This is a genomic window from Peribacillus sp. TH27 (genome assembly GCF_016650915.1).
Classification (GTDB): Bacteria; Bacillota; Bacilli; order Bacillales; family DSM-1321; genus Peribacillus; species Peribacillus butanolivorans.
In genome coordinates this window covers 1,211,103-1,326,445 of record NZ_JAEKEV010000002.1, presented here as the reverse complement: position 1 = coordinate 1,326,445, position 115,343 = coordinate 1,211,103, and the positions used below count along the sequence as shown (strand labels likewise).

Annotated in this window: 111 protein-coding genes and 2 pseudogenes (2 of these 113 cut by a window edge); 111 read left to right on the top strand and 2 right to left on the bottom strand. The window is 39.4% G+C overall.

Annotated elements, in window-relative coordinates; translation table 11 throughout:
* From ffh to JFU24_RS07335, 88 genes and pseudogenes are all read left to right on the top strand, one after another.
* A protein-coding gene (ffh, locus tag JFU24_RS07770; protein WP_053345298.1) for a signal recognition particle protein crosses the window boundary here: on the top strand, positions 1 to 1,279 show its 3' portion. It extends 62 nt beyond the left edge of the window; the window shows 1,279 of its 1,341 coding nt (coding positions 63-1,341); its start codon lies beyond the left edge, outside the window; the stop codon is at positions 1,277 to 1,279.
* Between the two features lie 153 nt (positions 1,280 to 1,432).
* Positions 1,433 to 1,705 carry a 30S ribosomal protein S16 gene (rpsP, locus tag JFU24_RS07765; RefSeq protein ID WP_053345299.1) on the top strand — a complete coding sequence of 91 codons (273 nt, stop codon included), beginning with the start codon at positions 1,433 to 1,435 and terminating at the stop codon, positions 1,703 to 1,705.
* Positions 1,706 to 1,718: 13 nt separating this feature from the next.
* On the top strand, positions 1,719 to 1,949 hold the full coding sequence (locus JFU24_RS07760) for a KH domain-containing protein (protein ID WP_053345300.1): 231 nt from the start codon (positions 1,719 to 1,721) through the stop codon (positions 1,947 to 1,949).
* Positions 1,950 to 2,173: 224 nt separating this feature from the next.
* Positions 2,174 to 2,560: a YlqD family protein gene (locus JFU24_RS07755; RefSeq protein ID WP_053345301.1), complete on the top strand. Its 387-nt coding sequence runs from the start codon at positions 2,174 to 2,176 to the stop codon at positions 2,558 to 2,560.
* 10 nt (positions 2,561 to 2,570) lie between these two features.
* Positions 2,571 to 3,089, top strand: a complete 519-nt coding sequence (rimM, locus tag JFU24_RS07750) for a ribosome maturation factor RimM (protein WP_053345302.1) — start codon at positions 2,571 to 2,573, stop codon at positions 3,087 to 3,089.
* The gene (gene trmD / locus JFU24_RS07745; protein WP_201249820.1) at positions 3,089 to 3,823 is read left to right on the top strand and encodes a tRNA (guanosine(37)-N1)-methyltransferase TrmD; all 735 of its coding nucleotides are present in this window, start codon (positions 3,089 to 3,091) and stop codon (positions 3,821 to 3,823) included. The genes rimM and trmD overlap by 1 nt, the downstream gene beginning before the upstream one ends.
* 130 nt (positions 3,824 to 3,953) lie before the next feature.
* Complete coding sequence (gene rplS, locus JFU24_RS07740; RefSeq protein ID WP_053345304.1) at positions 3,954 to 4,301, top strand: 50S ribosomal protein L19; 348 nt, start codon at positions 3,954 to 3,956, stop codon at positions 4,299 to 4,301.
* A 219-nt stretch (positions 4,302 to 4,520) separates the two neighbouring features.
* Entirely contained in the window at positions 4,521 to 5,081 is a 561-nt protein-coding gene (gene lepB / locus JFU24_RS07735) for a signal peptidase I (RefSeq protein ID WP_053345305.1), read from the top strand.
* A gap of 17 nt (positions 5,082 to 5,098) precedes the next feature.
* Complete coding sequence (ylqF, locus tag JFU24_RS07730; RefSeq protein WP_053345306.1) at positions 5,099 to 5,971, top strand: ribosome biogenesis GTPase YlqF; 873 nt, start codon at positions 5,099 to 5,101, stop codon at positions 5,969 to 5,971.
* Positions 5,972 to 6,161: 190 nt separating this feature from the next.
* Positions 6,162 to 6,947 (top strand): ribonuclease HII, encoded by a 786-nt coding sequence (locus tag JFU24_RS07725; RefSeq protein WP_116821772.1) that lies wholly within the window; start codon positions 6,162 to 6,164, stop codon positions 6,945 to 6,947.
* Between the two features lie 17 nt (positions 6,948 to 6,964).
* The gene (locus JFU24_RS07720) at positions 6,965 to 8,881 is read left to right on the top strand and encodes a hypothetical protein (protein ID WP_201249819.1); all 1,917 of its coding nucleotides are present in this window, start codon (positions 6,965 to 6,967) and stop codon (positions 8,879 to 8,881) included.
* The gene (locus tag JFU24_RS07715) at positions 8,878 to 9,150 is read left to right on the top strand and encodes an EscU/YscU/HrcU family type III secretion system export apparatus switch protein (protein ID WP_201181453.1); all 273 of its coding nucleotides are present in this window, start codon (positions 8,878 to 8,880) and stop codon (positions 9,148 to 9,150) included. Before JFU24_RS07720 ends, JFU24_RS07715 begins: the two co-directional genes overlap by 4 nt.
* A 511-nt stretch (positions 9,151 to 9,661) precedes the next feature.
* Positions 9,662 to 10,822: an ADP-forming succinate--CoA ligase subunit beta gene (sucC, locus tag JFU24_RS07710; RefSeq protein ID WP_053345310.1), complete on the top strand. Its 1,161-nt coding sequence runs from the start codon at positions 9,662 to 9,664 to the stop codon at positions 10,820 to 10,822.
* Positions 10,823 to 10,840: 18 nt separating this feature from the next.
* Positions 10,841 to 11,743, top strand: coding sequence for a succinate--CoA ligase subunit alpha (gene sucD, locus JFU24_RS07705; protein ID WP_053345311.1), 903 nt, complete (start codon positions 10,841 to 10,843; stop codon positions 11,741 to 11,743).
* Positions 11,744 to 11,863: 120 nt separating this feature from the next.
* Positions 11,864 to 12,730 (top strand): DNA-processing protein DprA, encoded by an 867-nt coding sequence (gene dprA, locus JFU24_RS07700; protein ID WP_201181451.1) that lies wholly within the window; start codon positions 11,864 to 11,866, stop codon positions 12,728 to 12,730.
* A gap of 265 nt (positions 12,731 to 12,995) precedes the next feature.
* On the top strand, positions 12,996 to 15,071 hold the full coding sequence (topA, locus tag JFU24_RS07695; RefSeq protein ID WP_053345313.1) for a type I DNA topoisomerase: 2,076 nt from the start codon (positions 12,996 to 12,998) through the stop codon (positions 15,069 to 15,071).
* 417 nt (positions 15,072 to 15,488) lie between these two features.
* Positions 15,489 to 16,811 carry an FADH(2)-oxidizing methylenetetrahydrofolate--tRNA-(uracil(54)-C(5))-methyltransferase TrmFO gene (trmFO, locus tag JFU24_RS07690; RefSeq protein WP_328114025.1) on the top strand — a complete coding sequence of 441 codons (1,323 nt, stop codon included), beginning with the start codon at positions 15,489 to 15,491 and terminating at the stop codon, positions 16,809 to 16,811.
* 59 nt (positions 16,812 to 16,870) lie between these two features.
* Positions 16,871 to 17,773 carry a tyrosine recombinase XerC gene (gene xerC, locus JFU24_RS07685; RefSeq protein WP_201249818.1) on the top strand — a complete coding sequence of 301 codons (903 nt, stop codon included), beginning with the start codon at positions 16,871 to 16,873 and terminating at the stop codon, positions 17,771 to 17,773.
* Positions 17,774 to 17,793: 20 nt separating this feature from the next.
* The gene (gene hslV / locus JFU24_RS07680; RefSeq protein WP_056526739.1) at positions 17,794 to 18,321 is read left to right on the top strand and encodes an HslVU peptidase proteolytic subunit; all 528 of its coding nucleotides are present in this window, start codon (positions 17,794 to 17,796) and stop codon (positions 18,319 to 18,321) included.
* A gap of 13 nt (positions 18,322 to 18,334) precedes the next feature.
* Complete coding sequence (hslU, locus tag JFU24_RS07675) at positions 18,335 to 19,744, top strand: HslU--HslV peptidase ATPase subunit (protein ID WP_056526744.1); 1,410 nt, start codon at positions 18,335 to 18,337, stop codon at positions 19,742 to 19,744.
* A 108-nt stretch (positions 19,745 to 19,852) separates the two neighbouring features.
* Positions 19,853 to 20,632: a GTP-sensing pleiotropic transcriptional regulator CodY gene (gene codY, locus JFU24_RS07670; protein WP_053345318.1), complete on the top strand. Its 780-nt coding sequence runs from the start codon at positions 19,853 to 19,855 to the stop codon at positions 20,630 to 20,632.
* Between the two features lie 799 nt (positions 20,633 to 21,431).
* A complete protein-coding gene (gene flgB, locus JFU24_RS07665) occupies positions 21,432 to 21,827 on the top strand; it encodes a flagellar basal body rod protein FlgB (protein ID WP_201181449.1) in 396 nt (131 codons plus the stop codon).
* Positions 21,827 to 22,285 (top strand): flagellar basal body rod protein FlgC, encoded by a 459-nt coding sequence (gene flgC, locus JFU24_RS07660; RefSeq protein WP_056526749.1) that lies wholly within the window; start codon positions 21,827 to 21,829, stop codon positions 22,283 to 22,285. The genes flgB and flgC overlap by 1 nt, the downstream gene beginning before the upstream one ends.
* Before the next feature lie 21 nt (positions 22,286 to 22,306).
* A complete protein-coding gene (gene fliE, locus JFU24_RS07655; protein WP_201183374.1) occupies positions 22,307 to 22,615 on the top strand; it encodes a flagellar hook-basal body complex protein FliE in 309 nt (102 codons plus the stop codon).
* Positions 22,616 to 22,709: 94 nt separating this feature from the next.
* Entirely contained in the window at positions 22,710 to 24,311 is a 1,602-nt protein-coding gene (fliF, locus tag JFU24_RS07650) for a flagellar basal-body MS-ring/collar protein FliF (protein ID WP_201249817.1), read from the top strand.
* A 17-nt stretch (positions 24,312 to 24,328) separates the two neighbouring features.
* Positions 24,329 to 25,348, top strand: coding sequence for a flagellar motor switch protein FliG (gene fliG, locus JFU24_RS07645; protein WP_201249816.1), 1,020 nt, complete (start codon positions 24,329 to 24,331; stop codon positions 25,346 to 25,348).
* Entirely contained in the window at positions 25,341 to 26,105 is a 765-nt protein-coding gene (gene fliH, locus JFU24_RS07640; protein ID WP_201221415.1) for a flagellar assembly protein FliH, read from the top strand. The genes fliG and fliH overlap by 8 nt, the downstream gene beginning before the upstream one ends.
* Before the next feature lie 2 nt (positions 26,106 to 26,107).
* Positions 26,108 to 27,427, top strand: a complete 1,320-nt coding sequence (fliI, locus tag JFU24_RS07635; RefSeq protein WP_201181443.1) for a flagellar protein export ATPase FliI — start codon at positions 26,108 to 26,110, stop codon at positions 27,425 to 27,427.
* Between the two features lie 2 nt (positions 27,428 to 27,429).
* Positions 27,430 to 27,873, top strand: a complete 444-nt coding sequence (gene fliJ, locus JFU24_RS07630; RefSeq protein ID WP_201181441.1) for a flagellar export protein FliJ — start codon at positions 27,430 to 27,432, stop codon at positions 27,871 to 27,873.
* 8 nt (positions 27,874 to 27,881) lie between these two features.
* The gene (locus JFU24_RS07625) at positions 27,882 to 28,499 is read left to right on the top strand and encodes a MotE family protein (protein WP_201181438.1); all 618 of its coding nucleotides are present in this window, start codon (positions 27,882 to 27,884) and stop codon (positions 28,497 to 28,499) included.
* A gap of 29 nt (positions 28,500 to 28,528) precedes the next feature.
* Positions 28,529 to 29,851, top strand: coding sequence for a flagellar hook-length control protein FliK (locus JFU24_RS07620; protein WP_201249815.1), 1,323 nt, complete (start codon positions 28,529 to 28,531; stop codon positions 29,849 to 29,851).
* Between the two features lie 8 nt (positions 29,852 to 29,859).
* Positions 29,860 to 30,492, top strand: a complete 633-nt coding sequence (flgD, locus tag JFU24_RS07615; protein WP_201181434.1) for a flagellar hook assembly protein FlgD — start codon at positions 29,860 to 29,862, stop codon at positions 30,490 to 30,492.
* An 11-nt stretch (positions 30,493 to 30,503) separates the two neighbouring features.
* Positions 30,504 to 30,890 (top strand): TIGR02530 family flagellar biosynthesis protein, encoded by a 387-nt coding sequence (locus JFU24_RS07610; RefSeq protein ID WP_242485300.1) that lies wholly within the window; start codon positions 30,504 to 30,506, stop codon positions 30,888 to 30,890.
* Between the two features lie 74 nt (positions 30,891 to 30,964).
* On the top strand, positions 30,965 to 32,185 hold the full coding sequence (gene flgF, locus JFU24_RS07605; protein WP_201181432.1) for a flagellar basal-body rod protein FlgF: 1,221 nt from the start codon (positions 30,965 to 30,967) through the stop codon (positions 32,183 to 32,185).
* Positions 32,186 to 32,235: 50 nt separating this feature from the next.
* Positions 32,236 to 32,451 (top strand): flagellar FlbD family protein, encoded by a 216-nt coding sequence (locus JFU24_RS07600; RefSeq protein WP_053348013.1) that lies wholly within the window; start codon positions 32,236 to 32,238, stop codon positions 32,449 to 32,451.
* Complete coding sequence (gene fliL / locus JFU24_RS07595; RefSeq protein ID WP_201221406.1) at positions 32,448 to 32,876, top strand: flagellar basal body-associated protein FliL; 429 nt, start codon at positions 32,448 to 32,450, stop codon at positions 32,874 to 32,876. Before JFU24_RS07600 ends, fliL begins: the two co-directional genes overlap by 4 nt.
* 52 nt (positions 32,877 to 32,928) lie before the next feature.
* Positions 32,929 to 33,927 carry a flagellar motor switch protein FliM gene (gene fliM, locus JFU24_RS07590; RefSeq protein ID WP_053345333.1) on the top strand — a complete coding sequence of 333 codons (999 nt, stop codon included), beginning with the start codon at positions 32,929 to 32,931 and terminating at the stop codon, positions 33,925 to 33,927.
* Complete coding sequence (fliY, locus tag JFU24_RS07585; RefSeq protein WP_201249814.1) at positions 33,917 to 35,134, top strand: flagellar motor switch phosphatase FliY; 1,218 nt, start codon at positions 33,917 to 33,919, stop codon at positions 35,132 to 35,134. The genes fliM and fliY overlap by 11 nt, the downstream gene beginning before the upstream one ends.
* A 17-nt stretch (positions 35,135 to 35,151) precedes the next feature.
* Positions 35,152 to 35,514 carry a response regulator gene (locus JFU24_RS07580; protein ID WP_053345335.1) on the top strand — a complete coding sequence of 121 codons (363 nt, stop codon included), beginning with the start codon at positions 35,152 to 35,154 and terminating at the stop codon, positions 35,512 to 35,514.
* 23 nt (positions 35,515 to 35,537) lie between these two features.
* Positions 35,538 to 36,191 carry a flagellar biosynthetic protein FliO gene (locus JFU24_RS07575; protein WP_201221403.1) on the top strand — a complete coding sequence of 218 codons (654 nt, stop codon included), beginning with the start codon at positions 35,538 to 35,540 and terminating at the stop codon, positions 36,189 to 36,191.
* Positions 36,184 to 36,849, top strand: coding sequence for a flagellar type III secretion system pore protein FliP (fliP, locus tag JFU24_RS07570; RefSeq protein ID WP_053348014.1), 666 nt, complete (start codon positions 36,184 to 36,186; stop codon positions 36,847 to 36,849). Before JFU24_RS07575 ends, fliP begins: the two co-directional genes overlap by 8 nt.
* A 14-nt stretch (positions 36,850 to 36,863) precedes the next feature.
* Positions 36,864 to 37,133 (top strand): flagellar biosynthesis protein FliQ, encoded by a 270-nt coding sequence (gene fliQ, locus JFU24_RS07565; RefSeq protein ID WP_056526792.1) that lies wholly within the window; start codon positions 36,864 to 36,866, stop codon positions 37,131 to 37,133.
* Between the two features lie 3 nt (positions 37,134 to 37,136).
* Complete coding sequence (gene fliR / locus JFU24_RS07560; RefSeq protein ID WP_201249813.1) at positions 37,137 to 37,913, top strand: flagellar biosynthetic protein FliR; 777 nt, start codon at positions 37,137 to 37,139, stop codon at positions 37,911 to 37,913.
* Between the two features lies 1 nt (position 37,914).
* Positions 37,915 to 38,997 carry a flagellar biosynthesis protein FlhB gene (gene flhB, locus JFU24_RS07555; RefSeq protein ID WP_201249812.1) on the top strand — a complete coding sequence of 361 codons (1,083 nt, stop codon included), beginning with the start codon at positions 37,915 to 37,917 and terminating at the stop codon, positions 38,995 to 38,997.
* Positions 38,998 to 39,035: 38 nt separating this feature from the next.
* A complete protein-coding gene (gene flhA, locus JFU24_RS07550) occupies positions 39,036 to 41,072 on the top strand; it encodes a flagellar biosynthesis protein FlhA (protein WP_201249811.1) in 2,037 nt (678 codons plus the stop codon).
* Positions 41,069 to 42,223 (top strand): flagellar biosynthesis protein FlhF, encoded by a 1,155-nt coding sequence (gene flhF, locus JFU24_RS07545; RefSeq protein WP_201249810.1) that lies wholly within the window; start codon positions 41,069 to 41,071, stop codon positions 42,221 to 42,223. The genes flhA and flhF overlap by 4 nt, the downstream gene beginning before the upstream one ends.
* Positions 42,207 to 43,073 carry a MinD/ParA family protein gene (locus tag JFU24_RS07540; RefSeq protein ID WP_201249809.1) on the top strand — a complete coding sequence of 289 codons (867 nt, stop codon included), beginning with the start codon at positions 42,207 to 42,209 and terminating at the stop codon, positions 43,071 to 43,073. The genes flhF and JFU24_RS07540 overlap by 17 nt, the downstream gene beginning before the upstream one ends.
* Before the next feature lie 10 nt (positions 43,074 to 43,083).
* A pseudogene (gene cheB, locus JFU24_RS07535) lies at positions 43,084 to 44,080 on the top strand (chemotaxis-specific protein-glutamate methyltransferase CheB).
* 20 nt (positions 44,081 to 44,100) lie between these two features.
* Entirely contained in the window at positions 44,101 to 46,146 is a 2,046-nt protein-coding gene (locus JFU24_RS07530) for a chemotaxis protein CheA (protein ID WP_201181417.1), read from the top strand.
* A 152-nt stretch (positions 46,147 to 46,298) separates the two neighbouring features.
* Positions 46,299 to 46,769, top strand: coding sequence for a chemotaxis protein CheW (locus JFU24_RS07525; RefSeq protein ID WP_201181416.1), 471 nt, complete (start codon positions 46,299 to 46,301; stop codon positions 46,767 to 46,769).
* Between the two features lie 4 nt (positions 46,770 to 46,773).
* Positions 46,774 to 47,412 carry a chemotaxis protein CheC gene (locus JFU24_RS07520; protein ID WP_201249808.1) on the top strand — a complete coding sequence of 213 codons (639 nt, stop codon included), beginning with the start codon at positions 46,774 to 46,776 and terminating at the stop codon, positions 47,410 to 47,412.
* The gene (locus JFU24_RS07515) at positions 47,405 to 47,908 is read left to right on the top strand and encodes a chemotaxis protein CheD (RefSeq protein WP_056526815.1); all 504 of its coding nucleotides are present in this window, start codon (positions 47,405 to 47,407) and stop codon (positions 47,906 to 47,908) included. Before JFU24_RS07520 ends, JFU24_RS07515 begins: the two co-directional genes overlap by 8 nt.
* A 134-nt stretch (positions 47,909 to 48,042) precedes the next feature.
* Positions 48,043 to 48,810 (top strand): FliA/WhiG family RNA polymerase sigma factor, encoded by a 768-nt coding sequence (locus tag JFU24_RS07510; RefSeq protein WP_201249807.1) that lies wholly within the window; start codon positions 48,043 to 48,045, stop codon positions 48,808 to 48,810.
* A 442-nt stretch (positions 48,811 to 49,252) separates the two neighbouring features.
* A complete protein-coding gene (locus tag JFU24_RS07505; RefSeq protein WP_201181413.1) occupies positions 49,253 to 49,573 on the top strand; it encodes a hypothetical protein in 321 nt (106 codons plus the stop codon).
* Positions 49,574 to 49,584: 11 nt separating this feature from the next.
* Positions 49,585 to 50,217: a hypothetical protein gene (locus JFU24_RS07500; protein ID WP_201249806.1), complete on the top strand. Its 633-nt coding sequence runs from the start codon at positions 49,585 to 49,587 to the stop codon at positions 50,215 to 50,217.
* A gap of 152 nt (positions 50,218 to 50,369) precedes the next feature.
* Positions 50,370 to 51,083: a 30S ribosomal protein S2 gene (rpsB, locus tag JFU24_RS07495; protein ID WP_056526825.1), complete on the top strand. Its 714-nt coding sequence runs from the start codon at positions 50,370 to 50,372 to the stop codon at positions 51,081 to 51,083.
* Positions 51,084 to 51,386: 303 nt separating this feature from the next.
* Positions 51,387 to 52,271 (top strand): translation elongation factor Ts, encoded by an 885-nt coding sequence (tsf, locus tag JFU24_RS07490; protein ID WP_056526827.1) that lies wholly within the window; start codon positions 51,387 to 51,389, stop codon positions 52,269 to 52,271.
* A 122-nt stretch (positions 52,272 to 52,393) separates the two neighbouring features.
* Entirely contained in the window at positions 52,394 to 53,116 is a 723-nt protein-coding gene (gene pyrH / locus JFU24_RS07485) for a UMP kinase (RefSeq protein WP_053345351.1), read from the top strand.
* Between the two features lie 3 nt (positions 53,117 to 53,119).
* A complete protein-coding gene (gene frr / locus JFU24_RS07480) occupies positions 53,120 to 53,677 on the top strand; it encodes a ribosome recycling factor (RefSeq protein ID WP_201181410.1) in 558 nt (185 codons plus the stop codon).
* Between the two features lie 393 nt (positions 53,678 to 54,070).
* Positions 54,071 to 54,844, top strand: coding sequence for an isoprenyl transferase (locus tag JFU24_RS07475; protein ID WP_056526832.1), 774 nt, complete (start codon positions 54,071 to 54,073; stop codon positions 54,842 to 54,844).
* A 25-nt stretch (positions 54,845 to 54,869) separates the two neighbouring features.
* The gene (locus JFU24_RS07470) at positions 54,870 to 55,667 is read left to right on the top strand and encodes a phosphatidate cytidylyltransferase (protein ID WP_056527103.1); all 798 of its coding nucleotides are present in this window, start codon (positions 54,870 to 54,872) and stop codon (positions 55,665 to 55,667) included.
* A 49-nt stretch (positions 55,668 to 55,716) separates the two neighbouring features.
* The gene (dxr, locus tag JFU24_RS07465; protein WP_201181407.1) at positions 55,717 to 56,877 is read left to right on the top strand and encodes a 1-deoxy-D-xylulose-5-phosphate reductoisomerase; all 1,161 of its coding nucleotides are present in this window, start codon (positions 55,717 to 55,719) and stop codon (positions 56,875 to 56,877) included.
* Between the two features lie 7 nt (positions 56,878 to 56,884).
* Complete coding sequence (rseP, locus tag JFU24_RS07460; protein ID WP_201181405.1) at positions 56,885 to 58,153, top strand: RIP metalloprotease RseP; 1,269 nt, start codon at positions 56,885 to 56,887, stop codon at positions 58,151 to 58,153.
* A 281-nt stretch (positions 58,154 to 58,434) separates the two neighbouring features.
* On the top strand, positions 58,435 to 60,135 hold the full coding sequence (locus JFU24_RS07455; protein WP_201249805.1) for a proline--tRNA ligase: 1,701 nt from the start codon (positions 58,435 to 58,437) through the stop codon (positions 60,133 to 60,135).
* Between the two features lie 171 nt (positions 60,136 to 60,306).
* Positions 60,307 to 64,629 (top strand): PolC-type DNA polymerase III, encoded by a 4,323-nt coding sequence (locus JFU24_RS07450; RefSeq protein WP_201181402.1) that lies wholly within the window; start codon positions 60,307 to 60,309, stop codon positions 64,627 to 64,629.
* A gap of 192 nt (positions 64,630 to 64,821) precedes the next feature.
* Entirely contained in the window at positions 64,822 to 65,295 is a 474-nt protein-coding gene (gene rimP / locus JFU24_RS07445; protein ID WP_053345358.1) for a ribosome maturation factor RimP, read from the top strand.
* A gap of 42 nt (positions 65,296 to 65,337) precedes the next feature.
* Positions 65,338 to 66,468 (top strand): transcription termination factor NusA, encoded by a 1,131-nt coding sequence (gene nusA / locus JFU24_RS07440; protein WP_053345359.1) that lies wholly within the window; start codon positions 65,338 to 65,340, stop codon positions 66,466 to 66,468.
* 18 nt (positions 66,469 to 66,486) lie between these two features.
* Positions 66,487 to 66,762 carry an RNase P modulator RnpM gene (rnpM, locus tag JFU24_RS07435; protein ID WP_053345360.1) on the top strand — a complete coding sequence of 92 codons (276 nt, stop codon included), beginning with the start codon at positions 66,487 to 66,489 and terminating at the stop codon, positions 66,760 to 66,762.
* Between the two features lie 4 nt (positions 66,763 to 66,766).
* Complete coding sequence (locus JFU24_RS07430) at positions 66,767 to 67,072, top strand: YlxQ family RNA-binding protein (RefSeq protein WP_056526846.1); 306 nt, start codon at positions 66,767 to 66,769, stop codon at positions 67,070 to 67,072.
* A 19-nt stretch (positions 67,073 to 67,091) separates the two neighbouring features.
* Entirely contained in the window at positions 67,092 to 69,248 is a 2,157-nt protein-coding gene (gene infB, locus JFU24_RS07425) for a translation initiation factor IF-2 (protein ID WP_201181401.1), read from the top strand.
* The gene (locus tag JFU24_RS07420) at positions 69,245 to 69,526 is read left to right on the top strand and encodes a DUF503 domain-containing protein (RefSeq protein ID WP_053345363.1); all 282 of its coding nucleotides are present in this window, start codon (positions 69,245 to 69,247) and stop codon (positions 69,524 to 69,526) included. The genes infB and JFU24_RS07420 overlap by 4 nt, the downstream gene beginning before the upstream one ends.
* 17 nt (positions 69,527 to 69,543) lie before the next feature.
* Entirely contained in the window at positions 69,544 to 69,909 is a 366-nt protein-coding gene (gene rbfA, locus JFU24_RS07415) for a 30S ribosome-binding factor RbfA (RefSeq protein ID WP_053345364.1), read from the top strand.
* Positions 69,910 to 70,088: 179 nt separating this feature from the next.
* Positions 70,089 to 71,009 (top strand): tRNA pseudouridine(55) synthase TruB, encoded by a 921-nt coding sequence (gene truB, locus JFU24_RS07410; protein WP_053345365.1) that lies wholly within the window; start codon positions 70,089 to 70,091, stop codon positions 71,007 to 71,009.
* 33 nt (positions 71,010 to 71,042) lie between these two features.
* Positions 71,043 to 71,993, top strand: a complete 951-nt coding sequence (gene ribF / locus JFU24_RS07405) for a bifunctional riboflavin kinase/FAD synthetase (protein WP_201249804.1) — start codon at positions 71,043 to 71,045, stop codon at positions 71,991 to 71,993.
* Between the two features lie 146 nt (positions 71,994 to 72,139).
* On the top strand, positions 72,140 to 72,409 hold the full coding sequence (rpsO, locus tag JFU24_RS07400; RefSeq protein WP_053345367.1) for a 30S ribosomal protein S15: 270 nt from the start codon (positions 72,140 to 72,142) through the stop codon (positions 72,407 to 72,409).
* 319 nt (positions 72,410 to 72,728) lie between these two features.
* Entirely contained in the window at positions 72,729 to 74,846 is a 2,118-nt protein-coding gene (gene pnp, locus JFU24_RS07395; protein WP_201249803.1) for a polyribonucleotide nucleotidyltransferase, read from the top strand.
* Between the two features lie 155 nt (positions 74,847 to 75,001).
* Positions 75,002 to 75,961, top strand: coding sequence for a polysaccharide deacetylase family protein (locus JFU24_RS07390; protein WP_201249802.1), 960 nt, complete (start codon positions 75,002 to 75,004; stop codon positions 75,959 to 75,961).
* 46 nt (positions 75,962 to 76,007) lie between these two features.
* A complete protein-coding gene (locus JFU24_RS07385; protein ID WP_053345370.1) occupies positions 76,008 to 77,234 on the top strand; it encodes a M16 family metallopeptidase in 1,227 nt (408 codons plus the stop codon).
* Between the two features lie 171 nt (positions 77,235 to 77,405).
* Entirely contained in the window at positions 77,406 to 77,675 is a 270-nt protein-coding gene (locus tag JFU24_RS07380; RefSeq protein WP_053345371.1) for a YlmC/YmxH family sporulation protein, read from the top strand.
* 230 nt (positions 77,676 to 77,905) lie between these two features.
* Positions 77,906 to 78,808 (top strand): dipicolinic acid synthetase subunit A, encoded by a 903-nt coding sequence (gene dpaA, locus JFU24_RS07375; RefSeq protein WP_201221376.1) that lies wholly within the window; start codon positions 77,906 to 77,908, stop codon positions 78,806 to 78,808.
* Entirely contained in the window at positions 78,805 to 79,407 is a 603-nt protein-coding gene (locus tag JFU24_RS07370; RefSeq protein WP_053345373.1) for a dipicolinate synthase subunit B, read from the top strand. Before dpaA ends, JFU24_RS07370 begins: the two co-directional genes overlap by 4 nt.
* Positions 79,408 to 79,601: 194 nt before the next feature.
* Positions 79,602 to 80,657 carry an aspartate-semialdehyde dehydrogenase gene (asd, locus tag JFU24_RS07365; protein WP_201221374.1) on the top strand — a complete coding sequence of 352 codons (1,056 nt, stop codon included), beginning with the start codon at positions 79,602 to 79,604 and terminating at the stop codon, positions 80,655 to 80,657.
* 98 nt (positions 80,658 to 80,755) lie between these two features.
* The gene (gene dapG / locus JFU24_RS07360; protein WP_053345375.1) at positions 80,756 to 81,979 is read left to right on the top strand and encodes an aspartate kinase; all 1,224 of its coding nucleotides are present in this window, start codon (positions 80,756 to 80,758) and stop codon (positions 81,977 to 81,979) included.
* Positions 81,980 to 82,018: 39 nt separating this feature from the next.
* A pseudogene (gene dapA, locus JFU24_RS07355) lies at positions 82,019 to 82,886 on the top strand (4-hydroxy-tetrahydrodipicolinate synthase).
* Between the two features lie 331 nt (positions 82,887 to 83,217).
* On the top strand, positions 83,218 to 84,888 hold the full coding sequence (locus tag JFU24_RS07350; protein WP_201181394.1) for a ribonuclease J: 1,671 nt from the start codon (positions 83,218 to 83,220) through the stop codon (positions 84,886 to 84,888).
* A gap of 124 nt (positions 84,889 to 85,012) precedes the next feature.
* Entirely contained in the window at positions 85,013 to 85,759 is a 747-nt protein-coding gene (locus JFU24_RS07345) for a ClpP family protease (protein ID WP_180319959.1), read from the top strand.
* Positions 85,756 to 85,983 carry a YlzJ-like family protein gene (locus JFU24_RS07340; RefSeq protein ID WP_201181392.1) on the top strand — a complete coding sequence of 76 codons (228 nt, stop codon included), beginning with the start codon at positions 85,756 to 85,758 and terminating at the stop codon, positions 85,981 to 85,983. Before JFU24_RS07345 ends, JFU24_RS07340 begins: the two co-directional genes overlap by 4 nt.
* 237 nt (positions 85,984 to 86,220) lie before the next feature.
* On the top strand, positions 86,221 to 88,551 hold the full coding sequence (locus JFU24_RS07335; protein ID WP_201249801.1) for a DNA translocase FtsK: 2,331 nt from the start codon (positions 86,221 to 86,223) through the stop codon (positions 88,549 to 88,551).
* 32 nt (positions 88,552 to 88,583) lie between these two features.
* Here the strand turns inward: JFU24_RS07335 and JFU24_RS07330 are convergent, their stop codons facing one another.
* Positions 88,584 to 88,883 (bottom strand): DUF6509 family protein, encoded by a 300-nt coding sequence (locus JFU24_RS07330; protein WP_098175318.1) that lies wholly within the window; start codon positions 88,881 to 88,883, stop codon positions 88,584 to 88,586.
* 313 nt (positions 88,884 to 89,196) lie between these two features.
* Between JFU24_RS07330 and JFU24_RS07325 the strand changes: the two genes are divergently transcribed.
* The 20 genes from JFU24_RS07325 (at position 89,197) to JFU24_RS07230 (ending at position 111,354) form a co-directional block, all read left to right on the top strand.
* Positions 89,197 to 89,922 carry a GntR family transcriptional regulator gene (locus tag JFU24_RS07325; RefSeq protein ID WP_201181386.1) on the top strand — a complete coding sequence of 242 codons (726 nt, stop codon included), beginning with the start codon at positions 89,197 to 89,199 and terminating at the stop codon, positions 89,920 to 89,922.
* A gap of 160 nt (positions 89,923 to 90,082) precedes the next feature.
* Complete coding sequence (locus JFU24_RS07320) at positions 90,083 to 91,174, top strand: BMP family lipoprotein (RefSeq protein WP_053345382.1); 1,092 nt, start codon at positions 90,083 to 90,085, stop codon at positions 91,172 to 91,174.
* A gap of 206 nt (positions 91,175 to 91,380) precedes the next feature.
* The gene (locus JFU24_RS07315; RefSeq protein WP_201181384.1) at positions 91,381 to 92,916 is read left to right on the top strand and encodes an ABC transporter ATP-binding protein; all 1,536 of its coding nucleotides are present in this window, start codon (positions 91,381 to 91,383) and stop codon (positions 92,914 to 92,916) included.
* Positions 92,909 to 93,952 carry an ABC transporter permease gene (locus JFU24_RS07310; RefSeq protein ID WP_056526880.1) on the top strand — a complete coding sequence of 348 codons (1,044 nt, stop codon included), beginning with the start codon at positions 92,909 to 92,911 and terminating at the stop codon, positions 93,950 to 93,952. The genes JFU24_RS07315 and JFU24_RS07310 overlap by 8 nt, the downstream gene beginning before the upstream one ends.
* Positions 93,953 to 94,912, top strand: a complete 960-nt coding sequence (locus JFU24_RS07305) for an ABC transporter permease (protein WP_201181383.1) — start codon at positions 93,953 to 93,955, stop codon at positions 94,910 to 94,912.
* 218 nt (positions 94,913 to 95,130) lie between these two features.
* Complete coding sequence (gene yfmF / locus JFU24_RS07300; protein ID WP_201181382.1) at positions 95,131 to 96,414, top strand: EF-P 5-aminopentanol modification-associated protein YfmF; 1,284 nt, start codon at positions 95,131 to 95,133, stop codon at positions 96,412 to 96,414.
* Positions 96,414 to 97,700, top strand: a complete 1,287-nt coding sequence (gene yfmH, locus JFU24_RS07295; RefSeq protein WP_201181381.1) for an EF-P 5-aminopentanol modification-associated protein YfmH — start codon at positions 96,414 to 96,416, stop codon at positions 97,698 to 97,700. The genes yfmF and yfmH overlap by 1 nt, the downstream gene beginning before the upstream one ends.
* 20 nt (positions 97,701 to 97,720) lie before the next feature.
* Positions 97,721 to 98,446 (top strand): elongation factor P 5-aminopentanone reductase, encoded by a 726-nt coding sequence (gene ymfI, locus JFU24_RS07290; RefSeq protein WP_201181380.1) that lies wholly within the window; start codon positions 97,721 to 97,723, stop codon positions 98,444 to 98,446.
* 80 nt (positions 98,447 to 98,526) lie between these two features.
* Positions 98,527 to 98,784, top strand: coding sequence for a DUF3243 domain-containing protein (locus JFU24_RS07285; protein WP_201181379.1), 258 nt, complete (start codon positions 98,527 to 98,529; stop codon positions 98,782 to 98,784).
* 241 nt (positions 98,785 to 99,025) lie between these two features.
* Positions 99,026 to 99,817 (top strand): DUF3388 domain-containing protein, encoded by a 792-nt coding sequence (locus JFU24_RS07280; protein WP_201181378.1) that lies wholly within the window; start codon positions 99,026 to 99,028, stop codon positions 99,815 to 99,817.
* A gap of 8 nt (positions 99,818 to 99,825) precedes the next feature.
* Entirely contained in the window at positions 99,826 to 100,731 is a 906-nt protein-coding gene (locus JFU24_RS07275) for a helix-turn-helix domain-containing protein (protein ID WP_309558836.1), read from the top strand.
* Positions 100,732 to 100,911: 180 nt separating this feature from the next.
* Complete coding sequence (gene pgsA / locus JFU24_RS07270; protein ID WP_053345391.1) at positions 100,912 to 101,496, top strand: CDP-diacylglycerol--glycerol-3-phosphate 3-phosphatidyltransferase; 585 nt, start codon at positions 100,912 to 100,914, stop codon at positions 101,494 to 101,496.
* Positions 101,497 to 101,517: 21 nt separating this feature from the next.
* Positions 101,518 to 102,750, top strand: coding sequence for a competence/damage-inducible protein A (locus tag JFU24_RS07265; RefSeq protein ID WP_201181375.1), 1,233 nt, complete (start codon positions 101,518 to 101,520; stop codon positions 102,748 to 102,750).
* 347 nt (positions 102,751 to 103,097) lie between these two features.
* Positions 103,098 to 104,138, top strand: a complete 1,041-nt coding sequence (gene recA / locus JFU24_RS07260) for a recombinase RecA (RefSeq protein WP_053345392.1) — start codon at positions 103,098 to 103,100, stop codon at positions 104,136 to 104,138.
* Positions 104,139 to 104,503: 365 nt separating this feature from the next.
* Positions 104,504 to 106,063, top strand: a complete 1,560-nt coding sequence (gene rny, locus JFU24_RS07255; RefSeq protein ID WP_053345393.1) for a ribonuclease Y — start codon at positions 104,504 to 104,506, stop codon at positions 106,061 to 106,063.
* A gap of 163 nt (positions 106,064 to 106,226) precedes the next feature.
* Positions 106,227 to 107,024 (top strand): TIGR00282 family metallophosphoesterase, encoded by a 798-nt coding sequence (locus tag JFU24_RS07250; RefSeq protein ID WP_201181374.1) that lies wholly within the window; start codon positions 106,227 to 106,229, stop codon positions 107,022 to 107,024.
* Positions 107,025 to 107,206: 182 nt separating this feature from the next.
* Positions 107,207 to 107,467, top strand: a complete 261-nt coding sequence (spoVS, locus tag JFU24_RS07245; RefSeq protein ID WP_029281188.1) for a stage V sporulation protein SpoVS — start codon at positions 107,207 to 107,209, stop codon at positions 107,465 to 107,467.
* Between the two features lie 105 nt (positions 107,468 to 107,572).
* Positions 107,573 to 108,523 (top strand): dipeptidase, encoded by a 951-nt coding sequence (locus tag JFU24_RS07240; protein WP_201181373.1) that lies wholly within the window; start codon positions 107,573 to 107,575, stop codon positions 108,521 to 108,523.
* A gap of 220 nt (positions 108,524 to 108,743) precedes the next feature.
* Positions 108,744 to 110,501 carry a 2-oxoacid:acceptor oxidoreductase subunit alpha gene (locus JFU24_RS07235; protein WP_056526902.1) on the top strand — a complete coding sequence of 586 codons (1,758 nt, stop codon included), beginning with the start codon at positions 108,744 to 108,746 and terminating at the stop codon, positions 110,499 to 110,501.
* The gene (locus JFU24_RS07230) at positions 110,488 to 111,354 is read left to right on the top strand and encodes a 2-oxoacid:ferredoxin oxidoreductase subunit beta (protein ID WP_056526905.1); all 867 of its coding nucleotides are present in this window, start codon (positions 110,488 to 110,490) and stop codon (positions 111,352 to 111,354) included. Before JFU24_RS07235 ends, JFU24_RS07230 begins: the two co-directional genes overlap by 14 nt.
* 98 nt (positions 111,355 to 111,452) lie before the next feature.
* Here JFU24_RS07230 and JFU24_RS07225 read toward each other — a convergent pair whose 3' ends face one another.
* Positions 111,453 to 111,662 (bottom strand): hypothetical protein, encoded by a 210-nt coding sequence (locus JFU24_RS07225; protein WP_201181372.1) that lies wholly within the window; start codon positions 111,660 to 111,662, stop codon positions 111,453 to 111,455.
* A 315-nt stretch (positions 111,663 to 111,977) separates the two neighbouring features.
* Between JFU24_RS07225 and tdh the strand changes: the two genes are divergently transcribed.
* From tdh to JFU24_RS07210, 3 genes are all read left to right on the top strand, one after another.
* A complete protein-coding gene (tdh, locus tag JFU24_RS07220; RefSeq protein WP_201183370.1) occupies positions 111,978 to 113,018 on the top strand; it encodes an L-threonine 3-dehydrogenase in 1,041 nt (346 codons plus the stop codon).
* A gap of 389 nt (positions 113,019 to 113,407) precedes the next feature.
* Positions 113,408 to 114,952 (top strand): tRNA (N6-isopentenyl adenosine(37)-C2)-methylthiotransferase MiaB, encoded by a 1,545-nt coding sequence (gene miaB, locus JFU24_RS07215; protein WP_053345400.1) that lies wholly within the window; start codon positions 113,408 to 113,410, stop codon positions 114,950 to 114,952.
* 1 nt (position 114,953) lies between these two features.
* Positions 114,954 to 115,343, top strand: partial view of a RicAFT regulatory complex protein RicA family protein gene (locus JFU24_RS07210; protein WP_053345401.1) — the 5' portion only. Its footprint extends 39 nt past the window's final position; only the first 390 of its 429 coding nucleotides appear in the window; the start codon lies at positions 114,954 to 114,956; the stop codon falls past the right edge of the window.

Sequence of the window (115,343 nt, the reverse complement as noted above, 5' to 3'; positions counted from 1 at the left end):
GAAGGTCAACGAAGCAGACGTTAAAGAAATGATGCGTGAAGTTCGATTGGCCCTACTTGAAGCGGACGTTAACTTTAAAGTCGTGAAGGAATTTGTAAAGCGTGTAAGTGAACGTTCGGTAGGCCAGGAAGTGCTAAAAAGCTTAACCCCCGGTCAACAGGTAATTAAAGTAGTTAAGGAAGAATTGACGGAGCTGATGGGCGGCGAACAGAGCAAGATAGCCGTTGCCTCGAAACCACCGACTGTCATTATGATGGTAGGGCTTCAAGGGGCAGGTAAAACGACAACCACCGGAAAGCTTGCCAATCTTCTTAGAAAAAAATACAACCGCACGCCATTGCTCGTTGCGGCTGATATTTACCGTCCGGCGGCGATTAAGCAGCTTGAAACACTTGGCAAACAATTAAGCATGCCTGTTTTTTCCCTTGGGGATCAGGTCAGTCCTGTTGAAATTGCCAAACAGGCGATCGAAAAAGCGAAGGAAGAACATCATGATTATGTGTTGATTGATACCGCAGGTCGTCTTCATGTTGATGAAAACCTGATGGGCGAACTGAAAGATATCAAAGAATTGACCAAACCGGATGAAATCTTCCTCGTTGTTGATGCGATGACCGGGCAGGATGCTGTCAATGTGGCCCAAAGCTTTAATGAGCAGCTTGGCCTGACTGGGGTCGTATTAACGAAACTTGATGGGGATACACGTGGTGGTGCGGCACTTTCGATTCGTTCAGTTACCAACACGCCGATTAAATTCGTCGGTATGGGTGAAAAATTGGATGCACTTGAAGCATTCCATCCAGAACGGATGGCTTCAAGAATCCTCGGTATGGGTGATGTATTAACCCTTATCGAAAAAGCACAGGCCAATGTAGATGAAGAAAAAGCGAAAGAATTAGAGAAAAAGATGCGTACCGCTACTTTTACCTTTGATGATTTCCTTGAGCAACTTGGTCAGGTGCGTAATATGGGACCGCTTGATGACATTTTGAAAATGATTCCTGGTGCGAACAAAATGAAAGGGATGGATAACCTTCAAATCGATGAGAAACAGATCGGTCATGTTGAAGCTATCATCCGTTCAATGACAACGCAGGAAAAGGAACATCCAGAAACCATGAATGCATCCCGCAAAAAACGGATTGCCAAAGGAAGCGGCAGATCTATTCAAGAAGTGAACCGTTTACTAAAGCAATTTGAAGAAATGAAAAAGATGATGAAACAGGTTACAAACATGCAAAAAGGGAAGAAAAAGGGATTCAAATTCCCGTTCATGTAAGGTTTATTTTAGGTCGAAACGAGGCGTAAATACAGGCTGAAGCCATGTATTTCAACACTTTTTTTACCTGTTAAGAAAAAAACCTTTACAAACATACAAGACATTTGATATTATACTATCTTGTGTGAAACTATTCGGAGGTGCTTATTTAAAATGGCAGTAAAAATTCGCTTAAAACGTATGGGAGCTAAAAAATCTCCTTTCTATCGTATTGTAGTTGCAGATTCTCGTTCACCACGTGACGGACGTTACATTGAAGTTGTAGGAACTTATAACCCGGTGACTCAACCAGCTAAAGTTGACATCAACGAAGAGCTTGCTCTTAAATGGTTACAAGATGGAGCTAAACCATCTGATACAGTTCGTAACTTATTCTCAACACAAGGCATCATGGAAAAATTCCATGTTGCAAAAAACAGCAAGTAATCGACGGTAGTTGATGAAAGCTTTAATTGAAACAATTGTTTCAGCACTTGTGGATTATCCGGAAGAAGTCATCGTGACTTCGAAGGAAGAGTCCGACCGAATTGTTTATGTCCTCTCCGTTCATAAAGAAGACATGGGCAAGGTCATCGGTAAACAAGGGCGTGTTGCTAAGGCGGTTCGGACTGTGGTATATGCAGCAGGATCCTCACAGCAGAAGAAAATCTATTTGGAGATTTCCGAATAAGGAGGGCTAATACCCCTCCTTTTTTTGTACTTCAAGAAAGTTGAATTCCGACTTTAATCATATTCAAATACGACTCGGAGTTTAAACTTTACGCCTTTTTAAGACGCATCTTTTACCGATTTACGTTATACTTAAGAGAATGACCCCCATTTTTCAAAAAGATTACCCTATCATACATATTTTTTGAATGAAATAAGAAATCATAGATAATAGGAGGTGCTGGAATGAAAATTCTCCAAAATGTAATCGTTAACCAAGTATTAACGGAATCCAGCAAGAATCAGCTCCTCGAGAAGTACAAATCAAAACGTCTACAGCTTCAAAAAGAGAGTGAACAGCTTCGTTTTGAACTGAAAAAACTTGAAAAAACTAGGAACCTTCAGCCCGCTAGTCTCCGTGCTCATTTTGAAAAAGAAATAAACCAAAGGCAAGAAAAAATCAAACTGCTTGAATTTCAAATGGAACAGTTGGAAATCCTTCCTACTGGAAGCGAACTGAAGGAACGGGAAGTTCAAAGTATCATTGAGGTAGAAATTGGGGCAGATTGGGACGAACTTATGACAACGAAGACTATTGTCATTAAAGATGGAATCGTCTCGGAAATTCGTTAGAGGTGAAAGAATGGAAAATTGGTTTAATGTAGGTAAAATTGTCAACACACATGGTCTTTTAGGTGAAGTCCGTGTTATTTCATCAACAGACTTTCCGGAAAAGCGTTTCAAAGTAGGCAATACGCTGTATTTATTTAGAGAAACAGAGAAAAAGCCTTTGCCACTTATTATCAGGTCGCATCGCAACCATAAAAACTTTAACTTATTGACGTTTGAAAACTACTACAACGTCGGTCAGGTCGAGGCTTTCCGGAATGGAGTCTTGAAAATTAAGGAAGCTCAGCTAGGTAAATTGGATGAAGGTGAATTCTACTTCCATGAAATCATCGGCTGTTCGGTGTTTACAGATGAAGGTGTAGAAATAGGGGAGATCATTGAGGTTCTAACGCCGGGCGCCAATGATGTTTGGGTCATTAAGAAAGCTGGCAGTAAGGATATTTTAATTCCATATATTGATCAAATTGTGAAAGAAGTAGATATATCTGCTAAAAAAGTTATCATCACACCGATGGAAGGGCTTTTAGACTGATGAAAATCGATGTACTTTCGCTATTTCCAGAAATGTTCGAAGGGGTATTTGGCTCGTCAATTTTAAAAAAGGCCGCAGAAAAACAGGCTGTCAGCTACAATGTGACCAATTTTCGTGATTATGCAGACAATAAGCATTCGACAGTAGATGATTATCCGTATGGTGGCGGTGCAGGGATGGTATTGAAGGCACAACCCATCTTTGACGCCGTAGAAGCCCTTAAAGGGCACGCTGAGCAAAGGCCACGAGTTGTCTTGCTATGTCCACAGGGAGAGCGTTACACGCAGAGAAAAGCTGAAGAGTTTGCGAAAGAAGATCATCTTATTTTCATTTGCGGACATTATGAAGGGTATGATGAGCGCATCCGGGAGCATATTGTCACAGATGAAATATCAATAGGTGACTTTGTGCTTACAGGTGGTGAATTGGGTGCTATGGTTATTATAGACAGCGTTGTTCGCTTGCTTCCGGGCGTGTTAGGAAATGTAGACTCCCCGATTCTTGATTCATATTCTTCTGGTTTGTTAGAGCATCCCCATTATACTAGACCTGCAGATTTCAGGGGAATGAAAGTTCCTGATACGCTTATATCCGGTAATCATAAAAAAATCGATGAATGGCGGATGAAAGAGTCATTACGCAGGACGTGGAATCGACGACCGGATTTGCTCGAAAGCTATGAACTTTCGAACGTTGAAAAAAAATTATTGTCAGAGATTCAAAAAGAAGACTGATGTCTATTGCATCAGCATCTAGAGTATGATAGGATATACCTTGTGACTTGGGCAAAATGCTCAGTCTTATAACGATGTTCCGCTGCAAACAATTAGTATTTGTAAGAGCGTCCAGGAGGAGTTGAAATCGATGCAAAATCTTATTAACGATATCACAAAAGAACAACTTCGCACAGATCTTCCATCATTCAGACCTGGTGACACAGTACGTGTACACGTAAAGGTTATTGAAGGAACTCGCGAACGTATCCAGTTGTTTGAAGGCGTTGTAATCAAACGTCGTGGCGGCGGAGTTAGTGAAACTTTCACAGTACGTAAGATTTCTTACGGCGTTGGAGTGGAACGTGCTTTCCCTCTTCACACACCAAAAATTGCGCAATTAGAAGTTATCCGTCACGGTAAAGTACGTCGTGCGAAACTTTATTACCTACGCGAACTTCGTGGTAAAAAAGCACGTATTAAAGAAATTCGTCGTTAATTCTTCGAATATCTCTATGCGGGTTTGCCATGATTCACATATGGTGAGTAACCAAACAGTATTATGCAAAAAAGGAGCTTGTTTAACAGGCTCCTTTTTTTGCACTTGAAGAAAAAATAATCGCTCATCAGGGTGAAGACTATAAAGAATCCTGCTCGCTATAGCGTCCGCGACATGTTAAAATAATTGTTGATATGCTTTCTAAAAGGGTGGGTAAGGATGACGAAAAAGAAAAATGAATTGTGGGAATGGACTAAGGCGGTCATAATCGCGGTTATAGCAGCCACGCTGATTCGTTATTTCCTCCTGGCTCCGATTGTCGTGGACGGCAATTCCATGATGCCGACATTAAAGGACACGGACCGCATGCTCGTAAATAAAATCTCCTATTCAATTAGTGAACCGAAAAGATTCGATATTATTGTTTTTGAAGCCCCTGAAGGCAAGGATTATATAAAACGGGTCATTGGGTTACCAGGCGAAAAAATAGAATATAAAGATGATACGCTTTACGTGAATGGAAAAGCCTATGCAGAGCCATACTTGGATGAATATAAAAAGCAGTTGATTGATGGCGGGGCTTTGACAGAACCATTTACATTAAGCGATGTTATAGAACAAGAAACCGTGCCTGAAGACCATCTATTTGTCTTAGGAGATAATCGCCGTTTTAGTAAGGACAGCCGCCATATTGGCGTTGGTGTTGTTCCTTACAATAAGGTGTTAGGTAAAACTAAATTAGTTTATTGGCCGATTGAAGATTTTCGATTGGCGGAATAGTAGGAAGGTTGATTCCATTGACAATACAGTGGTTCCCTGGCCATATGGCCAAAGCAAGAAGGGAAGTAACAGAAAAATTAAAACTGATCGATATCATCTTTGAACTTGTGGATGCCCGGATTCCTGCATCTTCACGAAATCCGATGATCGATGAAATCATACAGCATAAACCAAGGGTTATCCTTTTGAATAAGGCTGATATGGCTGATCCGGTAAAAACCAATGAGTGGCTTGAGTATTATAAATCACAAGGTAAAACGGCAATCGCTATTAACTCACAGGCAGGAAATGGCTTAAACCAGATTACAGCTGCCTCTAAGAAACTTTTAAAAGAAAAGTATGATCGGATGGAATCAAGAGGAATTAAGCCGCGTGCGATTCGTGCTATGATTGTCGGTATTCCGAACGTAGGGAAATCTACTTTAATCAATCGTCTTGCTAAAAAAAACATTGCAAAAACAGGGAATACACCTGGTGTTACGAAAGCACAGCAATGGATAAAAGTAGGAAAGGAATTAGAACTTCTGGATACTCCGGGGATCCTCTGGCCTAAATTTGAGGATCAGGAAGTTGGCTTAAGACTAGCGCTAACAGGAGCAATCAAAGATACGATTTTAAACTTGCATGAAGTTTCTTTATACGGCCTTCGCTTTTTGGAAAGAGAATATCCGGATCGTTTGAAATCCCGTTATAATCTGGATGTAATTCCTCAAGAAACGCTAGAACTATTTGATGCAGTTGGAAAGTTCAGAGGTTGTCTAGCATCTGGGGGCTTTATTGATTATGATAAAACCGCAGAATTGGTCGTTCGAGAAATCCGTTCTGAAAAGATGGGGCCGCTCACGTTTGAGCTACCGATAGAAAAAGAAGAAGAAAATACCCCCGAATAACTTCTTTTGAGGTTAGAGAACACAGACATGATTCTTAAAAGGAATGTCTGTGTATAGGGTTGATACGGAGCTGGAGGTAGATGTCAAAAGGTTTTTTTACCTTTTGATGTCTCTTTTCCGCTCCGTATTTTTGTTTAAGCTGTAGAAATGAAACAAGACTGCCGATAATTAAAATGATAGGTGATAAATGATGAAAACTGCCATGAGTATAAAAGAAATCTCTTCAAAATTAAAAACAGTAAGCGAGCCAGAAGATTCGTTCTTAAAAGAATGCCAGGAGGATGGACGAAAAGGAGTAACAGACTTAGTAAGTAAATGGCAAAGAGCCTATGAAAAAGAGCTACAGGTAAAGAATAATTTTATGAAAATGACGGAGTTTGAACGGGAGTTGCGAAAACAGGGATTTTCAGTTCTTGCCGGTATCGATGAAGTAGGAAGAGGGCCGCTAGCGGGACCGGTTGTGACTAGTGCAGTTATTTTACCTGAATCTTTTTATCTACCAGGGCTAAATGATTCTAAGAAAATTCCTGAGTCAAAGAGGGAACTATTTTATGAGACTATCTTAAAGGAAGCTGTATCCATCGGGGTGGGCATTGTACATAGCGAAGAAATTGATGAAATCAATATATATCAAGCTACGAAAAAAGCCATGATTGCGGCGGTGAACAATCTTTCAGAACTCCCGGATCATTTGCTGATTGATGCGATGGAACTTGAAGTGCCGATTCCTCAACTTTCACTCATAAAGGGAGATGCAAGAAGTATTTCTATCTCTGCTGCCTCTATTATCGCTAAGGTGACACGTGACAGGATGATGAAGGGATATGGGGAAGCGTATCCAGAATACGGATTTGAAAAGCATATGGGGTACGGGACTAAACAACATTTAGAAGCACTCGATAATCACGGGCTTACACCTTGGCATAGGAGGAGTTTTGCACCTGTAAAGGAAATCGCCGCACGAACGAACGATTAAGAGAGAGGGCGAGAGAGATGCAATCGATAACAAGCGGTCAATCCGTGTCGTCACCCATTGAAATAAAGGGAAGTACGAGTTTGAAAAACGGACAAATCCTTTTCGGAAAAGTGAATAGGATTTATCCTAACCAAATAACGGAAGTGCAGATTGGCCATCAAAAAATGATTGCCACACTCGATATCCCACTTCAGGCTGGAGAAATGTATTGGTTTCAAGTACAGCAGCCAAATGAGGGGAAGGTTGTGTTAAAAGTACTGGATTCTCCGAATGTGAACTTTTCTAGTTTAAAAGGAGCGGCTGCACAATTGCTCTCTCATCTTGGCATATCTCCAGAACCGGAGGCAGCCAGCCTTGCCGAGTATTTACTGAAAAATCAACTCCCAATTACAAAGGATACTTTTATGTCTGCTTTGCAATGGGTAAAAACTGCTGATGCAAAAGAATATGGCCTGTCTATCATCAAAAGAATGTTCCTTCAGCAATTACCTTTTGTTGAAGAAGTATTTGTAGCGTTGTTAGCACAAGCAAAAGGCGAACCTTTTCACAAATTGCTCAGTGGCCTGCAGCAACAATTAAAGGACAGTGATTCGGAAACATCAGTAAAACTAAAAGGCGTATTAGACTCGTTACATGTAGCTAAACAGGATCAGCTTCAACAAACTGGTCTACAGAAACTTGTTACCACTTGGATCGATTCCAGTGCATCACCTGAATTGAAAACCGGGGCATTCTCCCTGCTTCAAAAGACTGGTTTCATTCCAATGGGGATTACTGAGGCTGGCTTTTTGGAGAAATTAGTTGTCGAATCGGCGGAAATATCAGGATCTACTAAGAACTCAGTGACTGATAAACTACAACAGGGACTGCAATTGCTATCTGATGCAAAAAATGGAACGTTGGGGAAAGTTGAAAAGGTCGAATATAGTCTAAATCGGTTATTGAACGGTCTTGATTATGTAGAAGCAGAAACGTCTACTGATACGAAATCAATTCAGCAAAAAACCATTTCTACAGAAGAACTGTCCGCTCTTGCTTCCCGCTTGCTTGAGCGTACGTTTGCAGAAGCATCAGTCGGAAATAGAATAGCGGGTGCCGAAATAGAGGTAAATGACCTAATAGCCCATTTAAATAAGGATACAGAGAAAGTTACCGAGTCGAAGGGGAAAGTGACAGAACTGTTGATTCAATCGCTTAAGCGACGTCCTGAGACGCTCTCCGTTACGAATGCTGAGAAACTAGTGCTTACACAAGTGCTGGAAACTGAATTTCAAACAATCGATTTCACGAATGGTGCCTCTGTTGCGCAACAACTTAAAGAGTGGACGAAGATGCTTGGACTACAGTTGGAACATGCTCTTGCTAATATGCCTGGAGATGGTTTGGAAGATTTAATAAAGGATTTAGAGACCCTCAAACCGTTGCTACTTAAACTTCTGAACGAGCAAAATCCGGCATCCGTTAAGGAACTGGCAGAACAAATTTTGAATCGAATTACTGCTCAACAGGTTTTTTCGCAGGAAACGGGCCCCTTGCAGAACTTACTCCTTACATTGCCTCTTAATCTTGGGTCTTCTCAAACGGACTTAACGTTGCAATGGAGCGGAAGGAAAAAAAAAGATGGCAAGATAGACCCCGATTATTGTCGAATCCTGTTTTATTTAGAGTTAGAACGTCTTAAGGAAACGTTCATTGACATGCAGGTTCAAAACCGTGTCATAAAAGTGACGGTCATTAATGAGTATAGTAAAACAATAGAAGCAGCCGCCGACAATTATCTTACACTGTTGAAGGCGAATCTGGAAAAAATGGATTACAGATTATCCGGAGTTTTATTTGAAAATCCAGTGAGCAAAAAAAATACTGACACGAAATTTAAATCCGCCCTTTTTTCAGAAAAAGAATCATATAGTGGGGTGGATATTCGGATATGACGAATGAAAAACGAAAAGAAGCGATCGCTTTAAAATATGACCCGGAGATTTCGAAATCCCCTGTCATCTTGGCAAAGGGGAAAGGTAAAACTGCAGAAAAGATTCTAGATAAAGCAATGAAACTGAATATCCCTGTTCAAAAAGATGAGTCGTTAATCTCCCTTTTGGGGCAATTGGATATTAATCAAACGATTCCGGAAGAATTGTATGAAGCGGTTGCAGAGGTATTTGCGTTTGTTTATAAAGTTGACCGGGACTTGAATCGGTAAGATTCAAATTATTTGGGTTGATTTATGTGAATTTATGGTTGGTTTATGTAGAATTTTAGGAAATGCACTTAAAAATTTTTATTATATTAAAAACATACTAAACTATCAGAAAAAGGATAAAGCTACGGTTTTGTCCTTTTTCTTTTTCTGAAAATTTAAAATTTTTTAGAAAGATAACTATAATGTTTCAGAAAAAGATAGATGAAAAAAATGATGAAAAAAGGCTTGTAAACAAAGTGTTTATACTAAATGAAAAATGGAATGGCTATTTTTAGAATGGAGATTTCGGACCGGGATAAATACTATTTTTAAAAAATAAACATATTAATGGACTATGTTTTTTCCATTTTATACACCGACCTAGAAGTATATTGTAATAATTTTTTTAAAATATTACGAAAGAAAATCATGCACGAAGGAGAATTTTGTTGTAATATGATAGAGAAAACACGCATTAAATATAAATGTTGTTTTTTGGTAGTTGGTTTTTAGTAGATAAGGAGGATGGGAAATGAATATCCATGAGTATCAGGGGAAAGAGATTTTGAGACAATACGGGGTATCTGTTCCGAATGGCCGGGTTGCCTTTACTGTTGATGAAGCAGTAGAAGCAGCGAAGGAGTTAGGTACAGATGTTGTTGTCGTCAAAGCTCAAATTCATGCGGGCGGCCGCGGGAAAGCCGGCGGAGTTAAGGTAGCAAAGAATCTTGACGAAGCGCGTACATATGCAGAAGAGATTCTTGGTAAAACGCTGGTGACCCATCAAACAGGACCTTCAGGTAAAGAAGTTAAGCGTTTACTTATTGAAGAAGGCTGCGACATTACGAAGGAATATTATATTGGACTGGTCCTTGACCGTGCAACAAATAGTGTGGTATTGATGGCTTCTGAAGAAGGCGGAACGGAAATTGAGGAAGTTGCTGAAAAAACTCCAGAGAAAATTTTCAAGGAAGTGATCGATCCGGTTGTTGGTTTAACTGGCTTCCAGGCACGAAGAATCGCTTTCAATATCAACATTCCGGCTTCACTAATAAATAAGGCGTCTAAACTGATGGTCAACTTATATACAGCATTCGTTGAAAAGGATTGTTCAATTGCTGAAATCAACCCATTAGTTGTGACAGGCGACGGCAATGTAATGGCACTAGATGCAAAATTGAATTTCGATGATAATGCGATTTACCGCCATAAAGACATTGCGGAGTACCGTGATCTAGATGAAGAAGATGCTAAAGAAATTGAAGCATCCAAACACGGTCTTAGTTACATATCGCTTGACGGAAATATCGGTTGTATGGTTAATGGTGCGGGGCTTGCAATGGCAACGATGGACATCATTAAACACTATATGGGAGACCCGGCTAACTTCCTTGACGTTGGGGGCGGAGCTACAGAGGAAAAAGTTAAAGAGGCTTTCAAAATCATCCTATCTGATCAAAAAGTAAAAGGTATCTTTGTAAATATCTTCGGAGGAATTATGAAGTGTGACATCATCGCGACAGGTGTCGTAGCTGCTGCAAAAGAGCTAGGCTTGGATGTCCCTCTTGTGGTCCGTCTTGAAGGAACGAATGTGGATCTTGGGAAAAAGATTTTGAAAGAGTCTGGTTTAAATATTACGGCTGCTGAATCAATGGCAGATGGAGCACAAAAAATAGTATCACTTGTAGGATAATAGGCAGGGGGGAACATAATGAGCGTTTATATTAATAAAGATACGAAAGTGATCGTTCAGGGAATCACTGGCTCAACAGCATTATTTCATACAAAACAGATGTTGGAATACGGCACGAAGATCGTGGGTGGAGTAACTCCGGGTAAAGGTGGAACAGAAGCGGAAGGGGTACCTGTATTTAATACAGTTTCCGAAGCTGTCACTGAAACCGGAGCAAATGCATCTGTTATCTACGTACCTGCTCCATTTGCAGCAGATGCCATTCTTGAAGCGGTTGATGCAGAACTTGATCTTGTAATTTGTATCACGGAGCACATTCCTGTCCTTGACATGGTTAAGGTGAAGCGATATATGCAAGGCAAAAAAACTCGTTTAATTGGACCAAACTGTCCGGGTGTTATTAGTCCGGAAGAGTGTAAGATTGGTATTATGCCAGGGTATATCCATAAAAAAGGTCATGTAGGCGTGGTTTCTCGTTCTGGAACTTTGACGTATGAAGCCGTTCACCAATTATCACAAGCAGGCATCGGACAATCATCCGCTGTCGGTATCGGTGGGGATCCTGTTAACGGAACTGATTTTATTGATGTACTTAAGGCATTCAATGAAGATCCAGAAACTCATGCGGTGATCATGATTGGGGAAATCGGTGGCACAGCAGAAGAAGAAGCAGCAATCTGGGTGAAAGAAAATATGACGAAGCCAGTTGTCGGGTTTATTGGTGGCCGCACGGCTCCAGCGGGTAAACGTATGGGACATGCTGGTGCTATTATTTCAGGCGGTAAGGGAACAGCTGATGAGAAAATCCGCGTTATGAATGAATGCGGTATTAAAGTAGCCGAGACTCCATCCGTTATGGGCGAAACTTTGATTTCTGTCCTTAAAGAAAAAGACATGTATGAACCTTGCAAAACACACTAATCTAAGATGGGCCGACCTGTTTTTTGGGTCGGTCTTTATTTCACTTCAATCTCCCCGAAACACATCTTAACAACCGCAATTAATCTTCTTTTAAAAATTTCCGATTAGGGGTGCTTCTAATTGAACAGGAAAGAAAAATTAATCCACCTCCATCATTGCCGTGGAGCAGGATGGAAAACGATCCAAACAATTCTGGCCTATAATCCATCCCTTTCTTCTCTTTTCACAACCACGTACACCGAATGGGCTGAAATCCTTCCTATACCTTCAAATAAATTAAATCTCTTTCTGAAAGATTTACATTCTCTTAATACGATTAAAAAGGTAAAGCAATACGAATTTAACCAAATTAAATGTCTAACTATGTTTGATGAAGATTACCCGTTTTTGCTGAAGCAGATATTTGATCCCCCGTGGGTGCTTTATTTTAAAGGCGATAAACAGCTTCTAGAGAAGAAGAGTACTCTAGGTGTCGTTGGAACACGTAAGCCAACCTGGTATGGACTGGAGGCCTTAAAAACGATTTTACCGCCACTTGTGCAGAAAAACTTTGTCATCATCAGTGGAGTGGCAGCTGGAATCGATGCGGCTGCACACAAAGTCACATTGGATAAAGGTGGAAATACGATTGGAGTTTTGGGCGGGGGACTTTTGCAAATTTATCCAAAATCTAATATCCCGCTTGCAAGAGAAATAAGCAATAAAGGGTTATTGCTTTCTGAGACTCCACCGGCGATGAGGGCGGAACCTTGGATGTTTCCGCTGCGCAATCGTATTATTAGTGGATTATCCAAGGGAGTATTTGTGGTAGAAGCTAAAGAAAAGAGCGGTTCCCTAATAACTGCACAGGCAGCTCTTGATCATGGCAGAGAGGTATTTGCACTTCCAGGTAACGTATTAAGCCCAGAATCATTAGGGGCCAATCAATTAATTCAAGATGGAGCCAAACTTGTTTTGAGTTCGTTACAGATTGAGGAAGAATTTTGAACAATATAATATAGAAGATATACGGAAAAATTGAAGGGGAAATAGCAAAAAAGATGCTTTTTTAGATGAATAGGTTGAAATTTTAGTCAAAAAGGTTGAAAATATTGTAAAACTGTTATAAGTTTTGCAAATGACACCTCTTGTTAAAATACCTAAAATTAAATAAATCAGCATGCTTTGAAAAATAAAGAGGTGTTGACAAATGAAATTTGAATGATTAATAATAGTGAAGATTTATATTACCTCTTTGAGGAGGATTTATTGGATGTCAGAATATTTAGTGATTGTGGAATCGCCCGCAAAGGCGAAAACAATTGAACGTTACTTAGGAAAAAAATATAAAGTAAAGGCTTCCATGGGGCATGTACGCGATTTGCCTAAAAGCCAAATGGGTGTCGATGTTGAAAATGAATATGAGCCTAAATATATAACTATCCGCGGCAAAGGACCGGTTCTAAAAGAATTGAAAACAGCTGCAAAAAAAGCAAAAAAAATCTATCTCGCAGCTGACCCCGACAGAGAAGGTGAAGCGATTGCCTGGCATTTAGCTCACAGTCTCGATGTCGACATTAATTCAGATTGCCGTGTGGTATTCAATGAGATTACGAAGGAAGCGATCAAAGAATCATTTAAATCACCAAGACCCATTAATATGAAGTTGGTTGATGCACAGCAGGCAAGGAGAATATTGGATCGTTTGGTGGGATACAATATCAGCCCGCTTTTGTGGAAAAAAGTGAAAAAAGGCTTAAGTGCAGGACGAGTTCAATCGGTTGCTGTTCGGATGATTATTGACCGAGAGAAAGAAATCAAAGACTTTGTACCGGAAGAGTATTGGACAATCAGGGCAGATTTTGTTAAAGGAAATGAACAGTTTGAAGGTTCCTTTTTCAGCCTTGGTGGTGAACGGAAAGAATTAAACACGGAAGAAGATGTCAAGAAAGTACTTGCTTCTTTAAGCGGCGGCGAATTCACCATTGGTACCGTGACGAAAAAGGAAAGAAAGCGTAATCCAGCTGCACCTTTTACGACTTCTTCCTTGCAACAAGAAGCCGCGCGGAAATTAAATTTCCGTGCCAAGAAAACCATGATGCTTGCTCAGCAGCTTTATGAAGGAATTGAGCTCGGAAAAGAAGGTACAGTCGGGCTAATCACTTATATGAGAACGGATTCGACCCGGATTTCGGATATTGCCAAGCAGGAAGCCCATAGCTTTATTCAAAACAGTTATGGTGATGATTATGTTCAGGTTGAACAGCGCAAGGAGAAAAAACAGACAAATGCTCAGGACGCGCATGAAGCGGTTAGACCGACAAGCACATTACGTGAACCAAGTTTAGTGAAGGAGTTTTTATCTAGAGATCAATTCCGTTTATATAAATTAATTTGGGAACGCTTTGTTTCAAGTCAAATGTCTTCGGCTGTAATGGATACAATGAGCATTGACCTTCACAACGGTGATGTCATTTTCCGGGCAAATGGTTCTAAAATTAAATTTCCAGGTTTCATGAAGGTATATGTTGAAGGTTCGGATGACTCAGTGGAAGAAAAGGAAAATGCCCTTCCAGATGTAAAAAAAGGAGATCAATTCTTTTCAAAAGATGTCGAACCGAAGCAGCATTTCACACAGCCACCGCCACGCTATACAGAGGCGCGTCTTGTCAAAACACTAGAGGAACTAGGCATAGGCCGGCCGTCTACATATGCTCCTACATTGGATACGATTCAAAAACGTGGCTATGTTACGCTTGATAATAAGCGATTTATCCCGACTGAGCTTGGTGAAATTGTCCTTGAATTGATACGTGAATTCTTTCCGGATATTCTAGATGCAGAATTCACTGCCAAGATGGAACAGGAATTTGATAGTGTCGAAGAAGGAAGCGTTGAATGGATTAAGGTCATTGATGAGTTTTACAAAGATTTCGCTATTCATTTGGCTAAAGCGGAAGTCGAAATGGAGAAAATTGAAATCAAGGATGAGCCTGCAGGGGAAGATTGCGTAGAATGCGGACATGAAATGGTCTTTAAAATGGGTCGATATGGAAAGTTTATGGCTTGCAGTAATTTCCCGGATTGCCGTAATACAAAACCAATCGTTAAAGAAATCGGAGTGAAATGTCCGAAATGTAAAGAAGGCAACATCATTGAGCGAAAAAGTAAAAAACGCCGACTGTTCTACGGTTGTGATACTTATCCAGGATGTGACTTCATTTCATGGGACAAACCTCTACCTCGTAGTTGTCCAAAATGTGAAGGTACGCTAGTTGAGAAAAAACTCAAAAAAGGCGTGCAGGTACAGTGTATGGATTGTGATTTCAAAGAAACACCTCAAGCTTAGAAAAGGTGGACTAATTACTCCCATATTTCTAGGTTCAATTGAGAAACTCAGAATAAAATGTGGACTCGGCATCTGCCGAGTTTCTTTATGTTCATGGATGTGTGCTATCATCATAATAAGAGGATTTTATTTCCAAGAAGAAATTGGATAAAGCCTGAAACTTTTTTATTTGGGTCATGTAATGTAAAATTCAGTGGACAAGTGTATTAACTTAAAGATATAATTCCTCTTTGTGTCCGTTATCCATCTTAGGAAACTTAGGTTGTAGGAAGAATGCAGGATTGATGGCATAGGGTTTATAATTGTTGTCAGCAGGAACGAGTATTTTATGGGTAAAATACATACATATCGTTAAAAATGAAGTCTTTTATAAAAGCAATTTTAATGATAAATGATCCTGTCTTATCATATCTATACATGGAGGTTCGAAAAATGAAAGAAGCAAAAGTAAGTGTAATCGGCGCTGGGCTTGCAGGAAGTGAAGCGGCGTGGCAATTAGCTAAAAGAGGAATTAAAGTAGATTTATACGAAATGCGTCCTGTAAAACAAACACCAGCACATCATACCGACAAATTCGCTGAACTTGTTTGTTCCAATTCACTTCGGGCAAATACCTTAACAAATGCTGTAGGTGTTTTAAAAGAAGAAATGCGGATTTTGGATTCTGTTATCATATCTGCAGCAGACGCCTGTGCTGTTCCTGCCGGAGGTGCACTTGCTGTCGATCGTCATGAATTTGCCAGTCTTGTTACGGAAAAGGTGAAAAATCATCCAAATGTTACTGTCATTAATGAAGAAGTGACAGAAATTCCTGAAGGTCCTACTGTCATTGCCACTGGTCCGCTTACAAGTCAGTCTCTATCTGACAGCTTAAAGCAGATTATGGATGAAGAATACTTATATTTCTATGATGCTGCTGCTCCAATTCTTGAAAAAGAAAGCATCAATATGGATAAGGTTTATTTAAAATCCCGTTATGATAAAGGGGAAGCAGCCTATTTGAATTGTCCGATGACGGAAGAAGAGTTTGATCGTTTCTATGAAGCATTGATTTCTGCTGAAACTGTTCCTCTTAAAGAATTTGAAAAAGAAATCTTTTTCGAAGGGTGTATGCCAATTGAAGTGATGGCATCACGTGGGAAGAAAACGATGTTATTCGGACCATTGAAGCCAGTTGGTTTAGAAGATCCGAAAACAGGAAAACGACCATTTGCTGTAGTCCAATTGCGACAGGATGATGCAGCTGGTACTCTTTACAACATTGTTGGTTTTCAGACACATTTAAAATGGGGACCGCAAAAAGAAGTACTGCAGCTTATACCAGGATTGGAAAATGCTGAAATTGTTCGTTATGGAGTAATGCACCGCAACACTTTCATTAACTCTCCTAACGTTCTAAAACCTACGTACCAGTTCAAAAATCGCGATGACTTATTCTTTGCCGGTCAGATGACGGGTGTCGAGGGATATGTAGAGTCAGCTGCATCAGGATTAGTTGCGGGTATCAATGCCGCGAGAATCATCCAAGGGTTGGAGCCTGCCATTTTCCCTGCCGAAACGACAATGGGTAGTATGGCAAGGTACATTACATCGACAAATGGGAAGAGCTTTCAGCCGATGAATGCCAACTTTGGCCTGCTTCCAGACCTTGAAGTAAGAATCAAAGCGAAGAAAGATCGGAATGAAATGCATGCTAAACGCGCTTTAGACACAATTCAGAACTTTGTGAAAACTTTGTAAAATATTTGCCTGCTGTTTTAAAGTATGATACTATTTATTAGCCTTTGCGAGGTGTTTCCATGATTAATCAAAATAAGGCATTATCATCCTTCATTGAATATTTACAAATAGAAAAAAACAGTTCACATTACACCATTGAAAATTACAAACGGGATATTCACGAATTTTTTTTGTTCCTGAATGAACAAGGGATTACCGATGTCACGTCTGTCGAATACTTTGATGTCCGGTTGTTTTTAACGAATTTATATGAGAAAAAACTTTCTAAGCGAACTGTGGCAAGAAAAACATCTTGCCTGCGGAGCTTTTATAAATTTTTATTACGTGAAGGTGATGTGAAGGATAATCCTTTTTCTCTTGCTTCTTTACCTAAAAAGGATCAAAAGCTGCCACGTTTTCTTTATGAGGAAGAAATGAATCAGTTATTTTCTTCTTTAAAGAAAGATTCACCGATAGGAATAAGGAACACTGCACTATTGGAATTACTGTATGCTACGGGCATTAGGGTTAGTGAGTGCTGTGAAGTTAAACTGCAGGATATCGACTTGTCTCTAGGTACAGTACTCGTCCATGGAAAAGGGAAGAAAGATCGCTACGTTCCAGTTGGAAGATATGCTCAGGAAGCGATAGATTTATACATACGTACAGCTAGGATGGAAATGACTTCGTCTGACGCTAAGGCGCATGCTTATTTATTTGTTAATTCTCGTGGAGACCCTCTGACAGCTAGGGGAGTTCGCTATATTTTAAATGAATTGATTAAAAAGTCAGCCGCAGAGGGAAGTCTTCACCCCCATATGCTAAGGCATTCCTTTGCTACACACCTATTAAATAATGGGGCGGACATACGTACAGTACAGGAATTGCTTGGTCATTCAAAAATTTCATCAACGCAAGTGTATACGCATGTTACAAAAGACCAATTAAAAAAAGTCTACAATGCATCACATCCGCGAGCTTAAATGTTGAAAGGGGACTCTTTATGACAACGATATTTGCAGTACATCATAAAGGTGAATGTGCCATGTCCGGTGATGGGCAGGTTACTTTAGGAAATTCAGTAGTGATGAAGCATACGGCAAGGAAAGTAAGGAAGATCTTTAATGGTAATGTCCTTGCAGGTTTTGCAGGTTCGGTTGCAGATGCATTCACTTTATTTGAGATGTTCGAAGCTAAGCTGGAAGAGTATAATGGCAATCTTCAACGTGCTGCCGTCGAAATGGCGAAGCAATGGCGAAGTGACAATGTACTGAGAAAGCTGGAAGCGATGTTAATCGTCATGGATAAAAATGATCTGCTTCTCGTTTCTGGTACCGGAGAAGTAATTGAACCGGATGACGGGATTCTTGCAATAGGATCAGGAGGAAATTATGCACTGGCAGCCGGCAGGGCATTAAAGCGTTTTTCTAGTGAGTATTTATCAGCCAAGGAAATCGCCCAATCATCTTTACAAATTGCAGCGGAAATTTGTGTGTTTACGAATACGAATATAATCGTGGAAGAGTTGTAAGGAGGAGCGCATAATGTCAAAAAAAGCTAATTTAACACCGAGGCAAATCGTTGAAAAACTGGATCAGTATATCGTGGGACAGCGGGAGGCAAAACGGGCAGTGGCAGTGGCTCTCCGGAATAGATACCGCCGTTCCCTTCTATCGGATCAACTTCGTGATGAAGTCGTTCCGAAAAACATATTAATGATTGGACCGACCGGCGTTGGGAAAACAGAAATTGCTCGGAGAATGGCTAAATTGGTTGGTGCTCCTTTTGTGAAAGTTGAAGCAACGAAATTTACCGAAGTTGGATATGTCGGGCGGGATGTAGAATCCATGGTGCGTGATTTGGTAGAGACATCTGTCCGCCTCGTGAAGGAAGAAAAGATGGCCAGCGTAAAAGAACGGGCAGAGGAAAATGCGAATCGCCGGTTAATAGAATTATTAGTGCCATCAACAAAAAAACAGAGCAATTTTAAGAATCCACTTGAAGTTTTTTTTGGAGGCAGTAACAATCAAGATGAGCAGGATCCGGATGAAAATTCCGAAGATTTAAATCTGCAGCAAAAAAGAAACATTGTAGCTGATAAACTGGCTAAAGGTGAGTTAGAGAATGAAATGATCACGGTTGAAGTGGAAGAACAGGCCGCTTCAATGTTTGATATGCTCCAAGGTTCGGGAATGGAACAAATGGGGATGAATATGCAAGACGCGCTAGGAAGCTTGATGCCAAAGAAAAGTAAGAAGCGCAAATTGAAGGTCAGTGAAGCGAGAATTGTTTTAACGAATGAAGAAGCGGCAAAATTGATTGATATGGATGAAGTTACTTCGGATGCTGTGTACGGTGCTGAGCAGAACGGGATTATCTTCATCGATGAAATCGATAAAATCGCCAGTAAGCAATCTGGGGGTTCATCAGCGGATGTGTCGAGAGAAGGGGTTCAAAGGGATATTCTACCAATTGTTGAGGGTTCAACAGTTGTGACTAAATATGGTTCGGTTAAAACGGATCATGTGCTGTTCATTGCGGCCGGAGCCTTCCATATGGCTAAACCATCCGATCTTATTCCTGAATTACAGGGAAGGTTCCCGATCCGTGTAGAATTGAACAAATTAACTGTAGACGACTTTGTCCGGATTCTTCATGAACCAGATAATGCTTTGTTAAAACAATATGTAGCTTTGTTAGAAACTGAAGGTATAGAAATTGAATTTTCTGACGATGCTGTTCGTAAGATAGCTGAAGTGGCCTTCGAGGTAAACCAGAACACAGACAATATTGGTGCAAGACGACTTCATACTATTTTAGAACGGCTTCTTGAAGACTTGTCGTTTGAAGCTCCAGAAATCACGATGGAGAAGATTACAATCACTCCTCAGTATGTCGAAGAAAAACTGGGATCAATCGCCCGAAATAAAGATTTAAGCCAGTTTATCCTTTAAGAATGAAACAAATGGCAATATGTTTGCCCATGCAATGAACATAAAATTACGGAAATACAACTTCATAGTCTATTGTGAACCATGGTATTTTTAGGAGGAACAAATCAAATGAACTTATTAGCAAAAACAAGAAAAATTAATGCAATGCTCCAAAAAGCAGCAGGAAAAGCAGTTAACTTCAAAGAAATGGCAGAAAGCTTAAGTGAAGTTATCGAAGCAAATGTGTTCGTCGTCAGTCGACGTGGAAAATTACTCGGCATAGCAGTAAGTCAGCAAATCGAGAATGAACGTATGTACAAAATGTTAGAAGATAAGCAATTCCCTGAAGTGTATACTAAAAACTTATTTAATATTCCAGAAACATCTTCTAACCTGGATATCGAAAGTGAGTACACTGCTTTCCCAGTAGAAAACAAAGAGCTTTTTGCAACTGGATTAACAACGATCGTACCGATTATGGGTGGAGGAGAACGTTTAGGAACATTGGTTCTTGCTCGTTTACAAGAGAAATTCCACGATGACGACTTAATCTTAGCTGAATATGGTGCAACGGTAGTCGGTATGGAAATCCTTCGTGAAAAATCCGAAGAAATCGAGGAAGAAGCACGTAGTAAAGCGGTCGTTCAAATGGCCATTTCCTCATTATCATATAGCGAATTAGAAGCTATTGAACATATTTTTGAAGAGCTTAAAGGTAATGAAGGTCTACTTGTAGCATCGAAAATTGCAGACCGTGTTGGTATCACTCGTTCGGTAATCGTAAATGCGTTGAGAAAGTTAGAAAGTGCAGGGGTTATCGAATCACGTTCACTTGGTATGAAAGGTACGTATATCAAAGTATTGAATGATAAATTCCTTCTTGAACTAGAAAAACTGAAAAATAACTAACAAAGAAAAAGGCAGTCCTTAAAAAAGGGCTGCCTTTTTTGTGTGTAATTTGAACGACAAGCTAGCAAGAACTTCAAAGCTAATCGGTATGAAAAATGCGTTATGCAAGAAAAAAAGGCAATTCGAATTGAGAATTTAAATTTGAAATGTGAGTATTTAGATATTATTCTGATGTCACTGGAAATATAGTGAAATTCTTCAAAATAAGAGTAATTATATTACTATAACTATAGTGATAATGTAAAAAATAACTTGTAATGAATTCCCTCCCTTCTTAATCAAAGTGTTACAAAATATCTGTTGATATTAGTAGCGGTTTTAAGAGTCCTAATTATGAAATAAGATGCTGAATTTGTCGAATATAAATTCACTTTAAAAATTTTCATTTTTTTAAAAAAAATATTAATATAGAATTTTAAAGAAACCGTTATAAAATAAGGCTAAAAAAGCAATGTTGTATAAAATCACTTATGAAAAAATATTGTAAATTAGTTCTAAAGTATCAGGTATATAGATTCGTTTTTCGGTATGATAAATAAGGAACTAGAGATAAATTTTGACTAAAATGTCGAAAAAGTATGTAAAATGTAATAAATCGTAATAATTGAACTGGAATAATACTAAAAAAAGCAGTAAATTTGAGCAAATTGTGACATTTTTCGACAATAATAGGTCTAAAGTCTTAAAAATGTTTGTGGACATAGTTATAATGTTTCTTTAGAATTAAACCATGAATACGTTGGGTTAATTTATTTCTTAAGTTATTATCTGTTTAAAATGGAAAGAGGTGAGCGATAATATGGAATTATTTTCAAATACTTTTCAATCACTTGAAAACGCTCTGAATTATTCTAATACAAAACAAAAGATTATTTCACAGAATATTGCGAATTCAGATACACCGAATTATAAAGCTAAAGATATCTCCAAAAAACAGTCGTTTCAAGCAGAGTTAGAATCTTCCATCCAATCATACCGTACCGATGAAAGACACCTAAGTTTTAAATCAGAGGGCGGTGAATCCTCTTCAATCGTGACGCAGAGGAATGTGCAATACAACAATAATGGAAATAGTGTGGACATTGATAAAGAAATGACTGACCTTGCTGCAAACCAAATTTATTTTAATGCAGTATCCGATCGACTTTCAGGTAAATTCAAATCATTGGAAACTGTAATTAGGGGAGGTAAGTAATGGGGATTTTCCAAAGTATAAATACGACTGGCTCAAGCCTAACTAGTCAAAGGTTAAGGATGGATGTGATTTCTTCCAATATGGCGAATGCAGATACGACCAGAGCGGAATATGATGCAGAAACAAAGGAGTGGAAACCATACTCGAGAAAAGCAGTTGTGCTACAAAGTAAGGAAGGTAGTTTTTCAAGCTTTTTAAACGCAGCCACTGGGAAAAACAGCGGGATTGGAAACGGTGTAAAGGTTACGGAAATAGTAAAAGATGAAACGCCTTTTGAGTTGGATTATAATCCAGAACACCCCGATGCCAATGATGATGGATATGTGGAAATGCCAAACGTCGATCCGCTTAGGGAGATGGTCGACTTAATGAGTGTCACACGATCATACGAAGCAAATGTGACAGTTTTGAATGCATCAAAGGGAATGATGATGAAAGCATTGGAAATCGGCAAATAAACTTGAATGGGGAGTGGAGATATGGAGGGGATTTCTCTTTCGGCAGGGAGCAATACATTTAATGTATTGAAAAATGACCAGAGTAATACAAATACACCATACGAAGCACATCGGAATTTTGCGTCCGTATTAAAAGAATCGTTGAATAAAGTTAATGAAACTCAAGTTGCATCAGACAATCTGACAACTAAACTGGTTAACGGTGAAGATGTTGAGCTTCATTCAGTGATGATTGCTTCACAAAAAGCCAGTGTTACAATGCAGGCTACACTAGAGGTCCGGAATAAGGTGGTTGAAGCCTATCAGGAAATGATGAGAATGAGTATATAGCATTCATTTTTTAAACCTCATTATATAAAGAAAAATGGCCAGGGGGAAAAAGATTCCCCCTTTCATAAATTCATAGACTGACCGGGGGATTTAAATGAATGATGTACTAGTGAATTTGAAAAATAAAATAACTGCTTTCTGGACTAGTCGCAGTAAAAAACAAAAAGTCCTCATGATTAGTGCAACCGCATTGATTATCATCGTCATTATGGTTGTCTCGGTTTTTGCCTCCCGTACAACACTGGTACCCTTATATTCTAATTTAACGCCATCAGAAACGGGAAGTATTAAAGAGAATTTAGATAGTCAAGGAATTAAGAACGAAATTTCAGACAACGGTAAAACGATTAAAGTTCCTGAAGAAAAGTTGGATACACTTAAAGTGGAGCTTGCAGCTGAAGGGATCCCGGACTCAGGAAGCATCGACTATTCATTTTTTAGTCAGAGCGCTGGTATCGGAATGACCGAAAATGAATTCAATGTTATTAAATTGGATTCGATGCAGACGGAACTAGCCAATTTAATAAAGAAGATTGACGGGGTTGAAGATGCGAGTGTGATGATTACACTTCCGGATAAAGGGGTTTTTGTAAGTGATACAGCAGGTGAAGCGTCAGCATCAATTGTTTTGAATACGAAATCCGGCTATAAATTTGAAGAAAATCAAATTAATTCACTTTATCATCTTGTATCAAAAAGTGTTCCGAACCTGCCTACAGATAATATCGTCATTATGAACCAAGATTTTGAGTATTATGACCTTGAAAATCAAAATTCTAATTTCGCGTCTGCTTTTGTTACTCAAAACGAAATAAAAAAAGAAATTGAACGCGATATTCAAAGACAAGTACAAAATATGCTAGGAACAATAATGGGCAGAGATAAAGTTGTCGTTTCTGTCACAACAGACATTGATTTCACTCAGGAAAACAGGGAAGAGAATATAGTTGAACCGGTGGATGAAGAAAATATGGCAGGAATTGAGATTTCTGCGCAAAGAATCAATGAATCGTATAGTGGGGATGCAGCTGGGGCTGGTGGCATTCCGCAAAGTGAGGACTCCTCTGATTCATTAGGATCTAGTTATAAAGAGGGAACAAACGGATCCGGTGATTATGAAAAAGTTGATGAAACAATAAATAGTGAAGTGAACCGAATAAAGAAAGAAATAGTGGAAAGTCCATACAAAGTAAAGGATTTAGGTATCCAGGTAATGGTCGAGCCTCCTACGGCAGATGATCCAAACTCCTTATCTCAGCAGAGTGTAGATGATATTACACGAATCCTTAGCACAATAATCCGTACGACAATTGAGAAAAAAGCTGAAGGGGAAGAACTTACAGACGATGAGCTAAATAAGAAGATAGCGATTTCCGTTCAACCTTTTAACGGAAAAATGACAATTCCAGAATATGGAACGAGAACTTCAGTGCCCATTTGGGTTTACATTGTAGGTGGAATATTATTATTAGTCATTATCATTCTATTATTCTTATTTTTCCGGTCAAGAAGGCGATTAGAAATGGAAGAGGAATACGTGGAGGAAGAGGAAGAAGAAGTCGTATTCGAGGTTCCAGATTTAAATACAGAGAAGGAAACAGAGGCATCGTTAAAAAGAAAACAACTTGAGAAACTGGCAAAAGAAAAGCCGGATGAATTTGCAAAATTATTAAGAAGTTGGATAGCAGAAGATTAGACTAGGAGGCTGTGCAAGTGACAGAAAGAAAAAAAAAGGACGGATTGACTGGCAAACAGAAAGCTGCCATCCTCCTTATTTCCTTAGGCCCGGATGTTTCTGCATCCGTATATAAGCATCTTTCTGAAGAGGAAATTGAGAGATTGACTCTTGAAATTTCGGGAGTTAGAAAAGTAGATTCGCAGGACAAAGAAGAAATTTTAGAGGAATTTCATAATATAGCTTTAGCACAGGATTACATATCACAGGGTGGGATTGGATACGCGAAGCAGGTTCTTGAAAAGGCGTTAGGGACTGATCAGGCGGCGGCAATCATAAACCGCTTAACATCTTCCTTACAAGTTCGTCCATTCGACTTTGCAAGGAAGGCAGATCCTGGACAGATATTGAATTTTATCCAAAATGAGCATCCGCAGACGATTGCCTTAATTTTATCTTATCTTGATCCAACACAGGCAGGCCATATTTTGTCTGAACTTCCCCAAGAGGTGCAGGCCGATATTGCAAGAAGAATCGCTTTAATGGATAGCACTTCGCCGGAAATCATTAATGAAGTAGAGCAGATATTAGAAAGAAAACTATCTGCAACTGTTACCCAGGATTATACCCAGACTGGCGGAGTCGAAGCGGTTGTTGATGTATTGAACGGAGTTGATCGCTCAACAGAAAGAACTATCTTAGATGCACTTGAAACCCAAGATCCAGAACTTGCAGAAGAAATCAAGAAACGGATGTTTGTCTTTGAAGATATCGTGACTCTTGATGGAAGAGCCATTCAGCGTGTTGTACGGGAATCTGAAAATGAAGATCTCAAACTTTCCCTTAAAGTGGCAAGCGATGAAGTGAAGGAAATCGTTTTCCGTAACATGTCGAAACGAATGGTCGAAACGTTCCAGGAAGAAATGGAATATATGGGTCCTGTACGTTTGCGGGATGTAGAAGAAGCACAATCCAGAATTGTTGCTGTTGTTCGCCGCCTTGAAGAAAAGGGTGAGATTGTAATCGCCCGCGGCGGAGGGGATGATATCATTGTCTAGAATTATTAAGTCCCACCAAGCAAATCAGGAGAAAAGCAATAAGATAACGATAAAAATTCGCTGTTTGGACTCACTTGAAACAGAAAGCGAGGATGAAGGGCAAATCGTTCATTATTTTCAATCAGATGAATTTCTAAACCAAGCCAAGCAGGAGGCAGAATCTCTATTAATAGAAGCAAAACAAAAAGCCAAAGCGGTTGCTGATGAAGTCCAGCAAGCCCGCGAACATTGGGAGAAGCAAGAAAAAATAATGTATATCGAACAGGCTCAAAAAGAAGGGTATCAGCAGGGAATCGAAGATGGAATCCAAAAGGGCTATAACGAGGTTGCAGGGGAGATCGCTTTTGCAAAGAAAGTGGTAGAGTCCTCTAAAAAAGATTATAAGCAACATATCGAATCATCTGAATCAGTTATTTTGGATCTTGCAATGAAAGTGGCGGGGAAAGTTATTGGCCGTCAGCTTGAAAATGATGAAGAGTCTTTTTTATCCATCGTAAAGAAAGCCATTAAAGAAGCGAGGGATTATCGGGAAGTGCAGCTGCATATTCATCCGATTCAATACCAATCGATTCTTACTCATAAGGAAGAGTTGATTTCAATCTTTCCAAAAGAAACAGAATTGTATATTTATCCGGATGATGATCTAAATGAAAGTAGTTGTATCATCGAGTCGGAGAATGGAAGAATAGATGCCAGCGTTGATAGTCAGCTACAGGAAATTAAAATGAAACTAACTGAGTTGCTGGAAGGTGAGTAAAGATGAAAGCGAAGGATCTCTTACCCTTAGTTGATGAAGTCGATCCATTTAAACACTATGGACGAGTCAAACGTGTCGTAGGGTTAATGATAGAATCCCAAGGCCCTGAAAGCTCTGTAGGCGACGTTTGTTATATCTATACAGGTATACAAAAAAAGAAAAAGAAAATATTAGCGGAAGTTGTCGGTTTTCGTGATGAAATGGTCATTTTAATGCCGTTTACAGCGGTAAGTGATATTGGACCAGGATGTATTGTTGAAGGAAGCGGACGAAGCCTTGAGATAAAGGTAGGCAGTGGATTAATAGGTAAGGTTGTCGATCCTTTAGGACATCCAATCGACGATTCGCTGCTTCCAAAAGGACTTGCTACGGTTCCGGTGGATCAAGATCCACCCAGCCCTATGGAAAGGCCTCCGATTGATGAACCGATTGATGTAGGTGTACGTGTGATTGATAGTTTATTAACAGTAGGGAAAGGCCAACGTGTTGGCATCTTTGCTGGGAGCGGTGTTGGAAAAAGTACTTTGCTTGGCATGGTAGCACGGAATACCACGGCTGACTTAAACGTGATTGGCCTTGTTGGTGAACGTGGTCGGGAAGTCCGTGAATTCATTGAGAAAGATCTTGGTCCGGAAGGATTAGCAAGATCAATTGTTGTTGTAGCGACATCTGATCAGCCAGCGTTGATGAGAATTAAAGGTGCTTTGACGGCTACTGCCATTGCAGAATATTTTCGTGACAAAGGATTGAACGTGATGTTAATGATGGACTCCGTCACAAGGGTTGCGATGGCCCAAAGGGAAATCGGACTTGCTGTCGGAGAGCCACCCACCACAAAAGGCTATACGCCATCCGTTTTCGCTATCCTTCCAAGACTACTAGAAAGAACAGGCACAAATCAGTTAGGATCCATTACAGCTTTTTATACGGTTCTTGTCGACGGTGATGATATGAATGAACCAATCGCCGATGCAGTCAGGGGAATATTGGACGGTCATTTCATCTTAGACAGAAACTTAGCCAATAAAGGACAGTTTCCGGCTCTCAATGTTCTAAAGAGTATAAGTCGTGTCATGAATAATATTGTTGAGGAAAGGCATAAAAAGTCAGCAGAAAACTTACGGGCAAGTTTATCAACCTATATTGAGTCTGAAGATTTGATTAATATAGGTGCCTATAAAAAGGGTTCTTCAAAGGAAATTGATAACTCCATTAATCGATATCCGGAAATCATTTCATTTTTAAAGCAAGGCACTCATGAAAAAGCACCCAAAGATAAGAGTATTATCAACCTCGTAAAATTGATGGAGAAAGGTGATTAGCAATGATTTATCAATATAAATTTGAGAAGATCCTAACCATCAAGGAAAAAGAAAAAAGGGACGCACTTTCTAAATATAATGCTGCTCTAAAAACTTTTGAAAAAGTAGCCGAAAAATTGTATAAGCTCTTAAAGAAAAAAGAAGACCTTCTGGAATTCCAGCAGGAAAAGCTCCGAAATGGATTATCCGTTCAGGAAATTCGCCATCATCAGTTATTTATGGACAATATGGAAAAGCTCTTAAGCCATTGTCAACAGGAAGTCATTGAAGCCCGTTACAAAATGAATGTCCTGCAGGAAGTATTATTGGAAAGAAATATTGAAGTCAAAAAGTACGAGAAAATGAAAGAAAATGAGTTTCTTAAATTCCTGGATGTCATAAAGGAAGCTGAGAATAAACAAATGGATGAAATATCTATCCGGCAATTCTTTAGCAAAGGGCGTTAGGTGATAGAATGCGTAAAAAAGTTGAATCTACTGGATTAGATGAATTAAAAGAAAATAAAATAAGCAAATTTCAATGGTTTCTTGTAATCTTCATCCCTCTAATCTTTGCGGTAACTGTAGCCATGGTAGTTTTCTCAGTTGCGGGGGTTAATGTAGTGGAAAAGGCTAAGGAGATGTCCGCTAAAATCCCCTTCGCCGAACTTATTCAAAAGGATGAGGTAAAAGAAAACTCAGCCAAAGACACTGAGAAAGTTTCAAGAAAACTGGCGAAGTTAGAAACCGAAATAGAAAACAAAGAAAAAGAGATAGAGAAGCTGGAAGGAATAATTGATACACGAGACAAGGCCGTTGAAAAGGCTGAAGCAGAAAAACAGCAGCTTCAGTCTGAAGTGAAACAGCTTAGAGAAAGTCAGGATGGGAGTAAAAAGGCTTTCAAAGATATAATACGCACTTATGAAACCATGGCACCAAAGAAGTCAGCTCCTATCATTACAGAAATGAGTGATGAAGATGCTGTTAAGATCTTGGCAAGTATGAAAGCTGATACTTTAGCGAAGGTATTAGAGCAAATGACAACAGCAGATGCTGCCAGGTTAACGAAGAGACTATCGGAGCAAAGTTCTTAAGGGGAAGCTTTAAAGGAGGTGAATAATATATGAATTTGGCCATTAATTCTTTATTCCCCTTGGCAGCAGTAAGTCAAACTGTTCAATTAAAGCAAAACCAGGGGATGAAATTGGGGTTTGGTTCAGTCCTTCAATCCGCCGTAGGGGTAGATTCAGGCAGTCCATTAGATACTGAATCCTTTCGTCTTTCCAATGAGGGGTTGTCAACTCTAAAGGATTTACTAGATATTTTGAAACTTAACAGTCTAAGTGACCTTGAGGAAGAAAGTGTTGCTGAAGATCCTTTAGTAAACAATCAAGGGGATGTTAGAACCCTCCTATTCCAGTTACTAAAAAGGCTTAGCGGTAATAATGAAGAGACTCTTACAGAATTCTTTACGACTATAGAGGAAATCAATTTAGATCAAGAACCGGAAGACTTGAGGTTGGATTCACAAAGCCTGTTATCAGCCAATGTCATGGAACTATATACAATCCTAAAACAGGTTGCTTCGTTGAGTGAAGAAGAGTGGAAACAGCTCCCGTTAGAGGGGACAGCGAATCTATTAAAGTTGGTAAAACTTCACGATCTTTTATCAGAGAATAAAGATATGACACAAGATGAAGCAACCATCCATAAGCAAATGAAAAATCTGCTTGAAGAGATATCAGGAAAACTGGAAAAATGGCTGCCTAATCAGCATCAGAAAACAAATACTAACCTTGATTTTTCTCTTCTTTTGGAAAAAGGGCAAAATAAAACATTGGAAACTGTGAAAAGCGCATTCTCACAATTAACTGGAAGCGACAAGGAAAGTAAAGATGGAACAAATAGTACCGGTCTGACTTTAAAAACAGCGGATAGTAGTTACTATCAAGGTTCGGGTATGTCATTTCTAATGACAAAGCTTGAACAATTCGTCTTGACGGCTGCTAAGGGTGGACAAACTGTCAGTCAGGAAGAGTTTGTTAAACAGTTTGAAAGTATCTTGAGTAAAGCAAATTTCACAGGGGCTAACGGTGTAAATAAACTGTTAATAAAATTGAATCCCGAACACCTAGGGTCACTTAGAATTGAGTTGATTCAAAAGGATGGCATGATGACAGCAAAAATTTTGGCCACATCGGCGCAAGCAAAAAATATGCTGGAGAAACAGATTCACGGGTTAAAGCAAGCCTTTAACGGCCAAAATATCCAAATTGAAAAAATTGAAGTATCACAGGCTTACAATGCTTTCAACTCTGAGAAATTCAGCCAGAAAGATGCGGATGAACAAAATAGACAACAAGAGAATAAGAGGGAAAGCAATGACGAGACGGAAAGTGAATTTACAGGCTCCTTTGCAGAAGCTCTGCTAAATCTAGAAGTGTAGGTGAAGAAATGACGACCATTGATACGTCACTATTATTATCAAGCTATCAATCAGATAGAAAAACAGGCGATTCACTCGGAAAAGATGATTTCCTGAAATTATTGCTTACCCAGCTGCAAAACCAAGATCCTTCCAGTCCGATGGACAATACAGAATTTATAGCCCAAATGGCCACTTTTTCTTCTTTGGAACAAATGATGAATATAGGATCCCAAATAGATGAACTAATTGGGTTAAACCAACAAAATAGTCTAATGAACTATAACTCATTCGTTGGTAAGGAAGTAACTTGGCATATATTGGATGAAAGCGGTGAGAACCTTGCGATAGAAGAAGGTGTAGGTATCGTGGAATCGATTCAATATAAAGGTGACAATATTTATTTCATTTTAGAAGATGGCACAAAACTTCAACCAGCAAATATTTCGGCAATGAAACAATCAAGCACGACATCTAACAGTTTGACTAATGCAAGTGAATTAATAGGCAAACGTGTCACATGGAATGATGAAGAAAATGGAGACCTTTCTGCCGTTGTTACATCAGTATCCATGAATAAAGGCAAGGTGCAGATAGAAGTGGATGATCAAAGCGGCACAAAACTATCATTAGATCAATTGATCAAAATCGCTAGTGCTTAAGGAGCGGAATAATGGATAAACTCGGTTTTCAAGCAAATTCCGCTCAGATGATTCCACAAACAAAAACTACTCCCTTAAGACAAAGGCAAATGATCCAACAAGGATTTCAACAGCATTTTCAAGAAGCCATATCTACTAATGAAAAGCTGACAATTAGTAAACATGCACAAATGCGGATGGATCAAAGGAAAATAGTAATAGAGCAACAAACTTGGGACAAAATAGCCGATAAAGCAAATGAGGCCAAAAAGATGGGTGTGACAGAATCTCTTATTATTATCGATAACGCGGCACTCGTAATCAGCACTAAAAATAACAAAGTCATTACTGTTGTGGATCGAGAGGAAGCCTCGTCTCAAATTTTTACGAATATCAATGGTACCATACTATTAGATTAATAGGCCGGACCTAGTATAGGAAGCCTAGGCTGTGGAATGACAGAAGCAGTCACGATATGAAAGGGGAGCTTATAATGCTTCGTTCAATGTACTCAGGAATAAGCGGATTGAAGAACTTACAAACAAAATTAGATGTTATTGGGAATAATGTGGCTAATGTCAACACCTATGGTTTCAAAAAAAGTCGTGTAACATTCAGTGATACGATGAACCAAACAATATCTGGTGCTAGTGCCGCGACAGCAAATAAAGGTGGTACCAATTCTAAGCAGATTGGATTGGGGTCAACTATCGCAACAATTGACACCATTCATACTCAATCAAGCTTGCAAACTACTGGACGCGATCTTGATTTGGGTATATCTGGAGATGGATATTTCGTCGTCAAAGAAGGAGATGTATTATCTTATACACGTGCTGGTAACTTCTATTTAGATGATAATGGCACGCTTGTAAATTCTAATGGAATGAAAGTGCAGGCCTACAAGGTTGATGCAAACGGAAAACCATCAAAAACAATCGGAGATGTATCTGTAAACGTTAATGCGGTTTTACCTGCTGTAACAACTACAAAAGTATCCGTAAGTGAAAACTTGGCAGCGGACGCAATTGAGGGTTCCGTATTCAGCCAGCAAATAAAAGTTGTTGATGAAAAAGGTAAAGAACAAACAACAACTATTTATTTCAAGAAAAATGGTGAGAATAATTGGGGAGTTTATGATCAGGATCCAACTTCGGACTCTGAACTAGAGCCTTTAACTACTCTTAGTTTTACGGATGGTAAATGCGATGTGACAAGCGATGTTAACCTATCAATTGATATTAGTAAAGGTGATGACAGTGATGATAGTAAAAAAATAAAATTAGATTTCGATTTCTCTACTCTCACCCAAGATAAAGGAACAACTACAGCTATGGTCAACCCGAATGGTAATAAAGAAGGGAAACTGGAGAGCTTTAATTTTGGGCCATCAGGTGAAATTAGCGGTATCTACTCAAATGGGAAAATTGTGACTTTGGGTCAACTGGCTATTGCCAAGTTTACAAATGCATCCGGATTGACTAAAACAGGAGGCAATATATTCCAAGAATCAATAAACTCTGGTACAGCAAACATCAATGTCGCAGGTGAAGGACGCGGAACAATTGCATCAGGTTCTTTGGAAATGTCCAACGTCGATTTATCAGAAGAGTTTACGGAAATGATCGTCGCGCAACGTGGATTCCAATCGAATTCAAGAATTATCACGACGTCGGATGAAATTTTACAAGAGCTGGTTAACTTAAAACGATAAGTTAAGGGAGGGAGGAGCCAGGTGCTTATTTGCTCTGGCTCCTAAATATTATTATTAAAGTCACAAGGCTGAATGGCAAAAGCTTTCATATCAATGCATTGTACATAGATACGGTCGAATCGTTGCCGGATTCGACTATTACGTTTACAAATGGGAAGAAAATCGTGGTGCTCGAGAAGGAAGAAGAAATAATTCAAGCTATTATACAATTTTATCGTACCGTGAATGTTCTGGGATTGCGTGATGATGAGGAGGAAAGGTTATGAAAAAAAAACTATTGACGATTATGTTGATTATGCTGGTGGCAATTACTCTTGTTGGCGTAATAGCGGTCGTGGTTGTTACAAAGTTATCTGACCCCACATCTGCAGAGGGTAAACCCTCCATAGATGAAATTATCAAATCATCTGTTGAAATTCCTGAAATTACAACGAATCTTTCGGGTAATGATTATATCAAAATCTCATTTATGGTCCAAACAGAAAATAAAAAAGCAAAAGAAGAGTTGGAAAAAAGAAGTTTTCAGGTGAAAAACATTATTATTGCCGAACTGTCCGAAATGAAAGCGGCAGAGTTAACTGGTAAAAAGGGCAAGGAAAAACTTCAGGATACGTTAAAGACTAGAATTAATGAATTAATGGAAGAAGGAAAAGTTGAAAAGGTTTATATAACCTCCTCGATTCTTCAATGAGAACATCCTTGCTTCATTAAATAAGAAGGGGAAGCTTTGGAGGTGAGTGCTAATGTCCGGGGAAATATTATCGCAAAATGAAATCGATGCTTTGTTATCGGCCATTTCTACAGGTGAAATGGATGCAGATGATTTAAAGAAAGAAGAAGTAGAAAAAAGAGTGAAGGTGTACGACTTTAAAAGAGCACTTCGGTTTTCAAAGGATCAAATCCGCAGTTTGACTAGGATACACGAGAACTTTGCAAGATTGCTTACAACTTATTTCTCTGCTCAGCTGAGGACATATGTTCAAATATCCGTAGCATCTGCAGATCAAATTCCATATGAAGAGTTTATACGTTCAATACCTAAGATGACCATTTTGAATGTGTTTGAGGTACCGCCTCTGGATGGCCGTATCATTCTTGAGGTCAATCCGAATATCGCTTATTCCATGATGGATAGAGTTTTGGGAGGACGGGGTATCAGCGTTAATAAAGTCGACAGCTTAACTGAAATAGAAACAAAGATCATGTCAAATCTATTTGAAAAGGCTTTTGAAAATTTACAAGAAGCTTGGGGGACGATTGTTGATATCGAACCGGTAATGACAGAGTTTGAGGTGAATCCGCAATTTTTACAATTGGTTTCACCAAATGACACAGTTGTAGTCATATCTCTAAATACGCAAATCGGTGAAACGAGCGGAATGATTAACATTTGTATTCCTCACGTCGTTTTAGAACCAATCATACCGAAGTTGTCTGCTCACTACTGGATGGAAAATTCTCAAAAAGAAAGAATTCCTGAGGAAATCAAGGTTTTGGAAAATCGTATTAGGAATGCAGATCTCTCAATTATTTCCGAATTAGGAACTACGGATATCGCTATCCAGGATTTCCTTCTGCTTGATGTAGGTGATGTCATCGATTTAAATCATGCTATCGATAAGCCTTTAACAATTAAAGTAGGGGGAATTCCGAAATATAGTGGACAACCAGGCAAAGTAGGTAAAAAACACGCCATCCAGATTCTTAATATTTTGAAAGGGGGAGACGAAAATGATAAGTGATGAAATGCTTTCACAAGACGAGATAGATGCCCTTTTAAAAGGTACAAGTGATATAGAAGATGAGGTGAACTTTCTTTCGATAGAAGATTATTTATCAATGATGGAACTGGACGCGCTCGGTGAAATTGGGAATATCTCTTTCGGGAGTTCGGCCACTGCTTTATCCACTTTGTTGAATCAGAAAGTGGATATCACTACCCCGGCGGTTACATTAATTGAAAGGGGTAAGATTGCGGAAGAATTCCCGCATCCCTATGTAGCCATCCAAGTGCAATATACAGAAGGTTTTACAGGCATTAATATGCTTGTCATCAAACAAAGTGATGCGGCGATCATTGCCGATTTGATGCTTGGCGGTGATGGTTTGAATCCTTCAGAGATGCTAGGAGAAATTCAACTAAGTGCGGTCCAGGAAGCAATGAACCAAATGATGGGTTCGGCTGCTACATCAATGTCGACCATTTTCAGTAAAAAGGTAGATATTTCACCACCAAGCATCGATTTACTGAACTTTTTAAATGGTGAAGGTGAAAGTGCAATACCGGATGAGGATTTATTTGCAAAAATTTCTTTCCGTTTAAGAGTGGGGACATTAATTGATTCCAACATTATGCAACTGTTGCCTTTAGAATTTGCAAAAGGGTTAGTCAGTGAACTATTAAATGGAACAAGTGAAAGTGAAGCCGATGAAAATAAAATGGAACAGATACAAACCAACCCAACACAGAGCAATTCTCTTCAAGAGCCGGTATCATTCCAAAATCCTGTATCGAATCGGCCGACAAATGAGAATTATGGACATAGTGGTTACCAAACAAAACCGACATACAAAATACCGAATGAACCGCAACATTTTGGAGTTTCATCCGTTCCAACAGGACAACCGGTAAATGTTCAGCCAGCCAGTTTTTCCAGTTTTCAGCCGTATCAGCTTCAAGAGTCCGAAACGAAAAATCTTAGCATGCTGATGGATATCCCATTGCAGGTAACCGTAGAGCTTGGGAGAACAAAGCGCTCTGTCAAAGAAATTCTAGAGCTGTCATCTGGTTCTATAATTGAATTGGATAAATTAGCTGGTGAACCGGTGGATATCCTGGTAAACAGCCGCTTAATTGCAAAAGGCGAGGTTGTTGTGATTGATGAAAACTTTGGAGTTCGTGTTACGGATATTATGAGTCAGAGCGATCGACTAAAAAAACTTAGATAAATTTGGAGGACAAAAAAATGGCAAATAAAATTTTAATTGTTGACGATGCAGCATTTATGAGAATGATGATAAAAGATATCCTTTCTAAAAATGGTTTTGAAATTGTTGGAGAAGCAGCAGATGGTGCTCAGGCAGTAGAGAAATATAGAGAAACGCATCCGGATCTTGTAACGATGGATATTACTATGCCTGAAATGGATGGAATCACAGCATTAAAAGAAATTAAAAAGGTAAATCCGCAAGCGAAGGTCATAATGTGTTCTGCAATGGGGCAACAAGCAATGGTTATTGATGCAATCCAGGCAGGGGCAAAAGACTTTATCGTGAAACCATTTCAGGCAGACAGGGTATTGGAAGCCATAAATAAAGCATTAAGTTAATGAAGTAAGAGGGTGTCTTCATATTGTTTTTTATTAAAAAATGGCTTCAGGTCTCACTTGTGATAGCAGTTTTCTTCTCAGGGGCCATTCAGGCGAGTGCGGAAGATCTTGATAAAACAGTTAAGGATGTTTATGAACAGCCAGATGATTTGAAAACGGATAAATCAAAAGACTCCCAAACTACCAAACAAGCTTCAAATCCCGAACAAGTGGGGATAACTATTTGGGAGTTTCTAAGGATGATCTTTGCGACCATTTTTGTGGTGGGGCTTTTATATATCATATTAAAGTTCATAAATAAAAAAAGTAAATCGTATCAAAAAGCAAATTCAGTAGAGAATTTAGGCGGCACAAGCCTTGGAGCAAATCGATCGGTTCAGCTTGTTAAAGTGGGCGGTAGAATATTAGTAGTCGGAGTTGGCGAAAACATACAGCTCTTGAAAGAAATAGATAATCCCGAGGAATATGAGCAGTTAATGAAAGATTACAACGAAAAAATGGATCAAATGATTCAGCCAGGAGAATTTGCCACGAAATTGAAAAATAAGTGGCTGAAAAAAAGAGAAATCGAAACTAATAGTTTTTCCTCAGAGTTCAAAAATCAGCTCGATCAAATGTCTGATAGTAGGAAGAATCTGTTAAATGAGCTTGAAAGGAAAGGAAGAGACAATGAATGAGTTCATGGAGTTTTTTAATAACAGCGATCCCACTAATGTCTCTACTTCCGTCAAACTTGTTCTCCTGATGACTGTTTTATCGCTTGCTCCAAGCATTTTGATTTTAATGACATGCTTTACAAGAATCATTATTGTCCTCAGTTTTGTGAGAACGTCGCTTGCTACACAACAGATGCCGCCGAATCAAGTCCTGGTTGGTCTAGCTCTTTTTATGACATTTTTTGTAATGGCACCGACTTTTCAGGAAGTGAACGAAAAAGCATTAACTCCTCTATTTAATGAAGAAATAGATTTAGAAGAGGCGTATGAGCAGACTGCGATTCCTTTTAAGGAATTTATGAGTGCCCATACAAGGCAGAAGGACTTGGCCTTATTTCTAGAATATGCCAAGGTCGATAAGCCGGAAACGATACAGGATATTCCCTTGACCGCATTTGTACCAGCTTTTGCAATTAGTGAAATCAAAACAGCCTTCCAAATAGGTTTTATGATTTTCATTCCATTTCTGGTTATTGATATGGTCGTTGCAAGTGTCCTGATGTCGATGGGGATGATGATGTTACCACCAGTCATGATTTCCTTGCCGTTTAAAATCCTCCTCTTCATTCTTGTTGATGGTTGGTATTTAGTAGTGAAGTCTTTATTACAGAGTTTTTAAGCAGGTGAGAAAAAATGAGCGCAGAGTTTGTTATTGATGTAGCAGAAAAAGGAATTTATATGGTATTGATCATAGCTGGCCCCTTGATGTTGATAGCTCTTGTTGTAGGACTATTAGTAAGTATCTTTCAGGCGACCACACAGATTCAGGAACAGACCTTGGCCTTCGTTCCAAAAATTGTGGCTGTCTTATTGGCACTTATTTTACTCGCTCCATGGATGCTAAGTCATCTATTATCATACGCAAATGAAATATTCGGTAACTTGAATCGATTTGTAGGGTAGAGAATGGAGGATATATTTCCGTACTTTCCTGCATTTTTATTAATAGTGGTCAGGGTTACAACCTTTTTCGTGGCAATGCCGATTTTTTCGTATCGATCTATACCGATACAGCATCGAATCGGACTTGGGATTTTCCTTGCTTGGATTATGTACTATACCATTGAAGCGCCGGTTCTAGCTTTGGATGTCACATTTTATTTATTAATCATAAAGGAAGCATTTGTAGGGCTTTTCATCGGGTTTGCTGCCTATATGATTTTATCAGCGGTTCAAGTTGCAGGTGGGTTAATTGACTTTCAAATGGGTTTTTCAATTGCCAATGTCATCGATCCGCAAACAGGGGCTCAAAGTCCATTAATGGGACAATATCTATATACGATTGCCTTATTATTTCTTTTAAGTACAAACGGTCATCATTTGCTTTTGGATGGAATTTTTTATAGCTATCAGTTCATCCCGATTGATCAATTATTTGTGCCCTTTGGGGACCAGGCATTAATAGAGTACTTGGCCAAAGCATTTAGTAAGACATTCATGATTGCGTTGCAAATGTCAATTCCAGTAGTGGGCAGCATTTTTTTAGTGGATGTCACGCTTGGAATTCTGGCAAGGACAGTTCCCCAATTAAATGTATTTGTTGTCGGAATTCCAGTGAAAATTATAGCAGGTTTAGCGGTTATAGTGATAGTCATGGGAATGATGATGACGGTTGTTACCCAACTTTTTAATTTCTTACTTGTGACGATGCGTCAGTTAATGCAGCTGATCGGAGGAGTATAACATGGGGTGGATTCAGCTGGATTTACAGTTTTTCGCTGGTGAAAAGACGGAAAAGGCGACTCTAAAAAAACGTCAGGATTCGAAGAAAAAAGGACAGGTAGCTAAAAGTCAGGATGTAAATACCTCTGTGAATTTAATTGCTGTGTTTTCGGTGCTATTGATGATGGGACCTTATATGTACAATCATCTTCTCGGTCTCATGAAAGAATATCTGCAACACTTTACGATTGCAGGATTCAGTGAGGAAAATATACAAATTACTATGATAGAGGTTTTGAAGGAGATGGGACTTATCCTCGGTCCTGTTTTTGCAGCAGCGGTGATTGCAGGAGTTTTGGCTAATGTGATGCAAATTGGGTTTATGTTTTCTACTGAGTCAATTCAGTTTAAACTTGAAAAATTGGATCCTATTAAAGGGTTCAAACGTATTTTTTCCTTGAGGGCCATTGTTGAATTATTGAAATCCATTCTTAAAATATCATTTGTAGGTTTAGTTGCCTTTTATGTACTTTGGCAGCGTATGGACGAGATTATGATTTTATCCCAGATTTCTGTGGAAGAAGCAATGGCAACATTGGCAGATATTACGATAAAGGTAGGGTATTATGCTGCCGTGGCTTTATTGTTCATTGCTCTATTAGACTATTTGTATCAAAAATATGACTTTGAAAAAAACATCCGGATGTCCAAACAGGATATTAAGGATGAATATAAAAATTCCGAAGGTGACCCGTTAATTAAATCAAAGATTAAGCAAAAGCAAAGGCAGATGGCAGCGCAGAGAATGATGCAGGAAGTGCCAAATGCTGATGTCGTCATCACAAACCCGACGCATTTTGCGATTGCTTTAAAATATGATGAAAATAAGGCGGAGGCTCCGTTTGTAGTGGCAAAAGGCGTTGATTTTGTAGCTCAGAAAATTAAATATATTGCTAAAGAAAACGATGTGATCATGGTAGAAAACCGTCCTTTGGCAAGGTCCTTATATGATCAAGCGCAAATAGGCCAGGCGATTCCTGAGGAATTTTTTAAGGCAGTCGCTGAAATACTCGCCTTTGTTTATAAAACGAAAGGTAAGCTGTAAGGAAGTAAAATGTGACCCGCTAGTTAGGAGAGAAGAACATGCGAGCAAGAGATTTAGTTGTCATATCGAGCGTCATCATGATTGTTGCCATGTTGGTCATTCCATTACCAACATGGTTGTTAAGTATTTTACTTCTTTTAAATATATCTCTTGCGCTGTTGGTTCTATTGACTACGATGAATATGAAAGAGCCTTTGGAATTTTCAATATTTCCTTCCTTGCTCCTTTTACTGACATTATTCAGGCTGGGGTTGAATGTGTCGACGACACGTGCCATTTTGACATATGGTGATGCTGGCGGTGTAGTCGAAACCTTTGGCTCGTTTGTAGTCGGAGGGAACGTGCTTGTAGGTTTAGTTGTATTTATCATTTTGGTTATCATCAATTTCATCGTCATCACGAAAGGTTCTGAACGGGTGTCAGAAGTGGCAGCAAGATTTACGCTAGATGCGATGCCTGGGAAACAGATGGCCATTGATGCAGATTTGAATGCTGGGATGATCTCAGAAAATGACGCACGTACCAGACGAGAAAAAATCAGCAATGAAGCTGACTTTTATGGATCCATGGACGGAGCGAGTAAGTTTGTTAAAGGAGACGCCATCGCCGGTATTATCATTGTCATCATCAATTTGATTTTTGGAATGATTATTGGTGTCATGCAATTGGATATGAGTTTTGGAGAATCTGCTGTTCATTTTTCCATGTTATCAGTTGGAGATGGAATTGTCAGTCAAGTGCCTGCCTTATTGATTTCAACAGCAACAGGAATAGTCGTAACCCGGGCAGCCTCGAATGGTAATCTTGGATCAGATATTGTTGAACAGTTATTTCAATTTCCAAAGATGCTTTACTTGACTGCAGCAACAATTTTTTTGCTAGGTTTATTCACGCCAATTTCAGATATATTTACGTTTCCAATTGCAGCGTTATTAGTCATAGGAGGGTATACGATTTCTAGGATACCACAGCCGAATGAAAGTGAAATACAAGAAATGGAAGAAGTGTTGGAAACAGATGAAATGAAAAGTCCAGAAAGTGTCGTTAACCTTTTGAGTGTCGATCCAATCGAATTCGAGTTTGGATATGGACTAATTCCCCTTGCTGATGCCAATCAAGGGGGAGACTTACTAGACCGTGTCGTCATGATCCGCCGACAACTGGCAATTGAAATGGGACTTGTCATTCCAGTCGTCAGAATACGAGATAATATCCAGTTGAACCCTAATGAGTATCGGCTAAAAATTAAGGGAAATGAAATTGCAAAAGGGGAATTGCTTCTGAATCACTTTTTGGCAATGAGTCCAGGAATAGAAGATGAATCAATAGAAGGAATCGATACGATAGAACCATCATTTGGTCTACCAGCTAAATGGATTACGGATGATATGAAAGAGCATGCAGAGATGATGGGCTATACAGTTGTAGATCCTCCAAGTGTTGTATCCACACATTTAACGGAAGTCATAAAAGCGAATGCTCATGAGCTTTTGGGCAGGCAGGAAACGAAACAATTGATCGATTATCTTGGTGAATCATCACCAATTCTTGTAGAAGAGGTCACCCCGAATCCCTTGTCGATAGGTGATGTACAAAAGGTATTGGCAAAATTGTTAAAGGAAAAAGTTTCTATAAGGAACTTATCAATCATTTTCGAAACACTTGCTGATTATGGTAAGTTGTCGACGGATACAGATTTGCTTACTGAATATGTACGACAGAATTTAGCCAGGCAGATTACTAATTCCTTTATCGTAGAAGAAAATCGAATAAAAGTCATCACGTTATCGGGAAAAGTAGAAAAAACCATTGCAGATGGAGTGCAACAAACTGAACATGGAAACTTTTTATCACTAGATCCAAATATATCTCAGTCCATATTGGAGGCAATTGCGGCCAAATTGGATGAGCTGACGTTAATGGAACATCAACCAATCCTACTTTGTTCTCCAGCAGTACGGATGTATACCCGGCAGTTAACAGAACGTTATTTTCCTAATGTACCGATTCTTTCATACAATGAACTCGAATCGAATGTAGAAGTACAAAGTGTAGGGGTGGTGAATATCGATTGAAAGTAAAGAAATATATGGCACCATCAATGGCCGAAGCTATGAAGCGAATAAGAGAAGAATTAGGCAGTGATGCGATTATTTTAAGTTCAAAAGCTGTCTATATTGGTGGTTTCCTAGGATTATTTAAAAAACGGAATATCGAAGTCATTGCAGCCATCGATCCAGTTTCACAGCCCAACCAAATGGTAACTAAACAAAAAACGAAGAAGTTGCCTGTGAAACAAGAAATATCGAGTAATAGCACTATTACACAGGAAGGTAACAATGAAAGTACGGATCTATTAAAAGAATTAGAAGGTTTAAAGGATATGATTAAAAGTATACAAATCACATCTGATAGACACTATCCGGGAAAACTGCAGAAAATCAATGATTATCTCACAGAGCAGGAAGTGGATGTACAGCTTCGCTCGCAAATCATGGATGAATTACTTGAAAAATGGTTTGCTCTCAAACAACAATCCACTGACGAAGAAGTACAAGGTTGGTTAGAAGAAGCCTTATTTGAAATATTGGAGAAGGTTCAAAACGGGAAACCCGGTCTGCAAAAAAAATATATTAATATTGTTGGACCAACAGGAGTTGGTAAGACAACCACCCTCGCTAAAGTAGCAGCAGAGACCATGCTTAGGTATGGTAAAAAAGTGGCTTTCATTACGACAGATACATACAGGATTGCAGCAATAGATCAGCTTAAAACGTATGCAAAGATTTTAAATGTTCCGATTGAAGTAGCGTATAATTTGGAAGATTTTAAAAAAGCAACGGAACGTTTTTCTCATTATGACTATGTATTTATAGATACTGCTGGAAGGAATTTTCGCAATCCACAGTATGTTAAAGACCTTAGTGAAATTATTGATTTTACAGATGAGATGGAAACATATTTAGTTTTGTCATTGACTTCGAAGCAAAAGGATATGGAAGATATTTATCGGCAGTTTGCTAGCATACCAATTAAACAGGTCATTTTTACTAAAGCTGACGAGACATCTACTTTCGGGGCTATATTTAATTTTATACACGCTCATAAACTAGGAGCCGCTTATATTACAAATGGACAGAATGTACCAGATGATATTGAAAAAGCTACATCATTACAGCTATTGAAAATGGCTTTTGGGGCTAAAAAATATGAAAGATCAAGCTGAGAACTTACGAAGAAGACTGGAAACCCACCAAAATCAATCAGTGGCTAAAACTCTTGCCATTTTAAGTGGTAAAGGTGGCGTCGGAAAATCTAACTTTTCTTTGAACTTTTCCCTCGCTTTATCTAAACGAGGAAATAAGGTCCTGTTGTTCGATATGGATATCGGGATGGGAAATATAGATATTTTGATTGGTGAACATTCATCTTACAGTATCGTTGATTTCTTTGAAAGTGGTCGTAGCTTGATAGATATTATGACGACAGGCCCAGAGAGTATTTCAATCATTACGGGTGGAACAGGGCTGACAAGCCTCTTTTCCCTCGATGAAAACAAGTTTATGCGGTTTAATGAAGAATTTAGTTTGCTGTTGACGGATTATGATTATATTTTGTTTGATATGGGGGCAGGTATAACTCAGGACTCGGCAAAATTTCTGTTATGTGTTGATGAGTTAATCGTTATTACGACGCCTGAACCGACTTCCGTAATGGATGCCTACTCTACAATGAAATACATACATTCCGTCAAAAAAGAAATTCCATATTTTCTGGTTTGTAATAGAGTTTTCACAAATAAGGAAGGCAAAGAAACGATTATGCGGCTTCAAAATGCACTTAAGAAATTTTTGGGGCTGGAAAGTGTAGCACTTGGTTACCTGCCGGACGATAGAACTGTTTCCAAAGCTGTTTCAAGACAAATACCCTTTATCCTTTTTGATTCTGAAGCTAATGTATCTAAAGCTCTTATGGATATTGCATCGAGATATACAAGCCATTCATTTGGTGGAGAATTGACTTTACAAAAAAGCAACTTCCTTAGCAATATGAAGAGATATCTTCTTGGAAAGTAGGTCTCCTTACATGGATAAAGTTAAAGTGCTGATTGTGGATGATTCTGCGTATTTGAGAAAGTTCGACACCTTAGATGTAGAGATGCAGGTTATGAATGGAAGAGAAGCATTAAATCGGATTATGGATGAATGTCCAACTGCTGAAATCATGTTTTCAAGCACGATGAAAGAAGGAATGGAAAATACCTTTGCTTCTATGTACAGTAGAGCCTTTGACTTTGTGGCTAAACCTTTAGGTGCCATTTCACTGGATTTGTACAAAATTAAGAAAGAACGGGTTTGAAAAAGTTATGGCAGCCAGCCGTGAGAATGTTCACAAACTACAAAAAAATGCAATAAATATTGAGGGAAATCCATCGTTTTGGGGAAAATATAGTAAAAAAGATACAAGAGAAATATTAGAAAATGAAAAAAATAAAAATAAATGGTCCAATTGGAATAAAAAAATTATAGTCATTGGTACATCGACTGGAGGACCAAGGGCTCTTCAGACAGTATTGACGGGACTCCCAGAAACAATTGATGCACCTATTCTTGTTGTCCAGCATATGCCCTCTGGTTTTACAAAATCCTTGGCTGACCGTCTAAATTCATTATGTAGGATTCAAGTGAAGGAAGCAGAGGATGGGGAACTGATCCAAAAAGGAGTTGCTTATATTGCCCCTGGAGGTCTTCACCTGAAAGTGAGAAAAGTGGGGATGAGCATTGCAGTACTTTTGGATCAATCCGAACTGCGTAGCGGACACCGCCCTTCAGTAGATGTGCTGTTTGAATCAGTAAGTGAAATTACTGATTTTGCGAAAATAGCTGTCATCATGACCGGGATGGGGATGGATGGTTCAAGTGGGATGATTAAGTTGAATCAATCGGGTCCTTTAAAAGCGATTGCAGAGTCACAGAAGACATCAATCGTATTTGGAATGCCGAAAGCGGCGATTGCTACCAATTTGATAGATAGCATAGAGGATGTAGAAACAATAGCTAACGCAATAATTAGCTATTGTTAACAAGTGGAGGTGGAGATTGCATGGATATGAATCAGTATCTAGAGGTATTTATTGAAGAAAGTAAAGAACATCTTCAAACGTGCAGTGAACAGCTGTTGGTACTTGAGAAAAACCCGGAAGACCTTTCAATTGTTAACGAAATCTTTCGTTCCGCTCATACTTTAAAAGGGATGTCGGCCACCATGGGGTATGAGGATTTAGCGAACTTGACCCACAAAATGGAAAATGTGTTGGATGCGATTCGAAACAGTCAAATTATTCTTACCCCTGAATTGTTTGATGTGATATTTTTAGCCGTTGATGATTTAGAAGCAATTGTCATGTCTATTGCTGAAGGTGGCGATGGAAAAAGAGATGTGAAGAATGTTGTTCGTCAGCTGCAATTGATTGAAAAAGGGGAGTCGCCTGTTTTCTCTTCTATCGCAGAGACTGCAGCTGCATCTACTGTTCATGAAAAGGAAGAAGTGACAAGTGGTGAGTACGATGAATTTGAATTGACAGTCCTGCAGCAGTCCAAAGAACAAGGATTCGACAGTTATGAAATTTCGATAGATTTGCGTGAAGACTGTCTTTTAAAAGCAGCGAGGGTATTTATGGTATATGAGGTGCTTGAAAAATCAGGTGAAGTAATCAAGTCCAATCCACCAGTTGAACTTTTGGAAGAAGAACAGTTTGATCGGAAGTTTACAGTTACGGTGGTAACAAAAGAATCGAGTGAAGAGCTTCATAAAAAAGTCATGAAGATTTCTGAAGTGGAAAAAGTTGATATAAATGCTCTTAATCTTGACGATCTACGACACACTGCCAATGCTAAGGAGGAAAAAAAAGCTGCAGTGGATAACCAGGCCCAAGAAAGGAACGCCTTGCTTTTAAGTGAGAATAAGGAGACTAAGAAGCAGGCACCTGTTAAGCCGGCCTCAAGTAAGACTATTCGGGTAAATATCGAGCGGCTTGATATATTAATGAATTTATTTGAGGAACTTGTAATTGATAGAGGTAGACTCGATCAAATTTCAAGCGATTTGGATAACCAGGAACTGCATGAAACAGTTGAAAGAATGTCCCGGATAACCAGCGATTTGCAAACAATTGTGTTGAATATGCGGATGGTTCCTGTAGAAACTGTATTCAATCGTTTCCCTAAAATGGTTCGTCAATTAGCAAGGGATTTGAATAAGAAAGTAGATTTGGAAATCATCGGAGCTGAAACAGAACTTGATCGTACAGTTATAGATGAAATTGGTGATCCACTCGTCCATTTATTAAGAAATGCAATGGATCATGGAATTGAAACACCTGAAGAACGTCTAGCGAAAGGGAAGAATGAAGAAGGGAAAATCCTTTTAAAAGCGTATCACAGCGGCAACCATGTTTTCATTGAAATTGACGATGATGGAGCGGGAATAAATAAAGATCTTGTCTTAAACAAGGCCTTTTCCAATGGAATTTTGACAAAGGAAGCTGCTGCTACTTTAACAGATAAGCAAATCTATGAATTAATTTTTGCTTCAGGGTTCTCAACAGCTGAAACCATTTCAGATGTATCAGGACGTGGTGTAGGGCTGGATGTGGTTAAAAATACGATCGAGTCATTGGGTGGGTCTGTAACGATCGATTCAAAAGAGAACGAAGGATCTATATTCCTTATTCAACTTCCCCTTACATTATCGATAATTTCTGTAATGCTGGTTGAAATCCAAAAGGAAAAATATGCTATTCCACTTTCTTCTATTATAGAGACTGCGATTATAAAAAAAGAAGATATCATGAATGCTCATAATCAACAAGTTATTGACTTCAGGGGGAAAGTTCTACCGCTCCTGTTCCTGAAGGAAATTTTTGAAGTGCCTGTGCATCAGGAAGAAGAGGAATTTCTCTCTGTGGTTATTGTCAGAAAAGGTGATAAATTGGCAGGATTAGTTGTGGATTCATTTATTGGACAACTCGAAATCGTCTTGAAATCTCTTGGTAATTATTTAACATCTGCTTTTGCGATATCTGGGGCAACGATATTAGGTGATGGTCAAGTTGCTTTGATCATTGATTGCAACACATTGATTCATTGACCGATAGAGAAATAGAGAGGAAACGACGGTCAGCAGGGTTTAACCGTGGTTATGCAATGGGCGGAAGAGTTCTGATTTAAGTGGTTGTTCGCATTCAGGCATCGTGAAGGCTACTCTCTGCTATCATCATAAATTTAAGAGGAGGAGAATAGATGTCGACTACAAATCTCGTTCAAGATATGAAAGTAATTGTATTTCAAATTAAAGATAAAGAATATGCCATTCCAGTAGATAAAGTTAGTGGAATTGAAAAACTTTTGCATATAACAAGAGTTCCTAAGGCTGTTCAGCTTGTTAAGGGAGTCATAAATCTAAGGGGTGTAATTACCCCAATTATTGATTTACGGGTCCGTTTTGGTCTTGAAGAGTTAGAATACAACGACTCTACAAGGATTATCGTGGTCATTTTAGATGATATGGAAGTGGGGTTAATAGTAGACTCTGCCAATGATGTATTGGATATTCCAGTTGATAGTATCGAACCGCAGCCGGAAGTTGTTGGTCATTCGGCGTCAGAATACATTAGCGGCGTGGCTAAAATTGAAAAACGACTGCTCGTGTTAATTAATTTGGAAAAGGCTTTAAGTCTTGAAGTAAATGAAAATATGAGAATAGAAGGATAATCATATGTCGTTTATTGAGAAAATTAATCCCCTTCAGCTCGATATCTTGAAGGAAATTGGCAATATTGGCGCAGGGCACGCAGCCACTGCACTTTCGGCAATTCTTAATAGGAAAATTGATATGAATGTTCCTAATGTCCGAGTGGTTTCCTTTGATGAAATGATGGAAATGGCTGGTGGGGCTGAACAAGTTGTTGCTAGCATTTTCTTGCGAATAGTAGGCGATGCTTCCGGTAGCATGTTTTTCATCCTTTCTCTACCTGTGGCTGAATACTTCATTCAACAGATGACAGGAGATGAAACCTTTTCAATAGATTCCACTCCATATACTGATTTGGCGCTTTCTTGCCTTCAGGAATTAGGGAATATATTGTCGGGATCCTATCTAACTTCTCTATCAGATTTCACCCAATTGAATTTATATCCATCTGTTCCGTCATTGAGTATTGACATGGTAGGAGCAACAATCAGTTATGGATTATTGGAATTGTCACAAGTAAGTGACACGGCCATTGTCATAGATACTGTACTTGAAAAGGATCAGCTATTTGCGGAATCTATAGACGGACATTTCTTTCTGTTACCCGATCCTGAATCTTTTGATATCATTTTCTCCTCTTTAGGAGTGACAACAAATGACTGAATTATTACAGGTCAAGGTTGTAAAAGTCGGCATAGCAGATATGAATATTGTAAAACCTCCCTATTCGATCCGTACTTCTGGTCTAGGATCATGTGTTGGAGTTGTGATTTATGATGAAAAAAAAGAGATTGCCGGTTTGGCTCACGTCATGTTGCCTGACTCTTCACTCGCTAAATCGGGACATATTAACGTTGCCAAATTTGCAGATACGGCGGTAAAGGAATTAGTGCAGCGCTTAGTAAAAGAAGGGGCAAGATTGATTTTTTTAAAAGCAAAGATGGCTGGTGGGGCACAAATGTTTCAATTTGCCTCTGGAGGGGATTTCATGAGAATAGGGCCCAGAAATGTGGAAGCCGTCCGGAAAGAATTAGCAGACTTGCACATCCATGTTGTTGCTGAAGATGTGGGTGGGAATAGCGGTAGAACAATAGAATTTAATTCGAAAGATTGTATGTTAAATATCCGGACCGTGAATAAAGGGACAAAAAACATATAATAAGGGATTACGACTTGTCAGAAAAAAGTGCAACTTGAAATGACAGGAACACTTGCAATCAAAATATTGTTGCATCTAGAGCCTTCGAGGGCCGTTTTGATTACAAAATGTATACAATGTTAGGAGGAAGTCCTATGTCTAATCTGAATATCGGAGAGGAACAGTTATGCTGGAAAAATTGGATTGACTGCAGAGATCAACAAGCCGGGGACATTTTGGTTAAGAAATATATCCCACTTGTATCTTATCATGTCCAACGTATTTCAGTGAGCCTGCCTAAAAATGTGAGCCGTGATGATATAAGGAGTTTGGGGATGATGGGGTTATTCAATGCCCTAGAACGATTTGATCCAAAACGTGATCTGAAATTTGACACATATGCTTCATTTCGAATTCGTGGCGCGATACTAGATGGATTAAGGAAAGAAGATTGGCTCCCGCGAAGTGCTAGAGATAAAGCCAAGAAAATTGAGTCTGCGATCGAAAAATTAGAGCAGAAATACATGAGGAATCTCTCGCCAAATGAAATTGCATCTGAATTAAATATTCCGGAAGATGATGTATATGCTGCATTAAATGAGAATTTCTTTGCCAACGTTTTATCAATGGATGAGAATCCTCAAGAGCAAGATGATAAAGAAGGCACAAACTTTCATATTAAAGATGAAAAAGCAAATCTACCTGAGGAACATCTGTTAAGGGAAGAACTGTATGTGGAATTAGCCAAAGTTATAGAAACACTTAATGAAAAGGAACAGTTGGTTTTACAACTTTTTTATAAAGAAGAGCTTACTTTAACCGAAATTGGACAAGTAATGAGCCTATCTACTTCGCGGATTTCTCAGATCCATTCTAAGACGATATATAAACTAAGAAACGCGATGCAGGATAAAAAGAATTAAGCAGTAATATAGAGAGGGTAAAGGGGCATGGAGGCTGGGTTTCATATCATGCTGTTAAAGAGTTCCTTTCCATTTTCTATCCGAGAGATGGAATCTGGAAACGGTTGAGGGTTTCTTCCCTAAGTGCATAATAAATAATATCACCCAGATTAAATCGTCATGTGTTCGAAAATAGACCCTGTACAAGGTATATAAATTACATAGTATTCTATATTGGTGCCTGAAAGTGTAGTTCGAGTTGTGTTTTGCATCCCAATTGTAGAGTAAACCAGCAATACTCTTCAAATCGCCAACAAAAAAATCCACTGCCCAGTTCAGGTCCATCCATCCAACTTAATTGGTTACGATGACGATAATACTTGCTAGTTCCTTGTTCAGTATTTTGAGTTAAGGTCAGAAAGAGTACTGTAAATGCCGTTTTTATAGAAAGGGGTGGGTTGTCATGAGTTTTAACGCGATAGAGATGCAAATTGCTCTTTCAAGAACCCAAGATGCAGGGAAAATCCAAGAGCAAAATCAACAAAAAAATTTAATCCAACAAGATCATGCTGCCCATCAAGTTCGAGAGAATCAAGAACGGAAACAAAAGACTGTAGTAAGTGAAGAACAAAAGCTTCCCGCTCATTTTTATGAAAAAGAAGGGAATGCCGATAAATGGCAGTTTCTTAAAAAAGATAGGCAGAAAGAAAATAAGAAAAAAACAACAACAGTGAAAAAAGATTCTCATCCGTATAAAGGAATCAGGATTGACTATTCGGGTTAAGAGGAGGCACCATGTTAGTAATTTTTATGTTTCTACTGTTTCTTTTAAACATACTCACCATTTTCGCCGTTGTCGTTTTATATCTCCGTCAAAATCGTTTATGTAAGCTCGAAAAAGACCAAAAAGCCATCATAAGTGAGATGGAAGAACTTTTGTCTGGTTATTTAATGGAAATGAAGGAAGATAACGAGACGTTGGTAAAGACTTTTACGAATTCAGTTGCATTAAAACCCAAGCGTGAGCATGAAGAACAAGAACGTGCGGTAGTGAAGAATTCCACGAGAGATAACGAAATCAAGCGAGAGAAAAAAATGTTGCTCGATTACAAAGAAGGGCGGCATATGGGAACAAAAAAGCAAGCTACCGAAGCCTTTAAAAAACAGCCAGAAGATAATGAGGAGCATAGATTTCTCTTAAAATCGGAAGATAGATTGGACCTTTCTTCAGAAGCCCCTTCTCTGTCCAACCAGGAGTATGAAAAAGAATTTTCAGGCATGTTACAGGTTGGATTAAATGAATTATCATTAAATGAACAAGTAGAATATTTAGCGGATCAAGGCCATTCTATAGAAAAAATCGCAAAAAAATTAAATCGCGGCAAAACAGAAATTGAACTTTTATTAAAGTTTCGCATGAATAGATAATTTGTGCTTGATTGTGTCGTATCATTATGATATATTATGAAATGGTGTTAATACACACGCCCCGTGATTCTAACAGATGGTGCTGTTTAGACAGTTTCTGTATGAAAATGATCGGTGCGGAGGAAAAACAAAACCATTTAGGAGGAACTAAAATGTCAGTCATTTCTATGAAACAATTGCTTGAAGCTGGTGTGCATTTCGGACACCAAACACGTCGCTGGAACCCGAAAATGAAGAAATATATCTTCACTGAGCGTAACGGCATCTACATCATCGACCTTCAAAAAACAGTTAAAAAGGTTGAGGAAGCTTATAACTTCGTTAAAGAACTAGCTGCTAACGGTGGAACTGTTCTTTTCGTTGGTACTAAAAAACAAGCTCAAGAATCTGTTAAAGAAGAAGCTATCCGTTCTGGTATGTACTATGTAAACCAACGTTGGTTAGGTGGAACTTTAACAAACTTTGAAACAATCCAAAAACGTATTACTCGTCTTAAAGATATCGAAAAAATGGAAGCAAACGGAACTTTCGAAGTACTTCCTAAAAAAGAAGTTATCCAACTTAAAAAAGAATGGGATCGCTTAGAGAAATTCTTAGGCGGTATTAAAGATATGAAGACTCTTCCAGATGCGATCTTCGTTATCGACCCTCGCAAAGAGCGTATTGCTGTTGCGGAAGCACACAAATTACACATTCCACTTGTTGGTATCGTTGATACAAACTGTGATCCGGATGAAATCGATGTAGTTATTCCTGCGAATGACGATGCAATCCGTGCTGTTAAATTATTAACAGGTAAAATGGCAGATGCTATCTTAGAAGCTAAACAAGGCGAAGAAACAGCAACTGAAACAACAACTGCTTAATAGGCAAAAAAGGTTGCTTAATTAGTAAGAAAAAAAGGTGATAAGAGGATAATGCCTTTTATCCCTTTTTTTTGCACTAAATAAGCATACATAAATCCCGGGCGAATTTTTTAAAAACGTTACGGTTGATTTTCAGGGAATGAAGATAATATGACATCAGGGTTTTGTCCATAAGACTGACCGGTTGATGGTTTTTTGAGAATTTTGCTATAATTTGTTGTTTTTATTGATGAAAACAGGTATTATCTGGCAAAATGGGTAAAGACTGAATAAACTGCATTTAATTTGAGGAGGATAAATATTATGGCAATCACTGCACAATTAGTTAAAGAATTGCGTGAAAAAACTGGTGCCGGCATGATGGACTGTAAAAAGGCGCTAGTACAAACTGAAGGTGATATGGAAAAAGCAATCGATTTCCTACGTGAAAAAGGAATTGCGAAAGCTGCTAATAAAGGAGACCGTATCGCTGCTGAAGGTTTAACTTCTATCGTTGTTGAAGGAAACCAAGCAGTTATCCTTGAAGTGAACTCAGAAACAGATTTCGTTGCTAAAAACGAAGGCTTCCAAGCTCTTGTTAAAGAATTGGCTGCATTCCTTCTTGCTAACAAACCTGAAAGCGTTGAAATTGCTCTTGAGCAAACAATGGAAAATGGAGCAAAAGTTGCAGATCATATCAATGCAGCAGTTGCTAAAATTGGTGAAAAATTAACTCTACGTCGTTTCCAAGTTGTTACAAAAACAGATAATGACGCATTTGGCGCATACCTTCACATGGGTGGACGTATCAGTGTGCTTTCTGTTCTTGAGGGTACAACTGATGCAGAGGCAGCTAAAGGCGTTTCAATGCATATCGCTGCTATTAACCCGAAATATATTTCACGTGACCAAGTGGATGCAAGCGAACTAGACCGCGAACGTGAAGTTCTTACACAACAAGCTCTTAATGAAGGTAAACCAGAAAAAATCGTTGCGAAAATGGTTGAAGGACGTATCAACAAATTCTACGAAGAAATCTGTGTGAACGAACAAGCTTTCGTTAAAAATCCAGATCAAAAAGTTGGACAATTCGTAGAATCAAAAGGTGGAAAAATCCAATCATTCGTTCGTTATGAAGTAGGCGAAGGTCTTGAAAAACGTCAAGAAAACTTTGCTGAAGAAGTAATGAACCAAGTTAAAAAAGACTAATTGCAAGAAAATGATTGAATAGGGAACACTCTAGTGTTCCCTATTTTTTGAAATGTCATGAACTTTTGGTAGCAAGAATAACAGGATGAACGAACGAAAAGATTACATAGTTGGAGGTTTTCATGAGTAACGCTAAATATAAACGTGTTGTACTAAAACTCAGTGGCGAAGCATTAGCCGGTGACGAAGGATTTGGAATTAACCCTGCAGTAATTAAATCAATTGCTGAACAAGTTAAAGAAGTAGCTGAACTTGATGTAGAAGTTGCTGTAGTTGTCGGTGGCGGAAACATTTGGCGCGGGAAAATCGGAAGTGAAATGGGCATGGATCGTGCTAATGCCGATTATATGGGTATGTTGGCTACAGTCATGAATTCATTGGCTTTACAAGATAGCCTTGATCAACTTGGAATTGAAACACGCGTTCAAACTTCCATTGAGATGAGACAAGTGGCAGAACCATACATTAGACGCCGTGCGATCAGACATCTTGAGAAAAAGAGAGTTGTAATTTTTGCAGCTGGTACAGGTAATCCTTATTTTTCAACGGATACTACTGCGGCCTTGCGTGCAGCTGAAATTGAAGCTGACGTTATCTTGATGGCGAAGAATAATGTGGATGGCGTTTATAATGCTGACCCGGTTAAAGACAAAAATGCTGTGAAGTATGATGAACTTTCTTATCTTGATGTGATTAAAGAGGGATTAGAAGTAATGGATTCGACTGCGTCCTCACTTTGCATGGACAATGATATACCATTGATTGTCTTCTCGATTATGGAAAAAGGTAATATTAAACGAGCCGTTTTAGGCGAAACGCTTGGAACAATTGTAAGGGGGAAATAAAAGATGCCGAAACAAGTTATTTCAAATGCGAAAACGAAAATGGAAAAAGCCATTGGAGCTTACACACGTGAATTAGCCAGCATCCGTGCCGGCAGGGCGAATGCCTCGTTGCTAGATAGAATATCTATTGATTATTATGGTTCTCCAACCCCGATTAATCAGCTTGCTGGTATTTCTGTACCGGAAGCTAGACTTTTAGTGATTCAGCCTTATGACAAAACCGTCTTAGGTGAGATTGAAAAAGCGATTTTGAAATCTGACTTAGGTTTAAATCCTTCCAATGATGGATCAATCATCCGTATTGCCATTCCTGCGTTAACTGAAGAACGTAGAAAAGAGCTTGTGAAGGTTGTCAAGAAAGAAGCGGAAGAAGCGAAAATAGCAGTCCGTAATGTTCGTCGCGATGGTAATGACGATTTGAAAAAACTTGAAAAAAATGGTGAAATCACTGAAGATGATTTACGCGGCTATGCTGATGACATCCAAAAGATGACTGATGGCAATATCACGAAAATCGATGAGATTACGAAAGATAAAGAAAAAGAAATTTTGGAAGTATAATCTCTTCTTAAAATATAAAATAAAGAGGGCCGAATCCATACTGGTCATGTCTTAGTTCTAACATATAGGTGTGCTAAAAAGAGAAAACTGTTATAATAAGGTTTCTCCGATAATGATTACGCCTTGAGTTAGTAAGCTGCATGCAAACGTTGGAGGTGGTCCTTTTTTGTATTTTTCATTGCAAATGATAAACTGTTTTTAGAAAAAAGAAGTGATAATTTCTCCCCTTCTGACTTCTAATTAAGAATTTTTTTTCATAATAATATGAGAACAAGTTTTTTTTGATATTATAATAAAGATTCTGTTCTTTTTCGCAGAAAGCTTGATATACATAGAGCGCGAATATTTTTAACTTTGTAGAGAGATAAGTACAACCTAATGGGGGACTAACATATGTATTCACTATGGAAGCGTTTCGTTAAAAAAGATGCTTCTTCCGATGTAACAAATAGGATTCAGCATATTAAGAAGTTTGATGTTCCTCAACATATTGCCATTATTATGGATGGAAACGGCCGTTGGGCCAAAAAGCGTGCACTGCCACGCGTGGCCGGTCATCATGAAGGAATGAAAACCGTTCGTAAAATTACGAAAGTAGCCAATAAATTAGGAGTAAAAACATTAACCGTCTATGCGTTCTCCACTGAAAATTGGAAACGTCCGAAAAGTGAAGTCGACTTTTTAATGAAGCTTCCTCAGGAATTTCTCGGGACCTTTTTACCTGAGCTTATTTCTGAAAATGTAAGAGTAGAGACGATTGGCGACTTGTCTCTCATCCCGTCACATACTCAAAATGCCGTTAAACGGGCAATGGAAGATACTAAGAATAATGATGGGATGATTTTAAACTTTGCTCTAAACTACGGAAGCCGCGGAGAAATCGTAACCGCAGTGAATAGCATCGTTCATGATGTTAAGAATGGTATAATAAAGGAAAATGTTTCGGAGGAAATACTGACAAGTTACTTAATGACTAAGCATTTGTCAGATCCAGATTTACTAATTCGCACAAGCGGTGAAATCCGTTTAAGTAATTTCATGCTATGGCAGGCGGCTTATACAGAGCTATGGTTTACAGATGTATTATGGCCGGATTTTAGTGAAGAGCATTTATTGCAGGCAGTTGAGGAGTATCAAAAGCGTTCACGAAGATTCGGTGGCGTTTAATGTAGAAGGCGAGGAAAATGGAATAATGAAACAGCGAATTATTACGGCGGTCGTTGCTGCCGCTATCTTCATTCCAATAGTTATTTTAGGGGGAATTCCCTTTTTACTGCTGGTATATCTGCTAGCGTCCATTGGTTTGTATGAACTGATGAAAATGAAAAATATGCGTGTGGTCTCTTTTGAAGCGATTCTTTCACATATCTTGTTGTGGGTACTTTTACTACCCAATGAAAATACCGCTTTTTTAGCCAATATTAATTACGATAAAGTCCAAATTTTCTTAATGGGCGTTTTACTGCTACTTCTTTATACAGTCGTTTCAAAAAATCGTTTTACTTTTGATGACGCAGGCTTTTTAGTGATCACGATCCTATACCTAGGCATGGGATTCTACTATCTATTTGAAACACGTGATTCGTTGGGTCTGGGTCTGATATATATATTGCTTGCATTATTTACGATTTGGGCAACCGATTCAGGAGCATACTTTATCGGTAAGTCACTAGGTAAAAGAAAGTTATGGCCTGAAATCAGTCCAAATAAAACGGTGGAGGGATTTTTCGGAGGGATATTCTCCGCGTTGATAGTGGGTGTGCTATTTTATGTTTTCTCTTCCCTCGACTATACATTATTACAATTGTTATTGATTTCTTTAATCATTGCGATTTTCGGCCAATTGGGAGATCTCGTTCAATCGGCTTATAAACGTCATTATGGGGTAAAGGATTCAGGGAAGCTTCTTCCAGGTCATGGAGGAATTTTGGACAGGCTTGATAGTTTGATATTTATTTTACCGATTTTGCATTTATTGCATGTATTATAATACAAATAAAGGCATAGGCAAGTGTTATATAAATTAGGAGATGAACAATTTGAAATATATCAGCCTTTTGGGTGCAACAGGTTCGATTGGCCAACAAACAGCGGATGTAGTGAGGGCTCATCCTGATCAATTCAAAATAGTGGCGCTTTCAGCCGGGAAAAATATAGAATTGGTCAGAACTTACATACAAGAGTTTGAACCGAAACTTGTTTCAGTACAGACTAAAGAGGATTATCATGTTTTAAAAAGTGAATTCTTCAGCAAAAAAGATATCGAGTTCATGTACGGAGATGAAGGACTGACCGCTGTTGCTGTTTATGATCAAGCTACAATATTAGTCAATGCCGTCATCGGAAGCGTAGGACTCTATCCAACTTTACAGGCAATAAAGGCTAAAAAGGATATTGCAATCGCCAATAAGGAGACACTGGTGACTGCAGGTCATTTGGTCATAAACGAAGCTAAAAAAGCTGGAGTTAGATTACTCCCTGTTGATAGTGAGCACTCAGCGATTTTCCAGGCGTTACAGGGTGAAAAGGAAAAGAATATCGAACGTCTAGTCATTACTGCATCAGGCGGAAGCTTCCGGGATCGTACCCGAGAAGAATTGAAAGGTGTAACGGTGGAAGAGGCCCTAAACCATCCGAACTGGTCAATGGGTGCTAAAATTACGGTAGACTCCGCTTCGATGATGAATAAGGGGTTGGAAGTCATTGAAGCCCACTGGCTATTCGATCTTCCTTACGATAAAATTGATGTATTGCTACATAAGGAGAGTATCATCCATTCCATGGTTGAATTTCATGATTCCAGTGTGATTGCCCAACTGGGCACACCCGATATGCGCGTACCGATTCAATATGCACTTACTTATCCAGACCGTCTGCCACTCGTGGGGCGTAAACGTCTGAACTTGGCTGATGCAGGGAAACTTCATTTTAGCGATATGGATTTCACCAGATATCCTTGTTTGCAATTTGCCTATGAAGCAGGTAAAATGGGCGGAACAATGACAACGGTTTTGAATGCAGCCAATGAAGCAGCAGTAGCTGCATTTTTATCTGGAAAGGTATCATTCCTGGAAATTGAGACTTTGATTGAAAAAGCGCTGAATCAGCATTCTGTCATAACACTTCCGGATTTAGAAACCATTCAGGAAGTAGATTTAATGACAAGGCAGTATATAGAATCTCTAGTGAAAGATAGGTGACCGGAACATGCAGACTTTAGAAACGATTATAGCGTTCATTATCATATTCGGTGCTCTTGTATTTTTCCATGAGCTTGGACACTTAGTGTTTGCAAAGCGTGCCGGAATTTTATGCCGTGAGTTCGCAATCGGTTTCGGACCAAAAGTATTCACGTATAAAAAGAAGGAAACCGTTTATACGATTCGCCTGCTTCCTCTAGGTGGGTATGTGCGTATGGCTGGCGAAGATGCTGAAAATATTGAGCTGAAGCCGGGTTATCGCGTAGGATTAATTTTTGATAATGAAGAGTATGTTACAAAAATCATTTTGAACAATAAAGATAAATATCCTGATATCCGGCTTGTTGAAGTAGAAGTGATCGACCTTGATCACAAACTGATTCTTACAGGTTATGAAGAGGGAGAGGAAGATACGTTAAAAACCTTTACCATTCATAAAGAAGCGGTAATCGTTGAAAATGGTGTGGAAAATCAGATTGCACCTTATGACCGACAATTTGCCTCAAAGTCGCTTGGACACCGCTTCCTTACGATTGTAGCTGGGCCAGCGATGAACTTTGTTTTGGCGTTTGTCATTTTTGTGTTGATTGGTTTGTTTCAAGGGGTTGTTGTGGATGAAGCAAAACTCGGTGAACTGACTGCAGATGGTTCGGCTATAAATGCCGGGTTAAAATCTGGGGATGTTATTCAATCGATTGAGGGAGCAGAAGTCTCATCTTGGGGAGATGTTCAGGAAAGCATACAAAAAAACCCTGGACAAGAAATAGAGTTTGTCGTTGATAGGGACGGGAAAACATTAGAAGTACCCGTTGTTCCTCAAGAAGTGAAGAGAGATGGCAAGAAAATTGGAATTATCGGTGTCTACCCTCCAGTTGAAAAAGCACCGATTAAAGCAATACAATACGGTTTTACCGAAACATATTTTTGGACAAAACAGATCTTTATTATTCTTGGTGACCTTGTAACGGGCGGCTTTACGATCGACAGTCTATCAGGCCCTGTAGGAATCTATAAATCCACAGAAGAAGTTGCAAAACAAGGTATATTCACGTTGATGAAATGGGCAGGACTGCTCAGCATTAACCTAGGAATTATGAACCTTCTTCCATTACCAGCGTTGGATGGAGGAAGACTGCTATTCTTCGTGGTAGAATTCTTAAGAGGAAAACCAATTGACCGCCAAAAAGAAGGAATGGTTCACTTTATCGGGTTTGCATTGCTGATGTTGTTAATGATTGTCGTTACTTGGAATGACATCCAGCGATTCTTCTTATAAAACATGTTCGAATAAGGTATAACAGGCCAGCAGAATTATCTGTTGGCTGTTTCTAATCATGGGAATGGAAATCACCATTTTCTTAAGTTTTTTAAACGTTTTGGGGAAATAGTTTGTTTTCTAAGTAAATCGTAAGTATAATCGAGAATGAGTATATTAAATCAGCTTTTCTGAATATCTCAGAAAGTCTTTTTTTGTATTATATGACCGTATAAAAGCTACGGTATGTAATTATCCGTGGCGGCAGTTTAATTTAAAGGAATTATTGAAGAGGTGCAGATATGAAACAAAGTATGACGTTAATCCCTACATTGAGAGAAGTACCTGCAGATGCAGAAATTAAAAGTCATCAGCTTTTATTACGTGCAGGATTTATGAGACAAAATTCCAGTGGGGTATATAGTTTCATGCCGCTTGGGAAAAAGGTGCTTCAAAAGGTTGAAGCCATTGTTCGGGAAGAGATGGATAATGCTGGTGCAGTTGAGCTATTAATGCCTGCTTTACAACAAGCGGAATTCTGGCAGGAATCTGGACGCTGGTATACATATGGTCCAGAGTTGATGCGTTTGAAGGACCGCAACAACCGTGAATTTGCGCTTGGTGCCACACATGAAGAAGTGATTACAAGCCTAGTTCGTGATGAAGTGAAGTCTTACAAGCGTCTTCCTTTAACAGTATACCAAATTCAAACGAAATTCCGTGACGAAAAGAGGCCTCGCTTTGGATTGTTGCGTGGACGTGAATTTATCATGAAAGATGCTTATTCTTTCCATGCTAATCAAGAAAGCCTTGATGCTGTTTATAAAAAATTATATGCGGCGTATGCAAATGTATTTAGCCGCTGCGGTCTTGATTTCCGTGCGGTCATTGCCGATTCAGGAGCGATGGGTGGAAAAGATACACATGAATTCATGGTCCTATCTGAAATAGGGGAAGATACAATTGCCTATTCAGATACGTCTGATTATGCAGCTAATATTGAAATGGCACCAGTAAGTGTGAACTATGAAAAAAGTTCAGAAGCACAGGGTGCACTTGAAAAAATTCATACACCTGGGCAAAAATCAATCGAGGAAGTAGCAACATTCTTAAAAACGGATGCTACGAAGTTGATTAAATCGTTGTTGTTTAAAGTGGATGAAAAATATGTGCTCGTATTGGTGCGTGGTGATCATGAAGTCAATGATATTAAGTTGAAGAATTTCTATAACGCATCAGTCGTAGAAATGGCAGATCCAATCGAGACGAAAGAGGTTTTAGGCTGTGCAATTGGTTCTCTTGGACCAATCAATGTCACTTCTGACGTAGAAGTGATTGCGGATGTTGCTATCGAAGTAATGGTCAATGGAATCTGTGGTGCAAATGATGAAGACTACCATTATGTGAATGTAAATCCAGACCGTGATTTTAATGTAGCCAACTATTTGGATCTTCGTTTTATTCAAGAGGGTGACCCATCACCGGATGGAAACGGAAAAATTCAATTTGCTAAAGGTATTGAGGTTGGTCACGTATTCAAGCTTGGGACAAAATATTCCGAAGCGATGAACGCGACCTTCCTTGATGAAAATGGACGATCACAGCCGATGATCATGGGTTGTTACGGAATTGGTGTATCTCGCACACTTGCAGCTGTAGCCGAGCAATTCAACGATGAAAAAGGATTGGTTTGGCCAGTGAACTTAACGCCATACCAAGTTCATTTGATTCCAATTAATATGAAGGATGAAGCGCAGTCTGCACTTTCAGAAGAATTGTATAATGATTTTAAAACACAAGGCTTGGAAGTTCTGATGGATGATCGTCAAGAACGTGCCGGTGTTAAATTTGCTGATTCAGACTTAATTGGACTTCCTGTCCGTGTAACAGTCGGTAAAAAGGCTTCAGAGGGAATTGTCGAAGTGAAAATCCGTAAAACTGGTGAGGTTCTTGAAATTGAAAGAGCTGAACTAACTCAAAAACTTCGCGAAATATTAGGATAATTATTTTGAAAAATAGCGAAGGGAGGCATCATTCAATTGAATGATGCTTTTCCTTTTCCTACATTTAGATACTCGTGAAAGGTACGTGTTATGTTATAATAACCACTGATATTAGAGTGGAAATAATAATGAATAAAATCTTAAGAGATAGTAGATAAGGGGAGAGAGGAAATGGATCAAAATCCTAATAGCGGTAGAGAGAGATTTCAACTCTTGCTCCAGCAGATGGACTTGACTGAGGATGCCTTTGTGAACTTTTTCATTGGTGCCGAAATTGATAAGCTCTCAATTGAGAGAGAGTCCAAAACATGGCATTTTGCCTTTAATATACCTGCGTTAATTCCTTGCAGTGTTCATACAAGACTTGCTACTCAATTAGCAAGTACCTTCGCCCATATTGCGAAGGTCTCATTCACTTTGAATGTAGCTAACCCGCAAGTGACCGAACAATTAGTTAAAGAGTATTGGAAAAACTGCATAGGCGAGCTTCAAGGCATGTCTCCAGCTCTATTGTCACTACTAAATGAGCAAGAGCCTACAGTAAACGGATATAAAATTATCGTAAGTGCACGAAATGATACTGAGGCCGGTCAGTTGAAACGAAAATACTCTGGACTCATTTCGAATATCTATCAAACGTTTGGTTTCCCTCCACTGACTCTTGATGCGGAAGTAAAGGAAACAGTTTCGAATCCTGATTATCAGAAGTTTTTGGAAGAGAAACAAAAGGAAGACGCGGAAAAGGGGCTTGCTGCCCTAGTGGAAATGCAGAAGAAAGAATCGGAAAAAGGTGGAGACGATGGCGTCTACGAAGGACCTGTTAAGATTGGTTATACGATTAAAGAAGATGCTGATTTCCGAAGAATTGAACAGATTATCGATGAAGAGCGGAGAATTGCAATTGAGGGCTTCGTATTTGATGCGGAAGTCCGAGAGCTTCGCAGTGGCCGTAGCTTACTGACGTTCAAAGTGACGGATTATACCAGCTCAATATTAGTCAAAATGTTTTCACGTGATAAAGAAGATGCCGCAATTCTTGCCCGTGTGAAAAAGGGAATGTGGGTACGTGCTCAAGGTAGCATTCAAAATGATACATTTGTACGGGATTTGGTTATGATTGCAAATGATATAAATGAAATCTCTAAACAGGGTCGACAGGACAAGGCTCCTGAAGGGGAAAAGCGGGTCGAACTGCATATGCATACTCCGATGAGTTCTATGGATGCGGTGACACCGACTTCTGCCCTTATTGCCCAGGCAGCCAAGTGGGGGCATAAGGCTGTTGCCATCACGGATCATGCAGGTGCCCAATCATTCCCTGAAGCTTATAGTGCCGGGAAAAAGAATGACATTAAAATTCTTTACGGCGTCGAAGTGAATCTTGTAAACGACGGCGTGCCGGTTGTCTATAATGAGGCGCATATTGCATTGGCTGATGCCACCTATGTCGTGTTTGATGTAGAAACGACAGGACTGTCTGCCGTTTATGATACGATAATTGAATTTGCTGCAGTAAAAATTCGTGATGGGGACATTATTGATCGATTCGAGTCATTTGCGAATCCTCATCATCCGTTATCCAATACGACCATAGATTTGACGGGAATCACTGATGATCTTGTAGAAAATGCTCCAGAAGTCTCGGAAGTACTCGAAAAGTTCAGGAATTGGGCAGGAGATGCCATACTCGTTGCTCATAACGCGACATTTGATATGGGCTTTTTGAATATAGGTTATAAAAACATGGGATATCCTAAGGCAGCGAATCCAGTTCTGGACACATTGGAACTAGCCCGATTTTTATATCCGGAGTTTAAAAACCATCGTTTAAATACATTATGTAAAAAGTTCGATATCGATTTGACTCAGCATCATAGGGCCATATATGATGCCGAAGCTACAGGCTATCTTATGTTGAAGATGCTAAAGGATGCGATGGAAAAAGACATTACCCATCATGATCAGCTAAATGACAATATGGGTAAAGGAAATGCTTATCAGCGTTCCCGTCCGTCCCATTGTACGCTGATTGCGCAAACACAGGCTGGTTTAAAAAACCTTTTTAAATTAATTTCGATATCACATATTGATTATTATTATCGTGTACCTCGGTTACCGCGTTCCCAACTTAAAAAGTATCGTGAAGGAATTCTCGTTGGATCCGGATGTGATAAAGGGGAAGTTTTTGAAGGGATGATGCAAAAGGGTTTTGAGGAAGTCATAGATATCGCTGAATTTTACGATTATCTTGAAATTCATCCGAAGGAAGTATACCAGCATTTGATTGAGCTTGAATATATCAGGGATGATAAATCGTTAGAAACAATCATCACAAATATCGTCAAGCTTGGTGAGAAATTGGATAAGCCTGTCGTTGCCACAGGGAATGTTCATTATTTGGACCCAAACGACAAAATTTACCGTAAAATCCTTGTGAATTCACAAGGTGGAGCGAACCCGCTGAATCGTCATAAGCTGCCGGATGTACATTTCCGGACAACTGATGATATGCTGAGGGCCTTCTCATTCCTTGGTTCTGAGAAAGCCAAAGAAGTTGTGGTAACTAACACGAATAAAATCGCTGATATGATAGATGAAATCAAGCCTATCAAGGATGAGTTATACACGCCTAAAATTGAAGGCGCAGAAGAAGAGATGCGTGAGATGAGTTACGGCATGGCAAAGAAGATATACGGAGAGAACCTGCCGGAAATCGTAGAAGCTCGTCTTGAAAAAGAATTGAAAAGCATCATTGGCCATGGATTTGCCGTTATTTATTTGATTTCTCACAAACTAGTTAAAAAATCTTTGAATGATGGATATCTCGTGGGATCACGGGGGTCGGTGGGATCTTCGTTCGTTGCAACGATGACTGAAATTACTGAGGTAAACCCACTGCCGCCGCATTATGTGTGTCCAACGTGTAAAAAATCGGAATTCTTCAATGATGGTTCTGTGGGTTCTGGATTTGACCTGCCAGATAAAGACTGTCCAGATTGCGGCATTGCTTATACAAAAGACGGACATGATATCCCGTTTGAAACCTTCCTTGGCTTTAAAGGGGATAAGGTTCCTGATATTGACTTGAACTTCTCCGGTGAATATCAGCCGAAGGCCCATAACTATACTAAGGTCTTGTTTGGAGAAGAGTATGTTTACCGCGCTGGAACGATTGGTACGGTAGCTGAAAAAACGGCGTATGGCTATGTAAAAGGTTATTCTACCGACAATAATATCCATATGCGGGGAGCTGAGACTGACCGTCTTGTTGCTGGATGTACAGGAGTAAAACGGACTACTGGACAGCATCCAGGTGGAATCATCGTTGTTCCGGATTACATGGATATTTATGATTTCACACCTATTCAGTTCCCAGCGGATGACCGAACTTCCGAGTGGAAAACGACTCATTTTGATTTCCATTCAATTCACGATAATATTTTAAAACTTGATATTCTTGGTCACGATGATCCGACTGTGATCAGGATGCTTCAGGATTTGAGCGGCATCGATCCAAAAACGGTTCCGACAGACGATCCTGAAGTAATGAAAATATTCAGTAGTACCGAATCATTAGGAGTAACCGAAGATCAAATTATGTGTAAAACTGGAACGCTAGGTATTCCCGAATTTGGTACGCGTTTTGTTAGGCAGATGCTTGAAGACACGAAACCTACAACATTTTCCGAGCTTGTCCAGATATCCGGATTATCTCATGGTACCGATGTATGGTTGAGTAATGCACAGGAGCTGATTCACAACCGAATATGTACACTTAGCGAAGTTATCGGTTGTCGGGATGATATTATGGTCTATCTGATTTATCAAGGGCTCGATCCTTCTCTGGCGTTTAAAATTATGGAATCAGTACGTAAAGGGAAAGGGCTCTCCGAGGAATTCGAAGCAGAAATGAGAAAAAATGAGGTGCCGGAATGGTATATCGATTCATGTAAAAAGATTAAATACATGTTCCCGAAAGCCCATGCTGCAGCTTATGTATTAATGGCTGTCAGGATTGCTTATTTTAAAGTGCATTTACCTTTATTATATTATGCCGCTTATTTCACAGTTCGTGCCGATGATTTTGAAATCGATGCGATGACGCGGGGATCTCAGGCGATCAAAACTAAGATTGAAGAAATCAATGTAAAAGGATTGGATGCTTCTACTAAGGAAAAGAATACATTGACGGTTCTTGAACTTGCCTTAGAAATGTGTGAGCGCGGATACAGCTTTGCTAAGGTGGATTTGTATAAATCTAGTGCAGACCAATTCATAATTGAAGGTAACACGTTGATTCCACCATTCAATTCAATACCAGGTCTTGGAACAAATGCGGCCATCAATATCGTTAATGCACGTAAGAATGGAGAATTCCTCTCGAAAGAAGATTTACAACAGCGAGGGAAAGTATCCAAGACTATTCTTGAATACCTTGATAAACAAGGCTGTCTAGAGTCTCTGCCTGAACAAAATCAGTTATCTTTATTTTAAAAGAGAAGCTGATGATAAAAAGGAAGAAACAGACATGATATTTGCATAAATATCTTGATTATGGTATATTTTTATTGGAAATACTAAGAGGAACCAATGGCAAGAGTGGGGAAACCCACTCTTTCGTGTTGTATTGACCATTTATTTTGAATCCGAAACCAAGCGCATACAACGCACGTATGGAGGAAACAAATGAGTAAAAAGGTAACGGAAGTTGTAGAAGAATTAGCATTACCAATTCTTGAAGAATTGCAGCTTGAATTAGTTGAAGTGGAGTATGTGAAGGAAGGTAAAAGCTGGTTCCTTCGAGTTTACATTGATAAAGAAACAGGCGTAGATCTTGAAGATTGCGGAAAAGCGAGTGAAAAGCTCAGTGAAAAGCTTGATGAAGTTGATCCAATTCCACAAATTTATTTTCTCGAAGTTTCATCTCCCGGAGCTGAAAGGCCTCTGAAAAAAGAGAAAGATTTCCTTAATGCTATCGGTAAAAATGTTTACATAAAAACATACGAGCCCATTTTAGATGAAAAAGAATTTGAAGGAATCTTAACCAGCTTCGATGGGAACGAAGTGACGCTTGAAATCAAAATCAAGACAAGAAAGAAAACAATCGTCATTCCATACGAAAAGGTAGCCAAAGCAAGATTGGCGATTACCTTCTCTTAAGTCAAGCAAATCAATAATTAAATATCCGTAAGGGGGATCACCATGGGCAATGAGTTATTGGATGCTCTCTATATTTTAGAAAACGAAAAAGGAATTTCCAGGGAAGTTTTAATCGATGCGATTGAGGCTGCTCTTATATCGGCATATCGTCGTAACTTTAACCAAGCGCAAAATGTGCGTATCGATTTGAATCTTGGTAAAGGAACAATGCGTGTATTTGCCAGAAAAGACGTTGTAGATGAAGTATTCGATTCACGTCTGGAAATTTCTGTTGAAGAAGCAAGAGCGATTGATCCCAACTACCAGCTAGAGGATATTGTCGAAATGGAAGTAACGCCAAAAGATTTCGGCCGCATTGCTGCACAAACAGCGAAGCAAGTTGTTACTCAAAGAGTGCGTGAAGCAGAGCGCGGCATCATTTATGCTGAATTCATTGATCGCGAAGAGGATATCATGACAGGGATTGTTCAACGTCAGGATTCTCGATTTATCTATGTGAGTCTAGGTAAAATCGAAGCATTGCTTCCAGTCAATGAACAAATGCCTAATGAGCAGTATAAACCTCATGATCGTATTAAAGTTTTTATCACAAAAGTTGAAAAGACGTCCAAGGGGCCGCAAATTTTTGTATCCCGTTCACATCCTGGACTTTTAAAACGTTTATTCGAAATCGAAGTGCCTGAAATTTTTGATGGAACAGTAGAAATTAAGTCAGTTGCTCGTGAAGCAGGTGACCGTTCAAAAATCTCCGTGCACTCTGAAAACGAAGAAGTCGATCCGGTCGGTTCCTGCGTAGGCCAAAAGGGACAACGTGTCCAGGCCATCGTCAATGAATTAAAAGGTGAAAAAATCGATATCGTTAAATGGTCGGAAAATCCGGTTATCTTTGTTGCGAATGCTTTAAGCCCTTCAAAAGTACTTGAAGTTATCGTAAAAGAAGAAGAAAAGGCGACAACTGTAATCGTTCCGGACTATCAGCTTTCACTTGCAATTGGTAAGCGTGGACAAAATGCTCGCTTAGCTGCCAAACTTACTGGTTGGAAAATTGATATCAAGAGTGAAACAGAAGCCCGTGAAGCGGGTATTTACCCGGTTGAAGAACAGGAATTCCTTTTAAGCAGGGATAGCTATGTGAATGAAGAGGATATAGATTTCGAAGAGGATAACGAGTAAATTTAGAGGTGAAAAAAGATGAATAGCCGAAAAAAAATCCCGATGCGTAAATGTGTGGCCACAGGCGAAATGAAGCCGAAGAAAGAACTCATACGTATCGTTCGATCTAAAGAAGGGGAAGTCAGCCTTGATCCGACCGGAAAAAAATCGGGAAGGGGAGCTTATTTGACTCTTGATCGGGATGTTATCGAGCTGGCCAAAAAGAAAAATGTGCTGGCTAATCACCTTAGTACCCAAATCGATTCCTCCCTTTATGAACAATTGCTTGAATTAGTGAATAAGGAGAAATACTAACACCATGACCCAACAACAACAATGGATGTCTCTATTAGGTTTGGCCAATCGAGCACGCAAGCTAATTTCGGGTGAAGAATTAGTGGTTAAAGAGATTAGAAGCGGTAATGCCAAAGTTGTTATTTTATCCGCGGACGCTTCAAAAAACACTGAAAAAAAAATATCTGATAAGTGCGCATTTTATCAGGTTCCTTTAAAAAGAGTCGAAAGCAGGTCTATGCTCGGCCATGCGATTGGTAAGGAAGCTAGAGTTGCCGTCGCAGTTCTGGATGAAGGTTTTGCACAAAAACTCCGAACGCTGCTCGATTAAATTTTACGGGGGTGAACGTATGACAAAATTGCGTGTATATGAATATGCAAAACAAAAGAACGTTTCAAGCAAGGAAGTAATAACTAAACTTAAAGAAATGAATATAGAGGTAACAAACCATATGACAGCATTAGACGATTCAACTGTAAATAAATTAAACGATTCAATTAAGCCTAAAAGCGAAGATAAAAGCCCAGCTACTGAACCAAAAGCTAACGCTACGGTTGCAAAATACGAAGCTGAAGCAGATGAGAAGAGTACAGTTAATAAAGAAAAGCTAAAGAAAAAACCTCCCGTTAAACCTGTAGGTACGAAAAAACCAGCAGGACAGTTTAGTAGAGGTAGAAATAACCGAAATAAAAATAATAAACAAAGACAACAAGCACCACAGGCTCCTGTTACTAAACGTAAAGAAAGAGAACTTCCAGAGAAAATTACGTTTTATGAGTCTTTGACTGTTATGGAACTTGGTAAAAAACTTCACCGTGAACCGTCTGAAATCATTAAAAAGCTTTTCATGCTTGGTGTGATGGCTACAATTAACCAAACATTAGATAAAGATGCTATAGAATTAATCTGTACAGAATACGGTGTATTGGCTGAAGAAGAGATTCGGGTTGATCTAACTGACCTTGAGTCATTAGTGACTGAAGATGCTTCTGAAGATTTGATCGAACGTCCGGCTGTTGTAACGATCATGGGACACGTTGACCATGGTAAAACGACATTGCTTGATTCTATTCGTCATACTAAAGTAACTGAAGGCGAAGCAGGCGGAATCACTCAGCATATCGGTGCTTATCAAGTTAAAGTTAACGACAAAAAAATTACATTCCTTGATACACCAGGACATGCTGCGTTTACAACAATGCGTGCTCGTGGAGCTCAGGTTACAGATATCACAATCCTAGTTGTAGCAGCGGATGATGGTGTTATGCCTCAAACGGTTGAAGCGATTAACCATGCTAAAGCAGCAGAGGTTCCAATTATCGTCGCTGTTAATAAAATGGATAAAGAAGCCGCTAATCCAGACCGCGTTATGCAAGAATTGACAGAGCACGGTTTAGTTTCTGAAGCATGGGGCGGAGATACAATTTTCGTACCTATTTCAGCTAAAAATGGCGAAGGAATCGATAGCTTGTTGGAAATGATTCTACTAGTTAGTGAAGTAGAAGAATATAAAGCAAATCCAACTCGTAAAGCAAACGGAACGGTTATCGAAGCACGTTTGGATAAAGGGCGCGGCTCTGTAGCAACATTGCTTGTTCAAAACGGAACGTTGAAAGTCGGAGATCCAATCGTTATTGGTAATACATTCGGCCGCGTTCGTGCAATGCTTAATGACCTTGGCCGTCGTGTTAAGGATGCAGGTCCTTCTACACCGGTTGAAATCACAGGTTTGAATGAAGTTCCACAGGCTGGGGACCGTTTCATCGTCTTTGAAGATGAAAAAACTGCCCGTCAAGTTGGGGAAGTTCGTGCGCAAAGACAGCTTGCTTCACAACGTAATGAAAAATCTCGTGTAACGCTTGATACATTGTTCGAGCAAATGAAAGAAGGGGAAATTAAAGAATTGAACATCATCTTAAAAGCGGATGTTCAAGGTTCTGCTGAAGCAGTTGCCGCTTCCCTGAATAAAATAGAAGTAGAAGGCGCAAAAGTGAAAATTATTCACACTGGCGTCGGGGCTATTACAGAGTCTGACATTATCCTAGCTACGGCTTCTAATGCAATCGTCATCGGATTTAACGTCCGTCCTGATGTGAATGCGAAGCGTGCGGCTGAATCAGAAAATGTTGATGTCCGCCTTCACCGTATCATTTATAAAGCTATCGAAGAGATCGAGTCGGCTATGAAAGGGATGCTTGACCCTGAATTTGAAGAAAAAATTATTGGTCAGGCTGAAGTTCGTACGACTTTCAAAGTATCTAAAGTTGGTACGATCGCTGGTTCTTATGTTACAGAAGGAAAAATCACACGTGATAGCGGCATTCGCTTAATTCGTGAAGGTGTCGTCATTTACGAAGGTGAAATTGATGCATTGAAACGTTTTAAAGATGATGTAAAAGAAGTGGCAACGAACTATGAGTGCGGTATTACCATTAAAAATTACAATGACCTTAAAGAAGGCGACGTAATTGAAGCTTATGTAATGGAAGAGATAGAGCGTAAATGATCGTTGGCTCTGTCCAATGTGAGTGCATCATCTATGACACCCATTCTTTGAAAGAAAAACGAGCCGTTTTGCAGCGTGTTATGACACGGCTTAAACAGAAGTTCAATATATCGGTAGCAGAAACGGATTTTCAGGATCTATGGCAACGAACAAAGATTTCTATCGTAACCGTTTCATCTTCAAGGAAGGCTACTGAGAGAGAACTTCAAAATGCCCTTAAATTTCTAGATTCTTTTCCGGAAATAGAGCGAACAATAACAGATATAGACTGGCTTTAGGCTAGCGAGGTGATATTATGAGCCTTCGTGCAAATCGTGTTGGCGAACAAATGAAAAAAGAGCTGAGTGAAATTATCGGCCGAAAAATTAAAGATCCAAGAATCGGATTTGTAACAGTAACAGATGTTGACGTTACAGGCGATCTACAACAGGCAACTGTTTATATTTCCGTGTTGGGTGATCAGGAACAACGGGAAAAAACTCTTCAAGGCCTTGCAAAGGCAAAAGGATTTATGCGTTCAGAAATTGGGCAAAGAATCCGTCTTCGCAAAACACCGGAACTGTTTTTTGAATTTGATGAATCGGTTGATTACGGAAATCGAATCGAATCGTTAATTTCACAAATCAATTCAGAGGAAAAACCGGCTGGAAAAGACGAATAATAAGCAAGCAGAAAAGGAGGTCGACTCAATAAGTGCTTTGCACTTCTTGGGGTCGACCTCTTTTTTTTGAAATGACAGGAAAGCGTAGCAAAAAGTAAAAGACACCTTTCGAATTTAAGTTCATATTGTTTGTGCAAGCTGACAGAGGTGCTTCCACTTTTAGAAAATGAGGTGAAAGTGTGAACGGTATTCTACCATTATGGAAACCAAAGGGATTGACATCCCATGATTGTGTTTTTAAATTAAGGAAGATATTAAAAACAAAAAAGGTTGGGCATACAGGCACTTTAGATCCTGATGTCACAGGGGTTTTACCGATTTGTATCGGTAGGGCAACAAAAGTCGCCGAATATTTGACAGAGGCAGGTAAAGCGTATGAAGGGGAAGTGACCCTTGGTTTTTCAACGACAACGGAAGATGCAAGCGGCGATAAGGTAGCTGAAAAAAGGATTACTCAAGTGATTCAGCGTGAACAAATTCTTGAAGTTTTAGAATCATTAACAGGAAAAATTGAACAGACTCCGCCGATGTTTTCAGCTGTTAAGGTAAACGGGAAAAAGTTATATGAATACGCTCGGGCCGGAATCGAAGTGGAGCGACCGACACGGGAGGTTACCATTTACGAAATCACCCTTCTCGATGAACGTTCTGAATTCAAAGGAGAAACCATTTCTTTCCGTTTTCGTGTTAAGTGCAGTAAAGGAACATATATTAGAACGCTTGCTGTCATGATAGGTGAAAAATTGGGATTTCCAGCACATATGTCAGACCTAACGCGGATTGAATCAGCTGGTTTTAAGCTTGAAGACTGTCTGACATTCGCTGAGGTGGAAGCATTCATGGAAACCGGACAAACAGATGAGTTTCTGCTGCCCTTAGAGCGAGGATTATTTCATTTGCCCAAAATTCAGATTAGTGATAAAGTAGCAAAGAAAGTACTTAACGGTGCGGTATTGGAACAGGCTAAGGATGTTGTTGTTGAGAAAGGTCAGCCTTTTGTAATGGTTGATCCATCTGATAAGGCTATTGCCATTTATCAAATACATCCGACAAAAGAGGGATTAATTAAACCTGTAAAAGTTTTGGCACAAGAATTATAGACCGTTTTGCCGTCGGAAAGAGGAGATTGAAAGGTGAAAGTGATCGCAATAGAGCATCCTCATCAATTTAATTCGGATGATTTTCCGGAGCTTGTAATGGCGCTTGGATTTTTTGATGGCATACATAAAGGGCATCAAATTGTTATTCAAACTGCCAAGCAAAAAGCCGATGAAATGAATCTTAAGTCAGCAGTTATGACATTTGACCCGCATCCTTCCGCAGTATTGGGGAGGAAAACGGAAAATATTCGCTATATTACACCACTCGAAGATAAAATAGATATCATAGAATCGATGGAGATAGATTATCTGTTTATCGTTCATTTCAGCAAGGAATTTGCTTCGGTGTTGCCGGAACAGTTCGTTGACGAATATATTGTCGGGCTGAATGTCCGTCACGTTGTAGCCGGCTTTGACTATTCATATGGCCGCTACGGTCAAGGATCGATGGAAGATTTGCCTGTATACGCACGAGGAAGGTTTACGCAGACGGTTGTTGCGAAACAAACACTTGAAGATGAAAAGGTAAGTTCGACCAGAATCAGAGAAACACTTAGTAACGGTAACTTTTCCGACTTTTATCATTTGGCAGGCCGCCGTTATTTAACGAAAGGGCATGTCGTTCATGGTGAAAAACGAGGCAGGAAGTTGGGTTTCCCCACTGCTAATATTGAAGTGAGTGACGATTATATATTCCCAGCTGCTGGGGTATATGCTGTCAAGATTAATATAAGCGGCCAATGGTATAATGGGGTTTGTAATGTCGGTTATAAACCTACGTTCCATGAAGAAAAGCCGAAATATCCAACCGTAGAGGTTCATGCTTTGGAGTTCTCGGGTGATATTTATGGCAATCAAGTTTCGGTAGAATGGCATACTAGGCTGAGAAGTGAGCAGAAATTTTCTGGACTTGAAGCGTTAGTCGCACAGATTGAAACTGATAAGCAAAATGCGTTAGCTTATTTTTCAAAACTGAAAGTATAAACGGTTAGCAATAGACAATACTTGCAATTTTAATGAAAAACATGTATTCTATTGTATGTATGAAAATAACCATTGCTTGGCTAGTCGAGACTCCGACGCTGGCTCGGTAATAGGTGATTTTACAGAATTTTAGGAGGAATAATAACATGGCTATTACACAAGTACGCAAAAACGAACTTATCGCTGAGTTCAGAACTCACGATACTGACACTGGATCTCCAGAAGTTCAAATCGCAGTATTAACAGAAGAAATCAACAACTTGAACGGTCACTTACGCACACATAAAAAAGACCACCATTCACGTCGCGGTCTTCTTAAAATGGTAGGTAAACGTCGTAATCTTTTAACTTACCTACGTAACAAAGACGTTACTCGTTACCGTACACTAATTAACAAATTAGGTCTACGTAGATAATTTTTTCAGGAAGGCGGGAAATTTCCCGCTTTTTTGATGTTAATCAAATGATTTGGACGTGTTCTATTTTTAGGCTAAGCCTTCGTCCTTGGGACTCGGCAGGAGCCGGGTCTTTTTCTATTTATAAATGATTAGGATATACATAATTGAATGAATGAAAATTTTATTCATTTTACTGTTAATGCTTGTTTTTTTCGTGCATAATAGGAATAGTTTGGTTTTAACTTGAGTTCAGTTACTTTCACATATAATGATTTAATCCAATACAGGTTTAGGTAAACTAAGCCTCTAAGTGAAGATTCAGAGAGGGGTTTAATAAATGGGACAGGAAAAACATACGTATTCATTTGACTGGGCCGGCCGTAATGTAACGGTAGAGATTGGCCAATTGGCCAAACAAGCGAACGGAGCAGTTTTAGTCCGTTATGGAGAAACAGCTGTATTAAGTACAGCAACAGCTTCAAAGGAACCTAGAAATGTCGACTTCTTCCCTTTGACAGTCAACTACGAAGAAAGACTGTATGCAGTCGGTAAAATTCCAGGTGGCTTCATCAAACGTGAAGGCAGACCGAGTGAAAGAGCAATTTTAGCAAGCCGACTAATTGACCGTCCAATCCGTCCGCTATTTGCAGATGGCTTCCGGAACGATGTTCAAATTATCAGTATGGTTATGAGTGTTGATCAAGATTGTTCTTCTGAAATGGCAGCGATGCTTGGTTCATCCCTTGCACTTTCAGTTTCCGATATTCCGTTTGAAGGTCCAATTGCTGGAGTTGTAGTCGGAAGAATTAATAATGAATTCATTATTAACCCTACTGTTGACCAACTTGCAAAAAGCGACATTAACTTGACAGTTGCCGGTACGAAAGATGCTATCAACATGGTTGAAGCTGGAGCAAATGAAGTACCAGAAGAAACTATGCTTGAAGCAATTATGTTTGGTCATGACGAAATCAAGAAGGTTATTGCATTCCAAGAGAAAATTGTTGCTGAAATCGGCAAGGAAAAGCTACAAATCTCTCTATACCAAGTGGATGCAGATCTAGAAGCAGAAGTAAAAGGTCATTGTGAATCAGACCTTAACAAAGCTGTACAAGTTCAGGAAAAACATGCTCGTGAAGATGCTATTAAAGAAGTAAAAGATCGCGTGTTGGCTCATTATGAAGAAGAAACTGATGAAGCTAAACTAAAACAAATCAAAGAAATCCTAAATAAATTGGTTAAATCAGAAGTCCGTCGTTTAATTACGGAAGAAAAGGTACGTCCAGATGGCCGTAACCCGGATGAGATTAGACCATTATCATCTGAAGTAACTATTCTGCCTCGTACACACGGTTCTGGTTTGTTCACACGTGGACAAACTCAAGCACTTTCTATCTGTACATTAGGTGCCCTTGGCGATGTACAGATTTTGGACGGTCTTGGAACCGAAGAGTCGAAACGTTTCATGCATCATTATAACTTCCCTCATTTCAGTGTTGGTGAAACAGGCCCGATTCGTGGTGCAGGACGTCGTGAAATCGGACATGGTGCACTTGGTGAAAGAGCATTAGAACCGGTTATACCGAATGATAAAGACTTCCCTTATACAATTAGACTTGTGTCTGAAGTTCTTGAATCTAATGGCTCAACATCGCAAGCAAGTATCTGTGCAAGTACGCTAGCAATGATGGATGCTGGTGTTCCGTTGAAAGCTCCAGTTGCAGGTATTGCAATGGGTCTTGTTAAAACAGGTGAGCACTACACGATCTTAACAGATATTCAAGGCATGGAAGATCATCTAGGAGACATGGACTTTAAAGTTGCTGGAACGTCAAAAGGTGTTACAGCCCTTCAAATGGATATTAAAATTGAGGGTCTTTCAAGAGAAATTCTTGAAGAAGCATTACTTCAAGCTAAACATGGCCGGATGCACATTTTGGAATCAATGATGGCAACAATCAATCAACCGCGTGAGCAATTATCCAAATATGCTCCGAAAATCGTTACAATGTCTATTAATCCAGACAAAATCCGCGATGTCATTGGACCGAGCGGTAAACATATCAATAAAATCATTGAAGAAACTGGCGTAAAAATTGACATCGAACAAGATGGAACGGTATTCATTTCTTCTACAGATGAAGCAATGATTCAAAAAGCGAAGAAAATTATCGAAGATATCGTGCGTGAAGTCGTTGTAGGCGAACTATACTTAGGTAAAGTTAAACGTATTGAAAAATTCGGAGCGTTCGTTGAAATCTTCAATGGTAAAGATGGTTTGGTCCATATTTCTGAACTGGCTGAAGAAAGAGTCGGTAAAGTGGAAGATGTCGTTTCACTTGGCGATGAGCTATTAGTTAAAGTTACTGAGATTGATAAGCAAGGAAGGGTTAACCTTTCCCGTAAAGCGGTCCTTAAAGAACAAAAAGAGGCAGCTAATCCTTCTCAGTCATAATAGAAATAAAAATTCGGCATGCGGTTCCTAGTGAATCTGCATGCTTTTTTGTTTTAAAGGATACATCGTTATATATGGAAATTCGCAATAAAAGTATGTAATGTTCTACCTTGTCCGTTTTCTTCATACATTTTTGTATGAAGGGGGCGTAAAAAATGAATAATAAATGGAAGCAGATAGTTGCGATAAGTGCCATTGCAGGTATATCATGGTTATTAGTGCAAAATCCATATACACATATTTATTTGACCCAATTAACAGATCATTCAGTTGCGTCAATGAAGCAGGAAGATGAGCTTCTTTTACAAATAAAAGAATCAACAAAAAAATATGAGATTGCACCACAGGATGCACGAATAGATTCGGTTTGGAAAACCGTTCCTGCATATAATGGCCTAAAGGTAAATATTGATGATTCGTATAAAGCTATGAAGAAGGAGGGCGGATTCGATAAGGATAAACTGGTATATCAACAAGTTCCAGCAAAGATTCATTTAAACGATCTCGACCCGGCTCCGATTTACCGGGCCCATCCGGAAAAGCCAGTGGTATCATTTTTAATCAATGTGGCCTGGGGTAATGAATACTTACAGGATATGTTGGCTGTGTTAAAAAAATATAATGTCAAGGCAACATTTTTCCTTGAAGGTAATTGGACTAAGAAGAACCCAGAATTGGCGAAGATGATTAAGGGTGGAGGACACGAAATCGGAAACCACTCCTATTCACATCCGAATATGCAAAATATTTCCTCTCAGGCTACACGTGAGGAAATTCGTAAAACGAATGAAGTCATTGAAGCGGTGACAGGTGTGAAGATGAAATGGTTCGCCCCTCCAAGCGGAAGCTACCGAGACGAAACGGTAAAAATCGCGGATTCTCTCGGTTTAAAGACTGTTATGTGGAGTGTGGATACGATTGACTGGCAAAAACCAAGTCCTGAAGTACTTCAACAGAGGGTGCTTTCTAAGGTTCACCCGGGAGCATTTATTTTAATGCATCCTACAGAATCTACCGCGAAATCATTGGAAACGTTAATTATTAATATAGAAAAGAAAGACTTAGATGTTGTTACCGTTTCAGAAGCAGTAGATGAAGAGCGGTTGAATCCATAACGTTATGGTTACGAAAGCAGCATAGAATGATTGGGAGGAATGTTAGTTGATTAAGAAATACACTTGTCAAAATGGAGTAAGAATTGTATTAGAAAATATTCCAACAGTACGTTCAGCAGCAATTGGAGTATGGATCAAAACAGGTTCACGAAATGAAACACCAGAATTGAATGGGGTTTCCCATTTCCTTGAACATATGTTTTTCAAAGGAACAACTACGAGGAATGCACGTGAAATTGCCGAGTCGTTTGACAGTATTGGCGGACAAGTGAATGCATTTACTTCAAAAGAGTACACATGCTATTATGCAAAAGTTATGGATAACCATGCTAGCTATGCGCTTGAAATCCTTGCTGATATGTTCTTCAACTCCACTTTTGATGAGGAAGAATTGAAAAAAGAAAAAAATGTCGTCTACGAAGAGATTAAAATGTATGAAGATACACCTGATGATATTGTCCATGATCTCTTAAGCAAGGCGGTATACGAAAATCATCCCCTTGGCTATCCAATACTAGGTACGGAAAGTACACTTGAAACATTCAATAGTGAGACATTAAAGAAATATGTTCACGATATGTACACGCCTGATAAAGTCGTCGTTTCCATTGCAGGAAATGTGGATGAAAAATTAATTCAAGAAGTCGAAAGCTACTTTGGCTCGTACCAAGGAGGGGAAGAGCGTCTTGAATTGGTGAAGCCGGCATTCCATGAAAATAGGATCACGCGTAAAAAAGAAACTGAGCAAGCCCATCTTTGCCTTGGTTTTAAAGGGTTAGAAATTGGTAATGACAAAACATACAGCTTGATTACCTTGAATAATATTCTTGGTGGAAGCATGAGTAGCCGTCTATTCCAGGACGTTAGGGAACAACGCGGTCTTGCATATTCTGTCTACTCTTACCATTCCAGCTACCAGGATACAGGTTTGGTGACAGTGTATGGAGGGACAGGCACAAGTCAGCTTGATAGTTTGTATGAAACCATTCAGGAAACACTGGATACACTTAAAAAAGACGGTATCACGGAAAAGGAATTGCGCAATAGTAAAGAGCAACTTAAAGGAAGCTTAATGCTAAGCCTTGAAAGCACGAACAGCCGCATGAGCCGTAACGGGAAAAATGAGCTTATGCTGGGTGAGCACCGCTCTCTTGATGATATCATTATCAAGATTGATGAAGTGACAGAGAATAGCGTCAATGAAATGGCAAACCAAATCTTCAAGGAACATTCCTTGTCATTGGTGAGCCCGCTGGAAAATTGGGACAAATAAAAATTCACAAGCCTGAACTTCTGTTTATTATATAGAAGAGCAGGCTTTTTTTTTAAAAGCTTTTGAAAATACAAGGACCTTTCGGTAAGTACAATTTTTAGATAAATGCCTTCTAAGTTCACCTTTTTCGGATATAGATTGAATAGAAGGTGAAAAAAGGGGGAGCTTGTATTGAGATTGAGTGAATTAAGTGGTAAAGAAATTGTTGATGTGAACAGAGCGGAGAGATTAGGTGTTCTTGGTCAGACGGATTTGGAAGTAGATGAAACTGGACAAATTACCACGTTGATTATTCCTTCAGTTAAGTGGTTCGGACTCTTAAGAAATGGCAGTGAAATTCGCGTCCCATGGGAGCATATTAAAAAAATAGGAACGGATATGCTCATCATCGATTTTCAGGAGGGACTTCCCATTAAAGATGGCGAGCATATGGACGGATAAACCAATTTATAGCATGGATGGTTACTATTGAAACTATTCATCAATATAATAAACGCCTTAGCAGGCATTTGCTAAGGCGTTTTTGCTTTTCTTATCACCGTTTTTTAAGTAAAAACATAAGATGGCATGGTAACTAGAGAATGTAGCAAAAACCGAATTGCTTCTTGAGGAATATTTACCAAGAGGCGAGGGATGTTAGGATCTTTTATATAAAGAAGGTGACGGTTTTAATGCTCACAGGCATGCAAATCGCTGTAATTGGTGGAGATGCGCGTCAACTTGAAGTTGTCCGTAAACTGACAGAGCTTGATGCAAAGCTACTATTAGTAGGTTTTGAACAGCTCGACCATGCTTTTACAGGAGCGGTTAAGGAAAAAATGGAGGATATAAATTTTAATGAATTAGATTCGGTTATTTTACCAGTCCGAGGTACTGATACAAATGGTAAGGTGGAAACGATTTTTTCCAGTGAAGAAGTTGTTTTGAGCGAAGAAATGATAAAAAAGACCCCAGCCCATTGCGTTTTTTATTCAGGGATTAGTAATGATTACCTTGATGGAATATTTAAGAAAGCGGACCGCAAACTCGTACTACTATTTGAACGTGATGATGTGGCTATTTACAATTCGATTCCTACTGTTGAAGGAGCAATCATGATGGCCATTCAGCATACAGATTTCACAATCCATGGCTCGAATGTATCTGTTCTCGGACTGGGGAGGGTTGGTATGAGTGTAGCCCGGTCATTCCAAGCCCTTGGAGCAAAGGTAAAGGTTGGAGCAAGAAAAAGCGAAGATATTGCGAGGATTTGTGAAATGGCGTTAACCCCCTTTCATTTAAATGATATTGCTGCAGAAATGAAAAATGTTGATATATGTATTAATACGATCCCTTTTCCGATTATTACGGCCAAAGTAATTGCAAACATGCCCGTCCATACATTAATTATCGACCTTGCTTCAAAACCGGGGGGGACGGATTTTCGTTATGCTGAAAAAAGGGGAATAAAGGCACTTTTGGCACCGAGTCTACCGGGGATAGTTGCCCCAAAAACAGCGGGTCAGATCTTAGCGAATGCACTTGGGCTTTTGATCCAAGGTGAGTTCATGAAAAGGAAGGGGAAAAAAATATGAGTCTCCAAGGAAAACGGATTGGTTTCGGATTAACAGGGTCGCATTGCACATACGATGAAGTGTTTCCGGAAATAGAAAAGATTGTAAATGAAGGGGCGGAAGTAATACCAATAGTAACATCGACAGTTCAAAACACGGAAACCCGCTTCGGAAAGGGCGAGGACTGGGTTGAAAGAATCGAAAAATTGACGGGGAATCGTGTCGTTGATACAATCGTCAAAGCAGAGCCTTTAGGACCTAAATTACCGCTCGACTGTATGGTAATTGCTCCTTTGACAGGTAATTCAATGAGTAAAATGGCTAATGCTCTTACCGATTCGCCTGTACTTATGGCTGCAAAAGCAACGATGAGAAATCACCGTCCTGTTGTGGTCGCCATATCAACAAATGATGCGCTTGGATTAAATGGTGTCAATTTAATGAGGCTAATGGCCGCAAAAGATATTTATTTTGTTCCTTACGGCCAGGATAACCCCATTGGTAAACCAAGTTCCATGGTTGCCAGGATGAGCATGATTCGGGATACAATCATTGCAGCTATAGAGAGAGAACAAATTCAACCAGTTATTGTCGAAAGGTTTAAGGATGATTTAAACTGATCATGCGCTCTAAGTAAGCTCCCAGTCCCTAAAAACTGTAATATATGCATAACTTTGTAGCGGTAGATGCAGAATATTTTGTTAAAGTGCGACCCTTTGGAATGTTAATGTGATAAAATAAATGATATTCTGAACAAGAAGAAGTAAATCTAACAACCAACTAACTTTTAGAGATAGAAAAGGAGTATTGACAAATGACTGAGACACAGGGATTGCATATTGCAGTTGTGGGAGCAACTGGAGCTGTAGGACAACAAATGATTTCAACACTTGAACAACGGGACCTACCGATTAAGAAAATCATCTTTTTATCATCGGCTCGTTCCGCAGGAATCAAACTTTCATTTAAGGGCGAAGAAATCGAAGTGCAGGAAGCAAAACCTGAAAGCTTTGAAGGTGTCGATATCGCTTTATTCAGTGCTGGAGGAAGCGTGTCTAAGGAATTGGCACCAGAAGCAGTGAAACGCGGAGCAATAGTAGTAGACAATACGAGCGCATTCCGTATGGATGAAAATGTGCCGCTTGTCGTACCGGAAGTAAATGAAGAAGACTTAAAACAGCATAATGGGATCATTGCCAACCCGAATTGTTCAACTATCCAAATGGTTGTGGCATTAGAACCTATCCGCCAGACTTATGGCTTATCAAAAGTTGTTGTTTCTACTTATCAGGCTGTTTCTGGTGCAGGAGTTGCAGCAATAAACGAATTAAAAGAACAAGCTCGCGACTTGCTGGATGAGAAAGAAATCAAACCGAAAATTTTACCGGTAAAAGGAGATGAAAAGCATTATCAAATCGCTTTTAATGTCATTCCCCAAATCGATAAATTCCAGGATAATGGATTCACTTTTGAAGAAATGAAAATGATTAATGAAACAAAGAAAATTATGCACATGGAAGAACTTCCTGTAGCCGCAACATGTGTAAGGCTTCCTGTTGTAACAGGTCATTCAGAGTCTGTTTATATTGAAGTTGAAAAAGAAGGCATATCTGCTTCTCAAATCAAAGATTTGATGAAAACAGCACCTGGAATTGTATTAGAAGATGAGCCGGAACAACAAGTTTATCCAACACCTGCTTCATCTGTCGGAAAGAATGATGTATTCGTTGGACGGATTCGCAAAGATTTAGATGAAGATAAAGGCTTCCATTTATGGGTGGTTTCCGATAATCTATTAAAAGGAGCAGCTTGGAACTCTGTTCAAATCGCTGAAAGCCTTTTAAAATTAGGTTTGGTAACAGTTAAGTAAGAAATTATATATTCTTAAAGAACTGAACAATACATGATAGAGAGTTTTTGTCAGCTTCCCGAACCGGGAAGCTGGCTTATATTTGGGGTGTATGGATTATGAAAATTATCGTCCAGAAATACGGAGGAACATCTGTCCGTGATGAGGAAAGCCGTTCATTTGCCAGAGGGCATATTGAAAAGGCAATCAAAGAAGGCTACAAAGTGGTGGTTGTGGTTTCAGCCATGGGAAGAAAAGGCGATCCCTATGCAACAGATACCTTACTATCTCTAGTAAATGGAGCGAAAGCCAGCCTTTCAAAACGAGAACAGGATTTACTTTTGTCAGTAGGAGAAACGATATCTTCTGTCGTATTTACGAACATGCTGTTAGAACATGGTATTAATGCCGTGGCTTATACAGGGGCTCAGGCGGGATTTTTGACTAATTCCGACTATTCTAGTGCCAAAATAATGGAAATGAAATGTGACCGTCTCGTGAAAGAACTGGAATTGAAGGACGTTGTCGTTGTTGCAGGATTCCAGGGTGCAGCTAAAAACGGGGACATTACGACTATTGGCCGTGGCGGAAGCGACACATCAGCTGCAGCATTAGGTGCTGCTTTACAAGCTGAAAGGGTCGATATTTTTACGGATGTGGAAGGAATAATGACTGCCGATCCACGTATTGCCGAGCAAGCTCGTCCATTATCAGTCGTTTCTTATACAGAAGTTTGCAACATGGCTTATCAAGGTGCCAAGGTCATTCATCCCCGTGCTGTTGAAATTGCCATGCAGGCAAAAGTTCCGATCAGGATCCGTTCAACATACAGTGATGGATTAGGAACACTTGTCACAGGTGTAAATAAGGGAAGCCAGGGTAGTGACATACGGGAAAGACTAGTTACAGGAATAGCTCACGTTTCTAAAATAACCCAAATTAAAGTACGAGCGAAAAAAGACCAATATAATTTACAAGCAGAAGTTTTTAAAGCGATGGCCAATGCCTCCATTTCCGTTGACTTTATCAATATTTATCCAAATGGCGTTGTTTATACGGTTTCGGAGGAGATGACAGAACTTGCTCTTTCTATTTTGGCCGAGCTTGGTCATGAACCTGTAATTGAGCGGAATTGTGCTAAAGTTTCTGTAGTCGGTGCAGGCATCAACGGAGTGCCAGGCGTTGCAGCGAAGATTGTCACAGCGCTTTCTGAGAAAGAAATTGCTATTCTTCAATCTGCTGACAGCCATACGACTATTTGGGTTTTAGTAAAAGAAGAAGATTTAGTAGAAGCTGTTAATTCACTTCATTATGCATTTCATTTGCATGAAAGTGAAGCATAATAAGCATACAAGTTTTATTAATTAAAGAGGTGTTATATGATGATATTTGGTAGAGTATCAACGGCAATGGTCACCCCTTTCGATAGCAAGGGAAATGTTGATTTTCAAAAAACGACTTCATTGGTCAATTACTTATTAACGAATGGAACGGATTCACTTGTGCTTTCGGGCACAACTGGGGAGTCTCCAACTTTATCTTCGGAGGAAAAAATCGCCTTATTGCGTCATGTTTCGAAGGTTGTAGAAAAACGGGTACCCGTCATCATGGGTACGGGAAGCAACAATACGTATGCTTCTATTGAGTTGACAAAAAAGGCAGAACAAAACGGTGCAGATGCGATCATGCTTGTGGCTCCGTATTATAATAAAACGAATCAAGAAGGTCTTTACCAACATTTTAAAGTAATTGCAGAAAGTACGACGCTACCTGTAATGGTATATAACATCCCAGGTCGTGCTTCTGTTAATATTGAACCGGAAACAATTATCCGTCTTTCGAAAATTCCCAATATCGTAGCAGTAAAAGAAGCGAGCGGGGATTTAAACGCGATGACTCAAATCATTGCTGAAACGGATGATGATTTTGCGTTATACAGCGGGGATGACGCATTAACGCTGCCAGTACTAGCGATTGGCGGAGCAGGAGTAGTTTCAGTTGCTTCCCATATTGCCGGTAATGAATTACAAAAAATAATAGAAGCTTTTATCGGCGGGAATACGGCCGAGGCGGCCAGGCTACATCAGGAGCTGTTGCCACTTATTAAAAGCTTGTTTGCGGCTGCCTAGCCCTGCCCCAGTTAAAACAGCTCTTCAGTTATTTGGAATTGACGTAGGTTCAGTCAGGCTACCAATCGTGCCATTGACTGAACAAGAGCGCCTATCTTTAGCCTCCGTATTAAAAAAATAAATAGTTTCTGAACAAGCTGATCGATTTATGATTGGCTTGTTTTTACATAAAGATGTATTTGTTTGGAAAATAAAGACGATTTTCTTTCCAGTTATAGGATAAAAGTTTATACTTTTAATTATCTTTCGATTAGAAAAGGATAAAAGTCATGTGTTCACCCTTAGTACAGGGAATGGATGCCTTCTACATAAATGCAGGACTATTTTTAAAATAGGAAATAAAGTAAAAAAATTCCTTAGAAAATGGTATGTGTTGTCATGTTTTTTGAACATCGGTTATAATGAAATCATTGGGAAATTATGAACGGCGATTTTTTAAGGAGGATATTCGATTGGGTAAAGATAAAAATAATGGAATAAAAGTTATTTCTCTTGGAGGACAAGGGGAACTTGGTAAAAATATGTACGTCATTGAGGTAAATGAAGACCTCTACCTTCTTGATGCAGGATTAATGCTGCCAGAAGAAGAAATGTTGGGAATTGATGCGGTAATTCCTGACATTTCTTATTTGATGGATAATAAAGAACGGGTACAGGGTATTTTCATTACCCATGGTCATGAAGACCATATGGGTGCGCTTGCTTATGTATTAAAATATTTACCGGTACCTGTTTACGGTACAAAGCTTACACTTGCTTTAATCAAAACAAAATTAAAGGAAGACGGCTTTAATGGCAGGGCAACATTTACTGAGATCGATTCAGATTCTCTTTTAAGTTTCCCTCAAGCAGCCGTGTCCTTTTTCAGGACAAACCATAGTATTCCCGATTCTGTCGGAATTGTAATCCATACGCGTGATGGAGCCATCGTCTATACAGGGGATTTCAAATTTGATCAAGCTGCAACCGATCTTTATAAACCAGAAATCGGTAAAATGGCAAGTATTGGAGAAGAGGGTGTCCTTTGCTTGCTATCTGATAGCACAGGCGCGGAAAGACCGGGTTATACGCCATCTGAAGCAGTTGTGTCAAGGGATATTACAGAAGCCTTCCATGCAGCTTCTGGAAGAATTATTGTTGCTTGCTTTGCTTCAAATATTAATCGAATTCAGCATGTCTTCAATGCAGCGGCGGCTAGTCGAAGGAAAGTGGCTGTTGTGGGTAAAAGCTTGCAACGTGTCTATGAAACAGCCTTAAATCTTGGATACTTAAAGGTCGAGGAAGAGCTGATTATCCCGGTCAATGAAATTAACAAGTATAATGATCGTGAAATCGTTGTATTATCGACTGGGCATCAAGGAGAGCCTATTGCAGCGCTTCAAAAAATGGCGAAACAAACTCATAAGCAGGTAACGATTAAAAAGGGAGATACAGTCTTGATAAGTGCATCCCCCTTACAGGGCGGCGAACTTATTTTATCGAAAACGGTCGACCTACTTTACCGGGTAGGTGCAGAGGTAGTATCTGCTAGTAAATATAAAGTGCACGTAACGGGTCATGGCAGTCAAGAAGAACTGAAAATGATGATTAACTTGATGAATCCTAAATTCCTTATCCCAGTACACGGAGAATACCGTCATTTATATGCCCATCAAAAAGTAGGAATTGCTGCAGGGATAAAACGGGAAAATATCGTGATTGCTGAAAAAGGTGATGTCATCGAATTAAAAGGTGACAAAATGGGCCTCTCCGGCAAAGTCACTGCAGGAAATATCTTAATTGACGGGAGCGGTGTTGGAGATGTGGGTAATATCGTACTCCGTGATCGTCGCTTGTTATCACAGGATGGCATTTTAATCGTCGTTGTCACATTGAACCGTCAAGATAAAAGTATTGCAGCTGGCCCGGAAATCATTTCACGAGGTTTCGTATATGTACGTGAATCAGAAAAAATGATTGGGGAAGCTACTGAGATTGTAAGTGAAATCGTGAAGAAAAATGGATCGCGCCAACCTTTCGATTGGTCTACTCTGAAACAGGAAATGCGTGATGCCTTAAATCAATTCTTCTATGAAAAAACGAAACGCCGTCCAATGATTTTACCAATAATCATGGAGTATTAAGTAAAAAAAACCTGACGAATTATTGTCAGGTTTTTTTTATCTAAGTGAAACCTCTTTATCTTGAAGAATGAAGTCTGAGACTCGTGACATAATAAAGCTATAGGCTTTAGAGAAAGGGGTTGGCATAGTGGATAATGCACCATTACCAAATGAAAATGAAGGCCGGCAGGAAGGTAAAAATTCGACTTTGATTGAAAAAATCCAGCAGCTGGGAACTACAAACGTCCCGCAACTATCACAGGACTCAAAAATCCATTGTTTGACGATCATTGGACAAATTGAAGGACATATGCAGCTGCCGCCTCAGAATAAAACGACCAAATATGAACATGTTATTCCACAAATTGTGGCAATTGAACAAAATCCTAATATTGAGGGACTACTAGTTATTTTAAATACAGTAGGAGGAGACGTTGAAGCGGGACTAGCCATTGCAGAGATGTTGGCATCCCTATCCAAGCCGTCCGTGTCGATTGTACTTGGCGGGGGCCATTCTATTGGTGTTCCGATTGCTGTTTCCTGTGACCATTCCTATATAGCTGAAACAGCGACTATGACTATTCATCCTATACGTTTGACAGGTCTTGTCATAGGAGTGCCGCAAACCTTTGAGTACTTGGATAAAATGCAAGAACGAGTTATTAAATTTGTTACGAGGCATTCCAACGTCACGGAAGAAAGTTTTAAAGACCTAATGTTCGCTAAAGGAAATCTAACCCGAGATATTGGCACGAATGTGATTGGTGCGGAGGCGGTTGAAATTGGGATGATTGATGATGTTGGTGGAGTCGGTCAAGCCATGAGAAAACTAAATAGCTTTATGGATGAGAGAAGGCCAAAAATAGCAGGGGAAGAGGGGCTTCTACAATGACACTCTACACCATTGTTCCTGAAGAAATCATTTTCCCTCATCATCATGAGAAGACTGCGAATTTAATTGAAATGATATATAATGGGGTTCATGTGATGGTTGAACATGACGGAGGGAGAATGTTTCGTATCGATCGAATTGTGAGCACAAACCCTGAAGATTATATGAATGTTCACATTCAGCCGGGTGCTGTCATCAATGTTTTCGACCAGTTGAAAAGCTAGAAAAAACGCTAATATAGGTAAATTATGATATACTAAGAAAAAAATTGGCAGCCGCTTGGCTGCTTTATTCATTATATGAAAGAATTGTCATTATGAGTTGTAATTTAGCTGTATCAAGGGACAAGGTCATTTTTATTTGGTATAATTAGTGAGCGAACATTTGTTTTGTGAAGGGAAATCACTACAGGATGTTGAATAGGATGGATAGAATAGTTTCATGAAGAATCAGGTGATGTTATGGCAAAGAAGAAACGCAGGAAAAAGAAAAGTACAGAGAAATTAAAAATTACGCTGAAATATGAATTAATTGGCTTGACTTTAATAGGGTTGGCAGTCATCGCAATTGCAAAGCTTGGGGCAGTTGGAAAAGGGACGGTCTTTTTAATCCGCTTCTTTATGGGAGAATGGTATATCCTCTTTTTACTGGGAGCGATTGCAGCCGGATTCTATTTGATGATTAAAAGAGAAGTCCCTTACTTGCTGAAACGACAATTAATAGGAATGTATTTCCTTATCGCGAGCATGCTGTTACTTAGTCATGTAACTCTGTTTAATATGCTTGCAGATGGAGGCCCATTTACGAAGCCGAGCGTCATTTCGAATACATGGGAATTATTCTGGATGGAAGTGACCGGCAAGACAAGTACCAAGGATCTTGGCGGTGGAATGATCGGTGCGATTTTATTTGCTGCTTCTTATTTCTTATTTGATGAAGCGGGATCAAAAATAGTTTCATTCCTCTTTATCATTGTAGGGGGCGTGTTATTGACCGGCAAAACGTTAGGAGAAACTCTTGGTAAATTTTTCATGGGTCTTGGCGGCTTTTTTATAAAGCAATGGTCCGCTTTCAGAGACGATATGAAAACATGGAATGATGACAAAAAAGAAAAGAAAAAAAATCCAGTTAAAAAGAAAAAACGTGAAAAAGAATCGGTGGAAGAAACAGTTCAGGCCATTCAGTCGGAAGATGAAACACAGCAAATGGCAACGGAACGGATCATTTCAAGCTTTGCTGATAAAGCCTATGGCGACGAACCGGAAGTACTTCCGGTTAAAGCGACACCTTCAGTTGAAAGTACAGAGGAGCAGGATGATGCTGTTCCGCCTATGAATTTTACAGAAATAGAAAATAAAGAATATCTTTTACCGCCGCTCTCTTTATTATTGCAGCCCAAAAAAACAGACCAAAGCGGGGAGTATCAATTAATCCATGAAAACGCGGCAAAGCTTGAACGCACTTTCCATAGCTTTGGAGTTAAAGCAAGGGTCACACAGGTTCATTTAGGCCCAGCTGTAACCAAATATGAAGTACATCCGGATGTGGGTGTCAAGGTCAGTAAAATTGTCAGCCTTTCCGATGATCTGGCCCTGGCTCTAGCAGCGAAAGATATCCGTATTGAAGCACCAATTCCCGGTAAATCGGCGATTGGAATAGAAGTCCCTAACTCTGAAGTGGCGATGGTGTCACTACGGGAAGTTTTAGAGGCGAAAGAAGTTGACAAGCCTGATGCGAAACTGCAAATCGGTTTAGGACGGAATATTTCGGGTGAAGCGGTTAAGGCGGAGCTTAATAAAATGCCGCATTTACTTGTAGCGGGAGCGACAGGCAGTGGGAAATCCGTTTGTATTAACGGTATTATCACGAGTATCTTGATGCGGGCAAAACCACATGAAGTGAAGATGATGATGATTGATCCTAAAATGGTGGAGCTTAATGTATATAATGGAATTCCCCATTTACTGGCCCCAGTTGTGACAAATCCCAAAAAAGCTGCTCAGGCTTTGCAAAAAGTGGTCAGTGAAATGGAACGTCGCTATGAGCTATTTTCCCATTCTGGTACGCGTAATATTGAAGGTTATAACGATTATATTAATCGGTATAATATTGAGGAAGATGCCAAGCAGCCGCTCCTGCCTTATATCGTAGTTATTGTGGATGAATTGGCTGACTTGATGATGGTCGCCTCAAATGATGTGGAGGATGCCATCACACGCCTTGCTCAAATGGCACGGGCTGCTGGTATCCATTTAATCATTGCCACTCAGCGGCCGTCTGTCGATGTTATAACAGGGGTCATAAAAGCGAACATCCCATCCCGGATTGCTTTTAGTGTATCATCGATGACAGATTCAAGAACAATTCTGGATATGGGGGGAGCCGAAAAACTGTTAGGACGAGGTGACATGCTATTCTTGCCTGCGGGAGCTTCGAAACCGGTTCGGGTCCAAGGTGCCTTTTTATCCGATCATGAAGTCGAGGAAGTCGTCACATATGTTATTTCGCAACAGAAAGCTCAGTATAATGAAGAAATGATTCCGGACGAAATACAAGAGACTTCTAGCGGTGAAGTCGAAGATAGTTTGTACGGGGATGCTGTGTCCTTAATTATAGAAATGCAGACGGCATCTGTCTCGATGCTGCAACGTCGTTTCCGGATTGGCTATACCCGTGCTGCCAGATTAATTGATGAAATGGAAGCAAGAGGAATTGTCGGTCCATATGAGGGCAGCAAACCACGAAATGTATTGTTATCTAAAGATGAACAGGATGAAGCTCATTTATCATAGGTAATTAAAAAACCGGGCAGGCGCCCGGTTTTTTAATTGATCATTGCTTCGTCTAAATGTTTAAGGCAGAAGTCAGAAATCATTGCTTCTTCCTCTTCCTCTAAATCAAAATCGAGTACTTCGTCGTTCCCTTTTTCATAAATATCATATTTAATCAGCTTGCCTACTTGTTCTTCAACAACAAATAGTACCCGGATATATAAACCATTCTCTGAAAAGAGCTCGTCTTCTTCCGGTACTTCAATATCCAAGAAATACTCGAAACGCTCTCCGGATAAAATCCCGAATGGATCATTCAATTTTTCAACGCTGTATTCTGTAATGTTTAACATCATGTGTTCATCCCTTCAAAGAAGATAAATACTATTATACAGGAAAAAAGTATCTTGAAAAGAAAGCTACCGATTTTCATTTTGCATTTATAAAAAAAATATTTTATCTGATTTAGGAGAATAATCGTACAACTTCTACGGCCTTTACTAGAGTAAAAGGCACAGGGGAGGGTAATTTATCCTAAATTCTTTTATGTTAAATAGTAAAACACTATTTATTTATATCGAAAAAAATGTTATATTATTTTCGATTAGTAGGAATGATTCAACATCAGAGGTCTGATGTCTTAAGAAACTAGCTGGGGGAAACTGTATGTCAATTAAATCAGATAGTCGACATTTATATTTGCAGGTCATTGATTACCTGAAGCAGGATATTGAAGCAGGAGTTTATCAGGAAAATGAAAAATTCCCTTCTGAATTTGATCTTGCAAAAAAACTGGGAGTGAGTAGGGCGACACTTCGAGAAGCGCTGCGGATTTTAGAAGAAGAAAACATTATCATTCGCCGCCATGGAGTTGGAACTTTTGTCAATCCAAAACCTCGGTTTACTTCTGGTATCGAGCAATTAAAAAGTGTCACGAACATGATTGAAGAGGCAGGGATGAAGCCGGGTACGATTTTCTTAAGCTCGACGGCTCAAGAACCTACAGACGAGGATATCCGCAGGTTTTCTTGTTCACCAGTTGAACGCATCGTGAGTATTGAACGTGTAAGAACAGCAGATGGCGAGCCGGTTATCTACTGTGTCGACAAAATTCCTGAATCAATTCTTTCAGAAAATTTTGACCGTAATGATGAGTCTCTTTTTGATATATTGGAAAGAGATGCGAATCGGAAAATTACGCATGCCGTAGCAGAAATTGAGCCGATCGGGTATCATGAGAAAGTTTCTCCTATCCTGAAATGTTCGTCAGAAGCCGCATTACTCGTTCTGAAGCAGATGCATTTGGATGATTGGGACCAGCCTATCCTATATTCTGTAAACTACTTTAAAGCCAATATGTTTAGTTTTCATGTTCTTCGGAAGCGAGTTTAGTTCAAAACTCTTACATACGGATGAATGCAAGCGTTTGTTTCGATTCTTAAAAATTGATCAAACGTATGTAAAAAAAATTTACCGAGATGTGAAAACGCAAACATGAATGACTTTTCAGAACATTCCTGCTGAAAAATTATAAATCTTAGGGGGTAAAAAATTGAAAAAGCGCAAATTAGGTCTAGCTCTTTCACTTGTTCTTGCTGCTGGTACGCTTTTAGGAGCATGTGGTAATTCAGAGAATGATGATAAAGAATCTTCAAATGGGAAAGAAAAGAAGGATAACTTCACAGTAGCTATGGTTACCGATACAGGCGGCGTCGATGATGAATCGTTCAACCAATCAGCTTGGAAGGGAATTCAGGAATTCGGTAAAGAAAATGATTTGGAAAAAGGTAAAGATGGATACAACTATCTTCAATCTAAATCGGATGCTGACTATGCTAAAAACTTGAATACGCTTGTTCGTGAAGATTACAAACTTATCTACGGTATCGGTTTCCTTTTAGCCGAGTCTGTTGGTGAAGTGGCTGACCAACGTCCAGATTCACAATTTGCTATTGTGGATACAGTTGTAGATAAAAAGAATGTAGCCAGCATTAATTTTAAAGAACAGCAAGGATCATTCCTTGTTGGTGTAATTGCCGGTCTACAAACGAAAACAAACAAAGTCGGTTTTATCGGTGGAGTTGAATCTGAATTAATCAAGAAATTCGAAATTGGCTTTAAGGCTGGGGTTTTATCTGTAAATCCGGATGCGAAGGTAGAAGTTAAATATGCCGGAGATTTCAATAAAGCTGACATCGGGAAATCTACTGCAGGATCTATGTATTCTTCAGGTATTGATATCATTTATCATGCTGCTGGCGGAACTGGAAAAGGTGTATTTACTGAGGCAGTCGAGCAAAAACAAAAAGATCCTAAGAGAGAAATTTATGTTATCGGTGTAGACAGTGACCAAGCTAAATTAGGAGCAGTTCCTGGAACAGACGACAACGTTACTTTAACTTCTATGATAAAACGTGTTGATGTTGCAGTTAAAGACCTTTCTACGAAAGCCAAAGAAGGAAACTTCCCAGGTGGAGAAGTTATCGAATACGGTATCAAAGAAAATGGTGTAGGCATTTCTGATACAAAAGATAACGTAACTGAAGAATCTTTAAAAGCGGTTGAAGAATGGACAGAGAAAATTAAATCAGGTGAATTCGTAGTTCCTGGTACGGATAAAGAATTCAAAAAACTTGGTTTATAAGCTGTGATTTTAGAGAGAGTAGGGAGGCATAATTGCCCTCTATTCTTTCTTTTCTACATATAGTTCCTGGAGACTGTAAAATATCGAATGAAAAACTATGATAGAATCGTAGTTTTTCATTTGGTTTTTTCAAAAAAACCAAATTGGTAAGGAACAGCAATTTTTAATTAAGAATCATTTACACTCATTTTAGGAGTTGATAATACGTGGAATATGTAATTGAGATGCTCAATATCCGAAAGGAATTCCCAGGCATCGTCGCTAATGATAACGTAACCCTTCAAGTGAAAAAAGGGGAGATTCACGCATTATTAGGTGAAAATGGTGCGGGTAAATCTACATTGATGAATGTTTTATTCGGCCTATACCAGCCAGAGCAGGGAGAAATCCGTGTAAATGGCAAGCCAGTCAAGATTACCAGTCCGAACATTGCCAATGAATTAGGGATTGGGATGGTGCATCAGCATTTTATGCTTGTTGACCCTTTTACAGTAACAGAAAATATAATTTTAGGAAAAGAACCTTCCAAAGGAGGTAAAATCGACTTAAAAGAAGCGAGTGAGGAAGTTAGGAAACTATCAGAACAATATCAGCTTCGTGTCGACCCTTATGCAAAAATTGCAGATATTTCAATAGGGATGCAGCAGCGTGTCGAAATTCTAAAAACGCTATACCGTGGTGCAGAGATACTGATTTTCGATGAGCCAACAGCTGTGTTGACTCCTCAAGAGATTAAGGAACTGATTTTTATAATGAAGGCTTTGATCAAAGAGGGGAAATCAATCATTTTGATTACTCACAAACTTAAGGAAATTATGGAGGTTTGTGATCGGGTAACTGTCATCCGCAAGGGGCAGGGGATTGGGACAGTGAATGTCAATGAAACGAATCCTAACGAATTGGCCAGCTTAATGGTTGGTCGGGAAGTTCTATTTAAAACGGAAAAAACGGCAGCCTCCCCCTCTGATGTTGTTCTTGATGTTAGCGGACTAGAAGTCAAGGATTCACGGGGAGTTTCAGCTGTCCGGAACTTGGAATTAACGGTTCGTGCAGGGGAGATTGTCGGGATTGCCGGTGTAGATGGCAATGGTCAATCGGAATTAATTGAAGCATTAGCAGGCTTAAGGAAGACGACAGCAGGGTCCATAAAATTAAATGGGAAAGAAATTAGGAATCTAAAGCCGCGCAAAATTACTGAATCAGGCGTGGGTCATATTCCAGAAGACAGGCATAAGCATGGCTTAGTTCTCGATTATAGCATTGGAGAAAATATCGTCTTGCAAACATATTATCAAAAGCCCTATTCAAAAGCTGGTATTTTAAATTCAAAGAGAATCTTTGAAAAAGCGCGTTCATTGATTAAAAGTTACGATGTTCGGACTCCAAGTGAATATACGCCAGCTAGGGCCCTTTCTGGCGGGAATCAGCAAAAGGCAATCATAGGAAGGGAAGTTGATAGGAACCCAGATCTATTGATTGCCGCTCAGCCAACTCGCGGACTCGATGTTGGGGCGATTGAATTTATTCATAAACGCCTGATTGAACAGCGTGATGCAGGAAAAGCGGTACTCCTCATTTCATTTGAATTAGATGAAATCATGAATGTGAGCGATAAAATTGCCGTTATTTATGAAGGAGAAATCGTCGCCATTGTCAATCCTAAAGAAACGACTGAACAGGAGCTTGGTCTTCTTATGGCTGGCAGCAAGCGTATGGAAGCAGGTGGAAAACAAAATGTCTAAGTATTTTTCTAAATTAACAAGTCCAGTGATAGCGGTTATTCTTGGCTTAATTGTTGGGGCTATCATCATGTTAGTAAGTGGCTATGATCCAATTGCAGGGTATGGCTCCATGATTGGTGGAATTGTTGGAGATTCGTATTATGTAGGAGAATCCGTCAGGACAATTATTCCTTATATCCTCGCTGGTTTGGCGGTAGCCTTTGCTTTTCGTACTGGTCTGTTCAATATCGGAGTCGAAGGGCAATTAATTGTTGGTTGGCTGGCCGCAGTATGGGTAGGGATTGCCTTTGATCTTCCAAGAATTATCCATTTGCCATTAGCGATCTTAGCGGGAGCAGCTGCAGGTGCTTTGTGGGCATTTATTCCGGGATATTTAAAAGCTAAGTTTCGAGTACACGAAGTAATCGTTTCTATTATGCTGAACTATACAGCTTTATATGTAACGAATTATTTAATTCGGAATGTAATGACAGACAAGCTTGATAAAACTGAAAGAATTGCTGATACAGCATCACTACGGTCGCCTTTCTTTGAAAGCATTACGGATTTTTCCCGTATGCATTGGGGAATAGTCGTAGCTATTATTTGTGTAATCATCATGTGGTTCATTCTCGAAAGAACAAAAACGGGATTTGAACTGAAAGCGGTAGGATTCAATCAGCACGCATCAGAGTATGCAGGGATGAGCGTTAATAAAAACATCATTCTTTCCATGGTTATTTCTGGTGCATTTGCAGGCCTTGCTGGTGCCATGGAAGGCTTAGGAACCTTCGGTTATGCTGCGGTCAAAGGTGGATTTACAGGTATGGGCTTTGATGGGATTGCAGTAGCCTTACTAGGAGCAAATACGGCTATTGGAGTAGTTCTTGCTGCTTTATTATTTGGCGGTCTGAAGGCAGGGGCCTTAAATATGCCGCTCGAAACTGGCATACCAAGTGAAATTGTGGATATTGTCATAGCATTGATTATTTTCTTCGTCGCATCCAGTTATTTTATTCGTTGGATTGCCGCTCGATTTAAGAAAGGGGTGAAATAAGTGGATTTTTACCAAGTATTACAAATTATTATTCCATCTATGATTGCTCTAGCTGCTCCACTTATATTCACTTCACTCGGAGGAGTGTTTTCTGAACGAGCAGGTGTCATAAACATTGGTTTAGAAGGATTAATGGTCATTGGTGCTTTTACGGGAATTGTTTTTAACTTAATGTTTGCAGATGTTTTCGGGCAATGGACTCCATGGCTGGCTGTTTTAGCGGCAATGATTGCTGGATTGTTATTCTCAGTTCTTCATGCTGTGGCGTGTATAACTTTTAGAGCTGATCAAACGGTAAGTGGGGTTGCAATCAACTTATTGGCTGTAGGCCTCACTATGTTTTTAGTGAAGCTGATTTATGACAAAGGCCAAACAGATCGAATTACAGAAACATTCCCAAGGATTGATGTTCCTTTATTAAGTGATATTCCATTTATAGGTCCTATCCTTTTTTCAAATGGTTATTATATTGTCTATATAGCCATTTTGATATCTTTTGTCGTATGGTATGTACTTTATAAAACCCCATTTGGTTTAAGGATTCGTGCAGTAGGGGAGCATCCTATGGCTGCTGATACGATGGGTGTCAATGTTACGAAAATCCGCTATGCAGCGGTTCTGCTATCTGGTGCATTTGGCGGAATCGGCGGTGCGATTTATGCTACTATTTTTTCGAATGAATTTAATCATGCGACAATTAATGGTCAAGGATTTATGGCCATTGCCGCTATGATTTTCGGTAAATGGCATCCAATCGGTGCGATGGGGGCAGCGCTATTCTTTGGATTAGCCCAGAGTTTAAGCATTGTAGGATCGAGCCTTCCTTTCTTCAAGGACATCCCATCCGTTTACCTATTAATCGCGCCTTATGTACTAACAATCATAGCATTAACAGGCTTCATTGGCCGCGCAGATGCTCCAAAAGCTTCTGGCCAGCCATATATTAAAGGGAAAAGATAAGTTATTAACCGGTCCGCTTTATGTGCTGACCGGTTTTTCCTTGTGAAAGAGAGGAAAGATTTTAAGCAATATGTGGAGTCCTTGTTGAAATAAAAAAAATAGCTGTAACTTGCATGATTTTTCCTTTCGCATGTATATTTTAAGTAGATGTTTAAAAGGTTACCTATCTACAAACAATAAGCTAATAAAGTTGAATTATATATTGAGGAGGATTATTCATGTCTATTGCTTCCGATACAATTACGGAAAAAAGCGGCTACAGGCTTCACGTGGTCCGCACGGATAAATATAAAACGAATACTCTCGTTCTGAAAATGAAAGCACCGTTGACAAAAGAGAACGTTACATATCGTGCATTACTGCCATATGTGCTACAAAGCAATACAAGTAAATATCCTACAACACCCGAGCTTCGATCTTATCTTGATGATCTTTATGGAGCAGGGTTTTATGTCGATGTCGCTAAAAAAGGAGAATACCAAATCCTAAGCTTTACAATCGATATCGTCAATGAAAAATTTCTAAGTGACCCGACGCCGCTTCTTGAAAAGGCTTTTATGTTGTTATCCGAAGTGATATTTCATCCAAAGAAAAATGGTGAAGCCTTTGACCACAAAACGGTCTCTAATGAAATTCGGTCATTAAAACAGCGGATTCAATCAATTTCCGATGATAAAATGCGGTATTCTGCTACACGTCTTGTTGAAGAAATGTGCAAAAACGAACCATATGCTCTAGAAGCGAGCGGGAATCTACAAGACTTGGAGACGATTACCCCTGAGTCCCTTTTTACCTATTATAAAAAAGTATTAACTGAGGATGAAATTGATTTATATGTGATCGGAGATATCGACGAAGCAGAAGTTGAAGTCTTAGCTGACAAATATGTCTCCCTCCTTCCAGATCGTGTGGCGGCAAGGCTGCAGAGGGATACAGGTAAAGAAGTAGGTAAGGAAAAAGAAATCATTGAGAATTCTGACGTGAAACAAGGAAAATTGAATATAGGTTATCGAACCTATGTCGCGTATGGTGATTCGGATTATTATGCATTACAGCTATTCAATGGGATTTTTGGTGGCTTTTCACATTCAAAGCTTTTCATCAATGTCCGGGAGAAAGCTAGCCTTGCCTATTACGCAGCCTCTAGGCTCGAAAGCCATAAAGGCCTTCTAATGGTTATGGCAGGTATTGAAAATGCCAACTATAAGCAAGCACTAGATATTATTAATGAACAAATGAATGAAATGAAGCAAGGGAATTTTTCTGAAGAAGAACTGGCACAGACAAAAGCGGTCATTAAAAATCAACTTCTTGAAACCATTGACGTTTCGAGAGGTCTGGTCGAAATTTTATATCATAATGTGGTTTCCGGCCATGATATCTCACTCGACGAATGGTTTGCAAAAACAGAGCAGACGACAAAGGAAGAAATCGTCGCCGTTGGTCAAAAAATTCAGCTTGATACGATCTATTTCCTAACAGAAGCGGAGGTGCAAGGGTAATGGAGAAAATAGTATTTAGTCAATTGAAAGAAGAGCTTTTCCATGAAAAATTGGAGAATGGCCTTGAAGTATATATTCTCCCGAAAAAAGAGTTTAATAAATCCTTCGCGACGTTTACAACGAAGTATGGTTCAGTCGACAATCATTTTAAACCATTGAATCAAAAAGAATTCTCGAAGGTGCCTGATGGAATTGCACATTTTCTAGAACATAAGCTTTTTGAAAAAGAAGATGGTGATGTTTTTCAGCAATTCTCAAAGCAGGGAGCATCTGCAAATGCCTTCACTTCGTTTACCCGGACAGCTTATCTATTCTCAAGCACTTCCGACTTTGAAAGGAATTTAACGACGTTGATCGACTTTGTTCAGGACCCATATTTTTCGGAAAAGACTGTAGAGAAGGAAAAAGGAATCATTGGGCAGGAAATTAATATGTATGATGATAATTCTGATTGGCGATTATATTTCGGGACGATTGCAAACATGTATCATCAACATCCTGTGAAAATTGATATTGCCGGTACAGTGGAATCTATTGCTGGTATTACGAAAGACATGCTTTACGAATGTTATAATACGTTTTATCATCCAAGCAACATGCTGTTATTCGTTGTAGGCCCGGTTGATGCTGAAAGTACCATGAAGTTGATTCGGGATAATCAAAATAATAAAGAATATCAGGAACAGCCGGAAGTAGAGCGTAAATTTGAAGCAGAGCCGGAAACGGTTGCTAAAGATAAGGAAATATTAAAAATGAATGTTCAGACACCGAAAGTGATGGTGGGAATCAAGGCTACCGATGTTTATCAATCCGGTGTACAACTATTGAAAAGGGAGTTGGCGACCAATATTTATTTAGAAATGTTGTTCGGCAAAAGTTCTCCTCTGCACGAAACAATGTACGAGAAGGGTTTGATTGATCAAAGCTTCTCTTATGACTATACGCAGGAACAAGGTTTTGGGTTTGCATTAATTGGCGGGGATAGTACAAAACCTGAAGAACTAACAGAGTCTTTATTGGAAATTCTGCAAAAGTCCAAATCTGGAACCGGCTTGAGTGAAGAAAGCCTGCAGAGGACGATTAAGAAGAAAATCGGTTCTTTCCTTCGTTCTCTGAATTCACCGGAATATATTGCGAATCAATTCACCCGATATGCTTTCAATGATATGAACTTGTTTGATGTGGTATCGGTATTGGAAAAACTTACGATTGAAGATATAGGGAAGGTCGCCAAGGAATTTATATCCGATGAACGGATGACAGTCTGTCATGTACTTCCAAAATAATATATAAAGGGGGCGTAAATGTGGGGAAGCGTTTTGCCCTTATTACGGGAGCTAGTGGAGGAATCGGCAGGGAAATTGCTTTAAAGCTCGCCGAGGAGAACTATTCACTTTATCTACATTACAACAGCAACGAGGAAGCGATTCTGAAGTTGATTGAAGAGCTTAAACAATATCAGGTTGAACTTATTCCGATTCAAGCAGATTTAGCCGCAGCGGACGGATACAAGAAACTGGCGCAAAATATTTTTGCCCTTCATGCCATCGTTCTTAATAGTGGCAATAGCTATTATGGACTCATATCCGACATGGATGAGCAAATCGTTAATGAAATGGTTCAGTTGCATGTAACGAGTCCTTTCCAATTATCAAAGGAACTACTTCCGAAATTAATGTATCAAGAACAGGCTGCCATCGTGGCCGTCACATCCATTTGGGGACAGACGGGTGCATCTTGTGAAGTGCTATATTCAATGGTCAAGGGCAGTCAAAATGCTTTTATCAAGGCGTTAAGCAAAGAGGTATCCCTTAATGGAATTAGGGTCAATGCAGTTGCTCCCGGGGCGATTTCCACTTCTATGCTTGAGTCTTTCAGTGCCGAAGACTTGGAAATCATAAAAGGCGATATTCCTATGGGACGTATGGGTAGTTCGAAGGAAGTAGCCGAGGCCGTGTTTTATTTACTGTCTGACAAGGCCTCTTATATAACCGGGCAAATCTTAGGAGTAAACGGTGGCTGGTACACCTGATTTTTTTAATACTATGTATAATTCTTTCGTTTCCTTCACAAAATATCTATGTACTATTTTGAAGGAAAGGGTGACCATTCATGTCTGTACTAGACAATTGGGATCAATGGAAAAATTTCTTAGGCGACAGATTAAATCAAGGTGAACAACAAGGTTTGTCAGAAGGTGCTGTTAACAACTTAGCTTTCGAAATTGGTGATTACCTTGCTCAGCAGGTTGATCCTAAAAACGATCAAGAGAAAGTACTTGCTGACCTTTGGTCGGTTGCAAGCGATGATGAAAAACATGCCATGGCAAGCGTTATGGTCAAGTTAGTTGGAAACAATGGAACAAAGTAAATTTTCAAGCCAAAGGCCCTGTTATTTAAATAACAGGGCCTTTGGCTTGAAGATAACTACCTGATCTATCCTCTAATATAAAAATGAACACTTTTATAGGGTTTTTCCTTTTAACTTATCACGAAATACTATATTATAGAAGCTAGACAATAATAATTAATGGTTACAGACCTTGAAATTTACGATGGATAAGTTTTGCTCGAATGTTGGGTAAAAGCTTCTAGGCTTAAGGAGTGTTATCGTGGAGAAAAAAGAATGGTATTTTGAATATGAAATTCAAGTCAACCGTCCAGGTTTATTGGGGGATATTTCATCCCTGCTGGGTATGCTATCCATCAATATCATCACTATTAACGGTGTCGATGAAGGTAGGCGAGGTTTACTTCTAATGGCAGAAGATAGCCGGAATATAGAAAGATTCGAATCAATCCTCCATACGATGGATACGATAAAGGTCATTAAGCTTAGGGAACCTAAATTACGTGATCGTCTTGCTGTCAGGCATGGGCGTTATATTCAGCGCGATGCTGATGAAAAAAACACGTTCAGGTTTGTACGTGATGAACTAGGGTTGCTTGTCGATTTCTTGGCCGAGTTATTTAAACAAGAAGGTCATAAGTTAATCGGGATTCGAGGCATGCCCCGCGTAGGGAAAACCGAATCTATCGTAGCCTCGAGTGTATGTGCTAATAAAAGATGGTTATTTGTGTCATCCACCCTTTTAAAGCAGACTATCCGCAGTCAGCTTATTGAAGATGAATATAACAATGATAATTTGTTTATTTTAGATGGGATTGTTTCAACTCGCCGTGCAAATGAGCGTCATTGGCAGCTAATCCGCGAAATCATGAGGCTTGATGCTGTCAAAGTCATCGAACATCCTGACGTTTTTGTACAAAATACGGAGTATACTCTCGAAGACTTTGATTATATTATTGAATTGCGAAACAATCCAGATGAAGAAATAACATATGAAGTTGTCGACCAAAAAGACCAGTTTTCAGGGTCGGAATTTGGTTCCTTTGACTTTTAAAATGGCAGGTGTTTTATTTGACTGAGTTAGGTAATCGATTAAAGGAAGCTAGGGAAGCCAAAGGGCTTAGCTTAGAAGATTTACAAGAATTAACGAAGATTCAAAAGCGTTACCTCATTGGAATTGAAGAGGGCAATTACAGTATGATGCCTGGAAAGTTTTATGTACGGGCATTCATTAAGCAATATTGTGAAGCGGTCGGACTGGATTCAGAAGAGATTTTTGAACAGTACAAGAGTGAAGTGCCTTCAGTTTATAGTGATGAACTACCTGAACAACTTTCGAGGGTCCAATCCCGGAAAACGATTCCTGCTGGGGACTCCAAAGTTGTAGAAATGTTACCTAAAATCCTGGTTGCCGTTTTAGTTATTGGTGTTGCTATTTTAATTTGGGTGCTAGTATCCAGTAATATGAGTAAGCCTGATAGTGACGATAAAAAGAACGATAAACAGAATGAAGTGGGATACAATAAAAGTGATGAGTTTAATAATAAAGAACAAGAGAAAGCAGACAAAAAGCAAGATGAAAAGAAAGAAGATACATCTGACAAGAAAGATGATGCAGATGACACTGTAGATGAAAAGACACAGCAGGAACTTGCCGTTGTCAGCACTAGCGGTAAAAATAGTACGTATGAATTGAAAAATACAGATACCTTTAAATTAAAGGTGACTTCTAAAGGCTCACCGTGGGTTGGCATTAATAACGGAGAAGGGAAATTACTATTCCAGGGCACAATTAATAAAAACGAAAGCCAGGAAATTGATTTCACTAATGAAAAAGAAGCTGTCATTAATGTAGGTAGAGCGTATGAAACTGAAATTTTTGTGAATGATGAGAAGCTGGAGTATTCCATTTCGCCGACTGAAATGGCTACGCAATTGGTTACGATACAATTTACGAAAGCCGAATAGTCATCTTTAGATGACTATTTTTCTCTTTATATTTCAAAGGTTGAAAATGGTTTGCCCGGCATATAACATTGGCTTTTGAGTTAAATTATACATAGGAAATATCTTGGCCTTAGGCCTCATATTATTTAGATTGAAAACGCATTGCCCAAAAAGCAGGCGTAAATTTTGGAGGTTAAAAGTTTGAATCTGCCTAATAAGATTACAGTAGCAAGAATCTGTTTAATACCAGTTTTTTTAATCATCATGCTCGTACCTTTTTCATGGGGGACTCTTACCTGGGGAGAGTACAAATTACCAGTTGCGCATTTAGCGGGAGCTATTCTCTTTATTATCGCTTCTACTACGGATTGGATTGATGGTCATTTTGCCAGAAAATATAATATGATTACTGATTTAGGGAAATTTTTAGATCCATTGGCTGATAAACTTCTGGTTTCGGCTGCATTAATTGTATTGGTTGATCTAGATTTAATGTACGATCAGTCTTGGATTGCTATCGTTATCATTAGCCGTGAATTTGCTGTGACTGGATTACGATTGGTATTAGCTGGTACAGGGGAAGTAGTTGCAGCGAACCAGCTTGGTAAAATCAAAACATGGGCACAAATAGTAGCTATTTCAGCATTATTGTTGCATAACCTACCATTTGCCCTCATTTCGCTGCCGTTTGCTAATATCACTTTATGGATTGCATTAATCTTTACGATATGGTCTGGTTTGGATTATTTTATAAAAAACAAAGAGGTATTTGTTAATTCTAAGTAAACGAATGGGTGGTTTGAAAATATGGATGCAGAAATCATTGCAGTAGGCTCTGAACTTCTTTTGGGACAAATTAATAACACAAATGGAAGATTTTTATCACAACAGTTTGCCGAAATGGGTGTCAATGTTTTTTACCATACTGTCGTCGGAGATAATGACCGACGATTACAACAAGCCATAGAAATCGCAGAATCCCGGGCAAACTTGATTGTATTTACCGGTGGACTTGGTCCTACTAAAGATGATTTAACGAAGGAAACGATCGCTCGCCATATAGGAAAAAAACTTGTTTTTAATGATGAAGCACTTCAATCCATTGAAGCGTACTTTGAAAAACGCGGCCGGACGATGACGGAGAACAACAAAAAGCAGGCTCTCGTCTTAGAAGGCAGCGAGGTCTTGGCAAACGATCATGGCATGGCTCCGGGGATGATCTTGGCGAAATCCGGAATCACGTATATGTTGCTTCCTGGTCCTCCGAGTGAAATGGAACCAATGTTTTTAAGCTATGGTTATGAATCGATTATGAATAAACTTGAAAAGCATGAACGGATCGACTCCAAGGTTCTTCGGTTTTACGGGATAGGGGAAGCTGAACTGGAAACAGTGATTGAAGATCTTCTTGTCAATCAAACGAATCCCACAATCGCTCCACTGGCTGCTGAAGGGGAAGTAACGTTAAGGATTACCGCTAAAGACTCTTCTAAAGAAAAATGTGAGGAGCTTATTTTAGAAGCGGAAAAAGAAATTTTAAACAGGGTCGGCAAGTTTTATTATGGAAGTGATAATACTTCGCTCATAAAAGAACTTGTTAAAGAATTAACGGTCCGAAAGCTTTCAATAGCGGCAGCGGAAAGCTTGACCGGCGGTATGTTTCAAGAGCAACTTACAACGATACCAGGCGCCGGAAAAGTGTTCAAGGGTGGTATTGTCAGTTATACAAATGATGCGAAGTCGAATGTTTTGGGCATCAGTGACGCGACAATCTCGAAAAATGGCGTAGTCAGTGGTGAGTGTGCAATGGAAATGGCTTCTAATGCCCGGGAAAAGTTCGATGCGGATGTAGGTATCAGTTTTACGGGTGTTGCAGGGCCTGATGAACAAGAAGGCAAGCCAGTAGGTACGGTCTTCATTGGAATTTCTTACCGTGATGGAGACACTCACTTTAAAGAATTGAGTTTATCTGGAAGCAGGGCGCAAATCCGTGTTCGTAGCGTGAAGTACGGCTGTCATTATTTATTAAGAGACTTATAAAAGACGAAGCAGAGCTTTTTAAAGGCTCTGTTTTTGTTTGATTTAAGAAGTTTCTTTCATGTAAAAAAAGGGAAAAGAAAAAACAGTTAATTCTATAAAAATGCTTTTTCAAAGACGTTATTGAATGAAAATGATGATTTTCTTCAGGAGAAATACTTTTTTGTAAAGAATATTCCAATAGAAAAAAACGAATGAATGTTCGACTTTTTGCTTGGCAAAATAGTAAAAAGAGTATATAGTAAAGATAGGTTTTGAGACAAGATACAAACCTTGTTCTCAAATAATTGCTTACGTAAGAACATCTTTAATCGGACAGCCGATTATTTGAATATAGAGGAGGAAATTGAGTGAGTGATCGTCAAGCGGCTTTAGATATGGCGTTAAAACAAATTGAAAAACAATTTGGTAAAGGTTCTATTATGAAACTTGGAGAACAGTCTGATCGAAGAATCTCAACGATTTCAAGCGGTTCTTTAGCATTGGACGTAGCATTGGGAGTAGGCGGATACCCAAGAGGCCGGGTCATTGAGATATACGGACCTGAAAGCTCAGGTAAAACGACTGTTGCATTGCATGCAATTGCAGAAGTACAAAAGACTGGAGGCACGGCTGCATTCATTGATGCTGAGCATGCTTTAGATCCAGCATATTCAGAAAAACTTGGTGTGAATATTGATGAGTTACTGCTTTCTCAGCCTGATACGGGTGAACAAGCACTTGAGATTGCTGAGGCGTTAGTGCGAAGCGGCGCGGTAGATATCATTGTTATCGACTCCGTAGCGGCTCTTGTTCCAAAAGCTGAAATCGAAGGTGAAATGGGAGATTCCCATATGGGTCTTCAAGCCCGGATGATGTCACAGGCGCTTAGAAAGCTGTCTGGTGCCATTAATAAATCAAATACCATTGCTATATTCATTAACCAAATCCGTGAAAAAATCGGGGTTATGTTCGGGAATCCAGAAACGACTCCAGGTGGCCGTGCATTGAAATTCTATTCAACTGTTCGCCTTGAAGTACGTCGTGCTGAACAATTGAAACAAGGTAATGAAATTGTCGGTAATAAAACCAAAATTAAAATCGTAAAAAATAAGGTAGCTCCCCCATTCCGTCAAGCAGAAGTCGACATTATGTATGGTCAAGGGATTTCTCAGGAAGGTGAAATCATTGATATGGGTGCAGATCTTGATATTGTCCTTAAAAGCGGCTCTTGGTATTCATACAATGAAGAGCGTGTCGGACAAGGACGGGAAAATGCGAAAATGTTCTTGAAAGAAAATCAGGATATTGCTCTGGAAATTTCACAGAAAATCAGAGATCATTATAACCTTGATGGAGAGCATGAACTACCAGAAGAGACAGAAGAGGAACATTTTGAATTACTTGATTAATGATAGAAAAAGACCTAAGCTTGTTTGCTTAGGTCTTTTTCTATATCTTGTGAAGTCAAGTAAAATGAAAAAAGTACAAAATTTTCAGCGAATTTATCGGTCGTGAAAACAGGTTTACAGTCTTTTTCCATAATAATGTTGTACAGAATAGCGATTGATATTAATAAAACTTGAATAATCATTGATACATAAGGGACAAACGCTTGACAATAAAAATTCTCAACTATACAATTAATATGTATATTTTACAATTTTTCAAACTAAAATTTTGAAAATTAAGTGCTGTATATTGAATTTATGTGCAATGTACTTGCCGACAGTTCAACATTTTATGTAAAAAGTTCATAGCAAGGGGAGGTGAAACGATGGAACCCATGACAATCATCTTCACTTTGCTTGGCCTAATCGTCGGTGCAGTTGTTGGTTATTTTATTCACAAATCAAAATTTGAGAGTAAAATAGCAGGGGCAAAGGGCTCTGCAGAACAAATCCTTGAGGATGCAAAACGTGAAGCGGATGCTCTTAAGAAAGAAGCCTTGTTGGAAGCAAAAGATGAAATTCATAAAGTTCGCTCTGATTCTGATCGAGAATCTCGTGAAAGAAGAAGCGAATTACAAAAACAAGAAAATCGGTTATTGCAAAGAGAAGAGAATCTTGACCGGAAGGATGAAACGTTAGACAAACGTGAAAGCCTTTTGGAGAAAAAAGAGGATTCTCTAAACCAAAGACAACAGCATATTGAAGAGATGGAAAGCAAAGTGGACGAGATGGTTCGTAAGCAGCAAACAGAGCTTGAACGTGTTTCCGGCTTAACTCGTGAAGAAGCTAAAGCAATCATTATAGACCGAATGGAAAACGAGCTTGCTCACGATGTAGCGCTTATGATTAAAGAAAGTGATACCCGTGCCAAAGAAGAAGCTGATAAAAAAGCAAAAGAAATTCTTTCTCTTGCCATTCAGCGTTGTGCGGCTGATCATGTCGCAGAAACCACCGTTTCTGTAGTAAATCTTCCAAACGATGAAATGAAAGGCCGGATTATCGGACGTGAAGGCCGAAATATTCGGACATTAGAAACGCTAACAGGTATTGACCTTATTATTGATGATACTCCTGAAGCTGTCATTTTATCTGGATTCGATCCAATCAGACGGGAAACGGCACGCTTGGCTCTTGAAAAACTAGTTCAAGACGGTCGGATTCACCCGGCACGTATTGAAGAAATGGTTGACAAAGCAAGACGTGAGGTAGATGAACATATTCGTGAAATTGGTGAACAAACAACATTTGAAGTTGGTGTTCACGGGCTCCATCCAGATCTCATCAAAATACTCGGTCGTTTGAAATTCCGTACCAGTTACGGTCAAAACGTGCTGAAGCATTCAATTGAAGTGGCCCAGCTTTCAGGGTTGCTTGCTGCTGAGCTTGGTGAGGATGAAGTTCTTGCCCGCCGTGCAGGTTTATTGCATGATATAGGGAAAGCAATTGATCATGAAGTAGAAGGCAGTCACGTTGAAATTGGCGTGGAATTGGCAACCAAGTATAAAGAGCATCCAACTGTCATCAACAGCATCGCTTCACATCATGGTGATACAGAACCAACTTCCATTATTTCAGTGCTTGTGGCAGCCGCTGATGCGTTATCAGCTGCAAGGCCAGGTGCAAGAAGTGAAACGCTGGAAAATTACATTAGAAGACTCGAAAAACTTGAAGAGATTTCCGAATCCTATGATGGAGTGGAAAAATCATTTGCAATTCAAGCCGGACGTGAAGTGCGGATTCTAGTGAAACCAGAACAAATAGATGATCTTTCGGCACATCGACTCGCACGTGATATCCGGAAAAGGATTGAAGAAGAGCTCGATTACCCAGGTCATATAAAAGTAACGGTTATCCGTGAAACAAGAGCAGTAGAATATGCCAAATAATATTTGGTATTGAAAACGAAGTGGTGAAAACCACTTCGTTTTCATTTTGCTTATAAAGAGCTATTATGGGGTGTTTTTACAAAATTATAATTCCATATTATGTTACAATACATACATTGAATATTCTTATCATTAGAAATGTGGATTTAGAAAGGGTTTTACTATGAAATTGCTATTTATTGGAGATGTTGTAGGGTCTCCTGGCCGTGATATGGTCCAAGAATACCTTCCAAAATTAAAAGAAAAGTATAGACCGCATATCACGGTTATTAATGGGGAAAATGCTGCAGGTGGCAGGGGGATTACGGAAAAGATTTACCGTAGTTTTCTACAGTGGGGAGCACAGGCAGTAACGATGGGGAACCATACATGGGATAATCGCGATATTTTCAATTTTATTGATGAAGCGAAATATCTCGTCCGTCCAGCGAATTTTCCAGAGGGAACTCCCGGAGAAGGAATAAAATTTATTAAATTGAACCAGCAGGAAATTGCGGTCATAAATTTGCAAGCGAGGACATTCATGCCTGATTTGGATTGTCCGTTCAAAAAAGCGGAAGAACTCGTGTTGGAGGCTCAAAAAAGGACACCAATCATCTTTGTCGATTTTCATGGTGAGGCTACAAGTGAAAAGCAGGCGATGGGTTGGTTCTTAGATGGAAAAGTGACAGCCGTTGTAGGTACACACACACATGTCCAGACAGCCGATAACCGGGTTTTACCCGAAGGGACCGCTTATATATCAGATGTAGGTATGACAGGCCCGTATGATGGCATTCTCGGCATGGAGAGAGGGGCAGTCATCCATCGCTTCTTGACCAGCCTTCCTGTTCGTTTCGAAGTACCTAAAGAAGGGCGTACCCTATTAAGTGCAGTGCTCATAGATATTGATGATAAGACAGGCATGGCTAAAAAAATAGACCGAATACTCATCAATGAAGATCATCCGCTTTACACATGAATTGAATGGACAGACAGTCAAATGACTGATTGTCCATTTTTTTATTCAATAATAAATCGATTGGTGGACAATCCCTGTTTTCTTTGTCATACAAGTTTTACTTCCTGAATATAGTAGCAGTGGAAAGTGTTATAACTATTGAGCCATGTTATAATCGGCAGGGAAAACAAGGAGGACTAGGAATGGAAATATTAAAGGTTTCAGCAAAATCTAATCCTAATTCTGTAGCAGGCGCACTAGCGGGAGTGCTCAGAGAAAGAGGAGCAGCCGAAATTCAAGCAATCGGTGCAGGTGCGTTAAATCAAGCCGTCAAGGCAGTAGCAATCGCAAGAGGGTTTGTCGCACCTAGTGGAGTTGACTTGATTTGTATTCCTGCCTTTACAGATATACTTATTGATGGCGAAGAGAGAACGGCGATTAAGCTAATCATTGAACCAAGATAATTTCATATGTGGGTGCCTGTTTGTCGGCTGGCGAGCAGGTTCTTTTTTGTACTAAAATTCCAATGACGAAAAACCTTAGCCATTTAATAATAGATCATATTAGCTATGAAAGTTAAGCAAGGGAGGAGGATCATTTTGGCGATTTTTGATGCGCATTGTGATGCGTTAATGAAGATGTTTATAGATCCAGATATTTCTTTTTTGGACAGTGAAAAGTTACATATAACAAAACGGGGATTATTGGATGCAGGAGGAAAGGTCCAATGTTTTGCAATTTATATTCCAGAAAAAGTCCACCCAGATATGAGATTTCAGGCAGCCTTAGCGATGGTTGATATTTTTCATGAAAAGATTTTATCAGAGCCGGAAATGAAATTTATACGGAGCAAGACTGACATCGATAATCTAAAAGAAAAAGAAATCGGTGCTATGCTTACATTAGAAGGCTGCGATTGTATTGGAAATGATTTATTAAAGCTAAAAACACTTCTCCATCTTGGTGTTTCTTCAGTAGGGCTAACATGGAATTATGCCAACCTTGTGGCTGATGGAGCATTAGAAACAAGAGGAAGTGGGTTGACACGATTTGGAACAGAGGTTGTGACCTTATTAAATGAGCAATCGATTTGGTGTGATTTATCCCATTTATCTGAAGCTGGTTTTTGGGACACATTAAAAAGAGCGGATTTTCCAATTGCATCCCATTCGAATGCTAATAATTTATGTTCGCATCCGCGGAATTTAAAAGACAGCCAGATAAAAGCCCTTTTACAAAAAAATGGCGTGATAGGGGTAACCTTTGTTCCACAATTCCTATCCAGTGGTTATTCGGCTTCAATAAAAGATATCCTGAACCATATAGACCATATATGCAGTTTGGGCGGGGAAAAACAAATTGGGTTTGGGTCTGACTTCGATGGAATAGAACATATGGTAGACAAATTAGCATCCTTTAATGATTATCATAACTTAATCAATGAGCTGAATAGGCTTTATTCTGCTGAGTTTGTAAAAGGACTCCTTTTTGAGAATTTCACTCGGAATTTTCCACGTTAAAAGGTGATAAATTTAATTCTGACTATATAGATATGAATAAATATTCTGAAAATATAAAAAATGGAGGCAAAAAGGTTGCAATTTAATGATTTAACCGATAGAATTGAAAGCGTTTAGTACACCTTTCCTAAATAGAACGATTTATATACATAGTCTAATGTTCTGGCGAGAGGTGCGGTTAAATGCATTTATATACGAACGTTCTAAAGGAGTGTAAGACATGATCAATCAACTTTCATGGAAAGTTGGCGGACAACAAGGTGAAGGTATTGAAAGTACAGGAGAAATATTCTGTATTGCCCTCAATCGCTTAGGTTATTACTTGTATGGCTACCGTCATTTCTCATCCCGAATTAAGGGAGGACACACGAATAACAAAATTCGTGTAAGTACTACCGAAACTCGTGCTATCTCTGATGATTTAGACATCTTAGTTGCTTTTGACCAAGAAACAATTGACGTCAATTATAAAGAATTACATGAAGGTGGCATCATAATCGCTGATGCAAAATTCAAACCTGTCTGCCCAGAAGATACAAAGGCAGAATTATATATTGTTCCATTTACGGAAATCGCTGCAGAATTAGGCACATCATTAATGAAAAACATGGTGGCTATCGGTGCGACATGTGCTGTACTTGGTATGGAAATTTCCGTATTCAACGATGTTGTTGATGAAATCTTCGGTCGTAAAGGCGAAGAAATCGTTAAAAAGAATATGGATGCCATTACTGCTGGCTACAAAGCCATGGAAGTACTGCTTGGAGAAAAGCTTGGCGCAATGGAGCTAGAAAAAGCAGACGGACAGAAACGTTTATTCATGATCGGAAACGATGCTATCGCTCTAGGAGCTGTTGCAGGCGGATGTCGCTTCATGGCAGCATACCCAATTACTCCTGCCTCTGAAATTATGGAATATCTAATCAAAAAACTTCCACAATTGGGCGGTACTGTCATTCAGACAGAAGATGAAATAGCTGCAGCCACAATGGCAATCGGTGCAAACTACGGTGGTGTTCGTGCTATCACAGCTTCTGCTGGTCCAGGACTTTCCTTAAAAATGGAGGCAATTGGCTTAGCGGGTATTACCGAGACGCCTATTGTCATTGTTGATACACAACGTGGCGGTCCTTCTACTGGACTTCCTACGAAACAAGAGCAATCTGATTTAATGGCCATGATTTATGGTACACACGGTGAAATCCCAAAAATCGTCATGGCCCCAAGTACTGTTGAAGAAGCATTTTATGATACGGCAGAAGCGTTCAATCTCGCGGAGGAATATCAATGTCCGGTTATCATTTTATCCGACTTACAGCTATCGCTAGGTAAACAAACGGTTCAGCCGCTTGATTACAGCAAAGTAGAGATCAGACGCGGTAAATTGGTAGATTTTGAAATTGAAGAACCAGAAAACAAATCATACTTCAAGCGTTATAAAGTAACGGAAGACGGCGTTTCACCTCGTGTTGTTCCTGGTATGAAAAATGGAATTCACCATGTTACTGGTGTTGAACATGATGAGACAGGGAGACCTTCTGAGACTGCTGTGAATCGAAAAGCGCAGATGGATAAACGGATGCGTAAGCTGAATAATTTAGCTAACACATTCCATACACCTGTATACAAAAACACACCGCATGAAGAAGCGGATTTACTAATTCTTGGTTTTAACTCTACCCGTGGTACGATTGATGAAGCAATTGGTAGACTAGAAACGGATGGGGTAAAAGTGAATCATGCGCAAATTCGTTTGATTCATCCGTTCCCAACCGATGAAGTTCTATCTTTAGTACAATCGGCTAAGAAAGTAGTAGTAATCGAAAATAATGCGACTGGACAATTGGCTAATATTATCAAGATGAATGTCGGACATGTTAATAAAATTAAAAGCATCCTAAAATATGATGGCAACCCATTCCTCCCGCATGAAATTCACACACAATGCAAGGAGATGTTCGAATATGGCAACGTTTAAAGAGTTTCGTAATGATGTTAAACCTAACTGGTGTCCTGGCTGTGGAGATTTCTCCGTTCAGGCTGCCATGCAGCGTGCGGCAGCCAATGTAGGATTGGAGCCGGAAAACTTAGCTGTTGTTTCTGGTATCGGCTGTTCAGGACGTATTTCCGGTTACATCAAGTCATATGGCTTCCACGGAATTCATGGCCGCTCTCTGCCGATTGCCCAAGGAGTGAAAATGGCCAACCGTGAATTGACCGTAATAGCTTCAGGAGGAGACGGAGACGGTTTTGCAATCGGGATGGGACATACTATTCATGCAATCCGTCGTAATATCGATATAACGTATATTGTAATGGATAACCAAATTTATGGCTTGACAAAAGGTCAGACTTCTCCGCGATCAGCTGTTGGATTTAAGACAAAATCCACTCCTGAAGGATCAATCGAGCAGGCTGTCTCACCAATGGAATTAGCGTTATCGGCTGGTGCTACATTTGTTGCACAAAGCTTTTCGACTGACTTAAAAGACTTGACTGCTATCATTGAAGCAGGGATCAATCATAAAGGGTTCTCCTTTATCAATGTTTTCTCTCCATGCGTAACATATAACAAGATTAATACGTACGATTGGTTCAAACAAAACTTAACAAAATTAAACACGATTGAAGGATATGATTCTTCAAATAAAGAACAGGCCATGCAAACATTAATGAAGCATGACAGCCTTGTGACAGGGATTATTTATCAAGATTCTTCACGCCCTTCTTATCAGGAGTTAGTACCAGGATATGCAGAAAAAGCGTTAAATAAATCTGATCTAACTCTAGATCAAGCTCATTTTGATAAACTTGTTGCAGAATTTATGTAAAAGTGAAAAGGTTCACCCCTATAGATGGGGTGAACCTTTTTTGTGAAAAATTAAGCGCTCCAGTAATTATGCCTCATGCTAGAACGCTTACTGGTAGCTTAACAATCGTTATGGCATCCGCCGAAGTTACGGTTAAAAGAAACCGCGACCGAAACCGCCACAAAAACCGCCACCGAAACCGAAGCCACAACGATTCCTTCTTCTACAACAACAACGGTCATTGTCGTGATGATGATGATGATGATGGTGACGTTCACAATCGCGGTCACGATCACGATCGCGGTCACGGTCACGATCGCGTCTATCACAGCGTCTCACTCGACGACAGAAATCGTCTTCGTTCCTTTCATGGTGATGGTGGTCACGATTATTATTTTCAGAACATGACATATAAGTCACTCCTTTAATTATTTTTGTTGTACGAGATATCTTATTCAAGAGCGGACAGGATGCTATGGGATCATGACCTTATTAGTGAAAATGTACGATAGCCCTAAGATTATGATTAGTCAGTAAAGGTAAAATGGCCCGTACATTAGGAATACTGGTATTTTTTTAATCGGTTTTTCATACCTTTAATATATTCAGGAAAATGTAGCCCTATTTCAGGGGGAGTGTATATGTTGAAAGGGAAAATGAAAGCAGTTGTCAAACATCACCGAGGATATGGGGCACAATTGCAAGCTGTCGACATTCCAGATATTCGTGAAGATGAGGTGTTAATTCGAGTCAAAATGGCTTCAATCTGTGGGACGGATATTCACATTTTCACCTGGGATAAATGGTCACAGGGAAGAGTGAATCCACCATATGTATTTGGGCATGAATTTGCCGGAGAAGTGATTGAGGTAGGGGGGAGGGTGAGTAATGTTTCAGTTGGTGATTACGTTTCCGCCGAAACCCATATCGTGTGCGGTACATGCCGGCAATGTTTAACGGGACAGTTACACATTTGTAAAAATACAAATATTATTGGTCTCGATACACAAGGGTGCTTTGCTGAATATGTAGCTTTGCCAGCCAAGAATCTTTGGAAAAATCCGATTGACATGCCACTTGATATAGCTACGATCCAAGAACCGATGGGAAATGCCGTCCATTCTGTGCTTGCTGGTGAAGTGCTTGGTAAAACGGTGGCGATCATTGGTTGCGGACCAATTGGGCTTATGGCAGTGGCTGTAGCAAAGGCTGCAGGTGCAGATAAAGTTATCGCTCTTGATGTTAATGATTATCGACTTCAGCTGGCAAAAAAGATGGGGGCTTCGCACACAATTCATTCAATCAAGCAAAATCCTCTGGAAATCACGGCAAGACTCACAGATATGGATGGGGTGGATGTGGTCTGCGAAATGAGCGGTAATCCTACGGCCATCGATCAAGGGTTTAAAATGGCTACAAATGGCGGGAGGATATCAATTTTGAGCCTGCCAGCTCAGCCGGTCACGCTTAATATAACGGAGGATATAGTGTTCAAGGGTCTTACTGTCCAAGGAATAACAGGAAGAAAAGTGTTCTCAACCTGGCAGCAGGTTTCGAGCCTGCTAGGGAGTGGAAAAGTTGATGTCACACCGATGATTACGCATCGTTTTTCGCTAAGTGACTTTGAAAAGGGTTTTGAACTGATGATAAAGGGACAGTGTGGTAAGGTACTCTTAATACCTTAGCCAACTTAAAAGGAGGAGAAATGAAGGGTTTTGAATATTAAAAGAAGAAGTAGATGCTTTAAAAAAAGCCGGAAAGGAACTAGGAATATTTTAATTAAGTAAAAGGAAGAGGCTTAGTTCGTCACATGGAATGTGGTGAATTGAGCCTTTTTTAGAACTTATAATTACAGAATTTGTGAAATTTTTCTTACAAATGAAGTAGGCACGACAGAATGATTGTTTCTTGCTGGTAAAAGCTTTATACTATGTTAATGTGGATATATCACACTTAAAAGCTAATATTTACTGGTAATTTTATAAGGAAAATACGTATAAAAATCTTTAGAACAAGACAGGTCTTGAAATAGTTAGGGAAACAAATAAACTAACTATTTTGAAAGGAGATTAACATGAACGAGAAACAACGATTAGAATCACAACAAGTACACGCTGAAAATCCAGCGGACAAAAAATCCGACAAGGACTACAGTAAGTACTTTCAGGCCGTTTATATTCCACCGTCCTTAAAAGATGCGAAAAAACGAGGTAAAGAAGAAGTCGAATATCATGATGATTTTGCGATTCCAGAAGATTTCCGTGGAATGGGAGAAGGCAAAAAGTTCTACATTCGTACATACGGTTGTCAAATGAATGAACATGATACAGAAGTCATGGCTGGTATCTTCACGGCCCTAGGCTATCAACCGACAAACACGGTAGATGATGCTAACGTCATTTTACTTAACACTTGTGCGATTCGGGAAAATGCAGAGAATAAAGTGTTCGGGGAACTCGGCCATTTAAAATCATTAAAATTGGAACGACCTGATTTATTGCTTGGTGTTTGTGGTTGTATGTCTCAAGAAGAATCAGTTGTAAAAAGAATCCTTGAGAAACATCATTTTGTTGATATGATTTTCGGAACTCACAACATTCATCGTCTACCCCAAATTCTAAATGAAGCTTATCTTTCAAAGGAAATGGTCATTGAGGTTTGGTCTAAAGAAGGCGATGTAATTGAGAACCTTCCGAAAGTGCGTAAAGGCAAAACGAAAGCATGGGTCAATATCATGTATGGCTGCGATAAATTTTGTACTTACTGCATCGTGCCTTTCACGAGGGGAAAAGAAAGAAGCCGCCGTCCGGAAGATATCATTCAGGAAGTTCGTCATTTAGCGGCACAAGGATATAAAGAAATAACACTGCTTGGTCAAAATGTGAATGCATATGGTAAAGATTTTACGGATATTAAATACCGTCTCGGTGATTTGATGGATGAAATCCGCAAGATTGATATTCCGCGTATTCGTTTTACAACTAGTCATCCACGTGACTTTGATGATCACTTGATTGAAGTCCTAGCAAAAGGTGGTAATCTTGTAGACCACATCCATCTTCCTGTTCAATCAGGAAGTACGGAAACGCTTAAGATTATGGCTCGTAAATATACGCGCGAACAATATTTAGAGCTAGTTAGAAAAATTAAAGAAGCGATCCCAACTGCATCTTTAACAACAGACATCATTGTCGGCTATCCGAATGAAACGGAAGAGCATTTTGAAGAAACAATGTCTTTATACCGAGAAGTTGGTTTCGACGCTGCTTATACCTTCATTTATTCACCACGCGAGGGAACACCAGCCGCGAAAATGCAGGATAATGTACCGATGGAAGTAAAAAAAGAACGCCTGCAACGCTTGAATGCCCTTGTTAATGAAACGTGTGCGTTAAAAATGAAAGAGTATGATGGACAGATTGTAGAAGTCCTTGTAGAAGGAGAAAGCAAGAAGAATCCGGATGTGTTAGCAGGTTATACAACGAAAAATAAGCTTGTGAACTTCAAAGGACCAAAATCTGCCATTGGCCAAATCGTAAAGGTGAAAATCACTGGAACGAAAACATGGTCATTAAATGGGGATATGGTTGAAGAAGCTACAGCAATTGAGGTGGAGTAAAATGACGAAATATACAAAAGACGATATTTTAACAAAAGCGGCAGAGTTGGCTGAAATGATTGCCAGCACAGAAGAAGTCGATTTCTTTAAACGGGCGGAAGCTCACATCAACGAAAACCAAAAAATCCGTGAAATGATCGCGAGCATCAAAAGCTTGCAAAAGCAGGCTGTTAACTTCCAACATTATGGAAAAGAGAAAGCATACGGCCAAGTACAGGCCAAAATTGATGCACTTGAAAAACAATTAGACGAACTTCCGATTGTCCAAGAATTCAAACAATCCCAAGTTGATGTAAATGATCTTTTACAAATGGTCTCCTCACAAGTTTCTAATAAGGTGACGGATTTAATTATTGAATCAACCGAAGGAGACATCCTTCGCGGTGAAACA

What these genes read in the sequence shown, in the direction of transcription:
- pnp (WP_201249803.1), top strand. Translation starts at nt 72,729, where the DNA reads ATGGGACAGGAAAAACATACGTATTCATTTGACTGGGCCGGCCGTAAT.
- flgD (WP_201181434.1), top strand. Translation starts at nt 29,860, where the DNA reads ATGACGACCATTGATACGTCACTATTATTATCAAGCTATCAATCAGAT.
- JFU24_RS07430 (WP_056526846.1), top strand. Translation starts at nt 66,767, where the DNA reads ATGACCCAACAACAACAATGGATGTCTCTATTAGGTTTGGCCAATCGA.
- rny (WP_053345393.1), top strand. Translation starts at nt 104,504, where the DNA reads ATGGAACCCATGACAATCATCTTCACTTTGCTTGGCCTAATCGTCGGT.
- flgF (WP_201181432.1), top strand. Translation starts at nt 30,965, where the DNA reads ATGCTTCGTTCAATGTACTCAGGAATAAGCGGATTGAAGAACTTACAA.
- hslV (WP_056526739.1), top strand. Translation starts at nt 17,794, where the DNA reads ATGACAACGATATTTGCAGTACATCATAAAGGTGAATGTGCCATGTCC.
- xerC (WP_201249818.1), top strand. Translation starts at nt 16,871, where the DNA reads ATGATTAATCAAAATAAGGCATTATCATCCTTCATTGAATATTTACAA.
- trmFO (WP_328114025.1), top strand. Translation starts at nt 15,489, where the DNA reads ATGGAGGTTCGAAAAATGAAAGAAGCAAAAGTAAGTGTAATCGGCGCT.
- lepB (WP_053345305.1), top strand. Translation starts at nt 4,521, where the DNA reads ATGACGAAAAAGAAAAATGAATTGTGGGAATGGACTAAGGCGGTCATA.
- rimM (WP_053345302.1), top strand. Translation starts at nt 2,571, where the DNA reads ATGGAAAATTGGTTTAATGTAGGTAAAATTGTCAACACACATGGTCTT.
- fliP (WP_053348014.1), top strand. Translation starts at nt 36,184, where the DNA reads ATGAATGAGTTCATGGAGTTTTTTAATAACAGCGATCCCACTAATGTC.
- rseP (WP_201181405.1), top strand. Translation starts at nt 56,885, where the DNA reads ATGCAGACTTTAGAAACGATTATAGCGTTCATTATCATATTCGGTGCT.
- rimP (WP_053345358.1), top strand. Translation starts at nt 64,822, where the DNA reads ATGAGTAAAAAGGTAACGGAAGTTGTAGAAGAATTAGCATTACCAATT.
- JFU24_RS07580 (WP_053345335.1), top strand. Translation starts at nt 35,152, where the DNA reads ATGGCAAATAAAATTTTAATTGTTGACGATGCAGCATTTATGAGAATG.
- JFU24_RS07540 (WP_201249809.1), top strand. Translation starts at nt 42,207, where the DNA reads ATGAAAGATCAAGCTGAGAACTTACGAAGAAGACTGGAAACCCACCAA.
- pyrH (WP_053345351.1), top strand. Translation starts at nt 52,394, where the DNA reads ATGAGTAACGCTAAATATAAACGTGTTGTACTAAAACTCAGTGGCGAA.
- JFU24_RS07330 (WP_098175318.1), bottom strand. Translation starts at nt 88,883, where the DNA reads ATGTTAAACATTACAGAATACAGCGTTGAAAAATTGAATGATCCATTC.
- flgC (WP_056526749.1), top strand. Translation starts at nt 21,827, where the DNA reads ATGGGGATTTTCCAAAGTATAAATACGACTGGCTCAAGCCTAACTAGT.
- JFU24_RS07500 (WP_201249806.1), top strand. Translation starts at nt 49,585, where the DNA reads ATGTTAGTAATTTTTATGTTTCTACTGTTTCTTTTAAACATACTCACC.
- asd (WP_201221374.1), top strand. Translation starts at nt 79,602, where the DNA reads ATGACTGAGACACAGGGATTGCATATTGCAGTTGTGGGAGCAACTGGA.
- yfmH (WP_201181381.1), top strand. Translation starts at nt 96,414, where the DNA reads ATGGAGAAAATAGTATTTAGTCAATTGAAAGAAGAGCTTTTCCATGAA.
- rpsO (WP_053345367.1), top strand. Translation starts at nt 72,140, where the DNA reads ATGGCTATTACACAAGTACGCAAAAACGAACTTATCGCTGAGTTCAGA.
- flhB (WP_201249812.1), top strand. Translation starts at nt 37,915, where the DNA reads ATGGGGTGGATTCAGCTGGATTTACAGTTTTTCGCTGGTGAAAAGACG.
- JFU24_RS07390 (WP_201249802.1), top strand. Translation starts at nt 75,002, where the DNA reads ATGAATAATAAATGGAAGCAGATAGTTGCGATAAGTGCCATTGCAGGT.
- sucD (WP_053345311.1), top strand. Translation starts at nt 10,841, where the DNA reads ATGAGCGTTTATATTAATAAAGATACGAAAGTGATCGTTCAGGGAATC.
- hslU (WP_056526744.1), top strand. Translation starts at nt 18,335, where the DNA reads ATGTCAAAAAAAGCTAATTTAACACCGAGGCAAATCGTTGAAAAACTG.
- topA (WP_053345313.1), top strand. Translation starts at nt 12,996, where the DNA reads ATGTCAGAATATTTAGTGATTGTGGAATCGCCCGCAAAGGCGAAAACA.
- infB (WP_201181401.1), top strand. Translation starts at nt 67,092, where the DNA reads ATGACAAAATTGCGTGTATATGAATATGCAAAACAAAAGAACGTTTCA.
- rpsB (WP_056526825.1), top strand. Translation starts at nt 50,370, where the DNA reads ATGTCAGTCATTTCTATGAAACAATTGCTTGAAGCTGGTGTGCATTTC.
- flgB (WP_201181449.1), top strand. Translation starts at nt 21,432, where the DNA reads ATGGAATTATTTTCAAATACTTTTCAATCACTTGAAAACGCTCTGAAT.
- spoVS (WP_029281188.1), top strand. Translation starts at nt 107,207, where the DNA reads ATGGAAATATTAAAGGTTTCAGCAAAATCTAATCCTAATTCTGTAGCA.
- JFU24_RS07310 (WP_056526880.1), top strand. Translation starts at nt 92,909, where the DNA reads ATGTCTAAGTATTTTTCTAAATTAACAAGTCCAGTGATAGCGGTTATT.
- JFU24_RS07755 (WP_053345301.1), top strand. Translation starts at nt 2,174, where the DNA reads ATGAAAATTCTCCAAAATGTAATCGTTAACCAAGTATTAACGGAATCC.
- JFU24_RS07450 (WP_201181402.1), top strand. Translation starts at nt 60,307, where the DNA reads ATGGATCAAAATCCTAATAGCGGTAGAGAGAGATTTCAACTCTTGCTC.
- fliR (WP_201249813.1), top strand. Translation starts at nt 37,137, where the DNA reads ATGGAGGATATATTTCCGTACTTTCCTGCATTTTTATTAATAGTGGTC.
- dapG (WP_053345375.1), top strand. Translation starts at nt 80,756, where the DNA reads ATGAAAATTATCGTCCAGAAATACGGAGGAACATCTGTCCGTGATGAG.
- JFU24_RS07265 (WP_201181375.1), top strand. Translation starts at nt 101,518, where the DNA reads ATGGATGCAGAAATCATTGCAGTAGGCTCTGAACTTCTTTTGGGACAA.
- JFU24_RS07715 (WP_201181453.1), top strand. Translation starts at nt 8,878, where the DNA reads ATGACGAATGAAAAACGAAAAGAAGCGATCGCTTTAAAATATGACCCG.
- JFU24_RS07370 (WP_053345373.1), top strand. Translation starts at nt 78,805, where the DNA reads ATGAGTCTCCAAGGAAAACGGATTGGTTTCGGATTAACAGGGTCGCAT.
- JFU24_RS07475 (WP_056526832.1), top strand. Translation starts at nt 54,071, where the DNA reads ATGTATTCACTATGGAAGCGTTTCGTTAAAAAAGATGCTTCTTCCGAT.
- JFU24_RS07625 (WP_201181438.1), top strand. Translation starts at nt 27,882, where the DNA reads ATGCGTAAAAAAGTTGAATCTACTGGATTAGATGAATTAAAAGAAAAT.
- fliY (WP_201249814.1), top strand. Translation starts at nt 33,917, where the DNA reads ATGATAAGTGATGAAATGCTTTCACAAGACGAGATAGATGCCCTTTTA.
- tsf (WP_056526827.1), top strand. Translation starts at nt 51,387, where the DNA reads ATGGCAATCACTGCACAATTAGTTAAAGAATTGCGTGAAAAAACTGGT.
- yfmF (WP_201181382.1), top strand. Translation starts at nt 95,131, where the DNA reads ATGTCTATTGCTTCCGATACAATTACGGAAAAAAGCGGCTACAGGCTT.
- JFU24_RS07455 (WP_201249805.1), top strand. Translation starts at nt 58,435, where the DNA reads ATGAAACAAAGTATGACGTTAATCCCTACATTGAGAGAAGTACCTGCA.
- JFU24_RS07235 (WP_056526902.1), top strand. Translation starts at nt 108,744, where the DNA reads ATGATCAATCAACTTTCATGGAAAGTTGGCGGACAACAAGGTGAAGGT.
- JFU24_RS07525 (WP_201181416.1), top strand. Translation starts at nt 46,299, where the DNA reads ATGTCGACTACAAATCTCGTTCAAGATATGAAAGTAATTGTATTTCAA.
- JFU24_RS07470 (WP_056527103.1), top strand. Translation starts at nt 54,870, where the DNA reads ATGAAACAGCGAATTATTACGGCGGTCGTTGCTGCCGCTATCTTCATT.
- JFU24_RS07760 (WP_053345300.1), top strand. Translation starts at nt 1,719, where the DNA reads ATGAAAGCTTTAATTGAAACAATTGTTTCAGCACTTGTGGATTATCCG.
- JFU24_RS07520 (WP_201249808.1), top strand. Translation starts at nt 46,774, where the DNA reads ATGTCGTTTATTGAGAAAATTAATCCCCTTCAGCTCGATATCTTGAAG.
- sucC (WP_053345310.1), top strand. Translation starts at nt 9,662, where the DNA reads ATGAATATCCATGAGTATCAGGGGAAAGAGATTTTGAGACAATACGGG.
- JFU24_RS07285 (WP_201181379.1), top strand. Translation starts at nt 98,527, where the DNA reads ATGTCTGTACTAGACAATTGGGATCAATGGAAAAATTTCTTAGGCGAC.
- rpsP (WP_053345299.1), top strand. Translation starts at nt 1,433, where the DNA reads ATGGCAGTAAAAATTCGCTTAAAACGTATGGGAGCTAAAAAATCTCCT.
- fliM (WP_053345333.1), top strand. Translation starts at nt 32,929, where the DNA reads ATGTCCGGGGAAATATTATCGCAAAATGAAATCGATGCTTTGTTATCG.
- JFU24_RS07230 (WP_056526905.1), top strand. Translation starts at nt 110,488, where the DNA reads ATGGCAACGTTTAAAGAGTTTCGTAATGATGTTAAACCTAACTGGTGT.
- JFU24_RS07515 (WP_056526815.1), top strand. Translation starts at nt 47,405, where the DNA reads ATGACTGAATTATTACAGGTCAAGGTTGTAAAAGTCGGCATAGCAGAT.
- JFU24_RS07250 (WP_201181374.1), top strand. Translation starts at nt 106,227, where the DNA reads ATGAAATTGCTATTTATTGGAGATGTTGTAGGGTCTCCTGGCCGTGAT.
- JFU24_RS07530 (WP_201181417.1), top strand. Translation starts at nt 44,101, where the DNA reads ATGGATATGAATCAGTATCTAGAGGTATTTATTGAAGAAAGTAAAGAA.
- miaB (WP_053345400.1), top strand. Translation starts at nt 113,408, where the DNA reads ATGAACGAGAAACAACGATTAGAATCACAACAAGTACACGCTGAAAAT.
- rnpM (WP_053345360.1), top strand. Translation starts at nt 66,487, where the DNA reads ATGAATAGCCGAAAAAAAATCCCGATGCGTAAATGTGTGGCCACAGGC.
- fliJ (WP_201181441.1), top strand. Translation starts at nt 27,430, where the DNA reads ATGATTTATCAATATAAATTTGAGAAGATCCTAACCATCAAGGAAAAA.
- fliE (WP_201183374.1), top strand. Translation starts at nt 22,307, where the DNA reads ATGGAGGGGATTTCTCTTTCGGCAGGGAGCAATACATTTAATGTATTG.
- dpaA (WP_201221376.1), top strand. Translation starts at nt 77,906, where the DNA reads ATGCTCACAGGCATGCAAATCGCTGTAATTGGTGGAGATGCGCGTCAA.
- fliQ (WP_056526792.1), top strand. Translation starts at nt 36,864, where the DNA reads ATGAGCGCAGAGTTTGTTATTGATGTAGCAGAAAAAGGAATTTATATG.
- JFU24_RS07325 (WP_201181386.1), top strand. Translation starts at nt 89,197, where the DNA reads ATGTCAATTAAATCAGATAGTCGACATTTATATTTGCAGGTCATTGAT.
- JFU24_RS07340 (WP_201181392.1), top strand. Translation starts at nt 85,756, where the DNA reads ATGACACTCTACACCATTGTTCCTGAAGAAATCATTTTCCCTCATCAT.
- frr (WP_201181410.1), top strand. Translation starts at nt 53,120, where the DNA reads ATGCCGAAACAAGTTATTTCAAATGCGAAAACGAAAATGGAAAAAGCC.
- flhA (WP_201249811.1), top strand. Translation starts at nt 39,036, where the DNA reads ATGCGAGCAAGAGATTTAGTTGTCATATCGAGCGTCATCATGATTGTT.
- JFU24_RS07725 (WP_116821772.1), top strand. Translation starts at nt 6,162, where the DNA reads ATGAAAACTGCCATGAGTATAAAAGAAATCTCTTCAAAATTAAAAACA.
- codY (WP_053345318.1), top strand. Translation starts at nt 19,853, where the DNA reads ATGAACTTATTAGCAAAAACAAGAAAAATTAATGCAATGCTCCAAAAA.
- rbfA (WP_053345364.1), top strand. Translation starts at nt 69,544, where the DNA reads ATGAGCCTTCGTGCAAATCGTGTTGGCGAACAAATGAAAAAAGAGCTG.
- JFU24_RS07510 (WP_201249807.1), top strand. Translation starts at nt 48,043, where the DNA reads ATGTCTAATCTGAATATCGGAGAGGAACAGTTATGCTGGAAAAATTGG.
- JFU24_RS07720 (WP_201249819.1), top strand. Translation starts at nt 6,965, where the DNA reads ATGCAATCGATAACAAGCGGTCAATCCGTGTCGTCACCCATTGAAATA.
- JFU24_RS07335 (WP_201249801.1), top strand. Translation starts at nt 86,221, where the DNA reads ATGGCAAAGAAGAAACGCAGGAAAAAGAAAAGTACAGAGAAATTAAAA.
- JFU24_RS07610 (WP_242485300.1), top strand. Translation starts at nt 30,504, where the DNA reads ATGGATAAACTCGGTTTTCAAGCAAATTCCGCTCAGATGATTCCACAA.
- JFU24_RS07620 (WP_201249815.1), top strand. Translation starts at nt 28,529, where the DNA reads ATGAATTTGGCCATTAATTCTTTATTCCCCTTGGCAGCAGTAAGTCAA.
- fliF (WP_201249817.1), top strand. Translation starts at nt 22,710, where the DNA reads ATGAATGATGTACTAGTGAATTTGAAAAATAAAATAACTGCTTTCTGG.
- rplS (WP_053345304.1), top strand. Translation starts at nt 3,954, where the DNA reads ATGCAAAATCTTATTAACGATATCACAAAAGAACAACTTCGCACAGAT.
- fliI (WP_201181443.1), top strand. Translation starts at nt 26,108, where the DNA reads ATGAAAGCGAAGGATCTCTTACCCTTAGTTGATGAAGTCGATCCATTT.
- trmD (WP_201249820.1), top strand. Translation starts at nt 3,089, where the DNA reads ATGAAAATCGATGTACTTTCGCTATTTCCAGAAATGTTCGAAGGGGTA.
- JFU24_RS07420 (WP_053345363.1), top strand. Translation starts at nt 69,245, where the DNA reads ATGATCGTTGGCTCTGTCCAATGTGAGTGCATCATCTATGACACCCAT.
- nusA (WP_053345359.1), top strand. Translation starts at nt 65,338, where the DNA reads ATGGGCAATGAGTTATTGGATGCTCTCTATATTTTAGAAAACGAAAAA.
- JFU24_RS07240 (WP_201181373.1), top strand. Translation starts at nt 107,573, where the DNA reads ATGAAAGTTAAGCAAGGGAGGAGGATCATTTTGGCGATTTTTGATGCG.
- JFU24_RS07505 (WP_201181413.1), top strand. Translation starts at nt 49,253, where the DNA reads ATGAGTTTTAACGCGATAGAGATGCAAATTGCTCTTTCAAGAACCCAA.
- fliL (WP_201221406.1), top strand. Translation starts at nt 32,448, where the DNA reads ATGAAAAAAAAACTATTGACGATTATGTTGATTATGCTGGTGGCAATT.